Below are 86,747 nucleotides of genomic sequence, written 5' to 3' on the forward strand. Positions count from 1 at the left end.
CCACTGCCACTGCGAGGTGTCGACGTCGGCGTTCCGCACGTGGCTGCGGGGGCGGTACGGGACGGTGGCGGCCCTCAACGACGCGTGGTCGACGGACTTCTGGTCGCAGCGGTACGGCACGTTCGAGGAGATCCACACCCCACGCGAGGCGCCGTCGTTCCGCAACCCTGCCCAGCAGGTGGACTACTGGCGCTTCTCGTCGGACGAACTCCTCGCGTGCTGTCTGGCGGAGAAGGAGACCCTGACCCGCATCACACCGGACGTGCCGGTGACGACGAACTTCGTCCCGATCGCCAAGACGCTGGACCTGTTCGCGTGGGCCCCGCACCTGGACGTGGTGGCGTACGACTCGTACCCGGACCCGCACGATCCGGATTCGCTCCACCGGACGGCTTTCTCGTACGACGTCATGCGCGGCCTCAAGGGCGGCCAACCGTGGCTGCTCCTCGAACAGGCCCCGGGCGCGGTGAACTGGCGCGAGCGCAACGGCAGGAAGCCGCCGGGCCGGATGCGCCTGGACAGCTGGCAGGCGGTGGCGCACGGTGCGGACTCGGTGCTGTTCTTCCAGTGGCGGCAGTCGCGCGGGGGAGCGGAGAAGTTCCACTCGGCGATGGTGCCGCACGGGGGCCGCGAGACGCGGATCTTCCGGGAGGTGCGGGAGCTTGGCGCTGAACTGGCCCGCTACCCCGAGCTGCTTGGCTCCCGCCCCGAGCGTGCGGACGCGGCCCTGCTCCTGGACTGGCCCAGCTGGTGGGCCCTCGAACTGGACGCGCACCCCAGCACGGACGTCACACTCCTCGACGCGGCCCTGGCCCACCACAAGCCGCTGTACGACGCGTCGGTGGCGTGCGACGTGGTGCCGGTGGACGGAGGGTCGAGGGGTCTGCCGGACGACTTGACCGAGTACCGCCTGCTCCTGGTCCCCAATCTCTACTCGGTCTCGAAGGAGACCGCGGCACGGATCTCCTCGTACGTGAGGCAGGGAGGCGCCCTGGTCATGTCCTACTTCTCCGGCATCACGGACGAACACGACCGGGTCCATCCCGGCGGCTACCCGGCTCCCTTCCGTGAGCTCCTGGGGCTTTGGGTGGAGGAGTTCGACCCCCGCCCGGACGGCTCCTGGTCGGAGGAGATCCACCTGGAGGGCGCGGAGGCGATCACCACCTTCGCCTCCGGCTCCCCGGCGGTGACCCGCCACACGTACGGCGAGGGCACGGCCTGGTACCTGGGCACGCGCCCGACCCCGAAGGAGATGCGGGAACTCCTGGACAGGGTGCGAGCGGAGTGCGGCGTGACTCCGGTCCTGCCGGACCTCCCGGAGGGGGTGCAGGTGCGGACGCGGGTGACGGAGGCGGGGGAGCGGATGCACGTGCGGATGGATCCCCGGGACTCCTCGGTGGTCGTGGTCCGCGGCTGATCTCCCTCATTCGGGTGAGGGGCGTTGGGTCCGGCGACGGGGAGCCGCGCGAGGCCGGGCGAAGCCCCCCCGGGGCCTCAACCGGCCGTAGGCTTCCGCGCCCGGAAGCGCAGCGCTCCGCTCTCCGGGTGCCTGTCCACGACCGGGTCCTTGAAGCCGGCGGCGACCAGGCGGGACGGCAGTTCGGCCGGGGGCAGGGTGTTCATCGTGTCGCGGAAGTGCAGGAGCCGGAAGCGCAGGCTCGGTTGGCCGTCACTGCCCGCGAAGACGCCGCCGGGGCGCAGTACGCGAAACGCCTCGGCGAAGATGCGGTCCTGGAGTACGTCGGTGGGGACGTGATGCAGCATCGTGAAGCAGACCACCGAGGAGTACGTGGCGTCGGGCAGCGGCATGTCGGAGCCGTCCGCGTGCAGGATGCGGGCGCGATCGCCCCACTCGCGCTCCAGAAGACGGACCGTGTCGCCGTCGATCTCCACCGCCGTGAGGCTGGGTACCTGGTCCACCAGTACGCGAAGGTTGGCGCCGTAACCCGGGCCGATCTCCAGTACCTCGTCGCCGAGTTCGACCTCTTCGAGTGCCCAGGGAAGGATGCGGTCCTTGACCATCCGAGCCCACTTCTGGGAACTGCAGAACTTGCGATGCACTCGGTTCATTGGCATACCGACGACGCTAGATCCGGGCCCTCCGTGTCCACCACGGGCTAGGCTGCCGTCCCATGTCGCAGACCGGACATCTCTCCCCGGCGCTGACCGCCATCTTCGTCGGTGACTTCACCATGCCGCGCGGCGTGAAGTTCGCGACGCATCAGCATCCCGTGCATCAACTCGCCTGGTCCGCGAAGGGGTTGCTGCGGATCAGGACGGACGACGGATCCTGGTTGCTGCCGCCCTCACTCGCCCTGTGGATCCCCGCCGGACTGCCCCACGCGACGGAGGCCGAGGGCGACACGGTGATGCGGAGTCCGTACGTCGACCCGGCGTGCTGCCCCGCGTCCGTCACCTGGACGCGGCAGCCGACCGTACTCGCCGCCGGACCGCTCGTGCGCGCCCTGATCGACCACCTGCTCCGCGACGACCTCGCCCTGGACGCGCGGTCCCGCGCGGAGCGGGTCCTCCTCGACGTGCTCCACCCCGTCCCGGTGACCAGCGTCTCTGTGACGCGGCCGAAGGACCCTCGCGCGCGGGAGGTGGCGCGGGCACTCGTCGCCGACCCCTCCGACGGGCGCCCTCTGGAGGACTGGGGCCGGGCCGTCGGCGCCAGCGCCCGCACCCTCGCCCGGCTCTTCTCCGCCGAGACCGGCCTGGCGTTCGGCCAGTGGCGCGAGCGGCTGCGGATGCGGGCCGCGATGCCGATGCTCGCCGGGGGCATGACGACCGAGGCGGTGGCCAGGCGGGTCGGCTACGCCTCCGCCAGCTCGTTCGTCGCCGCGTTCCACCGCATCGTGGGGCTGACTCCGCGGCAGTATTTTCCGGTGCGGGAGGGGGCGGGGCGGGGCTCCCTTCGAGCGTGGGAACCGGGAGTACCTCGCGAGGTCCGTCCGTGATCGTGGGGCTGCCTGCTTCGTTGATTTCGATGCACGGCATGCGTCTCTGCTCGCCGAACACGCTGGTGGGCGAGGGGCGGATGGAGGTGCGGTACTTCCGGGAGCTGTCGGGGGCCGGTGTCGGGCGGGGGGCTTTCTTGCGATCCGGTCTCTTGGGCGCTTGTGCTGGGCGGATTATTCAGTAGTCGGGGCTTGAGGGTTGGCCGTTCCGCGAAGTGCAGTCGATAGACATATGCCGTCGGTAATTTGGTGGTTACCTGCCTTCGAGTAGATGGGGGGTGGGGATCCCCGCCAGCGGGTTCCAGGCCGATGGTCTCCTTTTCGGATCAGACGAGCCCTTGTGGTGTCGGACCTGTCACGCAGCACCGTGATCCGTATCCGGTGGTGACCGTGGACGCGGACGGCATCGTGCTGGCTCATAACGAGCAGGCCGGTGTTCTGCTGGCGCGCGTCGGTATCGGTGTGGCGTTGGGTGACGTGGCGCCCGCCTGGCTGGTCGAGGCCCATGCGCGGCGTGTCGGTGGTGCGGGGGAGGGGGCGTCGGCATGGGCGGGTGGCCGGATCGGCGGGCGTCGGGTGAAGGCGCTCGCCGGGGCGGGAGTGGATGGTGCGGTCACCTGGTGGCTGGTCGCCGGCGACAGTGTCCCTGACGGTGCGGCGCTGGAGTTGGCGCGTGAGCGGGCCAGAGCAGGGTTGCTGCAGGAGCTCTCTTCCGAGCTGCTTGCCTCGCTGAACCTCGACCGCTGTATGGCGGTGACCGTGCAACGGGCGGCGCGGCATCTGGCGGACGCGGCGGTCATCGTCGGGATGGGGGATGGACGCCTTTTCCCTGTGACGCGGTGCGCCACGGGCGGGCCGGTGACGCAGGAGCGGGTCGCCTTGGAGCCCGGACAACTGCCCGGTCTGGCCGAGGCGTTGGCGGGGCTTCCCGCTGTGTCCTCCCGCTGGATCGATCCCCACCAGGTGCCGTCCTGGGCCATGCCCGAGGGTTTCGTGGATGATGCCGCCGACATCGGTTCGGTGGCCGTGGTGCCGCTGCCCGGGCACGGTGTGCCTGCCGGGTGTCTTGTCCTGCTGCGCCGTCGCGGGCAAGCGACGTTCACCTCCGGCGAGGAGGCCTTCGCCCAGCTCTTCGCCGCACGTGCCGGTGCCGCCCTGTCCATGGCCCGCGGTCACACCCGCCAGGCGCGCGTCAACGAAGTGCTGATGCGCGACCTGCTGCCGCCCGCCCTCGGCCGGGTGCACGGCATCTGCTTCGCCGGCCGCTACCGTGCGTCGGCGGAAGGCGAACGCGTCGGCGGCGACTTCTACGACCTGCACCCCGCCGCCACACCGGAGGCCGAGACTCTCGCGGTGCTGGGTGACGTGTGCGGAAAGGGCCTTGAGGCCGCGATCACGGCAGGCAAGGTTCGCAACGCACTTCAGGCGCTGGTGCCGTTCGCCGCCGACCACACCCGCTTGCTGACCCTCCTCAACAGCGCACTCCTGGCCTCGAACCAGACCCCCTTCGTGACACTGGTCCTGGCCACCGCGGTACAGCAGGACGCATGGGTACGGCTGCGCGTATCCAGCGCGGGCCATCCCGCCCCGCTCATCGTGCGCACCACCGGCCAAGTCGAGGAGACCCGTACCAGCGGCACACTGATCGGCGCGTTCGCCGACGTCGAGTTCACGACCGCCGAAGTCGCCCTGCGACCGGGTGAGACCTGCCTGCTGTACTCCGACGGGATCACCGAAGCGCGCGGTGGGCCGCTGGGGGACGTGATGTTCAGCGAGGACAGGCTGCGGTCCGTGCTGTCCCAGTGCGCCGGGATGCCGGCCGAGGTAATCACCGAACGCGTGCAGATGGTCGTCGCCCAGTGGGTGGGCGAGGGCCGGCACGACGACATGGCCGTTCTGGCGATCGGCGCCCCGCCGCGGCCGACGGGCGGCGACCGTCTGACAGCTGTCAACGAACCAACCCAAGAAGGTGAGCCGCGTGAGCGGTGACAAGAACGCCAACTCCCTCGCCGAGCCGCGCGATCAGCTGTGGCGGGCGCTCGGCGAGTGCGACGAGACCCGGGCCGTCGCCGTCGTGCGTCGCGCGCTCGGCACAGCGGATCGTGCCGCGGGCGAGCGGGTCCTGCTCGAACTGATCGCACCGGCCCAGGAGCGGGTCGGTCTGGCCTGGGCGGCCAACGAGATCACGGTGGCGCAGGAACACGCCGCCACGGCGATCAGCGAACGGTGCGTCGCGGCGGTCGCCGAGGCCACCGCCTCCGTTCTCGACGGCACGTTCGTGGGCAGGGTCCTGGTGGCGTGTGTCGACGGCGAGTGGCACGCCCTGCCCGCACGTCTGCTCAGCGAGGTGCTGCGACTGCGGGGCTGGCGCGTCGACTACCTCGGGGCGCAGGTCCCCACCGAGCATCTGGTCGCGCACGTGCACCGCACCCGTGCGCAGGCGGTGCTGCTGTCCTCGTCCATCCCGACACTTCTGCCCGGCGCCCACAACGCGATCGCCTCATGCCAGAGCGTCGGCGTTCCGGTACTCGCCGGAGGAGCCGCGTTCGGTCCACAGGGCCGCTACGCGCGGCTGATGCGGGCGGAGTGGGCCGAGGACGCACCTGGCGCGGCCACCCTGCTCGGCCGGAACCTGATGGAACCCGGCGTGCTCGCGGCCCGCCTGCCGGACCTGGACCTGCCCCACCTGGGCGACCAGGAGTACACGATGATCCGCCGGACCAAGGTGCAACTGGTCAAGCAGACCCTCGCCGACGTCGAGGACGGCTTTCCCGAGATGCGCCGGTACAGCGAGTACCAGCGTGAACGCACCGTCGAGGACATCGACTTCATCGTCGGCTACCTCGCCACGGCCGTCTACGTCGACGACCCGGCCCTGTTCACCCGGTTCATCACGTGGACCGCGGACATCCTGGCAGCTCGTGGGGTCCCGCCGCGATGCCTGCTCCCCGCGCTCGACTCGCTCCTGGACCAGCTCAAGGACTTCCCCCGCGTGGCCGGCATCCTCACCGCCGCCCGCGATCTCCTCCCGTAGCACTCCAGCAGGTGGGTCCGGCGGACGCGCGGCCCGATCGTCTCGTACCGGAACTGCCACTTCTGCCGCGGGGCGAAGTAATCGGTGTACCGCTTGTCATAGATCAGCTTGCGGCGTAACCGCTCGAAAGGCCGCCGGTTTGCGGCATCTCATCAATCCGCTGCGCGACATCCAACCGCGCTTTACGAATGGCCTGTTCGAACTGGCCGATGTATCCACCGGGAACAAATACCTGTACCCCTGGTGCCGACTGTGTGAAACCGGCATCCTCTCGGCGCCTCTTCAGCTCCGCCCCGAAGAACTCCCACGCCGCCTGACGTGAACCATTGGCCATGGCCAACCACCCTCCGCCGCGTCGCACTTGTGCCGCAGTTGTAGAGCGCAGACTGCTGCCGAGTGTAGGTCGGACCGGCCACCATCGAGACCCGAAGCGTGAAATCCGATGGGAAAGGGGAGCCACGTCATGACTGAAAGCAAGGCGCACTCGGCGCTATGCGCCGAAGAAGCGGAGGAGACCGTGCAGGAATTGCGTGCCGAACTCGCGGGGGCCGGAATTATTCTTCCGTCATCGCGGATCGACCCCACATCCTGGCCCCGCGAAGCACCCTGTCCGCGCATCGAATTGGGCGGGTGTTCCGTCGACACGGCACTGCGCCTCGCCGTCGCCCCGTCACGCGCCGCCGGTGTCGAAGGCGAGGGCCGGTGATGAACCTGGACCTCCCCATCGGCAACCTCCCCATCGGCGCCTACGCCGTGGACACCCGTACCGGCCGGGTCGGCAGGGTCATGGGGCATGAAGGGCCCTACGTCCAGCTCCGTCCCGTCGGCGGCGGACGGGAGTGGGACTGCGAGCCGGACTTGCTCAGGACCGCCACGGACTCCGAGCGGATCAGCGCCGCCACCGCCTACGCGAACGCACGAAGTCGGGGTGAAGTCCCGTGACGTAAGGTGCGGGCGCATGGCCATATGGAAGTGGAGCAAGCCAAGGGTCGAGTCGAGGTATCCGACGCCGCTCACCATGCACCAGCTCTGGATGGTGTCGCTGGGCGCGCCGGTGAGCCGGGACAAGGACACGTCCCGGACGACCCTCTATCCGTTCACCCGCATCGACGACGGCAAGGCCGGGAAGTGGCTCGCCGATCAGTGGGAGATCACCGCGCCCGAGCAACTGCTCGGGCGCCTGAGCGGGCTCGCGAGCACCGGCTACCGCGCCATGGCCCAGCGGCGCCTCGGCGTCGCACCGCTGGCCTGGGACATCGGGCTCTACGTGGACATCTCACGGCGCGGCTTCGCCTGCGGGATGCTGAGCGAGGCGGACACCTGGGCCCGGCTCAAGAACGTCGTGCCGACGGTGGCGGGGACGTACTCCTCCTGGAAGGAGTACGCCGACCACTACCTCCTCGGCAGGCAGGTCTGGCGGGACAGCCTCCGGGGCAGCGAGGACGAGAGCTTCCCCGCGCCCCAGGCCGCATCCGACGCCCACCTGAGGGCCCTCCTCGACCCGGCGAACCGGACAAGCCCGTGGAACCTCGCCCCCTGGGAAGCGATCAGCCACCCCGACCGGGCCCGACCCGCCCGCTAGGGGCCGGGCCCACCCGCTAGTGCTGCTGCGGCTTCTGCGGAGTCGCCTCGCTCGGGCGCACGATGACGTACCCCTCGCCCCGCAGCATCAGCTGCACCGCCTCGCCGGAACCGCCCCTGATCATGGAGCCGACGGACTGTGAGCGGTGCAGCGTGGTGTCCAGGTTCGCGGTCCAGCCGACCACCGCGTCCGTGTCGACGTACACCGGCTGCTGCGGCGAGACCGGGATCACCAGGGGACTGCCGTCGCAGACGAGGCCGAGCCGCCCGGCGCCCGTGAAGACACTGTTGAACAGGCCGCCGCCCGTGACACCCGCGCCCTTCACCGTCTTGATCTCGTACGAGAGCGTCGCGTCGAAACACAGGACGTTGCGGCCGTTGACGGTGAGGACGTCACCGGGCTCCATGTCGACGATGAAGCAGTTCTGCGCCTCGTTCGCGAACCAGGCCTCTCCCTGGCCGCGCACCGCCATGAGCGGCAGACCCTCTCCTGTCATCGCCCGCTTGAGCATGCCGCCCACGCCCTGGCCCTTGCGCTCGAACTGCAGATCGCCGCGGTAGGCGATCATCGCGCCCTGCCGCGCGTGCATCTCGCCGTTGACCGCGTACTTGATGGACTTGGCGTTCTGCAGCGTCATCCCGGGGGCGACGGACTGCTGCGCCATGTGCTCCGTGGAGAACAGATCACTCTTCATGCGGGCATTTTGTCAGGTGTGAGTCATATGGATAGGGGTTGGCGGTCAGGGGTTGGAGCCACTGCGTCACGGCCGTCGGCCCACCCCGGCCACGGCTGTCGGTCCCGTACGCGAGAATGGGCCCATGAGTCTGTTCCGTGATGACGGCGTCGTGCTGCGCACCCAGAAGCTGGGTGAGGCGGACCGCATCATCACGCTGCTCACCCGCGGCCATGGCCGGGTGCGCGCCGTCGCCCGTGGCGTGCGGCGCACCAAGTCCAAGTTCGGGGCACGGCTCGAACCCTTCTCCCACGTCGACGTGCAGTTCTTCTCGCGCGGCAGCGAACTCATCGGCAGGGGACTGCCTCTGTGCACGCAGAGTGAGACCATCGCTCCGTACGGTGGTGGAATCGTGACCGACTACGCGCGCTACACCGCCGGTACGGCCATGCTGGAGACCGCCGAGCGCTTCACGGATCATGAGGGCGAGCCCGCCGTGCAGCAGTATCTACTGCTCGTGGGCGGCCTTCGGACCCTCGCCAACGGCGAGCACGAGCCGCACCTCATCCTCGACGCGTTCCTTCTCCGCTCCCTCGCCGTGAACGGTTACGCGCCCAGCTTCAGCTCCTGCGCGAAGTGCGGAATGCCCGGTCCGAACCGGTTCTTCTCCGTGGCCGCCGGTGGCTCCGTCTGCGTCGACTGCCGGGTGCCCGGCAGCGTCGTACCCTCGTTGGAAGCCCTGGGCCTGCTCGGCGCGCTGCTCACCGGAGACTGGGAGACGGCGGACGCGTGCGAGGCACGGCATGTCAGGGAGGGCAGCGGGCTTGTTTCCGCCTATCTGCACTGGCACTTGGAGCGCGGGCTCCGCTCATTGCGGTACGTAGAGAAGACCACGTGACGACAGACGTCACAGAGAACAGCTAGGTAGGAGAGAGCCCCCCATGGCACGACGCGGAATCCTCGGACGGTCCCGCCGTGAGTACAAGGTCCCCGAGCCGCACCCCTCGGGCGCCCGGCCGCCGAAGATCCCCGGCGAGCTGGTGCCGCAGCATGTGGCGTGCGTCATGGACGGCAACGGGCGCTGGGCCAAGGAGCGGGGGCTGCCGCGCACCGAGGGGCACAAGGTCGGCGAGGGCGTCGTCCTCGACGTGCTCAAGGGCTGCCTGGAGATGGGCGTCAAGAACCTCTCGCTGTACGCCTTCTCCACCGAGAACTGGAAGCGCTCGCCCGACGAGGTCCGCTTCCTGATGAACTTCAACCGCGACGTCATCCGGCGGCGACGGGATGAAATGAACGAGCTGGGCATCAGGATCCGCTGGGTGGGCCGCATGCCCAAGATGTGGAAGTCCGTCGTCCAGGAGCTCCAGGTCGCCCAGGAGCAGACCGTCGACAACGACGCGATGACTCTGTACTTCTGCGTCAATTACGGCGGCCGTGCCGAGATCGCGGACGCCGCGCAGGCCATCGCCCGCGATGTCGCGGCGGGCAGGCTCGACCCGTCGAAGGTGAACGAGAAGACCTTCGCCAAGTACATGTACTACCCGGACATGCCGGACGTGGACCTGTTCCTGCGCCCGAGCGGCGAGCAGCGCACCTCCAACTACCTGATCTGGCAGTCCAGTTACGCCGAGATGGTCTTCCAGGACGTCCTGTGGCCCGACTTCGACCGGCGTGACCTGTGGCGCGCCTGCCTGGAGTACGCCGGGCGCGACCGCCGCTTCGGCGGGGCGATCCCGAACGAGGAAGAGATCGCGAACAGTTGACGCAGGGGCCTGACAGTTGCCCCATGGACCTGTGGGCCCGCACCTCATCGGTGCGGGCCCACAGGCCGTTCAGTACGTCAGTACGTTCAGGTCACTTCCGCTCCGCGGCGGCCTGCGCGCACTCGGCGCACGTGCCGAAGATCTCGACCGTGTGCGCCACGTTCGCGTACCCGTGCTCGGAGGCGATCGCCTCCGCCCACTTCTCCACCGCGGGGCCCTCGACCTCGACCGCCTTGCCGCACACCCGGCAGACCAGATGATGGTGGTGGTCGCCGGTGGAGCAGCGGCGGTAGACCGACTCGCCCTCGTCGGTGCGGAGCACGTCGACCTCGCCGGCGTCGGCGAGGGACTGGAGCGTCCGGTAGACCGTGGTCAGGCCGACCGAATCGCCTTTGTGCTTGAGCATGTCGTGCAGGTCCTGCGCACTGCGGAACTCGTCCACCTCGCCCAGGGCCGCCGCCACCGCGGCGCGCTGCCGGGTGGATCGGCCTCGTACCGGGGGTCCCGCAGCCGTTGTCACAGGTGCCTCCTCAACTGAAAACTCGCACGATCGCCCGCACATCTGTCATATCCCGTGGGGCCATTGTGCCAGCTCGCTCTCAGACGGTGACCTCGTCCGCCGGGCGCCGCGCCCCGGGCACGTCCTGGGTGGCGTCCTTGGTGGCATCCGCCGTGCAGGTCGCGTCCGTGCCGGCCACGGCCCGTGCCCGGCGCCTGGCCAAGGGGGTCGCGAGCGCCGTCAGGACGACGAAGACGCCGATCGCCATCAGGACGATCGTCGCGCCGGGCGGCACGTCCTGGTAGTACGACGTGACCGTGCCGGAGAGGGTCACCGCGGTGCCGATGACCACCGACAGGATGAACGTCACCTTGAACGAGCGGGTGATCTGCTGAGCCGCGGCGACCGGCACCACCATGAGCGCGCTCACCAGGAGCAGCCCCACGACGCGCATCGCGACCGTCACCGTCACCGCCGCCGTGACGGCGATGAGCAGGTTGAGGGCGCGCACGGGCAGGCCCGTCACCCGCGCGAACTCCTCGTCCTGGCTCACCGCGAACAGCTGCTTGCGCAGGCCGACCGTGACCAGGACCACAAAGGCCGCGAGCAGGCAGATCGCCGTGACGTCGGAGTCCGAGACCGTCGAGAGCGAGCCGAAGAGGTACGAGGAGAGGTTCGCGTTGGAGCCGGTGTCCGAGAGGTTGATCAGCAGGACACCGCCCGCCATGCCGCCGTAGAAGAGCATCGCGAGGGCGATGTCGCCGCGCGTCTTGCCGTACGCCCTGATCAGCTCCATCGTCACCGCACCGACCACGGCGATCAGCGTCGCCATCCACACGGGGCTGGAGTTGAGCAGGAAGCCGAGGCCGACGCCCGTCATGGCGATGTGGCCGATGCCGTCGCCCATCAGGGCCTGGCGGCGCTGGACGAGGTAGATGCCGATGGCGGGGGCCGTGATGCCGACCAGGACGGCGGCGATCAGCGCCCGCTGCATGAATTCGGTCTGGAAGATTTCCATGATCAGGTCAGCAGTCCCGTGCGGATCGGCTCATCGGCCGAGTGCGGATGTACGTGGTCGTGGCCGGGCAGCGCGTGCTGTCCCGTGGCCTTGGGCGGCGGGCCGTCGTGCGTCACGCAGCCGTCGCGCAGGACGACCGCGCGGTCGATCAGCGGTTCGAGGGCGCCGAGCTCGTGCAGCACGAGCAGGACCGTCGTACCGGCGGCGACCTGCTCGCGCAGGGTCTGGGCGAGGATCTCCTGGCTGGCCAGGTCGACGCCCGCCATGGGCTCGTCCATGATCAGCAGCTCGGGCTCGGAGGCGAGCGCGCGGGCGATGAGTACGCGCTGGTGCTGGCCGCCGGAGAGGGCGCTCACGGAGTCCCTGGCGCGGTCGGCGAGGCCGACGAGCCTGATGGCCCGGTCGACCGCCGCACGGTCGGCCTTCGTCGCCCAGCCCAGCCTCGCCGGCTTCGTACGCGAGAGGCGTCCCGCCGAGACGACCTCGCGGATCGTCGCGGGGACGCCGCCGGCGGCCGTGGTGCGCTGCGGTACGTAGCCGATGCGGGCCCACTGGCGAAAGCGCTTCAGGGGGGTGCCGAAGAGGCTTATGTCGCCGCCGGTGAGCGGGACTTGGCCGATCACGGAGCGGACGGCGGTGGACTTGCCCGAGCCGTTCGCGCCGAGCAGGGCGACGACCTCACCGCGCTCGACGGTGAGGTCGATGCCGCGCAGCACGGGACGCGCGCCCAGGGTGGCCGTGGCCGCCCGCACGGATATGACGGGCGAGGTGGGCCCCGCTGCGTCTGTGGCTTCCATGGCGTGCGCCTCCGATGCTGCTAGCCGTGCGTTCACTTCGCGCCGAGTGCCTTCTGCAGTGCGGCGAGGTTGGACTCCATGACCCCGATGTAGTCATCGCCCTTGGACTTGTCCGTAATTCCCTCAAGGGGGTCGAGGACGTCCGTCTTGAGGCTCGCGTCGGTGGCGAGCGTCTTGGCGGTCTTGTCGCTGGCGAGGGTCTCGAAGAACACCGTGGAGACCTTGTCCTCCTTGGCGATGTCCTGGAGCTCCTTGATGCGGGCGGGGCTCGGGTCCGACTCGGGGTCGATGCCCGCGATGCTCTCCTGCTCCAGGCCGTAGCGCTCGGCGAGGTAGCCGAAGGCGGAGTGCGTGGTGATGAAGGTCTTGGTCTTGGTGTTCCTCAGGCCGTTCTCGAACTCCGTGTTCAGGCCGTCCAACTTCTTGACCAGGGCTTCGGTGTTCTTCTTGTACGCCGCCGCGTGGTCCGGGTCGGCCTTCTCCATGGCCTTGCCGACGCCCTTGGCGACCTCGGCGTACTTCACCGGGTCGAGCCAGATGTGCGGGTCGGCGCCCGCCTCGTCCTCGTGGCCGTGCTCTTCCTCGTCGGAGTGCTCTTCGCCCTCGTGGCCGTGGTCGTGGCCGACCCCCGTGCCGTGCTTCTCCAGCTTGGTGAGCTTCGCGGCATCCACGGTGTTCTCCACGCCGGACTGGCCGATGGCGTCGTCGACGGCGGGCTGGATGCCCTTGAGGTAGAGGATGACGTCCGATTCGCCGAGGTAGGCGGTCTGCTTCGGGCTGAGCTCCAGGTCGTGCGGCTCGACGCCCGGCTTGGTCAGGGTGTCGACGGCGACGTGGTCGCCGCCTATCTCCTGGGCCAGGTACTGCATGGGGTAGAACGACGCCGTCACGTTCAGCTTGCCGTCACCGTTCTTGTCCGCGGAGCTGGAGGACGAGCAGGCGGACAGGGCCGTGAGGCCGAGGACCGTGGCGGAGGCGATGGCGGCGGTGGGTATGAGGCGACGTACGTTCATGACACTCATTTTCAACAAATGTGGAAACGATTGTCAACTAGCTGTCCGATGTGCCGTGGATGTGCCGTGGATGTGCGGTCGACCATGAACCGATTTGATTAGGGGGGTAAGGCCGCCGGTAACCTGAGTCATTCGCCCGCCCGTCTCCCGACCTCCGCCCCTCAACGAGGCGCTTCGCGCCGCCCATCCAACATTCCACCGTCGTAATGAAGAGAGCACCGTGGCCGCCGACAAGATCGACAGCATCGTCAGCCTGAGCAAGCGCCGTGGCTTTGTTTACCCGTGCAGTGAGATCTACGGCGGCCAGCGTGCCGCCTGGGATTACGGGCCCCTCGGCGTCGAGCTCAAGGAGAACCTCAAGCGCCAGTGGTGGCGCTACATGGTCACTTCGCGTGAGGACGTCGTCGGTATCGACTCGTCGGTGATCCTGGCCACGGAGGTCTGGCAGGCCTCGGGTCACGTCGCGACGTTCTCCGACCCGTTGACCGAGTGCCTCTCCTGCCACAAGCGCCACCGCGCCGACCACCTGGAAGAGGCGTACGAGGCCAAGCACGGCCGTCCGCCCGAGAGCCTGGCCGAGGTCAACTGCCCGAACTGCGGCACCAAGGGTCAGTTCACCGAGCCCAAGCAGTTCTCCGGCATGCTCTCCACGCACCTGGGCCCGACGCAGGACAGCGGCTCCGTGGCCTATCTGCGCCCCGAGACCGCGCAGGGCATCTTCACCAACTTCGGCCAGGTCCAGCAGACTTCGCGCAAGAAGCCGCCGTTCGGCATCGCGCAGATGGGCAAGTCCTTCCGCAACGAGATCACGCCCGGCAACTTCATCTTCCGGACCCGCGAGTTCGAGCAGATGGAGATGGAGTTCTTCGTCAAGCCGGGCGAGGACGAGAAGTGGCAGGAGTACTGGATGGAGCAGCGCTGGAACTGGTACACCGGCCTGGGCCTGCGCGAGGAGAACATGCGGTGGTTCGAGCACCCGAAGGAGAAGCTCTCCCACTACTCCAAGCGCACCGCTGACATCGAGTACCGCTTCCGCTTCGGCGGCAGCGAGTGGGGCGAGCTCGAAGGCGTCGCCAACCGCACGGACTACGACCTCTCCGCGCACTCCAAGGCCTCGGGCCAGGACCTGTCGTACTTCGACCAGGAGGCCGGCGAGCGCTGGACTCCGTACGTCATCGAGCCCGCGGCCGGCGTCGGCCGCACCATGCTCGCCTTCCTCCTCGACTCCTACATCGAGGACGAGGCGCCCAACGCCAAGGGCAAGCTGGAGAAGCGGACGGTCATGCGCTTCGACCACCGCATCGCCCCGGTGAAGGTCGCGGTGCTCCCGCTCTCCCGCAACCCGGAGCTGTCGCCGAAGGCCAAGGGCCTGGCCACGGCCCTGCGCCAGAACTGGAACATCGACTTCGACGACGCGGGTGCCATCGGCCGCCGCTACCGCCGCCAGGACGAGATCGGCACGCCGTACTGCGTGACGGTCGACTTCGACACCCTGGACGACAACGCGGTCACGGTGCGCGAGCGTGACTCGATGAAGCAGGAGCGGGTCTCCCTCGACCAGATCGAGGGCTACCTCGCCTCGCGCCTGGTGGGCTGCTGACGCCTGGCGCCTGACGCTCGGTGCTCGGCGCCTGGCGTTCGTTGAATGAAGGTTGAAAGAAGCCCCCGGATCGGCATACGGATCCGGGGGCTTGTGCTGCACACTGTTCGCCATGCCTTCGATGACCACGAGCAAGGTCAGCAGATGGGACCAGCACGGGCGCGAGCATGTCGTGCACGTGCGAAAGTCCGGTGTCCAACGGCAGTTGAGCTGCGACACGTGCGGCTGGGAGAAGCGCGCCCAGTTCCTGCCGTGGCTCAAGGCGGAGGAGCATCTCGCCGAGGAGCATCAGGCGACGGTGGACCCTTCGGTGCCCTGACCTCTCCGAGCCACGCCGCGACTGCCGTCGCCGTGTCGCAGGGGGCGCGGCCGGAGGTGGAGAACCCCGTGCCGATGAGGTCGCGCAGTTCCCGCGCGTCCTGGAGCGCCTCCTCGATCTCCGCGTCGTCCCAGCCACGCGCTGTCAGACGTGTGCGCCGGTCCCGGTCGTCGCAGTCCAGGAGCGCCCACTCGGGCTCGGGCGCATCGGCCACACCGGCTGCGGCGGCCTCCCATTCGGCCGGAGTGAGCGGGCAGGTCACCAGGACCGGCTGGTTCCCCCGCGTCAGCATGCTCGCGACGCGCACCCACAGACGGTTGTAGTCCGGCCAGACGGCGCCGGCGTCGGGTGAGGTGATCTCGATGCCGAGCAGCCGGCCGTCGGGATCAGGCAGCTCGTCGAAGTCGACGACGGTGAAGGGGCCTTGGCGTGGGTGTTGCCGCAGGTTCTGGCGCGGGTCCTGACGCAGATGCGCCAGCAGCGTCGACTTGCCCGCCCCCGGCGCCCCGGTGATCAGCCGCAGATCCGCCATGCCGTGCTCCCCGCTCTCCCGTTCGACGCTCTCCCGGTCCTCACGCCTGCCCTCGGCGTCAGCCGAACCGCTTCACGAACCTCCGCTGCCACGGCGTCTCCACCGCCCGCGGGGCATAGTGCTCCCGCACGTACGCGACCGCCTCGCCGCCCGGCACTCCGTCCAGTACCGCCATGCACGCCAGCGCCGTCCCCGTACGCCCCCGGCCGCCGCCGCACGCGACCTCGATCCGTTCGGTCTCCGCCCGCTCCAGCGCCTCGCGCAGGGCCGCGGCCGTCTCCGCGCGGTCGGTGGGCAGCCGGAAGTCGGGCCAGCGCAGCCAACGGGCCTCCCAGGCGACGGCGGGCGGCTCCTTGGCCAGGAGATACAGCGCGAAGGTGGGCGTCGGGCCGGCCGGGAGCGGGTGCCGCAGGCCCCGGCCGCGGACGAGCCGACCCGAGGGGAGTCGTAGTACGCCTGATGCCGTGTGGTCCCAAGTCCCAGTCCCAGTCCCAGTCGCATTCTCAGTCATTCTCAGTCACAGGACGAGCGTAGTTCGAGCGTTAGCTCAGGACTGGGCCGAACGCCGATCAGGGTGGGCCGTATCCGTACGAGGTCCCTGCGGCACGCTCTCCAGGCATTCGGCCGTCCGCCGCGCCGTCTCCCTCGCCCACCGGCCGCTCGTCAGCGCGCCGAGGATCAGGACCGCGAGGCCGCAGCCCGCGATGATCCACCAGGCGGGGCGGCTCGCCTCGGTGAAGGCGGCCGCGTACGACGAGGATCCCACCCCGGAGGCCAGGACGGCTCCGATGACCGCGACTCCCAGGGTCTGGCCGATCTGGCGGCTCGTGGAGGCGACGGCGGCGGCGACGCCCGCCTGGGAGCGGGGCATTCCGGAGACGGCCGTGTTGGTGATGGGGGCGTTCACGAAGCCGAAGCCGAGGCCGAAGAGGGCGTATCCGAGGAAGAGCGTCCCGTTCGTGGTCTCCGCGTCGAACGCGGCGAACAGGACCCCCGAGACCGTCATCGCGACCCCCGCGATCAGGAGCGGGACGCGCGGGCCCCGGCTGCCGACCAGGCGGCCCGACAGCGGGGCGCAGACCAGCGTCATCGCGGCCATCGGCAGCATCCACACGCCCGCGTGCAGGGCGTTCAGGCCGCGCACGTTCTGGAGGTAGAGCGTGGAGAGGAAGAGGAAGCCGCCGAGCGCGGCGAAGGCGCTGACCGCGATCACTGTCGCCCCGCTGAACGGCGCCGAGCGGAAGAAGCGCAGGTCGATGAGGGGGTCGACGCGGCGCGGCTCGTAGGCGAGGAGACCGATGAGGGCCAGGAGCGCCACGCCCGCGAACACGATGATCAGCGGTGACGTCCAGCCCGCCGTCGGGGCCTCGATGATCGCGTACGTCAGGGCGCCGAGCAGCACGATGACCAGGAGCTGGCCCACCGGGTCGGGGCGGCGCGGCTTGGGGGCGCGGGACTCGGGGACGTACCGGATGGTGAGGAGGAGCGCCGCGAGGCCGACCGGCAGGTTGATCCAGAAGATGGAGCGCCAGCCGACGGAGTCCACGAGGAGGCCGCCCACCAGCGGGCCCGCCGCCATGGAGATGCCTACGACACCGCCCCAGACCCCGATGGCGCGGGCCCGTTCGCGGGGGTCGGTGAAGGTGTTGGTGATGATCGACATCGCGACCGGGTTGAGCATGGAGCCGCCGACCGCCTGGGCCATGCGGAAGGCCACGAGGGATTCCAGGTTGGGCGCGAGGGAACAGGCGACCGAAGCGACCGTGAAGATCACCAGGCCGACCTTGAAGATCTTCCGGCGCCCCACGCGGTCGGCCGTCGAGCCCGCGAGCATGAGGAGCGCGGCGAGTACGAGGGTGTAGGCGTCGATCGTCCACTGCATGCCCGAGATGCTGGTGCCGAACTCCCGCGCCATGGTGGGCAGGGCGACGTTCAGGACGGTGTTGTCGAGACTGACGATGAGCAGGCTCATACAGCAGATGGCGAGGACGAGCATGCGTCGGCGGTGCGTCAGCTCTTGCGGGGGCATGTGTTCGACGGTATCCCGGCCGGGCGGGTGCCGCGTGCGTGGGCGTACGCCGTACGCCGCATCGCCTTACGTCGTGCGCCGGGGGCGCACCGCCCCCCCCGGGCCCATCCGCCCCTCTGCCCTCAGCTCTCAGTCCTCAGTCCTCAGTCCTCAGCCGAGCCCGCGCGGCAGTCGCCGCCTGGGGACGTACGTCCCGGCCGACGCGCGCTCGCAGGCGGCCGCGGAGGAGCTGCACCGCCTGGTGAGGGCCGGGCGTGCGGGCAGTGGTGTGGGCGGGCGCGCGGGCGGTCCTGCGGGCGGTCCCACGGGCGGTCCTGCGGGCGGGCGCGCTGGCAGTCCTGCGGATGAGGGACAATAAGAGGTCTGCCCCAGCAACGTACAGCTCGCCCCCGGAGGAACCCGCGCCATGGAGCCCCAGCTTCAGATCGGCCCGCACGCCGTGCGGCCGCCCGTCGTGCTCGCGCCCATGGCGGGCATCACGAACGCGCCGTTCCGGACGCTGTGCCGGGAGTTCAGCGGGGGCAAGGGCCTCTTCGTCAGCGAGATGATCACGACGCGCGCCCTGGTCGAGCGCAACGAGAAGACCATGCAGCTGATCCACTTCGACGAGACCGAGAAGCCGCGCTCGATCCAGCTGTACGGCGTCGACCCGGCGACCGTCGGCAAGGCGGTCCGCATGATCGCCGAGGAGAACCTCGCCGATCACATCGACCTGAACTTCGGCTGCCCCGTCCCCAAGGTCACCCGCAAGGGCGGCGGCTCCGCGCTCCCGTACAAGCGCCCCCTGCTGCGCGCGATCCTCCGTGAGGCCGTCAGCGGCGCCGGGGACCTGCCCGTCACCATGAAGATGCGCAAGGGCATCAACGACGAGCACATCACCTTCCTCGACGCGGGCCGCATCGCCGTCGAGGAGGGCGTCACGGCGATCGCCCTGCATGGCCGCACCGCCGCCCAGCACTACGGCGGCACCGCCGACTGGGACGCCATCGCCCGCCTCAAGGAGCACGTCCCCGAGATCCCCGTCCTGGGCAACGGCGACATCTGGTCCGCCGCCGACGCGCGGCGGATGATGAAGGAGACCGGCTGCGACGGCGTAGTCGTGGGCCGCGGCTGCCTCGGCCGCCCCTGGCTCTTCGGTGACCTGGTGGCCGCCTTCGAGGGCACCGGCGCACCCAAGGCCCCGGACCTGCGCGAGGTCGCCGCCGTCATGCTGCGGCACGCGACGCTCCTCGGCGAGTGGATCGGCGACGAGGCGCGCGGTGTCATCGACTTCCGCAAGCACGTCGCCTGGTACCTGAAGGGCTTCGCCGTCGGCTCGGAGATGCGCAAGCGCCTCGCGATCACCTCGTCCCTCGCTGAACTGGAGGACGGGCTCGGTGAGTTGGACCTCGATCAGGCATGGCCGACGGGCGCCGACGGGCCGCGTGGCCGTACGTCGGGCAACAACCGCGTGGTCCTGCCGGACGGCTGGCTGAAGGACCCCTACGACTGCGCGGGCATCAGCGAGGACGCGGAGCTGGACACGTCCGGCGGCTGACCCTCATGCCGGCGTCACCGTGACCGGCTATGCCGGCGTCACCGTGACCGGCTATGTCAGCGTCACCGTGACCGGCAGCTCCTTGATCCCGTTCACGAAGTTCGACCGTACGCGGCGCACCTCACCGGTCACCCGGATGTCCGCGAGCCGCGGCAGCAGCTCCTCGAACATGATCCGCATCTCCAGGCGGGCCAGGGAGTTGCCCAGGCAGAAGTGCGGGCTGCCCTTGCCGAAGGTGACGTGATCGATGTTCTCGCGGGTGACGTCGAAGCGGTACGGATCCGGGAAGACGTCCGCGTCACGGTTGCCCGAGGCGAACCACAGCACGACCTTGTCGCCTTCCTTGATCAGCTTTCCTCCCAGCTCCACGTCACGGGTCGCCGTCCGCCGGAAGTGGTAGACGGGCGAGGCCCAGCGCAGGCACTCCTCGACGCCGCCCGGGATGAGCGAGGGGTCGGCGGTGAGCCTGGCCCGCTCCTGGGGGTGGTTGATCAGCGCGAGCATGGAGTGCGAAATGGCGTGCCGGGTCGTCTCGTTGCCCGCGACGACGAGCAGCAGGAAGTAGTTGTCGAAGTCGGTGTCGGAGAGCGGGACGCCGTCCCTGGGCGAGTTGTTGACCAGCGTGCTCACCAGGTCCCCACCGTCACCGCCACGCCGCTTGGCGGCCAACTTCCGCCCGTACTCGAAGACTTCGAGCGCGGCGGGGGAGCGGAAGGGCAGGTCGCGGTACTGCTCGCTCTCCGCGCTCTCCAGGAGTACGTCGGCGTAGTCGGGGTCGGTGTTGCCGATGATGCGGTTGCCCCAGTCGATGAGCCGCTGGGTGTCCTCCCCCGGAACGTCGAGCATCCGGGCGAGCACATTGATGGGGAAGTCGGCCGAGACCTCCCGCACGAAGTCGAAGGTCCCCTTGGGGAGCGCGGCATCGAGCGTACGGGCGGTGAGCCCGCGCAGGAACGTCTCGTACGTCGCCACCGCGCGCGGCGTGAACTGCTTCTGCAGGATCAGCCGCATCGCCCGGTGGCGCATGCCGTCGGTCTCCAGGAGGGAGCGGCGCAGGGCGATCTGATCCTCGTCGACCTCTTCGAGGTTCGTGAACCGCGTCGAGGTGAAGGTCTCCGGGTCGCGGTCCACGCGCACGATGTCCTCGTGCCGGGTGACCGCCCAGAAGCCGGAGTTGGGCGCGGGCTCGGGCTGCCAGTGGACGGGGTCCTCCCGGCGCAGCACGTCGAACATCCGCCAGGGGAGCGCGCCGTCGGTGAACTTGTCGTTGTCGGAGAGATCGACGTCGGACAGCGCGAGGGGCGCCGGCCCCGTGACCGTACTCATGGACGTACTCCTTCAGGGGGAGGGGGCAGCGGTCAGATGAGGAAGGCGTACTCCGTGAACTCCCACTCGGTGACGTGCCGTCGGAAGCGTTCGATCTCGTCGCGCTTGTACGTGAGGAAGGCGTCGGTGAACTCCGCGCCCAGGAGCCCGGTCAGTGCCTCGTCGGCCTCCAGGGCGTCGAGGGCGGCGCCGAGCGTGCCGGGGAGGCGGGGCGCGGAGTCCTCCTGGTAGCCGTAGCCCTCCAGGGGCGCGGGCGGCTCCGCCTTGTCGCGGATGCCGAGGAGCAGGGCGGCGACGGCGCCCGCTATGGCGAGATAGGCGTTGGCGGAGGCGTCGCCGAGCCGCAGCTCCAGCCTGGTTCCCGCGCCCCTCTCGGGCGGTACCCGGAGCATGGCGCTGCGGTTGTCGAGGCCCCAGTCGATCAGCCAGGGGGCGAGGGTGTCGGGGCCGAAGCGTTTGTAGGAGTTGATCGTCGGGTTGAGCAGGGCGCTGAGCGCGGGCGCGTGGCGCAGGAGTCCGGCGATGGCGTGCCGGGCGGTCGCGGAGAGGCCGTCGGGGGCTCCCGTGTCCTCGAACACGTTGTGTCCTGCGGCATCGACGAGCGAGACGTGCAGATGGAAGCCGGAGCCGCCGAGTCCGTTGAACGGCTTGGCCATGAAGGTCGCGAGCCGCCCCTCTCGGCGGGCGTTCTCCTTGACGGCGGCCTTGAAGCGGAAGGCGCGGTCCGCGGCGTCCATGGCGGCGGAGTGGTCGAGGTTGATCTCGAACTGCCCGCCGTCGAACTCGTGGTTGCCCGCGATGACGCCGATGCCGAGCTCGGCCAGGGAGCGCAGGGTGCGCAGGAGATGTCCGTCCGGGTCACCGCGCCGGCCCGCGCTGTATACGTTGCCGGTGGCGCCGCCGTAGACGGACCATCCGGAGGGCGTCGCGGGGTCGGCCTCGCACAGGAAGTACTCCAGCTCGGGCCCGACGACGGGGGTGACGGCGCCGTCGGCGTACTCGTCGGCGCTCTCAAGTACGTGCCGCAGCAGGGTGCGTGGGGACTCCGGGGCGAGCTCGCCGGTCGTGGGATCGAAGGTGTCCCCGAGGCACCAGGCGACGCCGGGTTCCCAGGGCAGGGCCTGGAGTGTGGACAGATCGGGCCGTACGGAGACGTCCGGGAGCCCTGCATCGAGCCCGCCCGCGACGGGAACGACGTCACCCTGGGGGGTGGTGTGGTAGACGGCGCGGCAGAAGGAAAGTCCGTGGCCGCAGGCGCTCGGCAGGTGTCCGACGAGGATGTCCCGGCCGCGGTCGGCGCCTATGAGGTCGGGGTAGATGACGCGGACGATGTCCGTGCCTTGGGCGCGTAGCGCTTCCACTGTCTCTGCGACTGTCGCTTCACTCACCCGGATTCCAGCCTTTCTGCGAGGTGGATCGGGGTTATCGTTTGAGACCAAACGATAGGAATCCTCGGGGGGTCTGCGCAAGCCCTTCGGGCGGGTTGGGCGGTAAGTGGGCTTGCTCCGTGTGGACTTCAGTGTCGTGGGGGCTCTCCCCGCCCACCCGCCCGTCCGATTGCCTCGCGTCCTGCTCCCGCCGAACAGGCTCTCCCGCCCACCCGCCCGATTGCCCCGCGTCCACCTCTGGGCGAACAAGCTCTCCCGCCCGCCCGATTGCCCCGCCTCGCCGTCGCGCCGACCGGCGCCGTGCCCATGGCGTCCTCGTCGCCGGAGGCATATCGTACGGACCCAAACGAATAGGCGGCAGTAGCGGCGACCACCCAAGGAGCCATCCCGTGACCGGAGTTCAAGGATTCTTCCCGCCCAAGACCGCGACAGGCCGCTCCTCGCTCATTCCGGCCCCGCCCTGGCACTACTCGGGCGACCTGCTCACCGTCGAGTACCGCACCGACCCGGCCAGGGTCCGCGAACTCCTCCCCGCGCCGCTCGACCTGGCGGCCGACGACCCCGGCGCCGTAGCTCTCATCTGGGCCGACTGGCAGTCCTGCGGGGGCTCCAAGGAGGAGCTGCTCGACCCGGTGCGGGCCCAGTACAAGGAGTGCTTCGCCGTCGTGCGCTGCGGCTACCGGGGCCGTACCTACTCCCGCTGCGTCTACATCTGGGTCGACAAGGATTTCGCCGTCGCCCGCGGCAACCACCAGGGCTACCCGAAGAAGCTCGGCTCGATCCACCTGACCCGCCCGCACCCCTTCGGCCCCGCGCCCCGCATCGAGGCGGGCGCCACCTTCGGTGCCACCCTCGCCGCCGCCGACCGCCGCCTCGCCCAGGCCGTGGTCGCCCTGCGCGAACCCTCCGGGACGAACGGCTTCGTCAACGCCCACCCCATGGCCCACCACCGCCAACTCCCCGCCATCGAGGGGAAGGGGCTGGCCCTGGACGAACTCATCGCATCCGGTGCCGCTTCCTTCGAGGGCGGCCAGTCCTGGTCGGGCGAGGCCGAGCTCGACCTCTTCGACGCGCCCACGGAGGAGCTGGCCGCGCTGACGGTCGAGGAGCCGATCGGCGCGTACTACCGCCAGGTGGGCGTGACATGGAACGGCGGAACGCTGCTGGAGAGCGGACTGTAAGGGGAACGCGAGCGCAGCCCGCGCGGCTCGCACAGCTCGCTCAGCCCGCTGAGCCCGCATGGCTCGCTCAGCCCGCTCAGCCCGCGCGGCTCGCTCAGCCCCCAACAGCTACCTACTGCCCCGCCGCCGACCCGATCCCCGCATACGTCTCCGGTCGGGCCCTCCGCAACCAGAGCCCCCACACGACTCCCGCCGCGGCGGCGATGAGGATCAGGGACGGCAGGATCCACCGCAGCGGGTTGCCGGACGAAACCCCCAGCTGGACGCTGAAGTTGGTCAGCGCGAGCCAGAAGAAGACCGCGAGCGCGGCGCCCGACAGGAGCGGGGCGACGAGCCGGTTCCACAGGGGCTCGCTCAGCTCGCGGCGGCGCGCGAAGTAGGCGACGACGGAGGCCGACGTGGCGAGCAGGAGCAGGATGACTCCGAGGGCGCCGAGGTTGGTCAGCCACGTGAAGACGTCCATCACCGGGTCGCGCCCGGCGAGCGCGAAGACGCCGATGACGGCGAGACTGAGCGCGGTCTGGAGCAGGGAGCCCCGGTGCGGAGACCCGTGCCGCGAGTGGATCACCCCGAGCCCGCGCGGCAGCACACCCTCCCGTCCGAGTGAACGTGCGTACCGCGCGACGGCGTTGTGGAACGAAAGCAGCGCGGCGAGCAGGCTGGTGATGAGGAAGAGCTGCGCGAAGTCGGCGAAGGCCGCTCCCAGGCCGCTGCTCCGGTCGCTGAGGAAGAACAGCATCTCCGGCCCCTGCTCGGCCGCGACCTTCGTGGCCTGACCGGTGCCGGCGCCGCTGATCATCGCCCACGCCGTGGCCGCGTAGAAGACACCGATGAGCCCGACCGCGATGTACGTCGCGCGTGCCACGGTCCGGCGCGGATCACGGCACTCCTCGCTGTAGAGCGCCGCGGACTCGAAGCCCATGTACGCGGCGAACACGCAGCACAGCGCGACCCCGAGGGAGCCGTCGGTGGCGGCGCCCCAGGTGAGCGGGGTGGCGGAGATGCCCTCAGGCGCGTCGGCGAACTGCCCGATGTCGAAGACGAGCACGGTGCCGAACTCGAGTACGAGCAGCACGGCGAGCACCTTCACGCCCAGGTCCACGCGCCGGTACCCGAGCGCCCCCACCACGGCGATGCACGCGAGGACGAGCGCCCACCAAGGGATGTCGACGCCGGTCTTGGAGTCGATGAACTGCGCGGTCGTCGCTCCGAAGAGCCCCGCGATACCGATCTGCATGGCGTTGTACGCGAGCAGCGCGACGAAGGCGGCGCCGACACCGGCGGTGCGGCCGAGACCCTGGGCCGTGTACGCGTAGAACGCCCCGGCGCCCGTGATGTGCCGGCTCATCGCCGCGTACCCCGCGCTGAAGAGGGCGAGGACGACGCCGACGAGGAGGTAGAGGAGGGGTATGCCCAGGATCCCCGTGACGCCGAGGGACTGCGGTATGCCACCCGCGGCCACGGTGAGCGGGGCCGACGCCGCGACGACGAAGAAGACGATGCCGGTGACGCCGATACGGCGCTCGGGTGCGGAGGTGGCGGAGAGGGGCGGCGCGGGCGTGGGCGTGCCGTGGTGATCGATGGCCATACCGGGACTCCGGGGAGGGGAGGTGTATCCACAGGAAACGCGTTATCGTTTGAGCCCGTACGAATTCGAGTGGCGCTGATGGTACGGACGCGTATGCGCCCCGGCAAGAGGTCTTGGCAGACTGTGGCCGTCCGGCCGGAACCACGGCGGACGCGCGAGGCACAGGGACGAGGAGATACGGACGTGACGGGCTACCGCACCATCCGCGAGACCGAGAAGGCGGTCAGGGCCAAGCTCGGCGGCACCCCCGTCAAGTACGAGCAGATGGCCGCCGTCTCGAACATCTACCGCGCGGCGTCGGCCGTCCGGCAGCACTTCGAGAACTCCGTGCTGCGCGGGGCCGAGCTGACGTGGACGTCGTTCGTGGTCCTCTACGTGGTCTGGATCTGGGGAGAGATGGAGACGCGGTACGTCGCCGAGGAGGCGGGCATCTCCAAGGGCACGCTGACCGGGGTGGCCCGGACACTCGCGGGCCGGGGCCTGCTGGAACGCCGGGGCCACCCGGACGACGGACGGCTCGCGCTGCTGCGGCTCACGCGGGAGGGCGAGCGGCTGATGGAGAAGGTGTTCCCCGCGTTCAACGCGGAGGAGGCGTTCGTCGCCGACGGATTGACGGACGAGGAGTGCCGGACGCTGGCCGATCTGCTGCGGAAGATCGTGGTGCAGACGGAGGAGAAGGGGGACGAGCGCCGGCTGGAACTCCTGGACGGGGCTGAGCCGGCTCCTCGCCGGAGCGGCAGGCGGGCCAAGGGGTAGTAGGTCTCGTCTGGTGGCTCGCCGACCGGCCGTTCCGCGCCTTCCGGAGGCGAGGCTTCAGGCGGGGGAGCCGGAACCCGGCGCACCGGGACCTCGCCGCCTGTGTCGGGGAGAGTCGGGTCAGCCCTCACCGTCCGCGTCGTAGCGGGCCAGTACGGGACGCCGTGGCGGGTTTCCCGTGCTCGTGGAGTTGTTGAAGATCGCCACCCCTGCCGCCAGGACGGTCCGGGTGCCGGGGATCAGCCGCGTCGCGGCGACGTCGAACGGCTGCTTGAAGTCGTACTTCCGCTTCGGCTTCGGCACTTCGGACGGCTCGGGCAGCCGGCCCGGGTCGCGCAGTCTGTGCACCTTCCCGCCCTCGGCGCGGCGTGTCCGCGAGTCCAGGAGCAGCCCGCCGGTTCCGTCGGGGACGGTCGTGGCGGTCATGAAGGCCCGGCCGAGATCGGGAGCGCGCACTTTCCTCCACGTAGTGCCGTCACCGGTCGGCGTAGTGCCGTCACCGGTCAGCAGGATGCTCTCGTCGTCGGGCTCCTTGTCCACCTCGCCGTGGTTGAAGCCGTGGCGGCCGAGCGCCCAGAGACGGTCGCTCACGGGGTCGTGGACGATGGTGTCGAGCGTGGCGGACGGCTCGGGCGGTATGGGGTCGGGGAAGTGGAACGAGGGGGTGTCGAGCCGCTGCCAGGCGCCGTCCGCCCACCGGGCGGTGGCGGGCTGTGGGTAGCACTCCCCCTGACCGCACTCGGCGTCCACCGAACCGGCCACCCAGACGCGGGGTGTGCCGTCCTCGGCGGACGCGGCGGCGAGCGCGGCGGCGGTGAACGGGAGAGGGGGGACATCCCAGCGTTCTCCGTCCCAGTGCACGACCTTGCCGTAGGGGGCGACCCACAGGTGAGACCCCGAGGCCACGCACCAGGTGCCTTCCGTCGCCCCGCCCGCCGATCGGCTCCCCGTGGTGACCGGGGGATCGGGCAGCCGTCGCCACGACCCGCCTTTCCGGTGGAACACGGCGAGTTGTCCGTCCTGCCCCGTGTGCTGTGCGAGCCAGATCTCGCCGGGCGCGCCCGCGGCCAGAGCCCAGGAGGATCGTCGGCCGCCCGCGATCAGCTCGTCGGGCGGTGCGGGCTCGCTCCATCGCTTCCCGTCCCAGTGTTCGAGGAACGGGGTGGAGGATCGCGTCTCCCGCGCCCCCAGCAGCCATACGTCGTCCCGCGACGTGACGGCGAGTGCGAGGTAGGAGGCGCTGTGCTCGGGCGAGAGGTGCGTGTAGCGCCACGCATCGCCCGTCGATCTGGCCGCAGCGGCGTCGGCGGCGGGCGGGGCCTCGCCGAGCCGGGCCGCGTCGGTGGTGGACGGGCTGGGCGAAGGCTGTTTCTTACCCTTCCCGCCCGACCTGTCGTCCTTGGCGCAGCCGGTCAGCGCTGAGGCTCCGGCGACGGCGGCCACGCCGATGAGCGTGCGCCGGGTGGGCGGGGAAGCGTTCATGCGCGACGACTGTAGTACCGGCCCACCGGTCAACGGGGCCTCAGGGTACGGGGAAGGCGGGAGCGCGGGGCACAACGGCCCACGGGCGCCTCAGTCACTCGCGTCACTGATGCGCCAAGGACCTGTGTGCAAGGACGCCGCCTGAACCAGTGCTCCGAACAGCCCCTGCTGCGCCGCATCCGCCGCGGCCGTGTCCTCCGGGTGCCACTGGATCGCCAGGAACCACCCTCTCCCATCGACGAGTTCGAGCGCCTCGACGGTCTCGTCGGCCGCCCAGGCGCTGGCCACGAGCCCCCGGCCGATCACCTCCACGCACTGATGGTGGAAGCAGGAGACGGACAACGACTCCGGCCCCAGCGTGCGAGCCACCGCCGAACCGGGCGCCACGCGTACGGAATGCACCACATGCCTGTGCGGCCCCACTCCCGCTCCCACCCCCACCCCCTCCCCGGCCCCCGCTCCCTCCGCCCCGTTCATGTCCTGCCGAAGTGATCCCCCCAGCGCGACGTTCACCACCTGCAACCCCCGGCAGACCGCGAGCAGAGGCAGGCCGCGGGCCAGGGCGCACCGCGCGAGGGCGAGGTCGAACGCGTCCTGGGTGTCATCCACGTCGTACACGGACCCGTGCACCTGGACCTGCGCCTGGACCTGCGCCTGGACCTGCGCCTGCGCCTGGACTTCGACCTCGACCTCGACCTGCGTCCGCGCCTGGACCTGCCCATCGGAGCCGCCCCCCGCGTACCGCCACGGCGCCAGGTCCCCACCCCCGGGCAGCAGCAGCCCGTCGCACCGGGCCAGCCGTGCGGCCGCCTCCCCGGCCGGACCCGGCAGCATCATGAACGGCTCACCGCCCGCACGGAACACCGCCTCCGCCAACGCCCGCGCCGTCACCACAGCCTCGTACCGAAGGGCCGAGGTCGACGCCGCATATCGCTGGGGCAGGGCGATCAGCGGGCGGGGACGGCGGAGACTCACAGCTGGATCCACGTCGTCTTCAGCTCCGTGTACTTCTCCACCGCGTGCACCGACTTGTCCCGCCCGTTCCCCGATTGCTTGTAGCCGCCGAACGGCACCGTCACGTCCCCCTCCTCGTAGCAGTTGACCCACACCGTCCCGGCGCGCAGGCGGCGCGCCACCGTGTGCGCGGTCGACAGGTCCGAGGTCCAGAGACCGGCCGCGAGCCCGTACTCCGTGTCGTTGGCGAGCGTGACCGCCTCGTCGAGGGAGCCGAAGGTGAGGACGGAGAGGACCGGGCCGAAGATCTCCTCGCGGGCGAGCGGCATGTCGGGGGTGACCCGGTCGAAGACGGTGGGCGCGAAGTAGCTGCCTCCGGGGACGACTTCACGCCGTACGCCCCCTGCCCGTAGCCGCGCGCCACTCTCCGCACCTCGCCGCACGTGCTCCTGGACGGACGCCACGCGTGCGGCGCCCGCCAGGGCGCCCATCTCCGTGGCGGGGTCCAGCGGATCGCCCACCCGCAGGGTCCCGGCCCGTTCGGCGACCGCCGCCGTCACCTCCTCCGCCACCGACTCGTGGACGAGCAGCCGCGAGGGCGCGGTGCACATCTCGCCCTGGTTGAAGAAGATGCCCCAGGCCGCGGTGGACGCCGCCGCCACCAGGTCGGGGGCGTCGGGCAGGATGATGTTGGGGGACTTGCCGCCGAGTTCGAGCCAGACGCGCTTGAGGTTGGAGTCGGCCGCGTAGTGGAGGAACTGACGGCCCACCGCGGTGGACCCCGTGAAGGCGAGTACGTCCACGTCCGGGTGGCGGCCGAGCGCGCGGCCCGTGGTCGGGCCGTCGCCCGCGACGACGTTCAGGGCGCCGGGCGGAAGCCCCGCCTCGTCGGCGATCCTGCCGAGCGACAGGGCTGACAGAGGCGTCAGTTCGGAGGGTTTCAGGACCACCGTGCAGCCTGCCGCGAGGGCCGGGGCCAGCTTCCAGGCCGCGAGCGTCAGGGGGAAGTTCCACGGGACCACCGCCCCGACGACGCCCGACGGCTCGCGGGTGACGAGGGCGAGCGCTTCGGGGGCGGTGTGCGGGGCGGTGTCGGTGAGCTTGTCGGCGAGCTGGCCGTACCAGCGGAAGGTGTTGGCCAGGGCGCGCAGCTCGACGGCGTACGACTCCGTGATCGGCTTGCCGTTCTCCAGGGTGACGGTGAGGGCGAGAGTGGAGCGGTGCTCTTCGATGAGAGCGGCGATCCGCAGCAGGGTCCGGCCCCGGTCGGCGGGGGAGAGGCGCGGCCAGGGGCCCGAGTCGAAGGCGCGGCGGGCGGCGGCGACCGCCAGGTCCACCTCCTTCTCGCCCGCGTCCGCGACCAGGGCGAGCGTGCGGCCGTCGCGCGGCGAGACGACGGGGAACGCACTCCCCGAGCCGTCCGCGTCGGCGCCCGCGATGCGGTGCCGGGTGGGCAGTGCGAGCGCTTCCGCCCGGCGTATCCAGTCCTGATGGCCGCTGGTGGCCAGGGCGTCGTCCGGCATGGATTCCTCCTGGGGTATTTCGTTTGAGTTCAAACGGTAGCCGAACCGTGCGGCCCGATCGAGGGGTTGACCCCGTCGCCCCGCCGCTCCTAATGTTGTTTGGGTTCAAACGAACTGGAGGAAGTCATGGCTCCCCCCAACCCCGCGCCCCCGGCGAACCACCCGCACCCAGCGAATCCCTGGCACACGGCGACCGTCGCAGGTGTCCGCGTCGACACCCGGCACTGGATCGGCGGAGAGCGCGTAGCCTCCGTCTCTGCCTTCGCCTCCCAGGGGGCGGCTGCCTTTGGGGGTGCGGCTGCCTCTGAGGGCGCGGCTGCCTCCGAGGGGGCGGCTGCCTCTGAGAGCGCGGCCGCCGCCGCCACCTTCACCGACCGCTCACCCCTCGACGGCACCCCGCTCGCCGAGATCGCCCGTGGTGGCGCGGAGGAAGCGCGGGCAGCCGTCGCCGCCGCCCGCGAGGCCTTTCCCGGCTGGGCCGCCACCCCGCCCGCCGAGCGCGCCCGGCTCCTGCACGCGGTCGCCGACGGGGTCGAGGCCCGCATCGAGGACCTCGCCGCCGTGGAGACCGCCGACAACGGCGCACTCCTGCGCTCCCACCGCCGCGGCGTCATGCCCCGAGTCGCCCACAACCTCCGCTACTTCGCCGACCGCCTCCTCGCCCTCGCCCACGACGACTTCGAGACCAGGGGGCACACGAACCACGTGAGCTGGGACCCGGCGGGCCCCGCAGTCCTCATCACGCCGTGGAACGCGCCGCTGATGCTGGCCAGTTGGAAGATCGGGCCCGCCCTCGCCGCCGGGAACACCGTCGTGCTCAAGCCCGCCGAGTGGACCCCGCTGACCGCCTCGCTCTTCGCGGACATCGCGCACGAGGCGGGGCTTGCGGCCGGGGTCTTCAACGTGGTGCAGGGGTACGGCACGGAGGTGGGCGAGGCCCTGGTCGCCGAGCCCGACGTGCGCCGGATCAGCTTCACCGGGTCCGTGCCCACCGCTCGGCGGATCGCGGCGACCGCGGGCGCGCGCCTCGTGCCCTGCAGCTTCGAGCTGGGCGGCAAGTCGCCGCTGCTCGTCTTCGCCGACGCGGATCCGGAGCTCGCGGCCGACCTCGCCGTCGAGCAGTTCGACAACGCGGGGCAGGTCTGTCTGGCCGCCACCCGCATCCTGGTCGAGGAGTCCGCGCGGCACGCTTTCCTCGGGCACGTTCTCGACCGGGTGACAGAGCTGACTCAGGGAGATCCGCGCGACGAGGCCACCGACATCGGGCCCAACATCCACCCCCGGCACGTCGAGCGCGTCGACGGATTCGTGCGGCGCGCCCTGGACGCGGGCGCGAAGGCCGTCATCGGCGGCGCCCGCAACACCGAGCTCGGCGGCAACTACTACCTGCCCACCCTCCTCACCGACGTCGCCCAGGACTCCGAGATCGTGCAGGAAGAGGTCTTCGGGCCCGTCCTCACCCTCCAGACCTTCCCCGACGGCGACGAGGACGAGGCCGTGCGCCTGGCCAACGACACCCGCTTCGGCCTCGCCGCGACGCTCGTCACCGGCGACCGCGAGCGTGCCGCCCGGGTCGGCGCACGGCTCGTCGCCGGCACGGTGTGGGTCAACTGCTTCTTCGTACGCGACCTGTCCGCGCCCTTCGGCGGCTCCCGCGATTCGGGTATCGGGCGCGAGGGCGGCGACTGGTCCTTCGACTTCTACTGCGACCTGAAGAACACCGTGACCGCGCCAGTGGGGTCTCCCCTGGTGGAGGGGGGCCGGGAGCTTGGTGTGGGGTCTCCCCTGGTCGAGCGGAGCCGAGAGCTGGGGGAAGGATGGGGGCGCCATGGGTGAGATCGTCGGGGCGGGGCTCCTCGCCCACGTGCCCACCATCGTGCTGCCCGAAGAGACCCGCAAAGAGCTCAACGGGGGCCGCGAGATCAGCCTCGTACCCGGACTGCGTCGCCTGCGCGAAGAGGTGTTCGAGACCCTCGACCACGACACCGTCGTCGTCCTCGACTCGCACTGGGCCACCACGGTCGAGTTCGTCGTCTCCGCGCATGCGCGCCGCGCCGGACTCTTCACCTCGGAGGAGCTGCCGCGCGGCATGTGCAGGATGCCGTACGACTATCCGGGCGACCCCGAACTGGCGGCCTCCATCGCGGAGTTCGCCGACCGCCACGAGACCTGGGTCACCCCGGTCGACGATCCGTACCTGCCGGTCCACTACGCCACGATCAACCTCTGGAAGTACCTGGGCGAGGGCCTCCCGGACAAGAGGTGGCTCTCGATCGGGGTCTGCCAGACCGGCGACACCGAGGACCACCTGCGCCTCGGCCGCGCGCTCGCCGACGGGATCGCGGCGCTGCCCGACCGTAAAGTCCTCCTCATCGCGTCCGGCGCCCTTTCGCACACCTTCTGGCCGCTACGGCAACTGCGCGCGCACGAGTCGAGCGAGCCCTCCCACATCCGTACGCCCGAGGCCCGGGCCGCCGACGAGCGGCGCATCGAGTGGTTCGAGCGCGGCGACCACGCCACGGTCCTGCGCACCATGCCGGAGTTCCTCACCCACAAGCCCGAGGCGCGCTTCGGCCACTACCTGATGATGATCGGCGCTCTCGGAGAGGAGCGGTGCTCTGCGCCCGGGCGCGCCTTCAGCGACTACGAGAACTCGGTGGGCACAGGCCAGATGCACCTGTGGTTCGACCGCCCCGCCGACGGCTGGAGCGCCACCTCCGCCGAGCACACCGACCACGCCGAGAGTGAGGCCTTTCTCGTATGACGACCACCGTCGAGTACCGCCGCATCCTCCTCGAAGGCGCCGCGGCCCAGGTCGTGCGCGACGGGGACGAACTGGTCGCGGCCGACGGGCGCCGGGTGAAGGCGTCCGAGGCGCGCCACCTCCCTCCCGTACACCCCTCCAAGGTGATCGCCGTCCACCTCAACCACCGCAGCAGAGTGGAGGAGTTCGGCGTCGGCCTGCCGTCGGCGCCCACCTACTTCCACAAGCCGGTCTCGGCGCTGAACGCGCACGGCGGCGCGGTCGTCCGCCCCGAGGGCTGCAAGTACCTCAACTACGAGGGCGAGATCGGCATCGTCATCGGCCGCACCTGCCGCAACATCGCCCCCGCCGACGCGGGCGCCTGCATCGCGGGCTACACCGTCGCCAACGACTACGGCCTGCACGACTTCCGTGACACCGACGCCGGTTCGATGCTCAGGGTCAAGGGCTCCGACACGCTCTGCCCGCTGGGTCCGGGCCTCGTCACGGGGTGGGACTTCCACTCCAAGTACCTGCGGACGTACGTCAACGGGGTCCTTGTGCAGGACAGTTCGACGGACGAGATGGAGTGGGACATGCACTATCTGGTCGCCGACATCGCCCGCACGATCACGCTGGAGCCGGGCGACGTGCTGCTGTCCGGCACCCCCGCCAATTCCCGGCCCGTCCGGCCGGGAGACGTCGTCGAGGTCGAGGCCGAGGGCCTCGGCCGCCTCACGAACCACATCGTCACCGGTCCGACGGCCATCCGCTCCGACGTCGGTGCCCAGCCCACGGAGTCCGAGGAGGTCGTGTCGACGGCCTTCGGAGGCGACTGGGAGTTCCGCGGCCTGCGGCCCCCACGCCGCTAGATCCCCTCATCCCCATGGGAGTTCACATGCTCAAGGTGACCGTCGACCTCGACGTCTGCCAGAACCACGGGCAGTGCGTCTTCGCCGCGCCGGACGTCTTCACGCTCGACGAGGACGGCCGTCTCGCGTACGCGGAAACGCCCGACGAGGCCCTGCGCGCCGACGTGGAGGACGCCGCCGACGTCTGTCCGCTCCAGGCCATCCGGGTCGAGGGCTGACCCGCCGTGGCCTCGGCGGGATCGGCGCGACCGTCGGGAATCGCCGTCGTCGGCGCGTCGCTCGGCGGGCTGCGGGCGGCCGAGCAGTTGCGGGCCGCGGGATGGGAGGGGGCGATCACGGTGTACGGGGATGAGCCCCATCTCCCGTACAACCGCCCCCCGTTGTCCAAGGAGGTCCTCGCGGGCGAGGCCTCGGCCACGGTCACGGCGCTGCGTCGGCGCCCGAGCGTCGACGACGTGGAATGGCGGCTCGGTTCGGCGGTCCGGTCCGCCGACCTGTCCGCGCGCACGCTCACCCTGGCCGACGGTTCGGTCCATGGGTACGAGGGCCTGGTGGCCGCCACAGGGGTGCGGCCACGCAGGCTTCCCTTGACCGGGGGTCCGCCACGACATGTCGTACGGACGCTGGAGGACTCGGCGGCGCTGCGTTGCGAACTGGCCGATGGCGTGCGGGTGTTGGTGGTCGGATCGGGCTTCATCGGCTGCGAGGTGGCGGCCACGGCCCGCAAGGCGGGCTGCGAGGTGATGGTCGTCGCCCCGGAGGCCGAGCCGATGATGCTCGCGGTGGGCGAGGAGCTCGGACGTGCGCTGCGGCGGCGGCACGAGGCGCGGGGGGTGCGGTTCCGGATGGGGCGGCTCGTCGCTGATCTTGGCGGTGTGGGCGGCGACGGGTGCGTGGTCCTTGACGACGGGAGCCAGTACGCGGCCGACGTCGTCGTCGAGGCGGTCGGCTCGACGCCCAATGTGGAGTGGCTGAGGGCGGGCGAGGGGGACGGGGGCGTCGGTCTCGATCTGACGGACGGCATCCTCTGTGACGCGCATCTGCGGATCGGGGGGCTTGCGTACGCGGTGGCCGTGGGGGATGTGGCGCGCTTCCCGAACCCTCGTTACGGGACGCTCGCGAGGCGGGTCGAGCACTGGTCGATGCCGGCGGACTGCGCGCGGCACGCGGCGCGGGTGCTGGTGGCCGGGCTCGGGGGCGAGAAGCACGGCTTGGCGCCGTTCGCGCCGCTGCCGTCGTTCTGGAGCGACCAGTTCGACGTGCGGGTGCAGTCGTTCGGGCTGCCGGGGGCGGGGGAGGTGGCCCGGTTGTTGGAGGGGGATGCCGAGGCGGTGGAGGGGGACGTGGTCTACGGATATTTCGTGGGGGAGCGGTTGGTGGGGGTGGTCGCGCTGGGCGGGCCCAAGACCGTGGGCTCGGCCGGGCGCTATCGGGGGGAGTTGATGGAGTTGCCGGAGGTGGAGGGTGTGCCGTAGAGGCGGTCCCCGCGGGGTATTCCTCCATCCCGCCGCTTCCCGGAACCACGGGGCTGCGCACCCTGGACCCCGACAAGATGTCCTCGATCGCCGGACGGGCTGAGCCATTCAGCCCGTCCGGCGATCGAGGACGAACTCGGCGAAGCCGGTGATCAACGGCACGCAACGCGCGGGCCCCTCTATCCACCCACCGCACTCAGCAGCGCGAGCGGCGCCGCCGCCGACCGCGACTCCCGCACACACGCGTGCGGGTAGGGAACCGGCCCGGGATAGCACTCCCGCCCGTACCCGGCGATCACCTCCGGCAGCCGGTCGCCGCCCCGCGACGCCGCCGCCACCAGGCCCCGTGCCACGGCCCGCGCCTCGTCATGGAGGCCGTAGCGCGCGAGCCCCAGGGCGATGAGGGCGTTGTCGTGCGGCCACACCGAACCCCGGTGGTAGGAGAGCGGGTGGTACGCCGGCTGACCGGCGGCCAGGGTGCGGACTCCCCAGCCCGAGAAGAAGTCAGGTTCCAGGAGACGGCGGCCGACCGCCTCGGCGTACTCCTTGTCCAGGAGACCCGACCACAGCAGATGCCCGGCGTCCGATGCGAGCGCGTCGACCTGCTGTCCTGCGCCGTCCAGGGCGAGCGCGGGGAAGCCCTTCGCCGGCATCCAGAAGTCCCGCTGGAAGCGGTCCCGCAGGTCGGCCGCCGCCTGCGTGAGCAGGTCCGCGTACACCGCGTCGTCCCAGACCGTGCGCGCGAGCCAGGCCGTACGGCCGAGGGCGTCGTACGCGTAGCCCTGTGCGCCCGCCGCCATCACCGGGCCCGTGGCGCGGCTGCCGTCGGCGGAACAGATCGCGCCGGGGGAGTCCTTCCAGTTCTGGTTGGCGAGGCCGCCCTCGTCCGCGCGGTAGACGAGATAGCCGCGCGAGGTGAGCCCGCCGTGGTCGAGGATCCAGCCGACGGCGGCCCGCGCGTGCGGCTCCAGGCGGCGGGCCAGCGCCGTGTCGCCGGTCCGTTCCGTGTACGCGCCGAGCAGGACGAGGAAGAGCGGGGTCGCGTCGACCGAGCCGTAGTAGCGCCCGTAGGGCACCTGCCCGAAGTGCGCCAGCTCCCCGTGCCGCACCTCGTGCACGATCTTGCCGGGCTGGGCGACCGCGCCTTCGGTGTCCTCCGTGGCCTGGGCGGCGGCGAGCGCGGGGAGTGTCGCCGCGGCCAGGCGCGGCAGGTAGGGGAGGGCGAAGAGCGAGGCCAGGAGGGCGTCGCGGCCCAGGAGCGTCACGAACCAGGGGACTCCCGCCGCCGGGACGCTCAGCGCCTCGCCGTCCGGTCCTGACGCGGGCACCTGGAGTACGGCGAGGTCCGCGAGGCCCCGCTCGCACGCCGCCGCCAGCTCCGGCCAGCCGCCGGGGATCTCGATGCCCTCCGCGAAATCGGCTTCCAGGGAGGCGAGCTGAGCGGAAGCCTCCGCCGGTCCCGCCGGGACCTGGGGCGTCGGCGCGTCATACGGATGCGCCGCGACACGCAGTGCCACCTCCGCCGTGCCGTGCGCGTCGAGGCCGAGGGTCCAGACGAGCCGTCGCGCACCGGTCCCCGTCTCCTCGACCGCGTCCGGCGCCGGGTCCGCCGTCACGGTCGTACGGGAACACCACTCACGGCGCCGGTAGGCGAACTCGATGCCCTGGATCGCCTCGCCCTCGCCACCGCCGATGACCTTGCGCGACCGGACGGCGCCCGTCTTCGCGTACGTACGGTGGTCGGACCGCAGCTCGAACTGGTCGGTGAAGTCGGCGTCCACGGTCAGCGCCAGACGTACGGTCGTCGGCACCGGGCGGTTGCACGTGACGCGCAGCGACTCCACGAACGCGCCGTCCGTGACCGCCTGTTCGCGGAAGAGCGTGCAGGACGCGGGCTCCTGCCTGCCGCCGCGCGGGACGAGGACGCAGCGCGCGACACCCGCGTCCGCGTCGGTGTCCGACACCGGCGCGAGGATCTCCGGGACGACCCCGTCGACCGTCAGCTGCCAGCGGCTCAGGTGCCGTGCGTCGCGCACGAACAGACCGCCCGGGGCCGTGCCGTCCCGCACCCCGCTGATGTCGCCGCCCGGGCCGAGCGCGGCGAACGTAGCGCCCCGCACGAGTGGTTGACGTTGATCAGTCATCCCTTAACCCCTCACTCGTCACCGCCGCGCCGAGCCCGTCGACGGGCCTCCCGTGCGGCTCCTCGTCACGCCCGGCGGGATCGTCGAGCAGCAGATCCAGGGTGAGCGCGGCGCTCCAGCCGAAGCCGCGCGCACCGCAGCCACGCCCCGTGTACGGGTCCACGTACTCCGCGAACCCGGACTCCCCGGCCACATCGAGCAGCGCACGCCGCAGGCCGTCCGCCCGCGCGCGCTCGCCGTGCAGCCGAAGACCCCGCTCAAGCAGCCAGTTGGTGTTGAACCACGCGGGCCCGCGCCAGTACCGCCGCGGGTCGAACGCGCTCGCGGTGAGGTCGTAGCTCGGCACGAGCCGCGCGGGACCGCCGAGGCCGAAGCGCGGTCCGCACGCGGTCCGTACGAGGGCGGTGGCGACGCGGCGCGGCAGCGCGGGCAGGATCAGCGGCACGAGGCCGCCGACCCCGCGCTCCGGCACCAGCTCACCGTTCCCGTCGACTCCCGCGGACCGCAGGTCGCGGCAGAGGAAGAGGCCGTCCGCCGGTTCCCACAGCCGCTCCACGAGGGTTCCGGTGAGCGCTTCCGCCCGGGATTCCCGCGCGCCGGACGCATCGTGCAGGCCCAACTCGGCCTCGATACGGGCAAGTGCGTACTCGGCGGCGATCAGGAGCGCGTTGAACGAGGGGTCCTCGACGGCGAACTCGCCCGCGCCGCCGGTGAGTCCGCCCGCCCCGTCGGCGTAATGGCGCTCGCGGTAGTCCGCCGCGAGCCGTACGTACCTGCCGTAGTCGAGATCGGTCGGCCGGTCCTCCGCGGCGCCGTGGTCCAGGTCGGCGCGGCGGTACGCGGCCGGGTCCGCCGGGGTCACACGGCTCAACGCGGCATCCCAGCAAGGACTGTTGTCCATGCCCTGCTCCCAGGGGTGGACGACGGAGGCGAGCCCCGCGCCGCCCACGTTCCTGCGGTGCAGCAGATAGTGGTGCCAGGCGGCGAGTCGCGGGTGGGCGCGGGCCAGGAAGGAGCGGGCGCGGGAGAGACCGGGGTCGGCGCGGTGGACGAGCCAGGCGGCGAGCGCGTGGACCGGTGGCTGCACGATGCCGGAGGTCTGCACGTCGCCGGGCGCTCCGGCCCGGCGCCCGGCCGTCGTGGAGCGCCAGAAGTCGGGACTGGGAAAGTAGGCGTCCAGGGGGACGGACGGGTTGAACACGATGTGCGGTACGCGGCCGTCGCCCCACTGGGCGCAGAGCAGCGTCTCCAGCTCCAACTGCGCCCGCAAGGGGGAGAGATGACGCAGGCCGATCGCGATGAACGCGGAGTCCCAGGACCACTGGTGTGGGTAGAGCCGGCGCGAGGGAACCGTCGACGTGCCCGTCCAGTTGGCCCACAGGACCTCGGCGGCACGCTCGCGCAGCGACATCGGGACACGGCGGGTGGCGGTGGTCAGCTGGGCTGTGCCGCCCACGTTCGTGCGGTCCACACAGATCTCCCCGAGGGGTTCGACGCTCTGTCAGTTCGGTCTCGACCACCATAGAGTTACGTCTACTTAACACGCAAAACTCAATATGTAACGTGGAGTTGATGAGCGCAAGGGGAGAGTGGATGCCGGACAGCGAAGTACAGGCGGAGACGCGGATAGCGGTGCGGGCGGAGTCGCAGGCGACGGTGCCCGCGCGAGCGCGGGCGACGGGGGGACGCGTGGGCGGGCAGCACGCCGGTGCCGGGGACCTGCTCCACCTGGTCCGCAGCGGACAGGCCACCACACGCGGCGCCCTGCAGCAGGCCACCGGACTCTCCCGGGCCACGGTCGGCCAGCGCCTCGACCGCCTCTTCCGTGCGGGCTGGCTGCGGGAGGGCGCCGGAGGTGCCCCCGACAAGACGGGCTCACCGCTCGGCGGACGTCCGTCCATCCGTCTGGAGTTCGACGATTCCCACGCGGTCGTCCTCGCCGCCGACCTGGAGACCCGGCACGCCCGCACCGCCCTGCTCGGCCTCACCGGCGAGATCATCGCCGAGCAGGCGGGACCCCTCTCGATCGAGGACGGCCCCCAGGCGGTCCTCGCCGAACTGGGTGTCCGCTTCGCCGAGCTGCTGCGCAAGGCCGACCGAGCCCCCGCGTCGGTCTGCGGCATCGGGCTCGCCGTGCCGGGCCCCGTGGACAGCGAGACGGGCCGCGTCGTCCAGCCGCCGATCATGCCGGGCTGGGACGGCTACGACATAAGAGGCCGCCTGCGCCGCGCCTTCGCCGAACAGACGGGCGGGCCCGCCGGTATCCCGGTCCTGGTCGACAACGACGCGAACCTCATGGCGTACGGCGAACAGCGCGCCTCGTACCCGGAGTGCTCGGCCTTCGCCCTGGTCAAGGTCTCCACCGGCATCGGCGCGGGCGTCGTCGTCGACGGCGCGGTCTACCGGGGGATCGACGGCGGCGCGGGGGACATCGGCCACATCAGGGTGCTTGAGGGGGCCGGGAGTGCCGAGGGCGCACAGGGAGCGCCAGGCACACGGCACGCGACCGCCCTGTGCAAGTGCGGTTCCTACGGCTGCCTGGCCGCCGTGGCCAGTGGCCGTGCGGTGGCCCGCCGACTGCGGGAGGCGGGCGTTCCGGCGGCCTCGGGGGCGGATGTGCGGGCGCTCCTGGAGGCGGGCAACCCCGAGGCGGTGGGCTTCGCGCGGGAGGCGGGGCGGCACGTGGGTGAGGTTCTGGCCACCGTTGTCACGCTCCTGAACCCCGGCGTCCTGATGATCGCCGGAGATCTGGCCGGAACACCGTTCCTCACCGGGGTGCGTGAACTGCTCTACCAGCGGGCCCTGCCCCGCTCGACCGCTCATCTGGAGGTCGTCACCTCGCGCCTCGGTGAGCGCGCGGCCCTCGTGGGTGCGGGAACGCTGGTGGTGGAGCACTTGTACGCCCCGAAGAGGGTGGACGAGCGACTGGCCGCGCTCGGCGTATGACGGCCGTGTGTCCGTCTCGATCCGGAGTCCGGATGCTGACATCGGGCCGCTTCAAACGGCGTGATTCTCGCCACCCCTGATAGGGGTTGCGCTCAGATGAGCGATTCAATGGCGATTGCACTTCTCCAAGGGGTGGCACTCAGTGCCACTGCTCGATCATTCACGAGGTGAACTCACATCTGAGTATCTCTTGCTCATCTGAGCAAATCGCCGCACCTGAGAGGTCATCGCATTCAAGAGTTGAACGAACAAACCCCGACCGGGCTACCGCCGAGTCACTTTCGATCTACTGGCGGACGGGTGGTTACAGCCGTATGACGCGCAAGTGGACGTACCCAGGTGCCTTCGATCTGGGTATGTTCCTCGCCGTCAGGGCAGCCACCGAGTCCTCGAGGAGTCGAGACCCGTGTCGGAAAACAAAGATCCCCACGTAGCGCAGAGCGATGCGAGCGATGCAGGCGATGCGGCCGTGAAGTTCGTTTATGACTTCACCGAGGGCAACAGGAACCTGAAGGACCTTCTCGGCGGGAAGGGCGCGAACCTCGCCGAGATGACCAACCTCGGGCTGCCCGTCCCTCCGGGCTTCACGATCACCACAGAGGCCTGCAAGACCTACCTCGCCAGTGGCGAGGAGCCGGTCGAACTGCGCGACGAGGTGAGTGCGCACCTCGACGCCCTCGAGAAGAAGATGAGCAAGAAGCTCGGTCAGGCCAATGACCCGCTGCTCGTCTCGGTCCGCTCGGGCGCCAAGTTCTCGATGCCCGGGATGATGGACACCGTCCTGAACATCGGGCTCTCCGACAAGTCGGTGACGGGCCTCGCCAAGCAGTCCGGCGACGACCGTTTCGCGTGGGACTCCTACCGCCGCCTCATCCAGATGTTCGGCAAGACCGTCATGGACGTCGACGGCGAGCTCTTCGAGGACGCCCTTGAGGCGGCCAAGGCGGCCAAGAAGGTCACGGTCGACACCGACCTGGAGGCCGGTGACCTGAAGAAGCTGGTCACGAAGTTCAAGAAGATCGTCAAGAGCGAGGCCGGGCGCGAATTCCCGCAGGACCCGCGCGAGCAGATGGACCTCGCGATCCGCTCGGTCTTCGAGTCGTGGAACACCGACCGCGCCAAGCTCTACCGCCGCCAGGAGCGCATCCCCGGCGACCTGGGCACCGCGGTCAACATCTGCTCGATGGTCTTCGGCAACCTCGGCCCTGACTCCGGCACGGGCGTCGCGTTCACCCGCGACCCCGCCAGCGGCCACCAGGGCGTGTACGGCGACTACCTGCAGAACGCGCAGGGCGAGGACGTGGTGGCGGGCATCCGCAACACCGTCCCGCTCGCCGAGCTTGAACGGATCGACAAGAAGTCGTACGACCAGCTCATGCAGATCATGGAGACCCTCGAAACGCACTACAAGGACCTGTGCGACATCGAGTTCACGATCGAGCGCGGCCAGCTGTGGATGCTGCAGACGCGGGTCGGCAAGCGCACCGCCGGTGCCGCCTTCCGCATCGCGACGCAGCTCGTCGACCAGGGCCTGATCGACGAGGCCGAGGCGCTGCAGCGCGTCAACGGCGCTCAGCTCGCGCAGCTCATGTTTCCCCGCTTCGACGCGGAGGGAACCGAGGGCGGAAAGGTGACGCAGCTCGGCCGGGGCATCGCCGCGTCACCCGGTGCCGCGGTCGGCAAGGCGGTCTTCGACTCGTACACGGCCATCAAGTGGTCGCGTTCGGGCGAGAAGGTCATCCTCATCCGCCGTGAGACCAACCCCGACGACCTCGACGGCATGATCGCCGCCGAGGGCATCCTCACCTCGCGCGGCGGCAAGACCTCGCACGCCGCCGTCGTCGCCCGCGGCATGGGCAAGACGTGCGTCTGCGGCGCCGAGGAGATCGAGGTCGACACCAAGCGGCGGCGCCTGACCTCCGCGAACGGCGCGATCGTCGAGGAGGGCGACGTCGTCTCCATCGACGGCTCGACGGGCAAGGTGTACCTGGGCGAGGTGCCCGTGGTCCCCTCGCCGGTCGTCGAGTACTTCGAGGGCCGGATGCACGCGGGTGCCGACGACGCCGACGAGCTGGTCGGCGCCGTGCACCGGATCATGGCGTACGCGGACCGAGTACGCCGCCTGCGTGTCCGCGCCAACGCCGACAACGCCGAGGACGCGCTGCGCGCCCGCCGCTTCGGCGCCCAGGGCATCGGCCTGTGCCGCACCGAGCACATGTTCCTCGGTGAGCGCCGCGAGATGGTCGAGCGGCTGATCCTCGCCGACGCGGACGTCGAGCGCGAGGAGGCCCTCAAGGAGCTCCTGCCCCTGCAGAAGCGGGACTTCGTCGAGCTGTTCGAGGCGATGGACGGCCTCCCGGTGACGGTCCGTCTCCTCGACCCGCCCCTGCACGAGTTCCTCCCGGACATCACCGAGCTCTCCGTCCGGGTGGCCCTCGCCGAGTCCCGCAAGGACTCCAACGAGAACGACCTGCGTCTGCTCCAGGCGGTGCACCGTCTGCACGAGCAGAACCCGATGCTGGGTCTGCGCGGTGTACGCCTCGGCCTGGTCATCCCCGGCCTCTTCACCATGCAGGTGCGGGCCATCGCCGAGGCCGCGGCCCAGCGCAAGAACGCCAAGGGCGACCCGCGCGCGGAGATCATGATCCCGCTCGTCGGCACCGTCCAGGAGCTGGAGATCGTCCGCGAGGAGGCCGAGCAGGTCATCGCCGAGGTCGAGGCGACGACGGGCGTGGCGCTGAAGCTGGCGCTCGGCACCATGATCGAGCTGCCGCGTGCCGCGCTCACGGCGGACCAGATCGCGGAGGCCGCCGAGTTCTTCTCCTTCGGCACGAACGACCTCACGCAGACGGTCTGGGGCTTCTCGCGCGACGACGTGGAGGCGAGCTTCTTCACGGCGTACCTGGAGAAGGGCATCTTCGGGGTCTCCCCCTTCGAGACCATCGACAAGGACGGCGTGGGCAAGCTGGTGAAGGACGCGGTGAAGGCCGGCCGAGCCACCCGCCCGGACCTGAAGCTCGGAGTCTGCGGCGAGCACGGCGGCGACCCGGAGTCCGTGCACTTCTTCCACGAGGTGGGCCTGGACTACGTCTCCTGCTCCCCGTTCCGCATCCCGGTGGCCCGCCTTGAGGCGGGGCGCGCGGCGTCGGAGTCGGCGGGCAGCGACCACCGGTAGGTCTCCGGGCCTCCGGTATGACTCCGGAGCCGTCGCCGTGTCCCCGACCCTCACCGATGCGACGGCGGCTCCGGTTCACCACGAAGGGGCGGTTCCCTGTGCGGGGGAGCTGCCCCTTCGGCATTCTCCGCGGAGACCGGCAACCCGTTCATGGGCCCGGTGGAATCCGTCCCCGAACGCCGCTGCCGACTCATTCCGTTCTCGGCTGGCGGCTTCCGGCTCGGTTCTTCGCGATGTTGCGTGTCTTCTTGGTGTTGGCCGACTCGGCGATCAGGGCGAGTACCGCCGGCGACGTCGATGTCTCGGCGAGGAAGCGCTGCATCCAGTCCGTGGCCTTCGCCAGTTCGGCCGGTGTCGGCACGTGGCCGTCCTTGACGGACAGGTACAGCAGCCAGTCGTGGATGCGGCGGTGGATGAACTCGCGGAATGCCTCCACCTTGAACTGGTCGATGTGCGGAAGTAGTTCGTGCGACCACTGCCGGAACTCGGCAGGGCCGGTGGCCTTCATCGCGATCTCGTCCACGAGGGCGACCACCGCCGTTTTGGCCGCCGACTCGTCGGGGTCGCGCAGGATCGTGGCCACGATCGCGCGGTCCCGGTCGCGACTGCGTGAGGAGGCAGCCACCGAGACGACGCGTAGGTACGCGGACAGCCGCGTGTGATCGTCCGCGACGGCTTCGTCGACGTCCACATCGACGATGCCGGCCTCCGCCAGCAACTCGGCCACATCGGAACGCCATGTCATCTCTTCATCCCTCCGTAGTGCCAGATGTCGGGTTCGCGGGACAGGCGGGTCTTTTGGCGCAGGGAGAATCGGAGGCGACCCGGCGAGGTCGAGTCGCCCCCGCCATGTGCGCTACGTCAGTCGTAGATCGGCGTGCACCGGGCTGTGGTCCGAGTACTCGGAAGGACGCACGCCGTGTTCGAGCGAGACGAAGCCTCGCAGGAAGATGTAGTCGAACTTGCTCTGCCAGTCGGTCGTCGGCTCGCACGTACCGGTGGCCGCCGGGCCGCACCCGGGGTCCGCGTCCGCCGCAAGGCCCCACATCCCGGTGAGTTCGGAGGCCTCCGGTGTCGCGTTGAAGTCGCCGAGGACGATCGTGCGGTCGTGCTCGGCGACCTCCTTCGCGAGTACGCGGGTCTGCTTCGCCCGGACGTCTTCCTGCTGCCGTTGGGCCAGGTGCGTGTTGAAGACCCGGACCGGTCGGCCGTCCACGAGCGTGGTGACCGCCATGTATCCGCGGTCCTCGGAACCGCCCTCGGGGTACTCCACGTTCACGTGGTTCGTCATCGGTGCCGCCGAGAGGACCGCCTGCCCAAAGCCTCCCGGGCTCCACGGCACGCCCCCGCAGCGGCCCCAATTGTGCAGAACCGAGCCGTACTCGACGTGGTAGACGAGCCCGTACAGGTACTCCAGGTGATCCCGGATCTTCTCGACGTCACGCACGCACGCCTCTTGCAGGCCGATGACCTGAGGTGCGTACGCGGCGATGTCCGCCGCGCGGCCCGCGTTGAACCCGCTCGCGTCGCAGGGATTGCAGATGTTCCACGTCATGACCCGGTTCGGCACGACCTCTTCGGGGGCGTCGGCAGGCAGTGGTTCGGCGATGGGGACGCCGTCCGGTGCGCTGGGGCCGACGAGCGCCATGCAGGCCACGATCATGACGCCCGCGAGCCATCGCACGCCTGTTCCGGTCACCATCGCCTCCTCGAAGTGGAGACACCCGGCGGCATCGGATGAGGTCTCCCCGCACGAGGTTATGGGACGGGCTGTCTGCGTCACGTGAGATCGCTGGTCACCGCGGTGACATGTGCGCCGCCTCGGGCCGCGAGCCGCGCTCGTCCGGCACCTGCGCGCAGCCTTCGCGGCGATCCCCGCGGACGCGGCGCCGGCGGCGCAGGACAGCTGAGCGGGCAGGGCGACCTTCGGCGTATGAGCGGGCAGGGCGACCTTCGACGTACGAGGCCGGGGTCAGTACGCGTCGGACCGGCCCCGCCGCGCCGCGACGCGGAACCGCAGGCGGCAGATGACCGCGTCCGTGTCCCGGCGGACGGCACGTGCGAGGACCGAACCGCGCTGGTTCTGGAGCAGGCGCTGCCAGACGTGGGCCGGTTCCACCTCGGGGATCAGGACCGTGACGCGGGTGGTGGGGTGGTACGTGTAGATCCTCCTTACGTACGCCGACACCGGACGCCCGACCGTACGCGTCAGGGAGGGCAGCTCCACCAGATCGACGCCCGGGTTCCACAGCTCCCAGTCGCGGCGCAGCGCCTGCGACGCACGCCGGTCCTCGGCGTCGGTATGGGTGACCGTGACCGCGCGCACCTCGTCGCCGAGCGACACCGCGGCGTTCAGGGCCTCGCCGGTGAGGCGGGACAGGTTCGACACGGGGACGATGATCAAGGAGTGGTCGCGGTGCGGGGGCTCCGGGACACGGCCCAGGCCCAGGTCCTCGCCGATCCGGCGGTAGGCGCGGTGCACGGCCTCGAAACAGAGCACGATCGCGGGCAGCGCAAGGACGATCAGCCAGGCGCCCTCCGTGAACTTGGTGGCCGTGACGACCACCGCACAGATGCCGGTCAGGACCGCGCCCAAGCCGTTGAGCAGGGCCTTCGCGGGCTTGCCCGCCGCGCGCCAGTGGAGCACCATCCCGGTCTGGCAGAGCGTGAAGCCGACGAAGACGCCGATCGCGAAGAGCGGCACGAGCGTGTTGGTGTCGCCGCCGGAGAAGACGAGCAGCCCCGCCGATACGGCGGCCAGGGCGAGGACGCCGTGCCGGTGCACCTGACGGTCGGCCTTCAGGGCGAAGACGTGCGGGAGGTAGTTGTCCCGGGCGAGCAGGCTCATCAGGACCGGCAGGCCGCCGAAGGACGTGTTGGCGGAGAGGGCGAGCAGGATCATCGTCGCGAACTGCACCACGTAGAAAGCCCAGTTGTGGCCGAGTGACGCGTCCGCGAGCTGCGCGAGGACCGTGACGCCCTCGACCGGCTGAAGGCCGAAGCGGGAGATCAGCACGGACAGGCCGATCAGCATCACCCCGAGCAGTGCGCCGAGCGTGACCTCCGCGTGCTGGGCGCGTTTGACGCGTGGGGTGCGGAAGGACGGCACGGCGTTGGCGATGGCCTCCACGCCGGTGAGGGCGGAGCAGCCCGACGCGAACGCCTTCAGGAGGAGCAGGGCGCCGACGGTCGTGGCGTTGTCGGCGAGGGCCGAGGCCTGCCCGTCGGCGGCGGCCGTGCTGAGGGGCCCTTCGCGGAACAGGCCGACCGCGATCATCGTCAGGATCGCTCCGACGAACACGGCGGTCGGGGCGATGAAGACACGCGCCGAGTCGACGATGCCGCGCAGGTTGACGGCCGTGACGACGACCAGGACGGCCAGGCATATCCCTACCCGGTCGCCGTACAGCTCAGGGAAGGCGGAGGTGAGCGCCGCGACGCCCGCGGTGACGGCGACGGCGACGTTCAGGACGTAGTCGAGGACCAGCGAGGCCGCGGCGACCAGGCCCGCCCGGCGGCCCAGGTGGGTCTTCGCGGCGGCGTAACTGCCGCCGCCGTCGGGGAAGGCGGCGATCACCTGCCGGTAGGAGGCGACGAGCACGGCGAGCAGCGCGGCGATCGCCAGGGTCACGGGGAGCGTGAAGCCGAGCCCGTGGCCGCCCGCCGCCGCGAGAACCAGGACGATGGCCTCGGGCCCGTAGGCGACCGACGCCATCGCGTCCAGGGAGAGGGCGGCGAGGCCCTGGAGGGCGGTGAGGCGGTGGCGGTCCTCGGGGGGTGCCGCACCTTCGATGTCCGGGGGGTCATCGACGTCCGCGGGGTTGTCCGGGGTTTCGGAGACGGCGGAGACGGTGGTCATGGGCGGGCCCCTCCAGGCGGGTGCGTTCGCTTGAGCGATGCCCAGCGTGGGTGGGGTCCGGGCTGGTCGCGCGCCCTTTTGTCGGCTCCTTGGCGTGTGCGGGGTGGATCTTCACGCCTCTTTGACGGGGGTGGGGTCGGCGGGGGCCGGTGATGTCCCGCAACACTCCCGAGACGTCGTCGGCGAAGTCGTGCAGGTTTTTCGCGAGCGTACGAACCCGCTGCGGATCGCCTGGAGTCGGATCCTTGTCCAGATCGAGTATGTGCCAGTCGGCAGGACGGTACGACATCGAAATATTCCCCCGTTAAATCATGCACTTATATCCCGAGACGCACCAGAACTGATCCGGCGGTTCCGTTCAACGGTGGAGGGGGTGGAATTGCTTCGCCCTTTCAACGCGGCGTACCGCACGCCCGTCAGCCCCTCCGAAGCCGCCCAAAGCCGTTCCCCCGCCGCATCGTTGAGGGTCCACTTCGCCCGCCAGGACTTCCCCGGCGCCCCCTGCCACCCCAGAACACGCGGTCCGGTGAAGGAGTCCGGGCGGACACCCTGCGCCGTGGCCGCGTACAGCGACGGCAGCGCGCCCGCCGTCGCGGGCTGCGCCAGGACGAGGTTGCCCAGCCGCATCACGCGTTCGGTGACCTTGCGGCCCTCCATCTTGGGCGCGGCCGCCTGGAGGTTCGTCTCCGCGTAGCCGGGATGCGCGGCGGCGGCCACGACGTCGGAGCCGGTGGCCGCGAGGCGGCGGGCCAGTTCATGGGTGAAGAGGAGGTTCGCCGACTTCGAGCGTCCGTAGGCGGTCCAACGGCGGTAACCGTGCTCGCTGTTGAGGTCGTTCATGTCGATGTTCGACAGGATGTGGAACGCGCTGGACACCGTGACGATCCTGGCCCCCGGCGTGCGCAGGAGGCGCGGCAGCAGCAGCCCGGTGAGAGCGAAGTGCCCCAGGTGGTTGACGCCGAACTGCGTCTCGAAACCGTCCGCCGTACGCCGGTAGGGCAGCGCCATCACGCCCGCGTTGTTGACGAGGAGATCGAGGCCGCCGCCCTCGTCGTCACGGTCGTACGACTGCGCGAACTTCCGCACCGACTCCAGATCCCCGAGGTCGAGCCTCCTGAACTCCGCGTCCGCCGACGGTACTTCGGAGCGCAGCCGCTCCAGCGCCCGCGCCCCCCGCTCCTCGCTGCGGCAGGCGAGCACCACGCGCGCGCCATGACGGGCGAGCTCGCGCGCGGTGACGTAGCCGATGCCGCTGTTGGCGCCGGTGACCACGGCTGTGCGTCCGCTCTGGTCGGGGATGTCGCTCGCGTTCCAGCCCGTCATGACACAGCTCCCTCGGCTTCGGCGCCCGTCTGCTGATTCTCGTTACTACCCGAGAGTAGGGCCCTGGAGCGGGTGTCAGGCCGCGGCGCCCCCGTCGATCACCAGATCCGCGCCGACCACCGATGCCGACTCGTCCGACGCGAGGTAGAGCACGGCGGCGGCGACCTCGGCGGTCGACGAGACGCGGCCGAGCGGAGACGAGGTCTTCATGCGTTCCGTGCGCTGGGCCAGGCTCTCGCCCTGGCGCAGCGACATGCTGGTGTCGGATGAGCCGGGGCTCACGGCGTTGATCCGCACTCCGTCCCCCATGTGCTCGGCGGCGGCGCCCTTGGTCAGCGCGGAGACGGCCGCCTTGGTGGCGCCGTAGCCGGTGGTGCCCGGAAGGCTGAGGTGGGCACCCAGGTTGGAGGAGATGTTGACGATCGCCCCGCCGCCCGGCTGTGTACGCATCTGCTTCACCTCGGCCTGAAGGGCGAGGAGTACCCCGGTGACGTTGATGTCGAGCATCGTCCGCCAGTCCTCCTCGGGCAGCTCCGCGAGCGGCTGCCCGGCGCGCAGGACGCCCGCGTTGTTCACGGCCACGTCCAGGGAGCCGAACCGCTCGACGGCGGCCTCGACCAGCGCCGCGAGCTCGGCGGAGCGCGAGACGTCGGCCGTGACGGCGACCGCCGTGCCGCCCGCATCCTCGATGAGCCCCACGGTCTCCTTGAGCGTGCCTTCCGTGCGCCCGGCGATCACGACGTTCGCCCCCTCGGCGGCGAAGGCGAGCGCTATGGCGCGGCCGAGGCCGGAGCCGCCGCCGGTGACGAGGGCCGTGCGGCCGGCGAAGCGCGTGCGCGGTACCGAGGACGCTGAAGCTGCTGAAGACATGACAGGACTCTTTTCTTGAACGATCGGTTCAGTATGAGGGCATGAAAAAGGATCAAGGGTGTGAGTGATGAATCGGGGTTCAGTCGAGCAGGCCCAGTGCCTGCTCCGTCGCGTCCCGCAGTCGCGCGCCGTCCTTCGACGCCTTGCCGACCACGCGCAGCCCCTGCATCAAGGTCAGCAGCATGCGTGCGAGAGCGAGCGGATCACGGTCTTCCGGGAGCTCGCCCTGCGCCTGGGCGCGGACGAGCGCGGAGTGCAGCAGCGTCTCCATGTACTCCCAGCTGCGCTCGACGGAACGGGCGGCCGACTCGTCGTGCGGGCCGAGTTCGGCGGCCGTGTTGGTGATGAAACAGCCGTTCAGGCGCCCCTCGGCGGAGGAGGACTCGCCCCCGAAGCGGCGCACCACCGCACGGACGGCGGGCAGCGCGGGGCCCGGCTGTGAGAGCTCGGCGAGCAGGAGCGGGTTCTGGAACTCGGCGTACCGCTCCAAAGCCTTCAGATACAGCTCGTGCTTGTTGCCGAACGTTGCGTAGATGCTGGCGCGGCCGATACCGAGCTCCTCCACGAGGTCCGCCATCGACGTCGCCTCGTAGCCGCGCCGCCAGAACAGCTCTAGGGCCGACTGGAGCGCGGCGTCCGGATCGAATTCCTTGGTCCTGGCCACGAAGGAACAGTAAGTGATATTGGAACGGTCGGTCAAGTAGGGCCGCTCGGGTGGGTCGCTCGGGTGGGTCGTTCAGGCGATCGGGTGGGCCGTCAGGCGAGGCGGACGGCGTGCGTCTCCACCGCCACCGAATCGTCGTCCAGGCACCGCCCCGTCTCCAGGTCGAACCGCTGCTTCAGGAGCGGTGACGCGACGAACGGCCGTCCGGCGGCCGCGCCGAGCAGGCCGCGCGAGAGCACCGCCGCGCCCGTGAACGGGTCGCGGTTGTCGATCGCGTACGCGCGGCCCGTGCGGTCGATGAAGAGGGCGGCCTGACGGCCGTCGGGGAGCAGTGCGGCGATGCCGCGCCCCGGCTGGAGGAGCGCGCGGTCGCAGACCTCGAACCAGCCGTCCGTCAGGTGGAGTTGAACGCTCATCGGGATATGGCACCTTCCAGGTCGCGGGGGCGGGAGCCGATGGTGAGGAGGGGCAGGTCCGGCTTGATCTGGTCCCGTTCCGGGACGAAGCTCACGGTCGGGTCCGGGACGTCCGGCGCGTTGACGAAGGACACGAACCGCGCGAGACGCTCGGGGTCGTTGATGGTCTGGGACCACTCGTCGCGGTAGTGCGCGACATGGTCGGCCATCAGGGCCTCCAGCTCGGCGCACAGGCCGAGCGAGTCATGGACGACCACGTCTCGTACGTGGTCGAGGCCGCCCTCGATCCGCTCGAGCCAGGTCGATGTGCGCTCAAGGCGGTCCGCCGTGCGGATGTAGAACATCAGGAACCGGTCGATGAGGCGCACCAGTTCGGCGTCGGACAGGTCCTGCGCGAGCAGGTCGGCGTGGCGCGGGGTCGCGCCGCCGTTGCCGCCCACGTACAGGTTCCAGCCGCTCGACGTGGCGATCACGCCGAAGTCCTTGGACTGGGCCTCGGCGCACTCGCGGGCGCAACCGGAGACCGCCGACTTCAGTTTGTGCGGCGAGCGCAGGCCCCGGTAGCGCAGCTCCAGGTCGATCGCCATCCGGACCGAGTCCTGCACGCCGTAGCGGCACCAGGTCTGCCCCACGCACGACTTCACCGTCCGCAGCGACTTCCCGTACGCGTGTCCCGACTCGAAGCCGGCATCCACCAACCGGGTCCAGATCAGCGGCAGTTGATCGACCCGCGCGCCGAACATGTCGATGCGCTGACCGCCGGTGATTTTCGTGTAGAGCCCGAAGTCCCGTGCCACCTCGCCGATCACGATCAGCTTGTCCGGAGTGATCTCGCCTCCCGGGATGCGCGGCACCACCGAATAGGAGCCGTTCTTCTGGAGGTTGGCGAGGAAGTGGTCGTTGGTGTCCTGGAGGGATGCCTGCTCGCCGTCGAGTACGTAGCCGTCGGCGCCGATCGTCGGGGCGAGCGAGGCGATGATCGAGCCGACCGCCGGCTTGCAGGTCTCGCAGCCCTCGGTGCCGCGCGCGGACTCGCGGCCGTGGGTGTCGAGGAGTCGCCGGTAGGAGGTGATGCCCAGGGTGCGGACGATCTCGTACAGCTCCTGGCGGGTCTTGCCGAAGCAGCCGCACAGGCCCTTGTCGACCTCGACGCCCGACGCCTCCAGTTCGTCGTTGACCAGTTGGCCGAGCACCTTCACACAACTTCCGCAGCCCGTACCGGCCTTGGTGCACTTCTTGACCTCGGGCACGGTCGTGCAGCTGTGCCCGGTGACGGCGCCGCGGATCGCGCCCTTGGTGACGTTGTGGCAGGAGCAGATGACCGCGGAGTCCGGCAGGGCGGACGGGCCGAGCGCCACCGGCCCGCCCGCGCCCGCGGGAAGGACCAGCTGCTCGGGCGAGACCGGCGGCACGCTCCCGGTCAGCGGACGCAGCACGCCGTACGCCTCCGCGTCGCCGACCAGAACGCCGCCGAGCAGCTCGCCGCCCGCGCCGATGACCAGCTTCTTGTACGTTCCCGAGCGCGAGTCGGAGTAGACGACGTCGAGGCAGTCCGGAGTCGCGCCGTGCGCGTCGCCGAAGGAGGCGACGTCCACGCCGAGGAGCTTCAGCTTGGTCGACAGGTCGGCGCCGGTGAAGCTCGACTCCTCGGCGGCGATGGAGGCGGCGACGGTCTCGGCCATCTCGTATCCGGGCGCGACGAGCCCGTAGACCCGGCCGTCCGACGCCTGGGCGCACTCGCCGATCGCGTACACGTCCGGGTCGCTGGTGCGGCACTGCTCGTCGATGGAGATGCCGCCGCGCTCGCCCACGAGAAGGCCGCTCTCGCGGGCGAGTTGATCGCGGGGCCGGACACCGGCGGAGAACACCACGAGATCGGTGGCGAGTTCCCGCCCGTCCGACAGCTTCATTCCACTGACGGCACCCTCCGAGCTGAGAATTTCCTGGGTACCGACGCCCGTGTGCACGCTCAGGCCCATGCCGGTGATGGTGCGCAGGAGCGCCGCGCCGCCGCCCTCGTCGACCTGCACCGGCATCAGACGCGGCGCGAACTCCACGACGTGCGTGGCGAGTCCGAGCCCGCGCAGTGCGCCCGCCGCCTCCAGGCCGAGCAGTCCGCCGCCGACGACGGCGCCGGTCGTGGCGTACGTCTTCGCGTACTCCTCGATGGCGAGCAGGTCCTCGATGGTGCGGTAGACGAAACAGCCGGTGGTGTCCTTGCCGGGCACCGGAGGCACGAACGGGAAGGATCCGGTCGCGAGGACCAGGGTGTCGTAGGCGAAGGTCTGCCCGGAGCGTGCCGTGACGGTCCTAGCGTCGCGGTCGACGCTCTCCGCCGGATCCCCGACACGCAGCTCGATACCGTGCCGCTCGATGAACTCCGGGTCCGTGAGGGAGAGTTCGTCCGGCGTGCGGCCCGCGAAGTACGAGGTGAGCTGTACGCGGTCGTAGGCGGGCCGCGGCTCCTCGCACAGGACGATCACGCGGTGCGTCGCGGTGAGGCCGCGTGCGGCGAGGGCTTCGAGGAAGCGCTGGCCGACCATGCCGTGCCCGACCAGCACGATGGTGTTGTCGTGCGCGCTGCTGTGGCGGGGGGTGTCCGTGGGCATGTCAGAGGCCTCCGTCGTAAGTGAGCAGGTGGAGCAGGGGGCTGCCGTCGTCGGGCAGCGGGTCGTCGGCCTCCCAGGCGCGGGCGAGCGCGCCGACGGCGGTGAGCTCGCCGAGCAGCACGCCGCCGACGAGCCGGTCACCGCGCACGACGACCTTGCGGTACGTGCCACGCGTCGCGTCCGCGAGCTGGACCACGTCATCGTCGGGCCGGTGCTCGGGGTCGCCGAAGGCCGCCAGGTCCAGAGGGGCGGAGCCGGGGCGCCCGGTGTGCAGGGTGAGGCGGGTGAGGGCGCGGGTGCCGGTATAGGAGCGTGCGGCCCGCGGGGAGATCAGGGAGTCCGCGAGGGCGTCGGCCTGTTCGAGCGCGGGGGCCGCGAGGCAGCGGGCCTCGCCGGAGTGCTCGGCGCAGTCGCCTATGGCGCGGATGCGCGGGTCGGAGGTACGCAGCTCGTCGTCTACGACGATGCCGCGGCGTACGTCGAGTCCGGCGGCCCGCGCGAGTCCCGTGCGGGGGCGGACGCCGCAGGCCAGGACGGTGAGGTCGGTGCCGAGTACGTACCCGTCGGAGAGTTCCACCGACCGCACCGCTCCTTGGGCCTGCCGTACGCCGCGTACCCGGCACTCGGTGTGCACTTCCACCCCGAGGCCGGTGAGATGCCGGTGGACGAGCTCGCTCGCGGCCGGGTCGAGCTGGCGCTCCATGAGGCGGTCGCCCTGCTGGGTGAGGACGACCTGGGCGCCGCGGGCCGCGAGCGCGCGGGCGGCGGAGACGCCGAGGAGGCCGCCGCCGATGACCACTACGCGGGTGCTCGGGCCTGTGCCTTGCCGCACGGCCCCGGACAGGGCGAGGCAGTCGTCCATCGTCCTGAAGGCGTGCACGCCGCGGGGCAGTTCGGTGGCGCCGGGTTCGAAGAGGCCGCGCAGGGGCGGGAGCACGGGGTTCGAGCCCGTCGCCAGGACGAGAGTGCCGTACGGGACGACGCTGCCGTCCGCGCAGTGCACGATCCGGTCCGCGCGGTCCACGCGGACGGCGCGGGTGCGGAGGAACTCGCCGGGGGTGCGGGGCAGCTCGATGACCTCCGGTCCGTAGCGGCCCGCGAGGACTTCGGCCAGGAGCACGCGGTTGTACGGTGCGTGCGGCTCGTCGCCGATGAGGACGGCCTCGGCGGAGGTGCTTTCCCCCAGCCGCTGCGCGAGGCGGACGCCGGCGAGTCCGGCGCCGATCACCACCACGCGGGAGGGCGGGCTCGGGGGGCTCGGCGAGCCCGGGGGAGATGAGGTCATGTACGGCAGCGTGCGGGGGCGGTGTTACCCGACCGCATCCTGACTGTTTCCCAGGGGGAACGCTGCCCTCAGCGGGCGCCGGGACGGGATGTGAGGGCCACCTCGCGTCCCCTCCCGGCGAACGGGCCTCTCCCCCTCACGCGCCCGATCGCCCCGCATCCGGCCTCGGGCGAAACGGTCGTCCCATTCCCCCCCTCGGCACTGGGACTTAACCCCCGTTGAGCCAACCCTCAAGCCCGCCTTAAGGATCAGCGGTAACCCCCTGACCAGCCACTTCTGCCCCCGCCTCGCGCCTAGTCTGCGGCGGTGACCACCGAGGTAGCCGATTCCCGACTTGCCGCGTACCCCGCGCTGTCCGCGTACCTGCGGCAGACGGAGGGGCCGCAGGTACAGATTCCCCCGATGCCGAAGACGCCCCCGCGTCCCCCCGTCCCCCCGATCCGCGTCACCCCCACCGCCCTGCGCAACGGAATCCTCGCCACAGGCCTCGTGGTCACCGCGCTCTGGGCCGTACAGGCCGAGCCCTCGGCCCGGCTCGACGTGCTCTTCGCGACCGGCGCCCACCTCAGCGGGCTGCTCGCCGGGTACGGCATTCTCGTCATGCTGTTCCTGATGGCCCGGGTGCCCGCGGTCGAGCACGGCGTCGGAGCCGACCGGCTCGCGCGGCTGCACGCCCTCGGCGGTCGCTACGTACTGACCCTGTGTCTGGGGCACGCTCTGCTCGCCCTGTGCGGATACGCGGCCCACGCCGACACCGACCTGCTCAGCGCCGCTCTCGACCTGCTCGGTTATCCAGGGCTCGTCCTCGCCGCGGTCGGGACCGCCCTGCTCATGGCTGTCGGCGTCACCTCGGCGCGCGCGATGCGGCGCCGTGTCCCGCACGAGACGTGGCGGGCCGTGCATCTGCTGACCTATCTCGGCGCGGCGCTCGCCTTCGTGCACCAGCTCGCCGGGCCGGACGTGGCGGGCAGCATCCTGACGGCGTGGCTGTGGTCGATGCTGCACGCCACGGTGGCGGTCCTGCTGGTCTGGTACCGCGTCGTCGTACCCGTGCGGCAGGCGTTGAAGCACAGCCTGCGCGTCATCGACGTACGCGACGAAGGGCCCGGCGTCGTGTCGGTCGTGATGCAGGGCATCGGGCTCGACGGACTGCGGGCCGAACCCGGACAGTTCTTCCGCTGGCGCTTCCTGCGGCGCAGACTCTGGCGCACCGCGCTGCCGTTCTCGCTCTCCGCGCCCGTGCGCGACGACACCCTCCGGATCACGGTGAAGGCCCTCGGGGATCACACGCGGAGGATGCGGCGCCTGAAGCCGGGGACACGGGTGCTCGCCACGGGGCCCTTCGGGGCGCTGACCGCGCATCGGCGTACGAGGAGGAAAGTGCTGCTGCTCGCGGGAGGCGTGGGGATCACCCCGATGCGGGCGCTGTTCGAGACCTTGCCCGGCGGTCCTGGCGACATCACCCTCCTCTACCGGGCGGGCAGCGCCGAGCAGCTCGTACTGCGGGAGGAGCTGGAGGCGATCGCCCGGAGCAGGGGAGCGGGGCTGCACTATCTGCTGGGCCGTTCCGACGCCTCCTTCGACCCTCTCGCCCCCCAAGCCCTGCGCAACCTGATCCCGGACCTCGCCGAGCACGACGTCTATCTCTGCGGGCCGCCCGGAATGACCGCCTCCGCCACCGCCGCCCTCGTACGGGCCGGAGTGCCCGAAGAACGCGTCCACGCCGAGTGCTTCACCTTCTGAGAGGGGCCGAGCCGACATGGGACGGCATCGCAAACCCGTAGGCCCGGCCCAGGGCCCGACCCTGCGGGGCCGCCGCAAGCTGGTGACGGGCCTCGCCGGAGCGAGCGCGCTGGTCGCCACGGTCCTCGCGCTCACGGTCGACCCGGCGGCGCCACCGGCCCCCGATCGCGCGCCGGCGGGGGTTCCCGCACCTCAGGCAGCGCCCTAGGGCCGGAGAACGGAAGCTCTGGGGCAACCTCTGAAGACCCTCAACTCTCCCTTAATTCGTGGACGGCGTGATCAGCCCGTCCATAGGGTCTAGACCATGCCCGACATATCTCTGACCGCCGTCGTCGTCCTGTGCGTGGCCGCACTCGCGGCCGGCTGGATCGACGCCGTGGTCGGCGGAGGCGGTCTCCTGCTGCTGCCCGCGCTGCTGCTCGGCCTGCCGGGGTCGACCTCGGCGGCGCACGCCCTCGGGACGAACAAGGCCGTCGCCATCGTGGGGACGGCCGGCGCCGCGGTGACGTACGTCAGGAAGACGCCCGTCGACGTGTCCACCGCCGTACGGATCGGGCTCGCCGCGCTCGCCGGGTCCATGGGCGGCGCCTTCTTCGCCGCCGGTATGAGCACCGAGGTGCTCAAGCCCGTGATCATGGTGGTGCTGCTCGGCGTCGGGGCCTTCGTCATCTTCAGGCCCGCCTTCGGCACCGCGCCCCCCGCCCGGCCCGCCTCGCCCAAGCGCATCCTCGCCGCCATCGGCCTCGCGGGCCTCGGCATCGGGTTCTACGACGGCCTCATCGGGCCCGGCACCGGCACCTTCCTGGTGCTCGCGCTGACCGCCGTACTCCACCTCGACCTGGTGTCCGCCTCCGCCACCGCCAAGATCGTCAACTGCTGCACCAACGGAGGCGCCCTGGCGATGTTCGCCTGGCAGGGCGCGGTCCTGTGGCAACTGGCCGCCCTGATGGCCGTCTTCAACCTCGCGGGCGGCATGTTCGGCGCACGCACCGCGCTGAAGAAGGGCAGCGGCTTCGTACGGATCGTGCTGCTGACCACGGTGTTCGGGCTCGTGGCCAAGATGGCGTACGAGCAGTGGCTCGCCTAGAGAGGGCGCAGTCCCCGGAGAACGTCAGCGCACGCTCGTCAGGTGCGCGAACACCACCACATTGCCCTGGTAGCCCGTCTTCCTCGAATAGCTGCCGCCACACGTGATGACCCGCAGCTCCGGGCGGTCCGCCCGCCCGTACACCTTGTCGTCCGGGAACTTCTTCGCGTCGTAGACCTCGTTCGCGTCGACCGTGAACACCGCGACGCTGCCGTCCCTGCGCTCGATCTCGACGGTGTGGCCCCGGGTCAGGCCGCCCAGGTCGTAGAAGACGGACGGCCCGTCGGCGTTGTCGACGTGCCCCGCCACGATGGCCGTGCCCGTCTCGCCCGGCGTCGTCCCCGACTCGTACCAGCCCGCGAGGTTCGTCTTCTTCGGAGGCGGTACGTCGAGGCTGCCCTGCCGCGTGAGTTCGAGCCCCATGAGGGGCGCGTCGACCCGGATCGCCGGGATCCGGATCCGGTCGGGCGGGGACGGCGGGAGCGCCGCGGCGGCCGGTGCGCGGTCGGGGCGGGGATGGGCCGATGCGGCCTGCGCGGCGGACGGCTGGGGCGGCGGATGGGACTCGGTGCCGTTGCGCAGCAGCCACGCACCGGAGCAGAGCGCCAGGACGGTGACCGCGCCTATGGCGGAGTTGACGAACTTTCTGCGCATCACTCGACTCGTCCCCCTCAGGGTTCGGGGAGGCCGGTCCCCGCATCCCTCTCCGGGTCCGCGAGGGACGGGCGGATCCGGAGAGGGAGGGGGCTGGCGGTACCGGTGGACAGCGGAGGGTGTCCGTCAGATCCTGTCGCCTCTCGCCCGGCGATGCAGGAGCCAGGTACCGCCCGCGGCGGCGACGGCAAGCGCCGCCACACCCGCCGCGGTCTGCACGGGGTCGGGGCCGAGAGCGCCGCCGACCCCCGTCTTCACATATCCCTTCGGAGCCACCTGACGCTGCTCGCTGGCGGCAGCGGTCGAGGTGATCGTCACGACCAGATCGCCCACCACCTGCTTGCCGTCCGCGCCGGAACCGGAGCACTGGGCGGCGATCTCGTAGGTGCCCGGCTGAGCCGACGGCGGCACCTTGAACCGCCCGACCGCGGTCTCCTTGTGCGCGGTGGGCGCGAGCGTGAATGTACCCGCGCCCACCGCGCTGGCATCGCCCGAAGCGCTGCCGTCGTTGCCGCAGGCGGTGGTGTTCACGGTGACCGTTGAGCCGGGCATGACCGTGGCGGGATGGACCTCAAGGCCTCCCCCGGCGGCGAACGCGGTCGCGGCAGCGGGGGGTGCCAGCAGCCCCGCCGATGCGACGGCGAGCGCGGCGGTGGTCAGCAGGCGGGCTTTGCGCATCGTGCTTGCTCCTCCGAGGGACCTTCAGAGGGCACGGCCCGCGGCACCTCCAAGTGCCGCTGCGTCGGTCGAACCCCGCTCTACCGAGGTAAGTGGCACTCGGCGGCCCACGCCTCCTGAAGGCCGGTCAGAAACCCTGTGGAGGAGCGGCTTCTGACACTTCGACGGGAACATTCCAGCAGGTCACCCGGCGTGTCGCGGAGAAGAGTCCGAAGGGGGTGCGCGGCGCCTGTGAATGGGTGACCCAGGGGGCCGCCGCGACCCCGTCGCGACCTCGTCGCGACCTCGTCGGAGCACCTTCAAAGACCTGATTCCGCCTCAGAGGGCGTCCCAGGGAACGTCGGCGTAGAGCCCCGCCAGAGTCCCCATCAGCTTCTCGTCGACCTCGAACTCCGTGCCGTCGATCCGCCGCACGGGTGCGATGCCCCGCGCGTTCGTGACGAAGGCGGCCTGGTACGAGGAGAGGTCCGCGAGCGTGACCGGGGCCCGGCGCGTGGGAAGACCGGCGGCGGCGAGCCTCGGTTCGAGCAGCCGCATGGTGATGCCGACCAGGCAGGGCGCGTCGGGCCAGACGATCTCCGAGCCGTCGTAGAAGGCGATGTTCGTGACGGCGCCCTCGCTGATCGTCCCGTCGGGCGCGGTGAGCAGCGCGTCGTCGAAGCCCGCGCGCCGGGCGAGGTCCCCGTGGCGGGCCTGTCCGAAGCCGCCCAGGTGCTTGATGTGCGGAAAGGGCCGCTGGTAGGGGACGGCCCGCAGCGCCTGCGCGCTCTCGGACATCTCGCCCGGCGCCCGTACGGTGACCGTCACGGACGGCTCGCCCTCCGGTGCGTGGACGTGGACGCGTACGGAGGCGTCGGCGATGTCGTCGCGCAGCACGCTGCGGATGAGCTCGCGGACGTATTCGCCGTCGAGCCGCCGGTCGAAGAGCTCGCGGGTGGCCGCGTCGAGCCGGGCCAGGTGCAGCCCGAGCCCGCGCGTCGCGCCGCCCCTGACCTGCATCGCGGTGAAGTGCCCTGTGCCGCCGAGAGCGGGCCACAGCAGTCGGTCGGCGGTGGCGGCCCGGCCGTCGATCTCAAGGCGCTGCAGAGGTGCGGGAGTTGTCATGGGCCACACGGTACGACGTGGGGGAGAGGCCCTGATGAGCCTGATCCAGCGGACGACCACGGACGACCACGGACGACCACGGACGACCACGGACGACCACGGCCGACCACGGCCGACCACGGCCGACCACGGCCGTCCGCCGAACTCGCCACGGGAATCGCTTGACCTCAACCAAGGTTGAGCAATGAGGCTCTTCTCATGACTCAGAACACGACTGCTGCTGATTCCACGTCCACCACCACCCCCGAAAGCCCCACGCCCCTTCGCGTCGCCGTCATCATCGGCAGCAACCGCGAGGGCCGCTTCGGGCCGATCGTCGCCGACTGGCTGCTGGCCCGGATCCGCGAGCACGCGGACTTCGAGGTGGACGTCGTCGACCTGGCCGAATCTCAGCTGCCGACCTCCCTCTCCTTCAACCCGTCGCCCGAAGTGGTCGCCGAACTCGGCAAGGTCACCCCGAAGCTGGCCGCCGCCGACGCCTTCGTCGTCCTCACCCCCGAGTACAACCACTCCTACCCCGCGTCCCTCAAGGCCCTGATCGACTGGCACAGCGCCGAATGGCAGGCCAAGCCCCTCGGCTTCGTCTCCTACGGAGGGCTCTCCGGCGGCCTGCGCGCGGTCGAGCATCTGCGTCCGGTCTTCGCCGAGCTGCACACCATGACGATTCGCGACACCGTCTCCTTCCACAACGCGGGCGCGCTCTTCGCCGACGACGGCACCCACAAGGACCCGGCGAGCGCGAACGCCGCCGCCAAGTCGATGCTCGACCAGCTCCACTGGTGGGCGTGGGCGCTGCGCGGCGCCAAGGAGGTCCGCCCGTACGGCAGTTGATCACCACCATGAGGGCGGCTAGGCCTCCGGCAGGCGCACCGTCGCCACCGCGCCGCCGCCCTCCGCGTTGCGCAGCTCCACCCGGGCGCCGATCGCCTGCGCCTGGCCGAGCGCGATCGTCAGGCCGAGGCCCGTGCCCTGACCGCGCTCACGGGCACCGGTCTGGAAGCGCCGCGGGCCGTCCTTCAGGAGGTGCGCGGGGAAGCCGGGCCCGTGGTCGCTCACGGTGACCACGGGCCCGGCCACCCGCACGTCGACCGGTTCCGCGCCGTGCCTGAGGGCGTTGGCGACGAGGTTGGCGACGATCCGCTCCAGGCGGCGCGCGTCGGTGCGTACGAGCGTGCCGTCCGCGGTGGGCGCCACCGCGAACCGCACCGGGTATCCCGACCTCCGCACGATCCCCTCGGTCAGCGTGTCCAGCGGATGCGTCTGAAGGTCGGGCCGCTCCACCTCCGCGTCGAGCCGCGCCACTTCGAGCAGATCCTCGGTGAGGGCGCGCAGGGCGCCGACCCGGTCGCGCACGAGTTCCGTGGGCCGGCTCTGCGGCAGGAGCTCGGCCGCGGTGTGCAGACCGGTCAGCGGGGTGCGCAGCTCGTGGGCGACGTCCGCGGTGAAGCGCTGCTCGGCTTCGAGGCGCTGTTGCAGGGACGCCGCCATCGTGTCGACGGCGGTGGCCAGTTCGGCGACCTCGTCCCTGCCCGTTTTGCTGCCCGCCCCGCTGCCCGTTCCGCTGCCCGTTCTGCCGCCCGGTGGCCGTGGATGGTTGATGCGGGCGTCCAGGTCGCCCTGGCTGATGCGGCGGGCGGTGGCCGCCGCGGTCCGCAGCTCGCGGCTGAGCCGGCTGGCCAGGGCGGCGCCGCCGAGCGCGGCGAGAAGGACGACGACGGCGCCCGAGGCGAGCAGCTGCCGGTCGAACTCCGCCATCTCGGCGGTCTGATCGGCCAGCGACTCGCGGACGGAGAGCACATGGCCGCCGACCGGACGCGCCGCCCATACGACGGGATCGTCGGCGCCCATGTCGAGGTACGTGGTCCGCTGCCCGTCCAGGGCCGCGGCCCGCAGCGACGGAGGCAGATCGGGGGCGTCGACGGCGGCGTCCGTACCGGCGTCGTCGTCGGTGTCGACCTGCCCCGTCAGCTCGTACAGCTGGCGCACCCGCACCAACTGCGCGGTGGCCCCGGACCTGGCGCCCGCGGAGACCTGTTCGAGCCGCGCCTGGTGGACGAGGACCCCGATGGCGACGGCGACGACCGCGCAGCCGAGGGCGAGCAGCGCGGCGATCTTCCAGCGCAGGCCGAGGCCGTTGAGCGCGGCGCGGGCGCGCCGGGCGACGCCCTTCATCTCTGTCCGTCCGTGCCGCCCGAAGGTTTGTTCTCGTGGCGCTGGTGGTTCTTGTAGTTCTTGATGTCGCTCACCGTGGACATCCGTACGCCGTCCCAGTGGAACCGCACGGCCTGCTCGCCGCCGTTCGTGCAATGGCTGCGCACCAACAGGTCCGGGCCGAGCGTCTCGACGTTCATGCGCTTGCCCGTGGTGAACAGGACGGGGTAGACGCGGCCCTCGCGCTCCGTGTAGACGGTGAGGACGCTGCGTCCGCTCTCCGTGTCGGCGGCCACGAGCAGTTCGGGCTGCCCGTCGCCCGTCAGGTCCGTCCGGAGCGGCGGCCGGAGCCCCACCCGGCCTGGGCGGTAGATCTCGCCGCGGTCGGCGAGCGGCTTCATCCGCGGATCGGCCCGCAGGACCTCGCGGAAGTCCACCGTGCGGAGCCCGTCCTTGCCGAGCTTCGGCAGCCCTTCCAGAGGCTCCGGCGGCGGCTGGTGGGTGGCGGTCTCGGCGCCGGGCGCCTGGGGCGACGTGCCGGACCAGGCGGACCAGAGCGGTTCCGGGCGCGGCTGCACGGACACGGACGGCGCGGGCTCACCCGCGCCGAGCCCGTCCACACTGCCGCATCCGGCCAGCACGACGGCCGAAGCGACGGCGAAGGGGGCGGCGCGGCACAGGAGGCGGCGGCGGGTGCGGGTGGGCTTCATGGCTCTACCGACGGTAGGAAGCATCCATCACGAAAAGCGGGATGTTGTGTAACAGATAGGGGTAAGCGGGTGGAAACCTGGAGGTCAGGACCTTCGGCCTGGCCGGTTGCCCCTCCGCCCCGCGTCCAGCCCGCGTCCGGCCCGGTCCGGCGACAATCGGGTGCATGACGCCGACGTACGAGACCCGGCTGCCGTTCTTCGTGTACGGCACGCTGCGGCCGGGGGAGCCGAACCACGACGTCCACCTGCGCGGCAACGTCACGACCGAGGTGCCCGCCAGGCTCGCGGGCGCACTCCTCTACGAAGGGCCCGGCTATCCGTACCTGGTGGAGGAGCCCGAAGGGGGACCGGTGCGGGGCGAGTTGATCGCCGCGCACCCGGCGGCGTACGAACGGCTCCTCGCCGGTCTCGACGTACTGGAGCACTACGCGCCGGGAGACCCCCGCAACCTGTACGAGCGCGTGGAGCGCGAGGTGACCCTCCTGGACGGGACCGCTGCGCGCGCGTGGGTGTATGTCGCGGCGCCGTCGGTGGCGGCGAGGCTGCGTGCCTCGGGGGCGGTGATCGGGGGAGGGGACTGGGCGTCGTTCCGGGCGCGGCGCTGAGGGGGTGGGCCGGGCTGGGGCGATCCGGTGGACTCCGTCACTCGTGCGGGCGACGCACTCGAACCGCGTGATCGCGGAGGGTCGCCACTGTGGCACTCTCCGTGTGCACCAGTCGGTGCGCGAGTCGGTGCGTGAGCACCACGTCCTCAAGCAGGAGTTGCCCCATGAGCCTTCGCCGTTCGCTGCCGGCCCTCGTCGGCGCCGTAGCCCTCACCCTCGGCCTCCCCGTGGCGGCCTCCGCGACAGCTCACGCCCCGACGGCCGTCGTGAACCCCTGCGGGTTCTACGAGACCGGCAGCGACGCGTTCTACAACCACTGCACGGGCGACGGCTCGAACGTGGTCATCAAGGTGGAGGTGAGGATGGCCCCCGACTACGAGCGCTGTGTGGGCCCGGGCAGGAGCTGGCTGGGCTCGGCGAGCAAGATCCAGGGCGCGCACTACACCGGGCGCACCTGCTGACTCTCGTACGCGTACGACCGCGGGCCGGGGTGGCGCGAGCGCGCGATCCCGGCCCGCCGCTAGGCCCGCTCAAGGCGCACCGCGCACACCTTGAACTCCGGCATCCGCGACACCGGGTCGAGCGCCGGATTCGTCAGGGAGTTGGCGCGGCCCTCGCCCGGCCAGTGGAAGGGCATGAAGACGGTGTCGGAGCGGATCGCGCGCGTGATCCGCGCCGGGGCCACGGCCCGTCCCCGCCGTGACACGACCGTCACGGGTTCGCCGTCGCCGACCTCAAGGCGCGCGGCGAGTCGCGGATGCATTTCCACGAAGGGGCCGGGAGCGGCGGAGTTGAGCTCGTCGACGCGGCGCGTCTGGGCCCCCGACTGGTACTGGGCGAGGACCCGTCCCGTGGTCAGGAGCACGGGGTACTCCATGTCCGGCTCCTCGGCGGCGGCCCGATGCGTCACCGGCACGAAGCGCGCCCGGCCGTCCTCGGTGGCGAACCGGTCGAGGAAGAGACGGGGGGTTCCGGGGTGCCCGTCGTCGCTCTCGCTCCGCGCCTCGGGGCAGGGCCAGAACACCCCCTCCCCGTCCCCCTCCTTCAGCCGCGCGTACGAGATCCCCGAGTAGTCCGCGACGCCGCCCGCGCTCGCCCTGCGCAGTTCCTCGAAGACCTCCTCCGGGTCCGTCGGGAAGCCCTTCTCGTGGCCGAGGAGGGCGGCGAGACCGTGGAGCACGTCCAGGTCGCTCCGTACGCCGTCGGGCGCGCTCACCGCCCGGCGCCGCAGCAACACCCGCCCCTCCAGGTTCGTCACCGTCCCCGTCTCCTCGGCCCACTGCGTCACCGGCAGGACGACGTCCGCCAGTTGGGCCGTCTCGGAGAGCACGACATCGGCCACCGCGAGGAGGTCGAGCGACCGCAGCCGCTCCTCCACGTGCGCGGCGCGCGGCGCCGATACGACCGGGTTGGAACCCATCAGGAGCAGGGCCTTGATGTCCCCGCCGAGCGCGTCGAGCAGCTCGTACGCGGACCGTCCCGGGCCGGGGAGCGAGTCGGGGTCGACGCCCCACACCCGCGCGACGTGCGCCCGCGCCGCCGGATCCGTCAGCTTGCGGTAGCCGGGCAACTGGTCCGCCTTCTGGCCGTGTTCGCGTCCGCCCTGCCCGTTGCCCTGTCCGGTCAGGCAGCCGTACCCGGCGAGCGGGCGGCCCGCGTTGCCCGTGGCGAGGCAGAGGTTGATCCACGCGCCCACCGTGTCCGTCCCCTTGGACTGCTGCTCGGGCCCGCGTGCGGTGAGCACCATCCCGGCGTCGGCGTCGCAGAACATCGCCGCCGCGTCCCGGAGTCCGGGCACGGGAACGCCGCTGATCCGCTCCACGTACTCCGGCCAGTGCGCCATCGCCGCCGCCCGTGCCTGCTGCCAGCCGCTGGTGCGCTCCTCGATGAACGCCTCGTCCGTCCGCCCTTCGGCCACCACCAGGTGCAGCAGGCCGAGCGCGAGAGCGAGGTCGGTGCCGGGACGCGGCGCCAGGTGGAGGTCGGCCTGCTCGGCGGTGCGGGTCCTGCGCGGGTCGACGACGATCAGCTTTCCGCCGTTCGCCCTCAGCTCCGTCAGATACCGCAGCGCGGGCGGCATCGTCTCGGCGAGGTTCGAGCCGACGAGGATCAGACAGCCGGTGCGCGGGATGTCCTCGAGCGGGAACGGCAGGCCGCGGTCGAGCCCGAAGGCCCGCTGTCCCGCCGCTGCCGCCGACGACATGCAGAACCGGCCGTTGTAGTCGATCTGCGACGTGCCGAGCGCCACCCGCGCGAACTTCCCCAGGGCGTACGCCTTCTCGTTGGTCAGGCCTCCGCCGCCGAACACCCCGCACGCGTCCGCGCCGTGGTCACCGCGGGTGCGGGCAAGACCTTCGGCTACGCGGCCGATCGCCTCCTCCCAGGTGGCCGGTTCGAGGCGGCCCGTGGCGTGGGATCGGATGAGTGGCCCGGTCAGGCGCACCCGGGAGGAGAGCACCGCGGGCGCCGTACGGCCCTTGCCGCACAGCGCGCCCCTGTTCACCGGGAACCCGGGACGCTCCACGACCTCCACCCCGCCACCGGGGCCGGTGGCCAGGCCCATTCCGCATTGCAGCGCGCAGTACGGACAGTGGGTCGGTGTCGCCTCGGTGTGCATGGCGACCAGAGTCCGACGCCCGTGTTACACGCCCCGCCCCGCCGCGTTACGCCGTCGGTACGCCCCCCTCAGCCGACGCCCCGCCCCGTTGTGAGGCCCACAGGCCCTGATGGCCTGTTCCGCGGCGCCGCCCCTCAGCGCCGCGCCGCGAGAGCGTTGCGCACACCCGGCTCCTTGGGACCCAGGAAGTGCGGATCGGGCCGCAGCGTCGCGTCGAGCGCCGCCTTGCCGGCCGCGAACACCTCCCGCGCGCCGCCGTAGTACCAGGTGGCGTCATGCTTGGCGTCGACCCCGACGCCGTACGACGAGACGCCCGCCGCGCGGCAGAGCGCGACCGCCCTGCGTATGTGGAAGCCCTGGCTGATCAGGACCGCCCGGTTGACGCCGAACACCTTCTTGGCGCGCACGCAGGAGTCCCAGGTGTCGAAGCCCGCGTAGTCGCTGACGATCCGGCGGCTCGGCACGCCGCGCTCGGTCAGATAGGTGCGCATGGCGTCCGGTTCGTCGTACTCCTCGCGGCTGTTGTCGCCCGTGACGAGCACGACCTCTATCCGTCCCGCCTCGTACAGCTCGGCCGCCGCGTCGAGGCGGTGCGCGAGATAGGGCGAGGGCTCGCCCTTCCACAGCCCGGCGCCGAAGACGACAGCGACCCGCGTGCGCGGCACGTCGGCCGTCGTGCGCAGCCGCCCGTCCGCCGTCACGAAGAGCCAGGTCGCGGGCAGCAGCGCCACCACGCAGACGGCCATGAAGGCCTGCAGGGCCCGCCGCTGTCCCCGCCGTGTGCGCGGCAGCCGCAGGCGGCGCAGCCGGGCCACGCGTCCACGGGCCCAGTCCCGCACCGCCGACGGCCCTGACTCCCCTGACGGCGTTGACGCCCCCGGCGGTCCCGTCGCCCCCGATCGCCGCATCCATCCCGGCAGTTTCATCCCGCCCCCCGTGCCCCGAAGCCGGATCCCCCGATCCGATCACTGTGGACAACGGTAAGCGACCGCACTGACAATGCCGCGGCGCCCTCGGTGAGCCAGGCTGAAAGGACCCGTCACCGGCGCGCAACGCGACGGCAATACGGCCCGTCCATCCTCGGTCCATGACGCCGTCGAACCCTCTTAGCGACGAGTACGGCAGCTTCGGCAGCACTCCTCTCGAAAGTACGGCGCAACTCATGGACCGGATCACCAGCCAGCTCGGCAGCCAGCTCGACCGCGTGTCGCTCGACGGCACGCGCCGCGCCGCACCTGGCACGGCATCTCGCACCGCACCGGCGCCCGCCCTCGTCGTGGTCGGCCACGGCAGCCGTGATCCCCGCGCCCTGGCCGCCGTCACGGCGCTCATCGAACGGGTCCGTGAACTGCGGCCAGGACTCACCGTGCGCCTTGGCCACATCGAGCTGAACGAGCCGCTGCTCACCGACACCCTCGCCGCGGCGACCGGATCCGCCGTCCTCGTACCGCTGCTTCTCGGCCGCGGCCACCACGTCAAGCACGACATACCCGAGGCCGCCGCGGGCGCGGCGCACCTCGGCACACGGGTCGCCGCGCCGCTCGGCCCGCACCCGCTGCTGGTCGACGTGCTCCACGACCGGCTCGTCGACGCGGGCCTGCCGACCCGGCTCGGCAGGGCGGGGCGGCGCACCTGCGCAGTGATCCTCGCCGCCGCGGGCTCGCGCGATCCGGAATCGGCCACGGACACCCGGCGCACGGCGGACCTCCTCGCCGAGCGGATCGGCGTACCGGTGGTGCCCGCGTACGCGTCGCCCACCGCGGCCTGTGCGCTCAGCGTGCCCGCGGCGGTACGGGCCCTCGCCGCACGTGGCCGCCACCACACCGCCGTGGCCTCGTACTTCACGGCGCCCGGCCGCTTCGCCACGCAGTGCGCCGATGCCGCCGACTGGATCGCGTCGGCCCCGCTCGGCGCCCACCAGGCGATGGCCCGCCTCCTCCTGCACCGCTACGACCAGGCCCGTACGGGCGCCATGGCGGTCCCGGCCGCCGCGCGGGTGCCGCCCCGTCAGCTGACCTCCGCCTGAACACCTTCGTTTACTGTCGGTGCATGGAAGGCACCGCACCGAACGTGTACGACGCTGAGGCGGCCTATGACAAGGCCGCGGTCGAGCGATGGGCCACCGAGCCGGACAAACGGCCGGGGCGCACCGCCTTCCAGCGGGACCGCGCGCGCGTCCTGCACTCCTCCGCGCTGCGCCGCCTCGCCGGAAAGACCCAGGTGGTCACCCCTGGCACGCGCAGCAACGAGGCATGGGACGCCAGCGCACGCACCCGCCTGACGCACTCCCTGGAGTGCGCCCAGGTCGGCCGCGAGCTCGGCGCCGCCCTCGGCTGCGACCCGGACCTGGTGGAGACCGCCTGCCTCTCCCACGACCTGGGGCACCCGCCCTTCGGGCACAACGGCGAGCAGGCGCTGAACGAAGTCGCCGAGAGCTGCGGCGGTTTCGAGGGCAACGCCCAGTCCCTGCGGCTCCTCACCCGCATCGAACCGAAGCGCTTCGTCACGGACGAGGAGACGGGCGACCTCGTCAGTGTGGGGCTCAACCTGACCAGGGCCGCCCTGGACGCCGCCACCAAGTACCCCTGGCCGCGCGGCGCCCACCCCACCGACCCGGCGTCCCCCAAGTTCGGGGTCTACGAGGACGACCGGCCGGTCTTCGACTGGGTCCGCAAGGAGGCACCGGGCCGCCGCACCTGCTTCGAGGCCCAGGTCATGGACTGGTCGGACGACGTCGCGTACTCGGTGCACGACATGGAGGACGGCCTGCACGCCGGACACCTCGACCCGAACCTGCTGCACGCCGAGCCCGAGCGCCAAGACATCTTCGCCGTCGCCATCGGCCGCTACGTGCCCGCGGACACCGACCCCGAAGAGCTCTCCGAGGCTCTCGACCGCCTCCTGGAACAGGAGTGGTGGCCGCACGGGTACGACGGCTCCGCCATCGCCCAGGGCCGTCTGAAGGACGCCACGAGCCAGCTCATCGGCCACTTCTGTCTCGCCGCGGAGAGCGCCACCCGCGCGCGGTACGGCAAGGGCCCCCTCACCCGGTACGCCGCCGAGCTCGTCGTCCCGCGCGAGGCCCGCCACGAGTGCGCGGTCCTCAAGGCCGTCGCTGACCGCTACGTAATGCAGCGGCCCGCCCAGGAGCGGCTCCGCGCCGATCAGCGGATCGTCGTCGCCGAGCTGGCCGACGCGCTCACGGCCCGCGCCCCCGAAGGCCTCGACCCGCAGTTCCGCGCGCTGTACGACACGGCGCGCGACGACCGCGCGGCGCTGCGCGTGGTCATCGACCAGATCGCGTCGCTCACGGACGCCGCCGCGCGTTCCCTGCACGCGCGGCTCACCGCAAAACACCCCTGACATATGCGAAATGAGCCGATCGACCACGGGGCGTGACGAAAACTGGCCGGATCGGGTCGCAACCCCTTCCCCCATCACGCTCTGTGCGGGACGCTCCCCCCTGACGGCAAGGCTTTGAGGAGGCATCAAGTGGTCGACGCGGATCAGACGTTCGTCATTGTCGGAGGAGGTCTCGCGGGCGCGAAAGCGGCCGAGACACTCCGGTCCGAGGGCTTCACCGGCCGGGTGATCCTCATCGGCGACGAACGCGACCACCCGTACGAGCGCCCACCCCTGTCGAAGGGATACCTCCTGGGCAAGGAGGAGCGCGACAGCGTCTACGTCCACGAACCCTCCTGGTACGCGCAGTCGGACGTGGAGCTGCACCTAGGCCAGACCGTCGTCTCCATCGACCGCGCCACCAAGGCCGTCCACCTCGGCGACCGCGCCGTCATCCACTACGACAAACTCCTCCTCGCCACCGGTGCCGAGCCGCGCCGCCTGGACGTCCCCGGCACCGGCCTGGTGGGCGTGCACCACCTGCGCCGCCTCGCGCACGCCGACCGGCTGCGTCAGGTTCTGGCCAGTCTCGGCCGGGACAACGGCCATCTGGTGATCGCCGGAGCGGGCTGGATCGGCCTTGAGGTCGCGGCCGCCGCGCGGACGTACGGCGCGGAGGTCACCGTCGTCGAGTCCGAGCCCACCCCGCTGCACGCGGTCCTGGGCCCCGAGCTCGGCCAGATGTTCGCCGACCTGCACGCCGAGCACGGCGTCCGCTTCCACTTCGGCGCCAGGCTCACCGAGATCGCGGGCCAGGACGGCATGGTCCTCGCCGCCCGCACGGACGACGGCGAGGAGCACCCGGCGCACGACGTGCTCGCCGCGATCGGCGCCGCCCCGCGCACCGCGCTCGCCGAGTCGGCAGGGCTCGAAATCGCCGACCGCGCGCACGGCGGCGGTGTCGTGGTCGACGCCTCCCTGCGGACCTCGGACCCGGACATCTTCGCGGCGGGCGACGTGGCCGCCGTCCACCACCCGCTCTTCGGTACGAGGCTGCGCGTGGAGCACTGGGCGAACGCGCTGAACGGCGGCCCGGCCGCGGCGCGCGCGATGCTCGACAAGGACGTGACGTACGACCGCGTGCCCTACTTCTTCTCCGACCAGTACGACGTGGGCCTGGAGTACTCGGGATGGGCGCCCCCGGGGTCGTACGACCAGGTCGTGGTCAGAGGTGACGCGGGCAAGCGTGAGTTCGTCGCCTTCTGGCTGAGCGAGGGACGCGTCCTCGCCGGGATGAACGTCAATGTGTGGGACGTCACGGACACCATCCAGAAGCTGATCCGCACGGGTGCGCGGCCGCCCGCCGAATCCCTCTCCGACCCGTCCGTCCCCCTGGAGTCGCTGCTCGGGTGACGGGGCCTGGCGGGAGTGTCACACGTGGGCCGTAGTATTCCTACGTGGCTGGCAGGATCAATGACGAGGACGTGAAGGCGGTTCGGGACGCGGTCCCGATCGACGCCGTGGTCTCCGACTACCTCCAGCTCCGGAGCGCGGGCGGAGGCAACCTCAAGGGCCTGTGCCCCTTCCACGACGAGAAGTCACCGTCCTTCCAGGTCAGCCCCAGCAAGGGTCTCTTCCACTGCTTCGGCTGCCAGGAAGGCGGCGACACGATCGCCTTCGTGATGAAGATCGACCACCTCACCTTCTCGGAGACGGTCGAGCGCCTCGCCGCCCAGGCGGGCATCACGCTGCGGTACGAGGAGGGCGGGTACAACCCCACCAACCAGCGCGGCGAGCGCATCCGCCTCGTCGAGGCCCACAAGATCGCCGCGCAGTTCTACGTCGACCAGCTGGAGAGCCCCGAGGCCGAGATCGGCCGCAAGTTCCTCGCCGAGCGCGGCTTCGACCAGGCCGCCGCCGCGCACTTCGGCGTCGGCTACAGCCCGGCGGGCTGGGACCACCTCACCCGGTTCCTGCGCGGCAAGGGCTTCACCGACAAGGAGCTCATCCTCTCCGGCATCTCCCAGGACGGCCGCCGCGGCCCCATCGACCGCTTCCGCGGCCGTCTGATGTGGCCCATCCGCGACATCAGCGGCGAGGTCGTCGGCTTCGGCGCCCGCAAGCTGCGCGACGACGACAACGGCCCGAAGTACCTCAACACCCCCGAGACGCCGATCTACAAGAAGGGCCAGGTGCTCTACGGCGTCGACCTGGCCAAGAAGGAGATCGCCAAGACCTCCCGCGCGGTCGTCGTCGAGGGGTACACGGACGTCATGGCCTGCCACCTCGCCGGTGTCACCACCGCCATCGCGACCTGTGGCACCGCCTTCGGCGGCGACCACATCAAGATCCTGCGCCGCCTCCTGATGGACAACGGCTCGGCGCGGGTGATCTTCACGTTCGACGGTGACGCGGCAGGCCAGAAGGCCGCCCTGCGCGCCTTCGAGGACGACCAGAAGTTCGCCGCCGAGACGTACATCGCCATCGCGCCCGACGGCATGGACCCCTGCGAGCTGCGTCTGGCCAAGGGGGACACCGCGGTCGCCGACCTCGTCGAACCCCGCACGCCGCTCTTCGAGTTCGCGCTGCGCCAGATCGTCGGGCGGTACGACCTGGAGACCCCCGCCGGCCGCGCCGCCGCCCTCGACGAGTCGGCGCCGGTGGTGGCCCGCATCAAGAACAGCGGCGCGCAGCACGAAGTGGCCGTCCAGCTCGCCGGGATGCTCGGCATCATGGACACCCAGTTCGTGGTCAAGCGCGTGGCCCAGCTGGCGCGCTGGGCCCGCGACCGGGGCGGCAGGGGCCCGGCCCCGCAGCAGCGGCGCACGCACCAGGGCCAGCAGTACGAGGCATCCGCGCCCTCCGCGCCCTCCGGACCGGCGCTCACGCTCCGCAGCCCCGCTCACCGCACCGAGCGCGAGCTGCTCAAACTGGCTCTGCAACGACCCGAGTTGGTCTCCCCGGCCTTCGACGCGTACGGCGTGGACGAGTTCACGGCCCCGCCGTACGCCGCGGTGCGCCAGTGCGTCGAGGAGGCGGGCGGCGCCGAGGCGGGCATCCCCGAGTCGCAGCCCTACCTCGCCCGCGTCCTGGACGCCGCGCCGGACGACACGGTCCGCGCCATGGTCACCGAGCTGGCCGTCGAGGCGATCCTGCGCAGATCGGTGGACGAGATCTACGCGGGCGATCAGCTCGTCCAGGTCCGGCTGCGCGCCGTCGACCGCCGTATCCGCGATGTCCAGGGCAGTCTGACCCGCCTGAGCGGCCAGGGAGATCCCGCCCAACTCGCAGCCGTCCAGAACGAGTTGTGGGTCCTCCAGCAGTACGGCAGGGCGCTGCGCGAGCGCGGCGCGGACGCGCTCTGAGGTTCGGGTAGCGCGAGGCTGGTCACCCGTCGGGTAACCGCGCGGTTACGGACCGGACTCAGAAAGTCACCGCACGCCCCTCGTGGCGGCCGTGTGTCGTACCCCACACTGGGTTGCGGTGCCTGAGTCCTCGGAGCGCGGCCGGCCCGCACACAGCGGATCCGACGTACCCGCGATTCCACACATCGTGTTCGGGACGGACAGCGGCGAGGCCGTCGAAGCCGATCCCGCTGTACCGCTGCCGCACGCCTCAGCAGCGATCATCATGGAGGTCGCCCCCGTGCAGACCCAGACCCTCACCCAGACCGAGACCGCCGTTGCCGCGGAAGCGGAGGCGGAGGCGGATACGGACGTCATCGCGAGCGTGCCGTCGCAGAGCCGAGCCGCACGGCACCCGGAATCGGGACCCGAGAGCCCCGAAACGGACGAGCCGCCCGACCCCGGGGAGAGCCCGGAGGCCCCGGAGGCCCCGGAGGCCCTCGAACCGGACAGCGCCGACCTGCCCCAGCCGCCCGCTCCCCGCAGCCGCGCCGACACCGGCGGCCCGTCGTCCGACCTGTTCCGCCAGTATCTGCGCGAGATCGGCCGGATACCCCTGCTCACCGCGGCGGAGGAAGTGGAGCTCGCACGCGGTGTCGAGGCCGGTCTCTTCGCCGAGGAGAAGCTGCGCCTCGCCACCGACCTGGACTCGCAACTCGCCCTCGACCTGGACAAGCTGGTCGTCGTGGGCCGGATGGCCAAGCGCCGCCTGATCGAGGCCAACCTCCGCCTGGTCGTCTCCGTCGCCAAGCGGTACGTGGGGCGCGGGCTGACCATGCTCGATCTCGTCCAGGAGGGAAACCTGGGCCTGATCAGGGCGGTCGAGAAGTTCGACTACGCGCGCGGCTACAAATTCTCCACGTACGCGACCTGGTGGATCCGCCAGGCGATGTCGCGGGCCCTCGCCGACCAGGCCCGCACCATCCGCGTGCCCGTGCACGTCGTGGAGCTGATCAACCGCGTCGTCCGCGTCCAGCGCCGCATGCTCCAGGAGCGGGGCTACGAACCGACCCCCGAAGAAGTGGGGGCCCAACTGGACCTGCCGCACGAGCGGGTCAGCGAAGTCCTGCGCCTGGCCCAGGAGCCGGTGTCGCTGCACGCGCCCGTGGGCGAGGAGGACGACGTCGCGCTCGGCGACCTCATCGAGGACGGCGACGCGACGAGCCCCGTCGAATCGGCGGCCTTCCTGCTCCTGCGCGAACACCTGGAGGCGGTGCTCTCCACGCTCGGCGAGCGCGAACGCAAGGTGGTCCAGCTGCGCTACGGCCTCGCGGACGGCAGGCCCCGCACCCTGGAGGAGATCGGCCGGATCTTCGGCGTGACACGCGAACGCATCCGCCAGATCGAGTCCAAGACCCTCAACAAACTGCGGGACCACGCCTTCGCGGACCAGCTGCGGGGCTACCTGGACTGACGAGCGCCCCGAAGGGGCGCGGGGAACCGCGCGCTCAGCCACACTCGACGGGCACGCGCAGAACCCCGCTCCCACAACGGCGCTAGTCGACCTCGGCCACGGCCTGCGCGAACTGAGCGGCATACAGACGGGCATAGGCCCCGTCCTCCGCCAGCAGCGCGTCATGCGTGCCCTGCTCCACGATCGCGCCGTTCTCCATCACCAGGATCGTGTCCGCGTCCCGGATCGTGGAGAGCCGGTGGGCGATGACGAACGAGGTCCGCCCGTGGGCGAGCCGCGCCATCGCCTTCTGGATCAGCACTTCGGTACGGGTGTCGACCGAGCTTGTCGCCTCGTCGAGGACCAGGATCACCGGGTCGGACAGGAATGCCCGCGCGATCGTGATCAACTGCTTCTCGCCCGCGCTCACCCCCGTGCCGTCGTCGTCGATCACGGTGTCGTAGCCATCGGGCAGCGTGCGGCAGAAGCGGTCGGCGTGGGCCGCCCGCGCCGCCTCCTCGATCTCCTCGCGAGTGACGTCCTTGGCCGCTCCGTACGCGATGTTCTCCGCGATGGTGCCGCCGAACAGCCAGGTGTCCTGGAGGACCATGCCGATGCCGGACCGCAGCTCGTCGCGCGACATCTTCGCGATGTCGACCCCGTCGAGGGTGATGCGCCCGCCGGTGACTTCGTAGAACCGCATCAGCAGGTTGACAAGGGTGGTCTTGCCCGCGCCGGTCGGTCCGACGATCGCCACCGTGTGGCCGGGGTCGACCTTGAGGGACAGGTCCTCGATGAGCGGCTTGTCCTTCTCGTAGCGGAAGGACACCTGGTCCATCTCGACCCGGCCGCGCAGCTGGTCGGGGCGCTCGCCCGGTACCGGGTCGGCCTCCTGCTCCTCGGCGTCGAGCAGCTCGAAGATCCGCTCGGCGGACGCGACACCGGACTGCACCAGGTTCGCCATCGACGCGACCTGCGTGAGCGGCATCGAGAACTGCCGCGAGTACTGGATGAAGGCCTGTACGTCACCGATCGACAGTGCGCCCGACGCGACCCGCAGGCCACCGACCACGGCCACGAGCACGTAGTTCAGGTTCGACATGAAGAACATCAGCGGCTGCATGGCCCCGCTGTTGAACTGCGCCTTGAACCCGGCCTCGTACAGCGCGTCGTTCTGCTCGGCGAAGGCCTTCGCCGACTCCTCCTGACGCCCGAAGACCTTCACCAGGTTGTGCCCGGTGTACATCTCCTCGATGTGCGCGTTGAGCTTGCCGGTGGTCTTCCACTGCTGCACGAACTGCGGCTGCGACCGCTTGCCGACCTTCGTCGCCACGAAGAACGACAGCGGCACGGTGACCAGGGCCACCAGGGCGAGCAGCGGCGATACGTAGAACATCATCACCAGTACGCCGACGATGGTGAGCAGTGAGTTCACCAGCTGGCCCATGGTCTGCTGCAGGGTCTGGCCGATGTTGTCGAGGTCGTTCGTCGCGCGGCTGAGCACCTCACCGCGCTGCCGCTTGTCGAAGTACGACAGCGGAAGCCGCGACAGCTTCTCCTGTACGTCGCCGCGCATCTTGAAGACGGTCTTGTTGATGGCGCGGTTCGAGAGCCGCGTCGAGACCATCATCAGGAGTCCCGCGATCAGGAACACGCCGAGAGCGAGCAGAAGCACCTCGCCCACCGCGCCGAAGTCGATGCCCTTGCCCGGGGTGAAGTCGACCCCCGAGAGCATGTCGGCCATGCCGCCGTCGCCCTTGTCGCGCAGGCCCTCGATGGCCTGGTCCTTCGTGACGCCGTCCGGCATGTCACGGCCGACGATGCCCGCGAAGAGCAGGTCGGTCGCCTTGCCGAGGATCTTGGGGCCGAGCACGCTGAGCGCCACGCTGAGCACTCCGGCGCCGATCATCCCGTACATCGTGGTGCGTTCCGGCTTGAACTGCGCGAGGAGCCGTCTGCCGGACCCCTTGAAGTCCATGGACTTGGAGTCCGGACCTATCATCGGTCCACCCATGCCACCAGGGGGCATTACGCGGCCTCCGCTTCCGTCAGCTGGGAGAGCACGATCTCCCGGTAGGTCTCATTGCCGGCCATGAGCTCGCGGTGGCTGCCCGTCCCCACGACCCGGCCCTCGTCGAGGACGATGATGCGGTGGGCGTCCCGGATCGTCGCCACGCGCTGGGCGACGATCACGACGGTCGCCTCGGCGGTCTCGCGGCCGAGCGCGGCGCGCAGGGCGGCGTCGGTCGCGTAGTCCAGGGCCGAGAACGAGTCGTCGAAGAGGTAGATCTCGGGGCGCTGCACCAGGGTCCGCGCGATCGCGAGCCGCTGGCGCTGACCGCCGGAGACATTCGTGCCGCCCTGCGAGATCGGGGCGCCCAGGCCCTCCTCCAGGCCTTCGACGAAGCCCTTGGCCTGGGCGACCTCAAGGGCGTGCCAGAGCTCCTCGTCCGTCGCGTCCGGGTTTCCGTAGCGGAGATTGGTGGCGACCGTGCCGGCGAAGAGGTACGGCTTCTGCGGTACGAGGCCCACCGTCCGCGCCAGCAGCCCGGGCTCGATGGTGTGCACGGGCACGCCGTCCACCAGGACCTCGCCCTCGGTGCTGTCGATGAGCCGCGGCACGAGGCTGAGCAGCGTCGACTTGCCGCTGCCGGTCGACCCGATCACGGCGGTCGTCTCACCGGGCCGTGCGACCAGGTCGACGGCCTTGATGACGGGCTCCTCGGCGCCGGGGTAGCGGAAGCCCGCCTCGCGGATCTCCAGGTGGCCGTGGCGCCGCAGCTCGGTCACGGGGGAGGACGGGGGCACCACGCTGCTCTCGGTGTCCAGGACCTCCTCGATGCGCTCGGCGCAGACCTCGGCGCGCGGCACCATCATGAACATGAAGGTGGCCATCATCACCGACATCACGATCTGCATCAGATACGCGAGGAACGCGGTGAGCGCCCCGATCTGCATGCCGCCGCTGTCGATGCGGTGGGCGCCGAACCACACCACGGCGATCGACGAGATGTTCACGACGGTCATGACGATCGGGAACATCAGCGCGAGCAGCTTGCCGGTGCCGAGCGACACCTCGGTCAGCTCGCTGTTGGCCTGCCGGAAGCGGTCCTTCTCGTACTCGTCGCGGACGAAGGCGCGGATGACGCGGTTGCCGGTGATCTGCTCGCGCAGCACGCGGTTCACGGTGTCCAGGCGCACCTGCATGCTGCGGAAGAGCGGGCGAAGGCGCTTCACGATCAGGCTCACGCAGATCGCGAGGACGGGCACGACGGCGACCAGGACACCCGAGAGCGGTACGTCGAGGCCGAGGGCCATGATGATGCCGCCGACGCACATGATCGGCGCCGAGACCATCAGGGTGAACGTCATCAGGACCAGCATCTGCACCTGCTGGACGTCGTTCGTGGTCCTGGTGATCAGGGACGGCGCGCCGAACTGCCCCAACTCCCGGGCGGAGAACGACTGTACGCGGTCGAAGACGGCGGCCCGGACGTCGCGGCCGAGGGCGGACGCGGTGCGGGCGCCGTAGTAGACGGCCCCCACGTTGCAGATCACCTGGGCGACGGTGACGGCGATCATGACGCCGCCGAACGAGAGGATGTAGCCCGTGTCGCCCTTCACGACACCCTCGTCGATGATGTCGGCGTTGAGCGTGGGCAGATAGAGCGAGGCGCAGGTCTGCAGGAGCTGCAGGAGCACCAGCAGGGCGATGGGTTTCTTGTACGGACCAAGATGGGCCCGTAGGAGTCGTATGAGCACGCTCGGTCTCTCGGGAGGAAGTGGCGGCGGGGTCGGCGATGGTGGCGAGGTCGCACCCATACTCCGACATCGCACCCACCCTCGCGCAACCGATTAACCCATGACCCGGTAAAACATTAGTCCGGGTAAATAAGTCGCCACGCCGAAGGTCAGCCGTCAAGTGCTCCGGGGTGCGACTGTTCCCGCACGGTCCGGTACTGCTGACGCACCGCCTGACCCACGGGAAGCTCGTCGCCCGGCTCGAAGACCTGCGCCGACGCCCCCTGCCAGTACGGCAGTTGCCCGTTCAGCGCCCAGGCGGCCTGTCGCGCCGCACCGATCGCCGCGTAGTCCGCTGGCTGCGGCACCACGACCTGCGTGCCGAACAGCATCGGCGCCGCGGCCTGCACGGCCGGCAGCTCGGCGGCCCCGCCGAGCAGGAAGATCCGGCGCACCTCCACGCCCCGCGAGCGCAGCACGTCGAGCGCGTCCCCGAGCCCGCACAGCATGCCCTCGAAGGCCGCCCGCGCCAGATGCTCGGGCCGCATCGACTCCCGCCGCAGCCCCGTCAGGGTGCCCGCCGCGTGCGGCAGATTCGGCGTCTTCTCACCCTCCAGATACGGCAGGAGCACCAGCCCGTGCGCACCCGGCGTCGACTTCATGGCCAGATCGGAGAGCGCGTCGAGGTCGGAGACCCCGAGCATCTCGGCGGCGCCGCGCAACACGCGCACCGCGTTCAGCGTGTGCACCACCGGCAGATGCAGGCCGGTGGCGTCCGCCAGCGAGGTGATCGTCCCGCTCGGATCGACGAGCGCCTCGTGGTGGACGGCCATCACGGACCCCGAGGCCCCCAACGAGACGACCGCGTCACCCTGTTGGACCCCGAGCCCGAACGCCGCCGCCATCGTCTCGCCGGTACCCGCCGAGATCAGCAGCCCCTCGGGTGTCGTCCCCGCGGCCTCGGCGGGACCGATCACCTCGGGCAGCATCGCCTGGTGCCCGAGCGCGAGCTCCACGAGATCGGGGCGGTACGCACCCGTCGCCGCCGACCAGTAGCCGGTACCGGAGGCGCCGCCGCGGTCCGTCGTGCGCCGCGCGGGCCGCCCGAGCAACTGCCACACCAGCCAGTCGTGGGCCTGCATGAGGGAGGCGACGCGCTGGGCGGCCTCCGGCTCGGTCTTGGCCAGCCAGCGCAGCTTCGTCACGGGGTGGGCCGCCTGCGGGACGCAGCCCACGGCCTGCGCCCAGGCCTCGCGGCTGCCGAGTCCGTCGGTCAGGTCGGCGGCGGCGACCTGCGCCCGCCGGTCGTTGCCGACGAGCGCGGGCCGCACGGTGTTGCCGTGCTGGTCCAGGGGGACGAGCGCGTTCTGCTGCGCGGAGACGCCGATGGCCTGCACGCCTTCCAGCAGCCCGCCGCCCGCCGCCTCGCCGAGCGAGAGCAGCCAGGCCTGCGGATCCACGTCCGAGGGACGGCCGCCTCCATCGGGGCTCTCCGTCGGATGCGGGGCATAACCCTGCTTGAGTACGGCGCCCGTGTCCGCGTCACAGACCACGATGCGCGTGAAATCGGGCGAACTGTCCAACCCTGCGACTATCCCCATGCCTGGAATTCTGCCGCACCGCGCGACGTGTCCCGTACCTCAGCTCCCAGGAACGGCCCCCGTCACGTACTGGTCACCTATGAGCACCGGTCACGTATTGGTGGTGCCCCAGTCGTCCTCGCCACCGCCCTGCCCGCGATCGCGCAGCGACCGGACGCGGTCGGTCACCGAGTCGGGGACCCGGTCCCCGACCTTCTCGGACACGGAGTGGAAGGCCTTGCCCGCCACGTCGCGGCCCTGCTGCGTCGCGGACTCGACCGTGTTGCGCACGGCCGGGTTCTGCGAGAACTCGCGGGCGGACTTCTTCAGCTTCTCGTAGCGCTCGCGACCGGCCCGGGTACCGAGCACGTACCCGAGAGCCAGTCCCGCCACGAATGTGAGCCGGTAGCGCATGACTGCCACCCTTCCCTTGCGTCGGCGTCGAGCGTGTGTTCGCTCGTCTGCTGCTCTGTGTCGGCGGTGGGGGATACCGATTGGCGGAGCACCCCCCTGCTTGCGCTAATGTATGTGTCGCAGCGACCGCCCGCCGCCTGGAGAGTTCCCAGCTAGGTGCGTTCGATGCAACGAGACGATCCCCTGTAGCTCAATTGGCAGAGCAGCCGGCTGTTAACCGGCAGGTTACTGGTTCGAGTCCAGTCGGGGGAGCTCGGTCTCCTGTAGCTCAATTGGCAGAGCAGCCGGCTGTTAACCGGCAGGTTACTGGTTCGAGTCCAGTCGGGAGAGCAAGTGAGAAGGACCCTTGAGATTCCACTCAGGGGTCCATTTTCATGCCTGGTGGAACCATGTGGGCAGCCCTGCGGTCCTCATGGTCGAGCGATGCCGACCATCCGAAGCAGGAGATCGTATGAGCGGCTATGCTGCGGCAGACGGCGCGCACAAATGTGCGCGACGCGCCGTTAGGGGCGGTAGCTCAGCCGGTTAGAGCAGCGGACTCATAATCCGTCGGTCGTGGGTTCGAGTCCCACCTGCCCCACTCCCCGGTTCTCCCAGAGAACCGTTTCTACCTGCGGAAACGCGGAAACGGTGGGCACCACTCCAGGGTGGTGCCCACCGTTCATTCGTTCAGACCAAGATCCAGTGGACACGTAGTGGACACGGGGACGATTCAGTGGACAGAAGTGCCCTCACGCCGCCTTCCGCCGCCCGTTCGGAGCCCTGCGGGCGGCGCGGGATGCCGCCGGGGGCAGACCGGTCGGCAGCGCCCAGCCGTCCACGCTCGGGGATTCGGATCGGGCCACCGTGAAGCGCGTCAGCGAGAAGTCGGACCGCTGATCCGCCGCGTAGAGAGCGTTGAAGTTCTCCACCCGAACCAGCTCCAGCTCCTTCGCCGCGCAGTGGTCCCGTATCCACTTCACCGCCGCGTTGGCAGCGTCGTCCTGGCCCCGGCCGGACAGAGCGATCATGCCGAGAAGATCGGTGCCCGGCTGCTGCTGCGCCCCAACGGCCCAGGTGTCACCTGACTGGCGCGCCCCGTGGGCGAAGAAGACGGCGAAGTCGTTCTGCCAGGCCGTTTCGGGGATCGACAGCGGGGTGCGCACCTCGAAGGGAACGTCACGAGGGACCACGGTCATGACCGACTCGGCCTCGGCCCGCATCATCTCCGGCAGGACGCTGGTGTAGGTGTCGGAGGTGATCTGGCGTGAGGAGTGCCCCAGCTTCTCCTGAACCACCTTGATGTCGTGACCGGCGAGCAGGGCCAGGGTGGCAGCGAGGTGACGCAGGTCGTGCAGGCGAACCGGAGGCAGGCCGGACAGCTCCACGAGCCGGGTGAAGCGCCGGGATATCCAGTCGGGGTGCAGCTCCTCACCGTTCTCGTGCGTCCACACCCGACCGTTCTCGACATACGCGGCGCCCCACTCCTGCCGCATCCGATCCTGCTTGGCGCGGAAGCTGACCAGGTTGTCGCCGGACTCCAGGCTCAAGGGCAGGGTGCGGACGCTGTCGGCCTTGGGCGCTTCGCCGTACAGCTTGTAGGCGACCTCCACGATCTGCTGGGAGATACGCATCCAGAGGGCGTCGGTGCTCACCTCGGTCCACGGCAGCGCGGCCATCTCACCGCGGCGGGGGCCGAGGAAGATGAAGGTGTGCCACAGCTCGTAGAGCCAGTCCTCCATGACGAAGTCGAGGAACTCGCCGGTGAGCTGCGGTGTCCAGACCATGACCGGGCCCGGCTTCTCGCCCGTGCGCTTCCAGTGCTCGATGCGCTCGGGGGTCCAGACGAGCGGCTTCGGCCGGGTGACCGGCGGCAGCTCAACGAGCTGCGCCCAGTTCCTACTGAACGCCTGCTCGCGCTTGATCCCCCAGGAGAGAGCTGAGCTGAGGGTGTCGTTGATGCGGTGCATGGTGGCGGCGGAGGTGACCTTCCGCAGCCCCTTCTTCCCCTCGCGGAGAGCGGCGTTCGCGTCGAGGAAGGCGCGGCGGGTGGTGCGGCGCTCCTCCCTCTTGGCGTAGCCCGCCGTCTTCACCCAGGCTTGGTGCGCTGCGTCCCGGTCCTTCTGGAGCTGATCGACGCGAAGGCGGTGGAGAATCCGCTCGGCGTTCTCCTTCTCGATCGCGTCGTAAATCTTGTCGATGTGCCGGACCTTGAGGTCACGGCGCTTGATGTGCCCAAGGTGAGGGAGCAGGTAGTTGGTGATGTGCTCCTCATAGCCGTGGCGGGTCGTGCGGGCCAGCGACTTCTTCGCCTTGATCCACCGAAGGAAGAAGTCTCCGCACTTCTCGTCGGACAGCACATCGGTGCCGGCCGAGGCGGCGTCGTACAGCTCCTTCGCCTTCGCCTTGGCGTCGTCCAGCTTGGCGAAGCCGCCACGGCGGACGCGTGCGCGCTTGCCACCCTCGCCGGGCTCCGCCTCGAAGTAGAAGGCCCAGGTGCCGTGTCCCTTGCCCAGTTTGGGGCACGTGGTGCCGATGGAACCGATTTTCGGCTCGCCCTCGGCGTCGAGGACGGGCTTGCCCTCTTTGTCCTTGAGCGGTCCCTTGCACTGGCACCGCCGGTAGTAGCTCGGCTCGAACATCCGACCCCCTGCTGGTCTGTTGCTTGGCTCACAACCAGTCATCGGTGTCGTACGTATCCGTACGTGTCTGGCGTGATCTCCTTCGATCTTGCTGGGGCTGTCGGACACTGTTGTAAAGTCGTTTTCCAGTTGGCGCGGGGGAGACAGGCGACCAACGATGACTGCTCATGAAGCGGGCGGAACCGGAGCCATGGGGCTGGAGGAGCTGCGAGCTCTGCCAGCCACGGTCAATGTGACAACAGCTGGACGTGCACTGGGCATTGGCCGGGACAAGGCGTACGAGTTGATCAAGGCGGGCACGTTCCCCGTCAGGACGCTGCCCCTCGGCGGCACCGTGCGCGTTCCGACAGCTGAACTGTGGCGGGTGCTTGGAATCGAGCCTCGCGCGGAGGTGAGTCCGTGATCACGAGATACGTAGGGATCTGAGGTGTGTGTTGGTTTGTCAATACTGTTACCTATCTCGCTGGTAAATTAGTACGTGTATGGGGGTCGGGTAGAGGGGTCGAGAATGCCAAGGCTCTACGGTTTTGAAGACATGGCGTACCGGCGTGTGCGCGAGGCGGAGGCTGCGGGTATCCGGGCCGCCGCCTCGCGGCGGCTGGAGGCGCAGAGCTTTCCCGCGATCACGGCGTGGATGAGCGAGGAGGGTTACCGCACCACTCAGGGCAACGAGTTCAAGCCGGATGTCCTGGCCGGCGTTCTCCACCATCCGGCGATTGCCGGTCTGATGGAGGACGAGAGTGGCGAGCTGGTGGACAGCGGCGGTCCTCGGATCATCCCTGTCGCCGACTTCATGGCTATCCGCGCCATGAGGCAGGACAGGGATGCGGGCAAGAGCGGTGACCAGCAGGAGTACCTTCTCTCCGGCCCGCTCAGCGTGTGCGGTTTGTGTGCTCACACGCTTGGTGCGTCGCCGTCGAATGCAGGGGCACGCGGGCACCGCTGCCCTCCCAGCACGGCGCAGCACCCGGGTGGCTGCGGCAAGGTCCGGATCAACGCGGACCTGTACGAGACGTATGTCGCGGAGCAGGTTCTGGGCGAGCTGGCCAAGCCGGAGGTAGCGGAGCTGATCGGCGCTGCACGCGATGAACTGCTCTCCCAGGCGAAGGACCTGGATAGACAGGTTGCAGCGGCGCGCCGTCGGCAGAAGAAGCTGGGCGAGGATTACGCCGCAGGGTCGGGGATGTCGCTGGCCGCCTTCAAGGCGGCCGACAAGGCTCTGACGAGCACGATCCGGGATACATCGACGCAGGCCCGGTTCCTGAAGCAGGTCAAGCACGTACCCGCGGGGTCTGTCCCGGATCTCGTGCGCTGGTGGAATCACGCGCCGCTGAAGGCCAAGAGGGGCCTGGTGGTCCTTCTGCTGGAGCAGATCGCCGTGTACCCGGCCGCGTCCAGGGGCTCGCGCACCGTGGATGCGGACCGGGTCGGTTTCACCTGGCGGCAGTGGGGTGCCGCCGAGCAGGAGCCGCGCTCTGCCTAGACGTTGACGCTGTCGCGCAGTGCGCTGGAGCGGCGGCTGTTGCTGAGTACTGCCATCGAGAGCCCGGCGGCGATGCCTCCGATGGACAGCCCCGCAAGCGCGGGGCTGATTACGTTGTCAAGCGCCAGCGGCCAGGCGTGGCCGCTTTCGTAGGCGAGGACGTAGCCGCCTCGGCTCAGGGCGTAGAAGACGCCCATTGTCGCTCCGCCTGCCGCGACGGCCAGCCCGACGCCCGCTGGGCGGCCCTGTCGCCACATGGCGCGGGCGAGCTTCGTTGCGCGCATCGACACCTCGGCCCCTGCGGCAGCGAAGAAGCCCAGGTACGTCAGCAGGTAGGTGCGGACATCCTCGCTCTGCGCGTACGAGGTGGACAGATCCAGGTCGAGGCGCGCGGGATCGGTACGGCCGAACTGCCAGATCAGCAGGCTGGACACCACGACGACGAAGGCGATGCGGCACGCGATGCCGACGTCGTGGGGCAGGCCCCGGTACTCCCAGTCGATGATCAGGATCTGAAGGCTCGCGCAGCAGATGACCGCAGCGATGTCCGAGACGAGCGAGGACAGCTCGACCGTGGTGGCTCTGTCCGCGAGTTCGGCCACCGCCGGGATCGCCAGCAGGGAGCCGATGAAGCTGGTGACCAGCGCGACGACATGGGCGCGGCGCGATACGCGGAACGCGTTGCCGCTCAGTCTGCGCCGTACCAGGATGCGGCTTAGGGCTATCGCCGTACTGAGCAGGGTGAGCACCGAGCACAGGCCGAAGATCGGGCCGTCCACGTCAGTGTCCTTCCAGGTAATCCGCTGCCCGCTCAGCGGCGTCGTTCAGGCTTCGGCGACGTGGACGGCCCTCACGGGGCTGGTCGACGCCGGGAGGGGGTGGGGGGATCGCCGGGACATCGTCAGACAGTCCCTCCCGGCGACGAATCTCCTGGAGCCTTGTACTGATTTCAAGAATGTCCTGCACCTCAAGTCCTTGCATTAAACGCAGGACTTCGCGCGCCTCGGGTCTCGTGGCGTACACGGTGAGCGCGGTGAGGTCGTCCCACTCCTTTCCGCTCAGGAGGAAGGCCGCCGGCACGCCCAGGGCGCGGGCCAGGGCGTCGATCGTTGAGGCGCGCGGGTTGCCGCTCTTCCCGTTGAGCAGGCTGGCCACCTGGCCGTGGGAGATCGTGGAACCTTCCCCGCCGAGGGTGGCGTCGGAGATGTCCCTCGCACTGGGCGTGAAGCCGCAGGGGTCGCGCCGCAGCCTGAGCAGGACGAGGAGTTTCGCCGTGAGGCTCAGGGGCCGCCCAGTGTTGTGGGTGTCTTTCAAGTTCGTCTTCTCTGGCTGTGTCGTATGCTCACGACTGTGTGACTAGCCGGTAACAACCGCGTGGAACCTCACAGTACCTCGCAGGTGGCAGGGGTTATAGGGTTTGTCGCACAGTTTCTCGGCGGAGTGTCGTCCGGTGATGCGGGCACCGGCGTGCTCCCGCGTGCCCGCCGTGTGGCGGGCGCCCCGAGTGAGTCGCTGTTGGGTGGGCGAAGGCGGCGGTGCGCCGTGCACGGGAGGGTCCATGTCCGAGGTTGATGAACGACGGATTGCTGAGATCGCGAAGGAGCCCCCGAGGGTCCTGCGCGGTACGGCTCGCCGGGCTGCGCTGGACGATGCGCGCAGAGCAGTTGAGGTGATGGCGCTTCTGAGGAAGCGGAAATCAGGCGGAGGAAGCGGCGCCGGGGGTGAGACATGAGGACCACGGGGCGGCGCCCCTTCGCTGTCGAGATAGGTGACATTCTTGAAGAGCTGTTGTACGTTCTGACGTGCCGGGCGGGGTACAGCAGCCGCAGGACCCCCGCACGGCAGCGTCGCGTGAGCGGCGTCCTTCCCTACTCCTCGCCGGGTGGCCGACCCCCCCGCGCCCCGCCCGGCGAGGAGTCGGCCGTCTGATGCGGCCGTCGGGGGTGCGTGACGGGAGTCGGCCCGCCGTGACCGCTTGGTCGTGGCGGGCTCTCTCGTATCCGCACTTGCCGCATTTCAATTCATGGAATGGCGCGCAATTCCCCTTTCTGAATTCCTTTGCATTAAAAGAGTTCCCCACTTGCTTTGGCGGTAATTGCCATTAAGATATAAGTGTAAGAACAAAGGGAAACACCTTAACGGAATTCACGAAAGGCGCGGGAAGATGACCGACACCAAGAAGATCGAATTCATCAGCATCAAGATCACTGAGATCGCCCCCAACCCGGAGCAGCCCCGGAAGTACTTCTCTCCGACCGCCCACGAGGAACTGACTGGCAGCATCAAGGAGAACGGCCTTCTTCAGCCGGTCGTCGTGCGGCCCGTCGAGGGCGGCGAGGTGCCCTACATGCTGATCGCGGGGGAGCGGCGCTGGAGGGCCTGCCAGGAAGCCGGCCTGGAAGCCGTTCCCGCCAAGGTCGTGGAGGGGGCCTCCGAGGAGCAGGCTTACGTCCTCAGCATCGCGGAGAACGTAAATCGGGCGGACATGACGATCATGGAGGAGGCCGGGGCGTACGCCGACCTCGCGGCTGCCGGATGGGAGCCGGTGAAGATCGCCAAGCAGTTCGGCAAGACCGAGACTCACATCACCTGGAGGCTGGGTCTGCTCACCCTGCGCCCCGAGGTGTCCGAGATGGTCGACAAGGGTTTGATCAAGAACAACCTTGCCTGGCACATCGCTCAGCTGAACCCGGGCAACCAGATGATCGCGGCCTCGCGCTACGTGCGAGGGGACTTCGACAGCGAGTCCGAGGCCCAGCACTTCGCCAACGGCCTCAGGAACGTCGAGCAGCAGACCTCCCTTACCAACGAGCAGCCGCCCACGGAGGAGGAGGCGGAGAAGCGCAAGGTGGCCAAGGCTAAGGCGAAGGACGGCCTGGGCAAGGCGGAGGACGTCCTGATCCCGCTGCTGGAGGACCTGGCCAAGAAGAAGCCCGAGGACCTGGCCGTCATCCTCGGTGACGACCTCGCCCGCCACCTGCGCGTGGTTACCCGCCTGCACGCCAAGGTGCAGATGGTGAAGAACATCCTGAGCAAGGCCCAGGGTATTCAGCGGGCCATGGAAGCGGAGTTCAACAAGGCGGCCGTTGAGGTCCAGCAGGAGGCGGCCAAGGAGAAGCAGGCGGCCAAGACCGAGGTCAAGCCGGAGGGCGAGGTCAAGGCGGAGGCCAAGCCGGAGGTCAAGGCCGAGGTCAAGCCGAAGCCGGTGGCGAAGAAGGCGGCGGCCAAGCCCGCGGCCCCGGCGCAGCGGACCGGCTCGGCGGCCAAGAGCACGGCGCGCCGGACGCCCGCCAAGAAGACCGAAGCGGCGAAGTAGGACGGAGGGGCGCGGCGGTGGCCGCGCCCCTCCCTTCCCCCCTGGCAGAAGCGTGGGGGGGGGGCGCGGTGGGGGGCGCGCGGCCCCGGGGGTACCCGGCGGGGGGGGGCGTGGGAGAGAGGAAAATGTGTTTGGGGGGAGGGGTGCGGGGCGGAGGGGTGTGCAGTGG

74 protein-coding genes, 3 tRNA genes and 1 pseudogene (1 of these 78 cut by a window edge) are annotated in these 86,747 nt (G+C 70.6%); 37 read left to right on the forward strand and 41 right to left on the reverse strand.

The features are described from left to right. Positions 1-1,417, forward strand: the 3' portion of a protein-coding gene (locus tag ACFVXC_RS21360; protein WP_389907317.1) for a beta-galactosidase. Its footprint begins 500 nt before the window's first position; 1,417 of the gene's 1,917 nt are visible here — the last part of the coding sequence; its start codon lies beyond the left edge, outside the window; its stop codon occupies positions 1,415-1,417. 77 nt (positions 1,418-1,494) lie between these two features. On the opposite strand, the gene ACFVXC_RS21365 is transcribed toward ACFVXC_RS21360, so the two are convergent. Continuing rightward, positions 1,495-2,076 carry a class I SAM-dependent methyltransferase gene (locus ACFVXC_RS21365; RefSeq protein ID WP_389907319.1) on the reverse strand — a complete coding sequence of 194 codons (582 nt, stop codon included), beginning with the start codon at positions 2,074-2,076 and terminating at the stop codon, positions 1,495-1,497. Positions 2,077-2,132: 56 nt separating this feature from the next. On the opposite strand from ACFVXC_RS21365, the gene ACFVXC_RS21370 reads away from it, so the two are divergent. From ACFVXC_RS21370 to ACFVXC_RS21380, 3 genes are all read left to right on the forward strand, one after another. Continuing rightward, positions 2,133-2,960, forward strand: coding sequence for an AraC family transcriptional regulator (locus ACFVXC_RS21370; protein WP_389907321.1), 828 nt, complete (start codon positions 2,133-2,135; stop codon positions 2,958-2,960). Positions 2,961-3,344: 384 nt separating this feature from the next. Then, a complete protein-coding gene (locus tag ACFVXC_RS21375; RefSeq protein ID WP_389907323.1) occupies positions 3,345-4,949 on the forward strand; it encodes a PP2C family protein-serine/threonine phosphatase in 1,605 nt (534 codons plus the stop codon). Further along, the gene (locus tag ACFVXC_RS21380) at positions 4,939-5,994 is read left to right on the forward strand and encodes a B12-binding domain-containing protein (RefSeq protein ID WP_389907325.1); all 1,056 of its coding nucleotides are present in this window, start codon (positions 4,939-4,941) and stop codon (positions 5,992-5,994) included. The genes ACFVXC_RS21375 and ACFVXC_RS21380 overlap by 11 nt, the downstream gene beginning before the upstream one ends. Before the next feature lie 71 nt (positions 5,995-6,065). On the opposite strand, the pseudogene ACFVXC_RS21385 reads toward ACFVXC_RS21380, so the two are convergent. Next, positions 6,066-6,328: pseudogene (locus ACFVXC_RS21385) on the reverse strand (transcriptional regulator); the annotation flags it as partial. Between the two features lie 129 nt (positions 6,329-6,457). Here ACFVXC_RS21385 and ACFVXC_RS21390 point away from each other — a divergent pair. Genes ACFVXC_RS21390 through ACFVXC_RS21400 form a run of 3 tightly spaced genes read left to right on the forward strand, consistent with a single transcriptional unit; the run spans position 6,458 to position 7,576 of the window. After that, positions 6,458-6,700 carry a hypothetical protein gene (locus ACFVXC_RS21390; protein WP_389907327.1) on the forward strand — a complete coding sequence of 81 codons (243 nt, stop codon included), beginning with the start codon at positions 6,458-6,460 and terminating at the stop codon, positions 6,698-6,700. Continuing rightward, on the forward strand, positions 6,700-6,936 hold the full coding sequence (locus ACFVXC_RS21395; RefSeq protein ID WP_389907329.1) for a hypothetical protein: 237 nt from the start codon (positions 6,700-6,702) through the stop codon (positions 6,934-6,936). The genes ACFVXC_RS21390 and ACFVXC_RS21395 overlap by 1 nt, the downstream gene beginning before the upstream one ends. A 16-nt stretch (positions 6,937-6,952) precedes the next feature. Further along, the gene (locus tag ACFVXC_RS21400) at positions 6,953-7,576 is read left to right on the forward strand and encodes a DUF1266 domain-containing protein (RefSeq protein WP_389907331.1); all 624 of its coding nucleotides are present in this window, start codon (positions 6,953-6,955) and stop codon (positions 7,574-7,576) included. Positions 7,577-7,592: 16 nt separating this feature from the next. On the opposite strand, the gene ACFVXC_RS21405 is transcribed toward ACFVXC_RS21400, so the two are convergent. Then, the gene (locus tag ACFVXC_RS21405; protein ID WP_389907333.1) at positions 7,593-8,270 is read right to left on the reverse strand and encodes an AIM24 family protein; all 678 of its coding nucleotides are present in this window, start codon (positions 8,268-8,270) and stop codon (positions 7,593-7,595) included. A 124-nt stretch (positions 8,271-8,394) separates the two neighbouring features. Between ACFVXC_RS21405 and recO the strand changes: the two genes are divergently transcribed. Both recO and ACFVXC_RS21415 read left to right on the forward strand, forming a co-directional pair. After that, positions 8,395-9,147 (forward strand): DNA repair protein RecO, encoded by a 753-nt coding sequence (recO, locus tag ACFVXC_RS21410; protein ID WP_389907335.1) that lies wholly within the window; start codon positions 8,395-8,397, stop codon positions 9,145-9,147. 43 nt (positions 9,148-9,190) lie between these two features. Continuing rightward, a complete protein-coding gene (locus ACFVXC_RS21415; RefSeq protein WP_389907337.1) occupies positions 9,191-10,012 on the forward strand; it encodes an isoprenyl transferase in 822 nt (273 codons plus the stop codon). A gap of 91 nt (positions 10,013-10,103) precedes the next feature. On the opposite strand, the gene ACFVXC_RS21420 is transcribed toward ACFVXC_RS21415, so the two are convergent. The 4 genes from ACFVXC_RS21420 to ACFVXC_RS21435 are packed head-to-tail and all read right to left on the reverse strand — an operon-like array spanning position 10,104 to position 13,339. After that, positions 10,104-10,574 (reverse strand): Fur family transcriptional regulator, encoded by a 471-nt coding sequence (locus ACFVXC_RS21420; protein WP_389907339.1) that lies wholly within the window; start codon positions 10,572-10,574, stop codon positions 10,104-10,106. A 37-nt stretch (positions 10,575-10,611) separates the two neighbouring features. Beyond that, positions 10,612-11,529 carry a metal ABC transporter permease gene (locus tag ACFVXC_RS21425; protein WP_389907341.1) on the reverse strand — a complete coding sequence of 306 codons (918 nt, stop codon included), beginning with the start codon at positions 11,527-11,529 and terminating at the stop codon, positions 10,612-10,614. 2 nt (positions 11,530-11,531) lie between these two features. Further along, positions 11,532-12,326, reverse strand: coding sequence for a metal ABC transporter ATP-binding protein (locus ACFVXC_RS21430; protein ID WP_389907343.1), 795 nt, complete (start codon positions 12,324-12,326; stop codon positions 11,532-11,534). Positions 12,327-12,358: 32 nt separating this feature from the next. Continuing rightward, positions 12,359-13,339, reverse strand: a complete 981-nt coding sequence (locus ACFVXC_RS21435; protein WP_389907345.1) for a metal ABC transporter substrate-binding protein — start codon at positions 13,337-13,339, stop codon at positions 12,359-12,361. A 220-nt stretch (positions 13,340-13,559) separates the two neighbouring features. Between ACFVXC_RS21435 and ACFVXC_RS21440 the strand changes: the two genes are divergently transcribed. Together ACFVXC_RS21440 and ACFVXC_RS21445 are read left to right on the forward strand one after the other, a co-directional pair. Further along, positions 13,560-14,939, forward strand: a complete 1,380-nt coding sequence (locus ACFVXC_RS21440) for a glycine--tRNA ligase (RefSeq protein ID WP_389907347.1) — start codon at positions 13,560-13,562, stop codon at positions 14,937-14,939. A gap of 112 nt (positions 14,940-15,051) precedes the next feature. Further along, complete coding sequence (locus tag ACFVXC_RS21445) at positions 15,052-15,258, forward strand: hypothetical protein (protein ID WP_389907349.1); 207 nt, start codon at positions 15,052-15,054, stop codon at positions 15,256-15,258. Here the strand turns inward: ACFVXC_RS21445 and ACFVXC_RS21450 are convergent. The 3 genes from ACFVXC_RS21450 to ACFVXC_RS21460 are packed head-to-tail and all read right to left on the reverse strand — an operon-like array spanning position 15,197 to position 17,819. Beyond that, positions 15,197-15,790: a hypothetical protein gene (locus tag ACFVXC_RS21450; RefSeq protein WP_389907351.1), complete on the reverse strand. Its 594-nt coding sequence runs from the start codon at positions 15,788-15,790 to the stop codon at positions 15,197-15,199. The two genes, ACFVXC_RS21445 and ACFVXC_RS21450, sit on opposite strands and share 62 nt — an antisense overlap. Positions 15,791-15,848: 58 nt before the next feature. Beyond that, complete coding sequence (locus tag ACFVXC_RS21455) at positions 15,849-16,301, reverse strand: protein-tyrosine phosphatase family protein (protein ID WP_389907353.1); 453 nt, start codon at positions 16,299-16,301, stop codon at positions 15,849-15,851. A gap of 36 nt (positions 16,302-16,337) precedes the next feature. Then, complete coding sequence (locus tag ACFVXC_RS21460) at positions 16,338-17,819, reverse strand: MFS transporter (RefSeq protein ID WP_389907355.1); 1,482 nt, start codon at positions 17,817-17,819, stop codon at positions 16,338-16,340. A gap of 406 nt (positions 17,820-18,225) precedes the next feature. On the opposite strand from ACFVXC_RS21460, the gene dusB reads away from it, so the two are divergent. Continuing rightward, positions 18,226-19,356, forward strand: a complete 1,131-nt coding sequence (gene dusB / locus ACFVXC_RS21465) for a tRNA dihydrouridine synthase DusB (protein ID WP_389907357.1) — start codon at positions 18,226-18,228, stop codon at positions 19,354-19,356. A 51-nt stretch (positions 19,357-19,407) separates the two neighbouring features. On the opposite strand, the gene ACFVXC_RS21470 is transcribed toward dusB, so the two are convergent. Further along, entirely contained in the window at positions 19,408-20,682 is a 1,275-nt protein-coding gene (locus ACFVXC_RS21470; protein ID WP_389907359.1) for a cytochrome P450, read from the reverse strand. 32 nt (positions 20,683-20,714) lie between these two features. Then, complete coding sequence (locus ACFVXC_RS21475; RefSeq protein WP_389907361.1) at positions 20,715-22,070, reverse strand: glutamine synthetase family protein; 1,356 nt, start codon at positions 22,068-22,070, stop codon at positions 20,715-20,717. Positions 22,071-22,459: 389 nt separating this feature from the next. On the opposite strand from ACFVXC_RS21475, the gene ACFVXC_RS21480 reads away from it, so the two are divergent. Next, on the forward strand, positions 22,460-23,251 hold the full coding sequence (locus ACFVXC_RS21480; protein ID WP_389907363.1) for an acetoacetate decarboxylase family protein: 792 nt from the start codon (positions 22,460-22,462) through the stop codon (positions 23,249-23,251). 112 nt (positions 23,252-23,363) lie between these two features. Here the strand turns inward: ACFVXC_RS21480 and ACFVXC_RS21485 are convergent, their stop codons facing one another. After that, positions 23,364-24,839: an APC family permease gene (locus ACFVXC_RS21485; RefSeq protein ID WP_389907365.1), complete on the reverse strand. Its 1,476-nt coding sequence runs from the start codon at positions 24,837-24,839 to the stop codon at positions 23,364-23,366. Positions 24,840-25,022: 183 nt separating this feature from the next. On the opposite strand from ACFVXC_RS21485, the gene ACFVXC_RS21490 reads away from it, so the two are divergent. Continuing rightward, positions 25,023-25,595 carry a MarR family winged helix-turn-helix transcriptional regulator gene (locus ACFVXC_RS21490; RefSeq protein ID WP_389907367.1) on the forward strand — a complete coding sequence of 191 codons (573 nt, stop codon included), beginning with the start codon at positions 25,023-25,025 and terminating at the stop codon, positions 25,593-25,595. A 120-nt stretch (positions 25,596-25,715) separates the two neighbouring features. Here ACFVXC_RS21490 and ACFVXC_RS21495 read toward each other — a convergent pair whose 3' ends face one another. The 3 genes from ACFVXC_RS21495 to ACFVXC_RS21505 all read right to left on the reverse strand — a co-directional run bounded on the left by ACFVXC_RS21495 (position 25,716) and on the right by ACFVXC_RS21505 (position 29,554). Continuing rightward, positions 25,716-27,077 (reverse strand): hypothetical protein, encoded by a 1,362-nt coding sequence (locus tag ACFVXC_RS21495; protein WP_389907369.1) that lies wholly within the window; start codon positions 27,075-27,077, stop codon positions 25,716-25,718. Positions 27,078-27,167: 90 nt separating this feature from the next. After that, a complete protein-coding gene (locus ACFVXC_RS21500) occupies positions 27,168-28,052 on the reverse strand; it encodes a gamma-glutamyl-gamma-aminobutyrate hydrolase family protein (protein WP_389907371.1) in 885 nt (294 codons plus the stop codon). After that, positions 28,049-29,554, reverse strand: coding sequence for an aldehyde dehydrogenase (locus tag ACFVXC_RS21505; protein ID WP_389907373.1), 1,506 nt, complete (start codon positions 29,552-29,554; stop codon positions 28,049-28,051). The genes ACFVXC_RS21500 and ACFVXC_RS21505 overlap by 4 nt, the downstream gene beginning before the upstream one ends. Before the next feature lie 126 nt (positions 29,555-29,680). On the opposite strand from ACFVXC_RS21505, the gene ACFVXC_RS21510 reads away from it, so the two are divergent. The 5 genes from ACFVXC_RS21510 to ACFVXC_RS21530 are packed head-to-tail and all read left to right on the forward strand — an operon-like array spanning position 29,681 to position 34,644. Next, positions 29,681-31,390 (forward strand): aldehyde dehydrogenase, encoded by a 1,710-nt coding sequence (locus ACFVXC_RS21510; RefSeq protein ID WP_389907375.1) that lies wholly within the window; start codon positions 29,681-29,683, stop codon positions 31,388-31,390. Then, the gene (locus ACFVXC_RS21515; RefSeq protein ID WP_389907377.1) at positions 31,383-32,318 is read left to right on the forward strand and encodes a 3,4-dihydroxyphenylacetate 2,3-dioxygenase; all 936 of its coding nucleotides are present in this window, start codon (positions 31,383-31,385) and stop codon (positions 32,316-32,318) included. The genes ACFVXC_RS21510 and ACFVXC_RS21515 overlap by 8 nt, the downstream gene beginning before the upstream one ends. Then, positions 32,315-33,169 carry a fumarylacetoacetate hydrolase family protein gene (locus tag ACFVXC_RS21520; RefSeq protein WP_389907379.1) on the forward strand — a complete coding sequence of 285 codons (855 nt, stop codon included), beginning with the start codon at positions 32,315-32,317 and terminating at the stop codon, positions 33,167-33,169. Before ACFVXC_RS21515 ends, ACFVXC_RS21520 begins: the two co-directional genes overlap by 4 nt. Before the next feature lie 14 nt (positions 33,170-33,183). Further along, positions 33,184-33,387, forward strand: a complete 204-nt coding sequence (locus ACFVXC_RS21525; RefSeq protein ID WP_389907381.1) for a ferredoxin — start codon at positions 33,184-33,186, stop codon at positions 33,385-33,387. Between the two features lie 6 nt (positions 33,388-33,393). Then, positions 33,394-34,644 (forward strand): NAD(P)/FAD-dependent oxidoreductase, encoded by a 1,251-nt coding sequence (locus tag ACFVXC_RS21530; RefSeq protein WP_389907383.1) that lies wholly within the window; start codon positions 33,394-33,396, stop codon positions 34,642-34,644. 179 nt (positions 34,645-34,823) lie between these two features. Here the strand turns inward: ACFVXC_RS21530 and ACFVXC_RS21535 are convergent, their stop codons facing one another. Continuing rightward, positions 34,824-36,788, reverse strand: a complete 1,965-nt coding sequence (locus ACFVXC_RS21535; protein ID WP_389907385.1) for a glycogen debranching N-terminal domain-containing protein — start codon at positions 36,786-36,788, stop codon at positions 34,824-34,826. Continuing rightward, positions 36,781-38,199 (reverse strand): hypothetical protein, encoded by a 1,419-nt coding sequence (locus tag ACFVXC_RS21540; RefSeq protein WP_389907483.1) that lies wholly within the window; start codon positions 38,197-38,199, stop codon positions 36,781-36,783. The genes ACFVXC_RS21535 and ACFVXC_RS21540 overlap by 8 nt, the downstream gene beginning before the upstream one ends. 161 nt (positions 38,200-38,360) lie before the next feature. Between ACFVXC_RS21540 and ACFVXC_RS21545 the strand changes: the two genes are divergently transcribed. Beyond that, entirely contained in the window at positions 38,361-39,734 is a 1,374-nt protein-coding gene (locus ACFVXC_RS21545; RefSeq protein WP_389907387.1) for an ROK family protein, read from the forward strand. Positions 39,735-40,140: 406 nt separating this feature from the next. After that, positions 40,141-42,909 (forward strand): pyruvate, phosphate dikinase, encoded by a 2,769-nt coding sequence (gene ppdK, locus ACFVXC_RS21550; protein WP_389907389.1) that lies wholly within the window; start codon positions 40,141-40,143, stop codon positions 42,907-42,909. A gap of 190 nt (positions 42,910-43,099) precedes the next feature. On the opposite strand, the gene ACFVXC_RS21555 is transcribed toward ppdK, so the two are convergent. The 9 genes from ACFVXC_RS21555 to ACFVXC_RS21595 form a co-directional block, all read right to left on the reverse strand. Beyond that, complete coding sequence (locus ACFVXC_RS21555; RefSeq protein WP_389907391.1) at positions 43,100-43,654, reverse strand: hypothetical protein; 555 nt, start codon at positions 43,652-43,654, stop codon at positions 43,100-43,102. Positions 43,655-43,765: 111 nt separating this feature from the next. Continuing rightward, entirely contained in the window at positions 43,766-44,611 is an 846-nt protein-coding gene (locus tag ACFVXC_RS21560) for an endonuclease/exonuclease/phosphatase family protein (RefSeq protein ID WP_389907393.1), read from the reverse strand. Positions 44,612-44,881: 270 nt separating this feature from the next. After that, complete coding sequence (locus ACFVXC_RS21565; RefSeq protein ID WP_389907395.1) at positions 44,882-46,768, reverse strand: APC family permease; 1,887 nt, start codon at positions 46,766-46,768, stop codon at positions 44,882-44,884. A 309-nt stretch (positions 46,769-47,077) separates the two neighbouring features. Further along, entirely contained in the window at positions 47,078-48,091 is a 1,014-nt protein-coding gene (locus ACFVXC_RS21570) for an oxidoreductase (protein ID WP_389907397.1), read from the reverse strand. A 75-nt stretch (positions 48,092-48,166) separates the two neighbouring features. Next, positions 48,167-48,961: an SDR family NAD(P)-dependent oxidoreductase gene (locus ACFVXC_RS21575; RefSeq protein ID WP_389907399.1), complete on the reverse strand. Its 795-nt coding sequence runs from the start codon at positions 48,959-48,961 to the stop codon at positions 48,167-48,169. Between the two features lie 79 nt (positions 48,962-49,040). Further along, positions 49,041-49,625, reverse strand: a complete 585-nt coding sequence (locus ACFVXC_RS21580; protein ID WP_389907401.1) for a TetR/AcrR family transcriptional regulator — start codon at positions 49,623-49,625, stop codon at positions 49,041-49,043. Positions 49,626-49,717: 92 nt separating this feature from the next. Beyond that, positions 49,718-50,041 (reverse strand): nitrite reductase small subunit NirD, encoded by a 324-nt coding sequence (gene nirD / locus ACFVXC_RS21585; RefSeq protein WP_389907403.1) that lies wholly within the window; start codon positions 50,039-50,041, stop codon positions 49,718-49,720. Continuing rightward, the gene (nirB, locus tag ACFVXC_RS21590) at positions 50,038-52,650 is read right to left on the reverse strand and encodes a nitrite reductase large subunit NirB (RefSeq protein WP_389907405.1); all 2,613 of its coding nucleotides are present in this window, start codon (positions 52,648-52,650) and stop codon (positions 50,038-50,040) included. The genes nirD and nirB overlap by 4 nt, the downstream gene beginning before the upstream one ends. Before the next feature lies 1 nt (position 52,651). Then, positions 52,652-53,935 carry an NAD(P)/FAD-dependent oxidoreductase gene (locus tag ACFVXC_RS21595; protein ID WP_389907407.1) on the reverse strand — a complete coding sequence of 428 codons (1,284 nt, stop codon included), beginning with the start codon at positions 53,933-53,935 and terminating at the stop codon, positions 52,652-52,654. 306 nt (positions 53,936-54,241) lie between these two features. On the opposite strand from ACFVXC_RS21595, the gene ACFVXC_RS21600 reads away from it, so the two are divergent. From ACFVXC_RS21600 to ACFVXC_RS21610, 3 genes are all read left to right on the forward strand, one after another. Continuing rightward, positions 54,242-55,678, forward strand: a complete 1,437-nt coding sequence (locus ACFVXC_RS21600) for a ferric reductase-like transmembrane domain-containing protein (protein WP_389907409.1) — start codon at positions 54,242-54,244, stop codon at positions 55,676-55,678. Between the two features lie 16 nt (positions 55,679-55,694). Continuing rightward, entirely contained in the window at positions 55,695-55,886 is a 192-nt protein-coding gene (locus ACFVXC_RS21605) for a hypothetical protein (protein WP_389907411.1), read from the forward strand. Between the two features lie 96 nt (positions 55,887-55,982). Then, the gene (locus ACFVXC_RS21610) at positions 55,983-56,765 is read left to right on the forward strand and encodes a sulfite exporter TauE/SafE family protein (RefSeq protein WP_389907412.1); all 783 of its coding nucleotides are present in this window, start codon (positions 55,983-55,985) and stop codon (positions 56,763-56,765) included. A gap of 24 nt (positions 56,766-56,789) precedes the next feature. Here ACFVXC_RS21610 and ACFVXC_RS21615 read toward each other — a convergent pair whose 3' ends face one another. The 3 genes from ACFVXC_RS21615 to ACFVXC_RS21625 form a co-directional block, all read right to left on the reverse strand. Continuing rightward, on the reverse strand, positions 56,790-57,419 hold the full coding sequence (locus ACFVXC_RS21615; protein ID WP_389907414.1) for a class F sortase: 630 nt from the start codon (positions 57,417-57,419) through the stop codon (positions 56,790-56,792). A gap of 126 nt (positions 57,420-57,545) precedes the next feature. Continuing rightward, entirely contained in the window at positions 57,546-58,097 is a 552-nt protein-coding gene (locus ACFVXC_RS21620) for a hypothetical protein (protein ID WP_389907416.1), read from the reverse strand. 318 nt (positions 58,098-58,415) lie between these two features. Continuing rightward, on the reverse strand, positions 58,416-59,201 hold the full coding sequence (locus ACFVXC_RS21625) for an aminotransferase class IV family protein (RefSeq protein ID WP_389907418.1): 786 nt from the start codon (positions 59,199-59,201) through the stop codon (positions 58,416-58,418). 198 nt (positions 59,202-59,399) lie between these two features. Between ACFVXC_RS21625 and ACFVXC_RS21630 the strand changes: the two genes are divergently transcribed. Next, positions 59,400-60,032 carry an NADPH-dependent FMN reductase gene (locus ACFVXC_RS21630; RefSeq protein WP_389907420.1) on the forward strand — a complete coding sequence of 211 codons (633 nt, stop codon included), beginning with the start codon at positions 59,400-59,402 and terminating at the stop codon, positions 60,030-60,032. A gap of 18 nt (positions 60,033-60,050) precedes the next feature. On the opposite strand, the gene ACFVXC_RS21635 is transcribed toward ACFVXC_RS21630, so the two are convergent. Both ACFVXC_RS21635 and ACFVXC_RS21640 read right to left on the reverse strand, forming a co-directional pair. Next, entirely contained in the window at positions 60,051-61,373 is a 1,323-nt protein-coding gene (locus ACFVXC_RS21635) for an ATP-binding protein (protein WP_389907422.1), read from the reverse strand. Then, entirely contained in the window at positions 61,370-62,062 is a 693-nt protein-coding gene (locus ACFVXC_RS21640) for a hypothetical protein (RefSeq protein ID WP_389907424.1), read from the reverse strand. Before ACFVXC_RS21640 ends, ACFVXC_RS21635 begins: the two co-directional genes overlap by 4 nt. Before the next feature lie 164 nt (positions 62,063-62,226). On the opposite strand from ACFVXC_RS21640, the gene ACFVXC_RS21645 reads away from it, so the two are divergent. Together ACFVXC_RS21645 and ACFVXC_RS21650 are read left to right on the forward strand one after the other, a co-directional pair. Then, a complete protein-coding gene (locus ACFVXC_RS21645; RefSeq protein WP_389907426.1) occupies positions 62,227-62,667 on the forward strand; it encodes a gamma-glutamylcyclotransferase family protein in 441 nt (146 codons plus the stop codon). A gap of 164 nt (positions 62,668-62,831) precedes the next feature. Beyond that, positions 62,832-63,128, forward strand: coding sequence for a DUF6355 family natural product biosynthesis protein (locus ACFVXC_RS21650; RefSeq protein ID WP_389907428.1), 297 nt, complete (start codon positions 62,832-62,834; stop codon positions 63,126-63,128). A 59-nt stretch (positions 63,129-63,187) separates the two neighbouring features. Here the strand turns inward: ACFVXC_RS21650 and ACFVXC_RS21655 are convergent, their stop codons facing one another. Together ACFVXC_RS21655 and ACFVXC_RS21660 are read right to left on the reverse strand one after the other, a co-directional pair. Further along, on the reverse strand, positions 63,188-65,284 hold the full coding sequence (locus tag ACFVXC_RS21655; protein WP_389907430.1) for a molybdopterin oxidoreductase family protein: 2,097 nt from the start codon (positions 65,282-65,284) through the stop codon (positions 63,188-63,190). A gap of 134 nt (positions 65,285-65,418) precedes the next feature. Then, entirely contained in the window at positions 65,419-66,192 is a 774-nt protein-coding gene (locus tag ACFVXC_RS21660) for a vancomycin high temperature exclusion protein (protein WP_389907485.1), read from the reverse strand. Positions 66,193-66,371: 179 nt separating this feature from the next. Here ACFVXC_RS21660 and ACFVXC_RS21665 point away from each other — a divergent pair, with 179 nt between their 5' ends. The 5 genes from ACFVXC_RS21665 to ACFVXC_RS21685 all read left to right on the forward strand — a co-directional run bounded on the left by ACFVXC_RS21665 (position 66,372) and on the right by ACFVXC_RS21685 (position 73,444). After that, complete coding sequence (locus tag ACFVXC_RS21665; RefSeq protein ID WP_389907432.1) at positions 66,372-67,310, forward strand: sirohydrochlorin chelatase; 939 nt, start codon at positions 66,372-66,374, stop codon at positions 67,308-67,310. Positions 67,311-67,333: 23 nt separating this feature from the next. Then, positions 67,334-68,647: a deoxyguanosinetriphosphate triphosphohydrolase gene (locus tag ACFVXC_RS21670; protein ID WP_389907434.1), complete on the forward strand. Its 1,314-nt coding sequence runs from the start codon at positions 67,334-67,336 to the stop codon at positions 68,645-68,647. Positions 68,648-68,776: 129 nt separating this feature from the next. Then, positions 68,777-70,039: an NAD(P)/FAD-dependent oxidoreductase gene (locus ACFVXC_RS21675; RefSeq protein WP_389907436.1), complete on the forward strand. Its 1,263-nt coding sequence runs from the start codon at positions 68,777-68,779 to the stop codon at positions 70,037-70,039. Between the two features lie 44 nt (positions 70,040-70,083). Continuing rightward, the gene (gene dnaG, locus ACFVXC_RS21680) at positions 70,084-71,991 is read left to right on the forward strand and encodes a DNA primase (RefSeq protein ID WP_389907438.1); all 1,908 of its coding nucleotides are present in this window, start codon (positions 70,084-70,086) and stop codon (positions 71,989-71,991) included. 118 nt (positions 71,992-72,109) lie between these two features. Next, a complete protein-coding gene (locus tag ACFVXC_RS21685) occupies positions 72,110-73,444 on the forward strand; it encodes an RNA polymerase sigma factor (RefSeq protein ID WP_389907440.1) in 1,335 nt (444 codons plus the stop codon). A gap of 82 nt (positions 73,445-73,526) precedes the next feature. Here the strand turns inward: ACFVXC_RS21685 and ACFVXC_RS21690 are convergent, their stop codons facing one another. The 4 genes from ACFVXC_RS21690 to ACFVXC_RS21705 all read right to left on the reverse strand — a co-directional run bounded on the left by ACFVXC_RS21690 (position 73,527) and on the right by ACFVXC_RS21705 (position 79,158). Then, positions 73,527-75,437, reverse strand: coding sequence for an ABC transporter ATP-binding protein (locus ACFVXC_RS21690; protein WP_389907442.1), 1,911 nt, complete (start codon positions 75,435-75,437; stop codon positions 73,527-73,529). A gap of 14 nt (positions 75,438-75,451) precedes the next feature. After that, complete coding sequence (locus ACFVXC_RS21695) at positions 75,452-77,185, reverse strand: ABC transporter ATP-binding protein (RefSeq protein WP_389907444.1); 1,734 nt, start codon at positions 77,183-77,185, stop codon at positions 75,452-75,454. Between the two features lie 149 nt (positions 77,186-77,334). Further along, a complete protein-coding gene (locus tag ACFVXC_RS21700) occupies positions 77,335-78,765 on the reverse strand; it encodes an FGGY-family carbohydrate kinase (protein WP_389907446.1) in 1,431 nt (476 codons plus the stop codon). A gap of 90 nt (positions 78,766-78,855) precedes the next feature. Then, positions 78,856-79,158 (reverse strand): YtxH domain-containing protein, encoded by a 303-nt coding sequence (locus ACFVXC_RS21705; RefSeq protein WP_389907448.1) that lies wholly within the window; start codon positions 79,156-79,158, stop codon positions 78,856-78,858. A 179-nt stretch (positions 79,159-79,337) separates the two neighbouring features. Between ACFVXC_RS21705 and ACFVXC_RS21710 the strand changes: the two genes are divergently transcribed. The 3 genes from ACFVXC_RS21710 to ACFVXC_RS21720 all read left to right on the forward strand — a co-directional run bounded on the left by ACFVXC_RS21710 (position 79,338) and on the right by ACFVXC_RS21720 (position 79,738). Further along, positions 79,338-79,410, forward strand: a tRNA-Asn gene (locus ACFVXC_RS21710). Between the two features lie 5 nt (positions 79,411-79,415). Continuing rightward, positions 79,416-79,488, forward strand: a tRNA-Asn gene (locus tag ACFVXC_RS21715). Between the two features lie 176 nt (positions 79,489-79,664). Then, positions 79,665-79,738: transfer RNA gene (locus ACFVXC_RS21720), tRNA-Ile, on the forward strand. A gap of 151 nt (positions 79,739-79,889) precedes the next feature. Here ACFVXC_RS21720 and ACFVXC_RS21725 read toward each other — a convergent pair. Then, a complete protein-coding gene (locus tag ACFVXC_RS21725; RefSeq protein ID WP_384273046.1) occupies positions 79,890-81,779 on the reverse strand; it encodes a tyrosine-type recombinase/integrase in 1,890 nt (629 codons plus the stop codon). 508 nt (positions 81,780-82,287) lie between these two features. Here ACFVXC_RS21725 and ACFVXC_RS21730 point away from each other — a divergent pair. Next, the gene (locus ACFVXC_RS21730) at positions 82,288-83,262 is read left to right on the forward strand and encodes a recombinase family protein (protein ID WP_384273043.1); all 975 of its coding nucleotides are present in this window, start codon (positions 82,288-82,290) and stop codon (positions 83,260-83,262) included. On the opposite strand, the gene ACFVXC_RS21735 is transcribed toward ACFVXC_RS21730, so the two are convergent. Next, entirely contained in the window at positions 83,259-84,041 is a 783-nt protein-coding gene (locus tag ACFVXC_RS21735) for a hypothetical protein (RefSeq protein WP_384273040.1), read from the reverse strand. The genes ACFVXC_RS21730 and ACFVXC_RS21735 overlap by 4 nt on opposite strands. Before the next feature lies 1 nt (position 84,042). Next, a complete protein-coding gene (locus ACFVXC_RS21740; RefSeq protein WP_384273037.1) occupies positions 84,043-84,576 on the reverse strand; it encodes a hypothetical protein in 534 nt (177 codons plus the stop codon). Positions 84,577-85,426: 850 nt separating this feature from the next. On the opposite strand from ACFVXC_RS21740, the gene ACFVXC_RS21745 reads away from it, so the two are divergent. Further along, entirely contained in the window at positions 85,427-86,578 is a 1,152-nt protein-coding gene (locus ACFVXC_RS21745) for a ParB/RepB/Spo0J family partition protein (protein ID WP_384273035.1), read from the forward strand. The last annotated feature ends 169 nt before the right edge of the window (positions 86,579-86,747 follow it).

Source organism: Streptomyces sp. NPDC058257, from assembly GCF_042881845.1.
GTDB lineage: Bacteria > Actinomycetota > Actinomycetes > Streptomycetales > Streptomycetaceae > Streptomyces.

Coding starts and splice junctions, on each gene's coding strand:
- ACFVXC_RS21365 (WP_389907319.1), bottom strand. CDS start 2,076: ATGCCAATGAACCGAGTGCATCGCAAGTTCTGCAGTTCCCAGAAGTGG.
- ACFVXC_RS21370 (WP_389907321.1), top strand. CDS start 2,133: ATGTCGCAGACCGGACATCTCTCCCCGGCGCTGACCGCCATCTTCGTC.
- ACFVXC_RS21390 (WP_389907327.1), top strand. CDS start 6,458: ATGACTGAAAGCAAGGCGCACTCGGCGCTATGCGCCGAAGAAGCGGAG.
- ACFVXC_RS21395 (WP_389907329.1), top strand. CDS start 6,700: ATGAACCTGGACCTCCCCATCGGCAACCTCCCCATCGGCGCCTACGCC.
- ACFVXC_RS21400 (WP_389907331.1), top strand. CDS start 6,953: ATGGCCATATGGAAGTGGAGCAAGCCAAGGGTCGAGTCGAGGTATCCG.
- ACFVXC_RS21405 (WP_389907333.1), bottom strand. CDS start 8,270: ATGAAGAGTGATCTGTTCTCCACGGAGCACATGGCGCAGCAGTCCGTC.
- recO (WP_389907335.1), top strand. CDS start 8,395: ATGAGTCTGTTCCGTGATGACGGCGTCGTGCTGCGCACCCAGAAGCTG.
- ACFVXC_RS21415 (WP_389907337.1), top strand. CDS start 9,191: ATGGCACGACGCGGAATCCTCGGACGGTCCCGCCGTGAGTACAAGGTC.
- ACFVXC_RS21420 (WP_389907339.1), bottom strand. CDS start 10,574: ATGTGCGGGCGATCGTGCGAGTTTTCAGTTGAGGAGGCACCTGTGACA.
- ACFVXC_RS21425 (WP_389907341.1), bottom strand. CDS start 11,529: ATGGAAATCTTCCAGACCGAATTCATGCAGCGGGCGCTGATCGCCGCC.
- ACFVXC_RS21430 (WP_389907343.1), bottom strand. CDS start 12,326: ATGGAAGCCACAGACGCAGCGGGGCCCACCTCGCCCGTCATATCCGTG.
- ACFVXC_RS21435 (WP_389907345.1), bottom strand. CDS start 13,339: ATGAACGTACGTCGCCTCATACCCACCGCCGCCATCGCCTCCGCCACG.
- ACFVXC_RS21445 (WP_389907349.1), top strand. CDS start 15,052: ATGCCTTCGATGACCACGAGCAAGGTCAGCAGATGGGACCAGCACGGG.
- ACFVXC_RS21450 (WP_389907351.1), bottom strand. CDS start 15,790: ATGGCGGATCTGCGGCTGATCACCGGGGCGCCGGGGGCGGGCAAGTCG.
- ACFVXC_RS21455 (WP_389907353.1), bottom strand. CDS start 16,301: ATGACTGAGAATGCGACTGGGACTGGGACTGGGACTTGGGACCACACG.
- ACFVXC_RS21460 (WP_389907355.1), bottom strand. CDS start 17,819: ATGCCCCCGCAAGAGCTGACGCACCGCCGACGCATGCTCGTCCTCGCC.
- dusB (WP_389907357.1), top strand. CDS start 18,226: ATGGAGCCCCAGCTTCAGATCGGCCCGCACGCCGTGCGGCCGCCCGTC.
- ACFVXC_RS21470 (WP_389907359.1), bottom strand. CDS start 20,682: ATGAGTACGGTCACGGGGCCGGCGCCCCTCGCGCTGTCCGACGTCGAT.
- ACFVXC_RS21485 (WP_389907365.1), bottom strand. CDS start 24,839: ATGGCCATCGATCACCACGGCACGCCCACGCCCGCGCCGCCCCTCTCC.
- ACFVXC_RS21495 (WP_389907369.1), bottom strand. CDS start 27,077: ATGAACGCTTCCCCGCCCACCCGGCGCACGCTCATCGGCGTGGCCGCC.
- ACFVXC_RS21505 (WP_389907373.1), bottom strand. CDS start 29,554: ATGCCGGACGACGCCCTGGCCACCAGCGGCCATCAGGACTGGATACGC.
- ACFVXC_RS21510 (WP_389907375.1), top strand. CDS start 29,681: ATGGCTCCCCCCAACCCCGCGCCCCCGGCGAACCACCCGCACCCAGCG.
- ACFVXC_RS21515 (WP_389907377.1), top strand. CDS start 31,383: ATGGGTGAGATCGTCGGGGCGGGGCTCCTCGCCCACGTGCCCACCATC.
- ACFVXC_RS21520 (WP_389907379.1), top strand. CDS start 32,315: ATGACGACCACCGTCGAGTACCGCCGCATCCTCCTCGAAGGCGCCGCG.
- ACFVXC_RS21525 (WP_389907381.1), top strand. CDS start 33,184: ATGGGAGTTCACATGCTCAAGGTGACCGTCGACCTCGACGTCTGCCAG.
- ACFVXC_RS21535 (WP_389907385.1), bottom strand. CDS start 36,788: ATGACTGATCAACGTCAACCACTCGTGCGGGGCGCTACGTTCGCCGCG.
- ACFVXC_RS21540 (WP_389907483.1), bottom strand. CDS start 38,199: ATGTCGCTGCGCGAGCGTGCCGCCGAGGTCCTGTGGGCCAACTGGACG.
- ACFVXC_RS21545 (WP_389907387.1), top strand. CDS start 38,361: ATGAGCGCAAGGGGAGAGTGGATGCCGGACAGCGAAGTACAGGCGGAG.
- ACFVXC_RS21555 (WP_389907391.1), bottom strand. CDS start 43,654: ATGACATGGCGTTCCGATGTGGCCGAGTTGCTGGCGGAGGCCGGCATC.
- ACFVXC_RS21560 (WP_389907393.1), bottom strand. CDS start 44,611: ATGGTGACCGGAACAGGCGTGCGATGGCTCGCGGGCGTCATGATCGTG.
- ACFVXC_RS21565 (WP_389907395.1), bottom strand. CDS start 46,768: ATGACCACCGTCTCCGCCGTCTCCGAAACCCCGGACAACCCCGCGGAC.
- ACFVXC_RS21570 (WP_389907397.1), bottom strand. CDS start 48,091: ATGACGGGCTGGAACGCGAGCGACATCCCCGACCAGAGCGGACGCACA.
- ACFVXC_RS21575 (WP_389907399.1), bottom strand. CDS start 48,961: ATGTCTTCAGCAGCTTCAGCGTCCTCGGTACCGCGCACGCGCTTCGCC.
- nirD (WP_389907403.1), bottom strand. CDS start 50,041: ATGAGCGTTCAACTCCACCTGACGGACGGCTGGTTCGAGGTCTGCGAC.
- nirB (WP_389907405.1), bottom strand. CDS start 52,650: ATGCCCACGGACACCCCCCGCCACAGCAGCGCGCACGACAACACCATC.
- ACFVXC_RS21595 (WP_389907407.1), bottom strand. CDS start 53,935: ATGACCTCATCTCCCCCGGGCTCGCCGAGCCCCCCGAGCCCGCCCTCC.
- ACFVXC_RS21605 (WP_389907411.1), top strand. CDS start 55,695: ATGGGACGGCATCGCAAACCCGTAGGCCCGGCCCAGGGCCCGACCCTG.
- ACFVXC_RS21610 (WP_389907412.1), top strand. CDS start 55,983: ATGCCCGACATATCTCTGACCGCCGTCGTCGTCCTGTGCGTGGCCGCA.
- ACFVXC_RS21615 (WP_389907414.1), bottom strand. CDS start 57,419: ATGCGCAGAAAGTTCGTCAACTCCGCCATAGGCGCGGTCACCGTCCTG.
- ACFVXC_RS21620 (WP_389907416.1), bottom strand. CDS start 58,097: ATGCGCAAAGCCCGCCTGCTGACCACCGCCGCGCTCGCCGTCGCATCG.
- ACFVXC_RS21625 (WP_389907418.1), bottom strand. CDS start 59,201: ATGACAACTCCCGCACCTCTGCAGCGCCTTGAGATCGACGGCCGGGCC.
- ACFVXC_RS21630 (WP_389907420.1), top strand. CDS start 59,400: ATGACTCAGAACACGACTGCTGCTGATTCCACGTCCACCACCACCCCC.
- ACFVXC_RS21635 (WP_389907422.1), bottom strand. CDS start 61,373: ATGAAGGGCGTCGCCCGGCGCGCCCGCGCCGCGCTCAACGGCCTCGGC.
- ACFVXC_RS21640 (WP_389907424.1), bottom strand. CDS start 62,062: ATGAAGCCCACCCGCACCCGCCGCCGCCTCCTGTGCCGCGCCGCCCCC.
- ACFVXC_RS21645 (WP_389907426.1), top strand. CDS start 62,227: ATGACGCCGACGTACGAGACCCGGCTGCCGTTCTTCGTGTACGGCACG.
- ACFVXC_RS21650 (WP_389907428.1), top strand. CDS start 62,832: ATGAGCCTTCGCCGTTCGCTGCCGGCCCTCGTCGGCGCCGTAGCCCTC.
- ACFVXC_RS21655 (WP_389907430.1), bottom strand. CDS start 65,284: ATGCACACCGAGGCGACACCGACCCACTGTCCGTACTGCGCGCTGCAA.
- ACFVXC_RS21660 (WP_389907485.1), bottom strand. CDS start 66,192: ATGCGGCGATCGGGGGCGACGGGACCGCCGGGGGCGTCAACGCCGTCA.
- ACFVXC_RS21665 (WP_389907432.1), top strand. CDS start 66,372: ATGACGCCGTCGAACCCTCTTAGCGACGAGTACGGCAGCTTCGGCAGC.
- ACFVXC_RS21670 (WP_389907434.1), top strand. CDS start 67,334: ATGGAAGGCACCGCACCGAACGTGTACGACGCTGAGGCGGCCTATGAC.
- ACFVXC_RS21690 (WP_389907442.1), bottom strand. CDS start 75,437: ATGGGTGGACCGATGATAGGTCCGGACTCCAAGTCCATGGACTTCAAG.
- ACFVXC_RS21700 (WP_389907446.1), bottom strand. CDS start 78,765: ATGGGGATAGTCGCAGGGTTGGACAGTTCGCCCGATTTCACGCGCATC.
- ACFVXC_RS21705 (WP_389907448.1), bottom strand. CDS start 79,158: ATGCGCTACCGGCTCACATTCGTGGCGGGACTGGCTCTCGGGTACGTG.
- ACFVXC_RS21725 (WP_384273046.1), bottom strand. CDS start 81,779: ATGTTCGAGCCGAGCTACTACCGGCGGTGCCAGTGCAAGGGACCGCTC.
- ACFVXC_RS21730 (WP_384273043.1), top strand. CDS start 82,288: ATGCCAAGGCTCTACGGTTTTGAAGACATGGCGTACCGGCGTGTGCGC.
- ACFVXC_RS21745 (WP_384273035.1), top strand. CDS start 85,427: ATGACCGACACCAAGAAGATCGAATTCATCAGCATCAAGATCACTGAG.